Annotated in this window: 107 protein-coding genes, 3 tRNA genes and 1 pseudogene (2 of these 111 cut by a window edge); 69 read left to right on the top strand and 42 right to left on the bottom strand. The window is 68.0% G+C overall.

Translation table 11 applies throughout. The annotated features are described in order from the left end of the window. A protein-coding gene (locus OB2597_RS20890; RefSeq protein ID WP_050759215.1) for an META domain-containing protein crosses the window boundary here: on the bottom strand, positions 1-741 show its 5' portion. Its footprint begins 171 nt before the window's first position; the window shows 741 of its 912 coding nt (coding positions 1-741); the start codon lies at positions 739-741; its stop codon lies beyond the left edge, outside the window. Positions 742-748: 7 nt separating this feature from the next. Further along, positions 749-1,711 (bottom strand): L,D-transpeptidase, encoded by a 963-nt coding sequence (locus tag OB2597_RS06785; RefSeq protein ID WP_009804794.1) that lies wholly within the window; start codon positions 1,709-1,711, stop codon positions 749-751. A 243-nt stretch (positions 1,712-1,954) separates the two neighbouring features. Here OB2597_RS06785 and OB2597_RS06780 point away from each other — a divergent pair, with 243 nt between their 5' ends. The 7 genes from OB2597_RS06780 (at position 1,955) to OB2597_RS06750 (ending at position 13,135) form a co-directional block, all read left to right on the top strand. Further along, positions 1,955-5,587, top strand: a complete 3,633-nt coding sequence (locus OB2597_RS06780) for a calcium-binding protein (RefSeq protein ID WP_009804793.1) — start codon at positions 1,955-1,957, stop codon at positions 5,585-5,587. Positions 5,588-5,680: 93 nt separating this feature from the next. Beyond that, positions 5,681-6,664 (top strand): AraC family transcriptional regulator, encoded by a 984-nt coding sequence (locus tag OB2597_RS22635; protein WP_009804792.1) that lies wholly within the window; start codon positions 5,681-5,683, stop codon positions 6,662-6,664. An 89-nt stretch (positions 6,665-6,753) separates the two neighbouring features. Next, complete coding sequence (locus OB2597_RS06770) at positions 6,754-7,536, top strand: CPBP family glutamic-type intramembrane protease (RefSeq protein WP_009804791.1); 783 nt, start codon at positions 6,754-6,756, stop codon at positions 7,534-7,536. A 34-nt stretch (positions 7,537-7,570) separates the two neighbouring features. Further along, complete coding sequence (locus tag OB2597_RS06765) at positions 7,571-8,179, top strand: lysozyme inhibitor LprI family protein (protein WP_009804790.1); 609 nt, start codon at positions 7,571-7,573, stop codon at positions 8,177-8,179. Between the two features lie 47 nt (positions 8,180-8,226). Next, on the top strand, positions 8,227-9,075 hold the full coding sequence (locus tag OB2597_RS06760; protein WP_009804789.1) for an SH3 domain-containing protein: 849 nt from the start codon (positions 8,227-8,229) through the stop codon (positions 9,073-9,075). 127 nt (positions 9,076-9,202) lie between these two features. Then, positions 9,203-11,131: an alpha/beta hydrolase gene (locus tag OB2597_RS06755; protein WP_009804788.1), complete on the top strand. Its 1,929-nt coding sequence runs from the start codon at positions 9,203-9,205 to the stop codon at positions 11,129-11,131. 18 nt (positions 11,132-11,149) lie between these two features. After that, a complete protein-coding gene (locus OB2597_RS06750; RefSeq protein WP_009804787.1) occupies positions 11,150-13,135 on the top strand; it encodes an alpha/beta hydrolase in 1,986 nt (661 codons plus the stop codon). 183 nt (positions 13,136-13,318) lie between these two features. Here the strand turns inward: OB2597_RS06750 and OB2597_RS06745 are convergent, their stop codons facing one another. Beyond that, on the bottom strand, positions 13,319-14,014 hold the full coding sequence (locus OB2597_RS06745) for a Hint domain-containing protein (protein ID WP_009804786.1): 696 nt from the start codon (positions 14,012-14,014) through the stop codon (positions 13,319-13,321). A 344-nt stretch (positions 14,015-14,358) separates the two neighbouring features. On the opposite strand from OB2597_RS06745, the gene OB2597_RS06740 reads away from it, so the two are divergent. Genes OB2597_RS06740 through OB2597_RS06725 form a run of 4 tightly spaced genes read left to right on the top strand, consistent with a single transcriptional unit; the run spans position 14,359 to position 15,958 of the window. Further along, the gene (locus OB2597_RS06740; RefSeq protein WP_202944575.1) at positions 14,359-14,997 is read left to right on the top strand and encodes a TetR/AcrR family transcriptional regulator; all 639 of its coding nucleotides are present in this window, start codon (positions 14,359-14,361) and stop codon (positions 14,995-14,997) included. A gap of 1 nt (position 14,998) precedes the next feature. After that, positions 14,999-15,343: a TfoX/Sxy family protein gene (locus OB2597_RS06735; protein WP_009804784.1), complete on the top strand. Its 345-nt coding sequence runs from the start codon at positions 14,999-15,001 to the stop codon at positions 15,341-15,343. A 55-nt stretch (positions 15,344-15,398) separates the two neighbouring features. Continuing rightward, positions 15,399-15,572 carry a YqaE/Pmp3 family membrane protein gene (locus OB2597_RS21295; RefSeq protein ID WP_009804783.1) on the top strand — a complete coding sequence of 58 codons (174 nt, stop codon included), beginning with the start codon at positions 15,399-15,401 and terminating at the stop codon, positions 15,570-15,572. After that, positions 15,569-15,958 carry a DUF4112 domain-containing protein gene (locus OB2597_RS06725; protein WP_009804782.1) on the top strand — a complete coding sequence of 130 codons (390 nt, stop codon included), beginning with the start codon at positions 15,569-15,571 and terminating at the stop codon, positions 15,956-15,958. The genes OB2597_RS21295 and OB2597_RS06725 overlap by 4 nt, the downstream gene beginning before the upstream one ends. A gap of 21 nt (positions 15,959-15,979) precedes the next feature. Here OB2597_RS06725 and ndk read toward each other — a convergent pair whose 3' ends face one another. Continuing rightward, a complete protein-coding gene (gene ndk, locus OB2597_RS06720) occupies positions 15,980-16,402 on the bottom strand; it encodes a nucleoside-diphosphate kinase (RefSeq protein WP_009804781.1) in 423 nt (140 codons plus the stop codon). 149 nt (positions 16,403-16,551) lie between these two features. Here ndk and OB2597_RS06715 point away from each other — a divergent pair, with 149 nt between their 5' ends. Genes OB2597_RS06715 through OB2597_RS06705 form a run of 3 tightly spaced genes read left to right on the top strand, consistent with a single transcriptional unit; the run spans position 16,552 to position 19,668 of the window. Beyond that, complete coding sequence (locus OB2597_RS06715; protein WP_040609562.1) at positions 16,552-18,411, top strand: ABC-F family ATP-binding cassette domain-containing protein; 1,860 nt, start codon at positions 16,552-16,554, stop codon at positions 18,409-18,411. Between the two features lie 26 nt (positions 18,412-18,437). Further along, positions 18,438-19,058 (top strand): MarC family protein, encoded by a 621-nt coding sequence (locus OB2597_RS06710; RefSeq protein WP_009804779.1) that lies wholly within the window; start codon positions 18,438-18,440, stop codon positions 19,056-19,058. Between the two features lie 49 nt (positions 19,059-19,107). Continuing rightward, positions 19,108-19,668: a retropepsin-like aspartic protease family protein gene (locus OB2597_RS06705; protein WP_009804778.1), complete on the top strand. Its 561-nt coding sequence runs from the start codon at positions 19,108-19,110 to the stop codon at positions 19,666-19,668. Between the two features lie 19 nt (positions 19,669-19,687). Here OB2597_RS06705 and OB2597_RS06700 read toward each other — a convergent pair whose 3' ends face one another. Together OB2597_RS06700 and OB2597_RS06695 are read right to left on the bottom strand one after the other, a co-directional pair. After that, the gene (locus OB2597_RS06700) at positions 19,688-20,152 is read right to left on the bottom strand and encodes a DNA polymerase III subunit chi (protein ID WP_009804777.1); all 465 of its coding nucleotides are present in this window, start codon (positions 20,150-20,152) and stop codon (positions 19,688-19,690) included. 3 nt (positions 20,153-20,155) lie between these two features. Further along, the gene (locus tag OB2597_RS06695; RefSeq protein ID WP_009804776.1) at positions 20,156-21,631 is read right to left on the bottom strand and encodes a leucyl aminopeptidase; all 1,476 of its coding nucleotides are present in this window, start codon (positions 21,629-21,631) and stop codon (positions 20,156-20,158) included. A gap of 164 nt (positions 21,632-21,795) precedes the next feature. On the opposite strand from OB2597_RS06695, the gene lptF reads away from it, so the two are divergent. From lptF to rsmA, 5 genes are read left to right on the top strand one after another with little or no spacing between them, the layout of a single operon-like run. Then, positions 21,796-22,953, top strand: a complete 1,158-nt coding sequence (gene lptF, locus OB2597_RS06690; protein WP_009804774.1) for an LPS export ABC transporter permease LptF — start codon at positions 21,796-21,798, stop codon at positions 22,951-22,953. After that, positions 22,950-24,047 (top strand): LPS export ABC transporter permease LptG, encoded by a 1,098-nt coding sequence (lptG, locus tag OB2597_RS06685; protein ID WP_009804773.1) that lies wholly within the window; start codon positions 22,950-22,952, stop codon positions 24,045-24,047. The genes lptF and lptG overlap by 4 nt, the downstream gene beginning before the upstream one ends. Next, a complete protein-coding gene (locus OB2597_RS06680) occupies positions 24,044-26,188 on the top strand; it encodes an LPS-assembly protein LptD (protein ID WP_009804772.1) in 2,145 nt (714 codons plus the stop codon). Before lptG ends, OB2597_RS06680 begins: the two co-directional genes overlap by 4 nt. A gap of 41 nt (positions 26,189-26,229) precedes the next feature. Next, entirely contained in the window at positions 26,230-27,438 is a 1,209-nt protein-coding gene (locus OB2597_RS06675) for a peptidylprolyl isomerase (protein WP_009804771.1), read from the top strand. Positions 27,439-27,441: 3 nt separating this feature from the next. Continuing rightward, entirely contained in the window at positions 27,442-28,281 is an 840-nt protein-coding gene (rsmA, locus tag OB2597_RS06670) for a 16S rRNA (adenine(1518)-N(6)/adenine(1519)-N(6))-dimethyltransferase RsmA (RefSeq protein ID WP_009804770.1), read from the top strand. Positions 28,282-28,477: 196 nt separating this feature from the next. On the opposite strand, the gene OB2597_RS06665 is transcribed toward rsmA, so the two are convergent. The 3 genes from OB2597_RS06665 to OB2597_RS06655 all read right to left on the bottom strand — a co-directional run bounded on the left by OB2597_RS06665 (position 28,478) and on the right by OB2597_RS06655 (position 31,962). Next, positions 28,478-29,917, bottom strand: coding sequence for a cytochrome P450 (locus OB2597_RS06665; RefSeq protein ID WP_009804769.1), 1,440 nt, complete (start codon positions 29,915-29,917; stop codon positions 28,478-28,480). Further along, positions 29,914-31,149 (bottom strand): hypothetical protein, encoded by a 1,236-nt coding sequence (locus OB2597_RS06660; protein WP_009804768.1) that lies wholly within the window; start codon positions 31,147-31,149, stop codon positions 29,914-29,916. The genes OB2597_RS06665 and OB2597_RS06660 overlap by 4 nt, the downstream gene beginning before the upstream one ends. A 63-nt stretch (positions 31,150-31,212) precedes the next feature. Next, positions 31,213-31,962 carry a cytochrome c biogenesis CcdA family protein gene (locus OB2597_RS06655; protein ID WP_009804767.1) on the bottom strand — a complete coding sequence of 250 codons (750 nt, stop codon included), beginning with the start codon at positions 31,960-31,962 and terminating at the stop codon, positions 31,213-31,215. 79 nt (positions 31,963-32,041) lie between these two features. Here OB2597_RS06655 and OB2597_RS06650 point away from each other — a divergent pair, with 79 nt between their 5' ends. Further along, on the top strand, positions 32,042-32,284 hold the full coding sequence (locus OB2597_RS06650) for a sulfurtransferase TusA family protein (protein WP_009804766.1): 243 nt from the start codon (positions 32,042-32,044) through the stop codon (positions 32,282-32,284). Positions 32,285-32,458: 174 nt separating this feature from the next. Here the strand turns inward: OB2597_RS06650 and OB2597_RS06645 are convergent, their stop codons facing one another. From OB2597_RS06645 to purC, 7 genes are all read right to left on the bottom strand, one after another. After that, positions 32,459-35,233 carry an Rne/Rng family ribonuclease gene (locus OB2597_RS06645; RefSeq protein WP_040609177.1) on the bottom strand — a complete coding sequence of 925 codons (2,775 nt, stop codon included), beginning with the start codon at positions 35,231-35,233 and terminating at the stop codon, positions 32,459-32,461. 474 nt (positions 35,234-35,707) lie between these two features. Further along, complete coding sequence (locus OB2597_RS06640) at positions 35,708-37,045, bottom strand: sigma-54-dependent transcriptional regulator (RefSeq protein WP_009804764.1); 1,338 nt, start codon at positions 37,043-37,045, stop codon at positions 35,708-35,710. Positions 37,046-37,064: 19 nt separating this feature from the next. After that, entirely contained in the window at positions 37,065-38,840 is a 1,776-nt protein-coding gene (locus OB2597_RS06635) for a sensor histidine kinase (protein WP_009804763.1), read from the bottom strand. A gap of 60 nt (positions 38,841-38,900) precedes the next feature. Further along, a complete protein-coding gene (gene purQ / locus OB2597_RS06630) occupies positions 38,901-39,569 on the bottom strand; it encodes a phosphoribosylformylglycinamidine synthase subunit PurQ (RefSeq protein ID WP_009804762.1) in 669 nt (222 codons plus the stop codon). Between the two features lie 57 nt (positions 39,570-39,626). Further along, entirely contained in the window at positions 39,627-40,127 is a 501-nt protein-coding gene (locus OB2597_RS06625) for a hypothetical protein (RefSeq protein ID WP_009804761.1), read from the bottom strand. Between the two features lie 85 nt (positions 40,128-40,212). Beyond that, entirely contained in the window at positions 40,213-40,443 is a 231-nt protein-coding gene (gene purS / locus OB2597_RS06620) for a phosphoribosylformylglycinamidine synthase subunit PurS (protein WP_009804760.1), read from the bottom strand. Positions 40,444-40,454: 11 nt separating this feature from the next. Then, positions 40,455-41,213, bottom strand: a complete 759-nt coding sequence (purC, locus tag OB2597_RS06615; RefSeq protein WP_009804759.1) for a phosphoribosylaminoimidazolesuccinocarboxamide synthase — start codon at positions 41,211-41,213, stop codon at positions 40,455-40,457. A 155-nt stretch (positions 41,214-41,368) separates the two neighbouring features. Here purC and OB2597_RS06610 point away from each other — a divergent pair, with 155 nt between their 5' ends. From OB2597_RS06610 to OB2597_RS06545, 14 genes are all read left to right on the top strand, one after another. Next, on the top strand, positions 41,369-41,680 hold the full coding sequence (locus tag OB2597_RS06610; protein WP_009804758.1) for a DUF1476 domain-containing protein: 312 nt from the start codon (positions 41,369-41,371) through the stop codon (positions 41,678-41,680). A gap of 245 nt (positions 41,681-41,925) precedes the next feature. After that, positions 41,926-42,945 (top strand): betaine--homocysteine S-methyltransferase, encoded by a 1,020-nt coding sequence (gene bmt, locus OB2597_RS06605; RefSeq protein WP_009804757.1) that lies wholly within the window; start codon positions 41,926-41,928, stop codon positions 42,943-42,945. 228 nt (positions 42,946-43,173) lie between these two features. Next, positions 43,174-44,367: an ABC transporter substrate-binding protein gene (locus tag OB2597_RS06600; RefSeq protein WP_009804756.1), complete on the top strand. Its 1,194-nt coding sequence runs from the start codon at positions 43,174-43,176 to the stop codon at positions 44,365-44,367. A gap of 93 nt (positions 44,368-44,460) precedes the next feature. After that, positions 44,461-45,240: an ABC transporter ATP-binding protein gene (locus tag OB2597_RS06595; protein WP_009804755.1), complete on the top strand. Its 780-nt coding sequence runs from the start codon at positions 44,461-44,463 to the stop codon at positions 45,238-45,240. A 29-nt stretch (positions 45,241-45,269) separates the two neighbouring features. Beyond that, positions 45,270-45,953 carry an ABC transporter ATP-binding protein gene (locus OB2597_RS06590; protein WP_040609556.1) on the top strand — a complete coding sequence of 228 codons (684 nt, stop codon included), beginning with the start codon at positions 45,270-45,272 and terminating at the stop codon, positions 45,951-45,953. Between the two features lie 4 nt (positions 45,954-45,957). Beyond that, a complete protein-coding gene (locus tag OB2597_RS06585; protein WP_009804753.1) occupies positions 45,958-46,347 on the top strand; it encodes a hypothetical protein in 390 nt (129 codons plus the stop codon). Next, the gene (locus OB2597_RS06580; protein ID WP_009804752.1) at positions 46,344-46,682 is read left to right on the top strand and encodes a hypothetical protein; all 339 of its coding nucleotides are present in this window, start codon (positions 46,344-46,346) and stop codon (positions 46,680-46,682) included. The genes OB2597_RS06585 and OB2597_RS06580 overlap by 4 nt, the downstream gene beginning before the upstream one ends. Continuing rightward, a complete protein-coding gene (locus OB2597_RS06575; protein ID WP_040609176.1) occupies positions 46,682-47,692 on the top strand; it encodes a branched-chain amino acid ABC transporter permease in 1,011 nt (336 codons plus the stop codon). Before OB2597_RS06580 ends, OB2597_RS06575 begins: the two co-directional genes overlap by 1 nt. Continuing rightward, positions 47,689-48,966, top strand: coding sequence for a branched-chain amino acid ABC transporter permease (locus tag OB2597_RS06570; RefSeq protein ID WP_009804750.1), 1,278 nt, complete (start codon positions 47,689-47,691; stop codon positions 48,964-48,966). The genes OB2597_RS06575 and OB2597_RS06570 overlap by 4 nt, the downstream gene beginning before the upstream one ends. Positions 48,967-48,968: 2 nt before the next feature. Further along, the gene (locus tag OB2597_RS06565) at positions 48,969-50,144 is read left to right on the top strand and encodes an aminotransferase (RefSeq protein WP_009804749.1); all 1,176 of its coding nucleotides are present in this window, start codon (positions 48,969-48,971) and stop codon (positions 50,142-50,144) included. 92 nt (positions 50,145-50,236) lie between these two features. Continuing rightward, on the top strand, positions 50,237-52,075 hold the full coding sequence (locus tag OB2597_RS06560) for a peptidyl-prolyl cis-trans isomerase (RefSeq protein ID WP_009804748.1): 1,839 nt from the start codon (positions 50,237-50,239) through the stop codon (positions 52,073-52,075). Between the two features lie 96 nt (positions 52,076-52,171). Continuing rightward, positions 52,172-54,211, top strand: a complete 2,040-nt coding sequence (locus tag OB2597_RS06555) for an ASKHA domain-containing protein (protein ID WP_009804747.1) — start codon at positions 52,172-52,174, stop codon at positions 54,209-54,211. Positions 54,212-54,269: 58 nt separating this feature from the next. Continuing rightward, positions 54,270-54,343, top strand: a tRNA-Gly gene (locus tag OB2597_RS06550). A gap of 29 nt (positions 54,344-54,372) precedes the next feature. Further along, positions 54,373-55,473 (top strand): AbrB family transcriptional regulator, encoded by a 1,101-nt coding sequence (locus OB2597_RS06545; RefSeq protein WP_009804746.1) that lies wholly within the window; start codon positions 54,373-54,375, stop codon positions 55,471-55,473. Here the strand turns inward: OB2597_RS06545 and OB2597_RS06540 are convergent. The 3 genes from OB2597_RS06540 to OB2597_RS06530 form a co-directional block, all read right to left on the bottom strand. After that, entirely contained in the window at positions 55,455-57,293 is a 1,839-nt protein-coding gene (locus OB2597_RS06540; protein ID WP_009804745.1) for an ABC-F family ATP-binding cassette domain-containing protein, read from the bottom strand. The two genes, OB2597_RS06545 and OB2597_RS06540, sit on opposite strands and share 19 nt — an antisense overlap. A gap of 221 nt (positions 57,294-57,514) precedes the next feature. Beyond that, on the bottom strand, positions 57,515-58,252 hold the full coding sequence (locus OB2597_RS06535; protein ID WP_009804744.1) for a GNAT family N-acetyltransferase: 738 nt from the start codon (positions 58,250-58,252) through the stop codon (positions 57,515-57,517). A gap of 110 nt (positions 58,253-58,362) precedes the next feature. Further along, on the bottom strand, positions 58,363-58,842 hold the full coding sequence (locus OB2597_RS06530; protein WP_040609175.1) for an outer membrane protein assembly factor BamE: 480 nt from the start codon (positions 58,840-58,842) through the stop codon (positions 58,363-58,365). 107 nt (positions 58,843-58,949) lie between these two features. Between OB2597_RS06530 and OB2597_RS06525 the strand changes: the two genes are divergently transcribed. From OB2597_RS06525 to OB2597_RS06495, 7 genes are all read left to right on the top strand, one after another. After that, positions 58,950-59,531, top strand: a complete 582-nt coding sequence (locus OB2597_RS06525) for a YceD family protein (protein WP_009804742.1) — start codon at positions 58,950-58,952, stop codon at positions 59,529-59,531. A 188-nt stretch (positions 59,532-59,719) separates the two neighbouring features. After that, entirely contained in the window at positions 59,720-59,926 is a 207-nt protein-coding gene (gene rpmF / locus OB2597_RS06520; protein ID WP_009804741.1) for a 50S ribosomal protein L32, read from the top strand. A gap of 27 nt (positions 59,927-59,953) precedes the next feature. Beyond that, positions 59,954-61,084, top strand: a complete 1,131-nt coding sequence (gene plsX, locus OB2597_RS06515) for a phosphate acyltransferase PlsX (RefSeq protein WP_009804740.1) — start codon at positions 59,954-59,956, stop codon at positions 61,082-61,084. Then, positions 61,081-62,055 (top strand): beta-ketoacyl-ACP synthase III, encoded by a 975-nt coding sequence (locus OB2597_RS06510; RefSeq protein ID WP_009804739.1) that lies wholly within the window; start codon positions 61,081-61,083, stop codon positions 62,053-62,055. The genes plsX and OB2597_RS06510 overlap by 4 nt, the downstream gene beginning before the upstream one ends. A gap of 138 nt (positions 62,056-62,193) precedes the next feature. Beyond that, positions 62,194-62,496, top strand: a complete 303-nt coding sequence (gene ihfA, locus OB2597_RS06505) for an integration host factor subunit alpha (protein WP_009804738.1) — start codon at positions 62,194-62,196, stop codon at positions 62,494-62,496. Between the two features lie 14 nt (positions 62,497-62,510). Next, positions 62,511-63,134, top strand: coding sequence for a MerR family transcriptional regulator (locus OB2597_RS22480; RefSeq protein ID WP_009804737.1), 624 nt, complete (start codon positions 62,511-62,513; stop codon positions 63,132-63,134). A 70-nt stretch (positions 63,135-63,204) separates the two neighbouring features. After that, positions 63,205-63,281, top strand: a tRNA-Pro gene (locus tag OB2597_RS06495). Between the two features lie 171 nt (positions 63,282-63,452). Here the strand turns inward: OB2597_RS06495 and OB2597_RS20885 are convergent. Continuing rightward, positions 63,453-64,220: a SpoIIAA family protein gene (locus tag OB2597_RS20885; RefSeq protein ID WP_009804736.1), complete on the bottom strand. Its 768-nt coding sequence runs from the start codon at positions 64,218-64,220 to the stop codon at positions 63,453-63,455. Between the two features lie 242 nt (positions 64,221-64,462). On the opposite strand from OB2597_RS20885, the gene OB2597_RS06485 reads away from it, so the two are divergent. Both OB2597_RS06485 and OB2597_RS06480 read left to right on the top strand, forming a co-directional pair. Beyond that, on the top strand, positions 64,463-65,539 hold the full coding sequence (locus OB2597_RS06485; RefSeq protein WP_009804735.1) for a 2'-deoxycytidine 5'-triphosphate deaminase: 1,077 nt from the start codon (positions 64,463-64,465) through the stop codon (positions 65,537-65,539). Between the two features lie 44 nt (positions 65,540-65,583). Continuing rightward, on the top strand, positions 65,584-66,729 hold the full coding sequence (locus OB2597_RS06480; RefSeq protein WP_009804734.1) for an MFS transporter: 1,146 nt from the start codon (positions 65,584-65,586) through the stop codon (positions 66,727-66,729). Between the two features lie 158 nt (positions 66,730-66,887). Here the strand turns inward: OB2597_RS06480 and scpB are convergent, their stop codons facing one another. From scpB to OB2597_RS06445, 6 genes are all read right to left on the bottom strand, one after another. Beyond that, positions 66,888-67,559, bottom strand: coding sequence for an SMC-Scp complex subunit ScpB (gene scpB, locus OB2597_RS06470; protein ID WP_009804732.1), 672 nt, complete (start codon positions 67,557-67,559; stop codon positions 66,888-66,890). Next, positions 67,552-68,346: a segregation and condensation protein A gene (locus OB2597_RS06465; protein ID WP_009804731.1), complete on the bottom strand. Its 795-nt coding sequence runs from the start codon at positions 68,344-68,346 to the stop codon at positions 67,552-67,554. The genes scpB and OB2597_RS06465 overlap by 8 nt, the downstream gene beginning before the upstream one ends. Then, on the bottom strand, positions 68,339-69,343 hold the full coding sequence (nagZ, locus tag OB2597_RS06460) for a beta-N-acetylhexosaminidase (RefSeq protein WP_009804730.1): 1,005 nt from the start codon (positions 69,341-69,343) through the stop codon (positions 68,339-68,341). The genes OB2597_RS06465 and nagZ overlap by 8 nt, the downstream gene beginning before the upstream one ends. Beyond that, the gene (locus OB2597_RS06455; protein WP_009804729.1) at positions 69,340-70,299 is read right to left on the bottom strand and encodes an SPOR domain-containing protein; all 960 of its coding nucleotides are present in this window, start codon (positions 70,297-70,299) and stop codon (positions 69,340-69,342) included. Before OB2597_RS06455 ends, nagZ begins: the two co-directional genes overlap by 4 nt. A 72-nt stretch (positions 70,300-70,371) precedes the next feature. After that, entirely contained in the window at positions 70,372-72,117 is a 1,746-nt protein-coding gene (gene argS / locus OB2597_RS06450) for an arginine--tRNA ligase (protein WP_009804728.1), read from the bottom strand. A 328-nt stretch (positions 72,118-72,445) separates the two neighbouring features. Continuing rightward, the gene (locus OB2597_RS06445) at positions 72,446-73,657 is read right to left on the bottom strand and encodes a deoxyguanosinetriphosphate triphosphohydrolase (RefSeq protein ID WP_009804727.1); all 1,212 of its coding nucleotides are present in this window, start codon (positions 73,655-73,657) and stop codon (positions 72,446-72,448) included. A 136-nt stretch (positions 73,658-73,793) separates the two neighbouring features. Here OB2597_RS06445 and OB2597_RS06440 point away from each other — a divergent pair, with 136 nt between their 5' ends. Next, complete coding sequence (locus OB2597_RS06440; RefSeq protein ID WP_009804726.1) at positions 73,794-74,117, top strand: HesB/IscA family protein; 324 nt, start codon at positions 73,794-73,796, stop codon at positions 74,115-74,117. A 58-nt stretch (positions 74,118-74,175) separates the two neighbouring features. On the opposite strand, the gene OB2597_RS06435 is transcribed toward OB2597_RS06440, so the two are convergent. The 3 genes from OB2597_RS06435 to OB2597_RS06425 are packed head-to-tail and all read right to left on the bottom strand — an operon-like array spanning position 74,176 to position 76,952. Next, the gene (locus tag OB2597_RS06435) at positions 74,176-75,096 is read right to left on the bottom strand and encodes a DMT family transporter (RefSeq protein ID WP_009804725.1); all 921 of its coding nucleotides are present in this window, start codon (positions 75,094-75,096) and stop codon (positions 74,176-74,178) included. After that, a complete protein-coding gene (locus tag OB2597_RS06430) occupies positions 75,093-76,184 on the bottom strand; it encodes a DUF6902 family protein (protein WP_009804724.1) in 1,092 nt (363 codons plus the stop codon). The genes OB2597_RS06435 and OB2597_RS06430 overlap by 4 nt, the downstream gene beginning before the upstream one ends. A gap of 57 nt (positions 76,185-76,241) precedes the next feature. Further along, positions 76,242-76,952, bottom strand: a complete 711-nt coding sequence (locus tag OB2597_RS06425; RefSeq protein ID WP_009804723.1) for a DUF6749 family protein — start codon at positions 76,950-76,952, stop codon at positions 76,242-76,244. Between the two features lie 431 nt (positions 76,953-77,383). On the opposite strand from OB2597_RS06425, the gene xth reads away from it, so the two are divergent. Further along, positions 77,384-78,166: an exodeoxyribonuclease III gene (xth, locus tag OB2597_RS06420; protein WP_009804722.1), complete on the top strand. Its 783-nt coding sequence runs from the start codon at positions 77,384-77,386 to the stop codon at positions 78,164-78,166. Here xth and OB2597_RS06415 read toward each other — a convergent pair. Beyond that, positions 78,133-79,347: an FAD-dependent monooxygenase gene (locus tag OB2597_RS06415; RefSeq protein ID WP_009804721.1), complete on the bottom strand. Its 1,215-nt coding sequence runs from the start codon at positions 79,345-79,347 to the stop codon at positions 78,133-78,135. The genes xth and OB2597_RS06415 overlap by 34 nt on opposite strands. 71 nt (positions 79,348-79,418) lie before the next feature. Continuing rightward, a complete protein-coding gene (gene dksA / locus OB2597_RS06410) occupies positions 79,419-79,841 on the bottom strand; it encodes an RNA polymerase-binding protein DksA (RefSeq protein WP_009804720.1) in 423 nt (140 codons plus the stop codon). A gap of 201 nt (positions 79,842-80,042) precedes the next feature. On the opposite strand from dksA, the gene OB2597_RS06405 reads away from it, so the two are divergent. The 6 genes from OB2597_RS06405 to OB2597_RS06385 all read left to right on the top strand — a co-directional run bounded on the left by OB2597_RS06405 (position 80,043) and on the right by OB2597_RS06385 (position 86,145). Then, the gene (locus OB2597_RS06405; RefSeq protein WP_009804719.1) at positions 80,043-80,882 is read left to right on the top strand and encodes an AAA family ATPase; all 840 of its coding nucleotides are present in this window, start codon (positions 80,043-80,045) and stop codon (positions 80,880-80,882) included. A gap of 475 nt (positions 80,883-81,357) precedes the next feature. Beyond that, positions 81,358-81,825, top strand: coding sequence for a GNAT family N-acetyltransferase (locus OB2597_RS06400; RefSeq protein ID WP_009804718.1), 468 nt, complete (start codon positions 81,358-81,360; stop codon positions 81,823-81,825). After that, entirely contained in the window at positions 81,822-83,222 is a 1,401-nt protein-coding gene (locus OB2597_RS06395) for a DUF2927 domain-containing protein (protein WP_009804717.1), read from the top strand. The genes OB2597_RS06400 and OB2597_RS06395 overlap by 4 nt, the downstream gene beginning before the upstream one ends. Before the next feature lie 20 nt (positions 83,223-83,242). Continuing rightward, the gene (locus OB2597_RS22245; RefSeq protein ID WP_009804716.1) at positions 83,243-83,410 is read left to right on the top strand and encodes a hypothetical protein; all 168 of its coding nucleotides are present in this window, start codon (positions 83,243-83,245) and stop codon (positions 83,408-83,410) included. Next, the gene (locus OB2597_RS06390; protein WP_009804715.1) at positions 83,410-84,594 is read left to right on the top strand and encodes a vWA domain-containing protein; all 1,185 of its coding nucleotides are present in this window, start codon (positions 83,410-83,412) and stop codon (positions 84,592-84,594) included. The genes OB2597_RS22245 and OB2597_RS06390 overlap by 1 nt, the downstream gene beginning before the upstream one ends. A 93-nt stretch (positions 84,595-84,687) precedes the next feature. Continuing rightward, positions 84,688-86,145 (top strand): hypothetical protein, encoded by a 1,458-nt coding sequence (locus OB2597_RS06385; RefSeq protein WP_009804714.1) that lies wholly within the window; start codon positions 84,688-84,690, stop codon positions 86,143-86,145. Here OB2597_RS06385 and OB2597_RS20880 read toward each other — a convergent pair. Continuing rightward, on the bottom strand, positions 86,116-87,273 hold the full coding sequence (locus tag OB2597_RS20880) for a tetratricopeptide repeat protein (RefSeq protein WP_009804713.1): 1,158 nt from the start codon (positions 87,271-87,273) through the stop codon (positions 86,116-86,118). The two genes, OB2597_RS06385 and OB2597_RS20880, sit on opposite strands and share 30 nt — an antisense overlap. After that, complete coding sequence (locus tag OB2597_RS06375) at positions 87,230-87,691, bottom strand: OmpA family protein (protein WP_009804712.1); 462 nt, start codon at positions 87,689-87,691, stop codon at positions 87,230-87,232. Before OB2597_RS06375 ends, OB2597_RS20880 begins: the two co-directional genes overlap by 44 nt. A 162-nt stretch (positions 87,692-87,853) precedes the next feature. On the opposite strand from OB2597_RS06375, the gene OB2597_RS06370 reads away from it, so the two are divergent. The 3 genes from OB2597_RS06370 (at position 87,854) to OB2597_RS06360 (ending at position 90,154) form a co-directional block, all read left to right on the top strand. Then, complete coding sequence (locus tag OB2597_RS06370; protein WP_009804711.1) at positions 87,854-88,282, top strand: OsmC family protein; 429 nt, start codon at positions 87,854-87,856, stop codon at positions 88,280-88,282. 54 nt (positions 88,283-88,336) lie between these two features. Then, positions 88,337-89,029, top strand: a complete 693-nt coding sequence (locus OB2597_RS06365) for a M48 family metalloprotease (protein ID WP_009804710.1) — start codon at positions 88,337-88,339, stop codon at positions 89,027-89,029. A gap of 123 nt (positions 89,030-89,152) precedes the next feature. Then, positions 89,153-90,154 (top strand): LLM class flavin-dependent oxidoreductase, encoded by a 1,002-nt coding sequence (locus OB2597_RS06360; RefSeq protein WP_009804709.1) that lies wholly within the window; start codon positions 89,153-89,155, stop codon positions 90,152-90,154. Between the two features lie 10 nt (positions 90,155-90,164). Here OB2597_RS06360 and eda read toward each other — a convergent pair whose 3' ends face one another. Together eda and edd are read right to left on the bottom strand one after the other, a co-directional pair. Continuing rightward, a complete protein-coding gene (eda, locus tag OB2597_RS06355; RefSeq protein WP_009804708.1) occupies positions 90,165-90,809 on the bottom strand; it encodes a bifunctional 4-hydroxy-2-oxoglutarate aldolase/2-dehydro-3-deoxy-phosphogluconate aldolase in 645 nt (214 codons plus the stop codon). Between the two features lie 8 nt (positions 90,810-90,817). After that, the gene (gene edd / locus OB2597_RS06350; protein WP_009804707.1) at positions 90,818-92,623 is read right to left on the bottom strand and encodes a phosphogluconate dehydratase; all 1,806 of its coding nucleotides are present in this window, start codon (positions 92,621-92,623) and stop codon (positions 90,818-90,820) included. Positions 92,624-92,958: 335 nt separating this feature from the next. On the opposite strand from edd, the gene OB2597_RS06345 reads away from it, so the two are divergent. The 4 genes from OB2597_RS06345 (at position 92,959) to hisH (ending at position 96,083) form a co-directional block, all read left to right on the top strand. Further along, a complete protein-coding gene (locus OB2597_RS06345) occupies positions 92,959-94,161 on the top strand; it encodes an RSP_2647 family RNA methyltransferase (RefSeq protein ID WP_009804706.1) in 1,203 nt (400 codons plus the stop codon). Beyond that, positions 94,158-94,700 carry an RSP_2648 family PIN domain-containing protein gene (locus tag OB2597_RS06340; RefSeq protein ID WP_009804705.1) on the top strand — a complete coding sequence of 181 codons (543 nt, stop codon included), beginning with the start codon at positions 94,158-94,160 and terminating at the stop codon, positions 94,698-94,700. Before OB2597_RS06345 ends, OB2597_RS06340 begins: the two co-directional genes overlap by 4 nt. A gap of 108 nt (positions 94,701-94,808) precedes the next feature. After that, positions 94,809-95,396, top strand: a complete 588-nt coding sequence (gene hisB, locus OB2597_RS06335; protein WP_009804704.1) for an imidazoleglycerol-phosphate dehydratase HisB — start codon at positions 94,809-94,811, stop codon at positions 95,394-95,396. A 54-nt stretch (positions 95,397-95,450) separates the two neighbouring features. After that, a complete protein-coding gene (gene hisH / locus OB2597_RS06330; protein WP_009804703.1) occupies positions 95,451-96,083 on the top strand; it encodes an imidazole glycerol phosphate synthase subunit HisH in 633 nt (210 codons plus the stop codon). 115 nt (positions 96,084-96,198) lie between these two features. On the opposite strand, the gene OB2597_RS06325 is transcribed toward hisH, so the two are convergent. After that, complete coding sequence (locus tag OB2597_RS06325) at positions 96,199-96,585, bottom strand: DUF2147 domain-containing protein (protein WP_009804702.1); 387 nt, start codon at positions 96,583-96,585, stop codon at positions 96,199-96,201. A 120-nt stretch (positions 96,586-96,705) separates the two neighbouring features. On the opposite strand from OB2597_RS06325, the gene hisA reads away from it, so the two are divergent. Together hisA and OB2597_RS06315 are read left to right on the top strand one after the other, a co-directional pair. After that, the gene (hisA, locus tag OB2597_RS06320; RefSeq protein WP_009804701.1) at positions 96,706-97,431 is read left to right on the top strand and encodes a 1-(5-phosphoribosyl)-5-[(5-phosphoribosylamino)methylideneamino]imidazole-4-carboxamide isomerase; all 726 of its coding nucleotides are present in this window, start codon (positions 96,706-96,708) and stop codon (positions 97,429-97,431) included. Then, positions 97,424-97,771 carry a hypothetical protein gene (locus OB2597_RS06315; protein WP_009804700.1) on the top strand — a complete coding sequence of 116 codons (348 nt, stop codon included), beginning with the start codon at positions 97,424-97,426 and terminating at the stop codon, positions 97,769-97,771. The genes hisA and OB2597_RS06315 overlap by 8 nt, the downstream gene beginning before the upstream one ends. On the opposite strand, the gene OB2597_RS06310 is transcribed toward OB2597_RS06315, so the two are convergent. After that, positions 97,768-98,205, bottom strand: a complete 438-nt coding sequence (locus OB2597_RS06310) for a DUF302 domain-containing protein (RefSeq protein ID WP_009804699.1) — start codon at positions 98,203-98,205, stop codon at positions 97,768-97,770. The two genes, OB2597_RS06315 and OB2597_RS06310, sit on opposite strands and share 4 nt — an antisense overlap. A gap of 430 nt (positions 98,206-98,635) precedes the next feature. Between OB2597_RS06310 and hisF the strand changes: the two are divergent. From hisF to OB2597_RS06290, 3 genes and pseudogenes are all read left to right on the top strand, one after another. Then, positions 98,636-99,393 (top strand): annotated as a pseudogene (hisF, locus tag OB2597_RS06300) (imidazole glycerol phosphate synthase subunit HisF). Beyond that, the gene (locus tag OB2597_RS06295; protein ID WP_009804697.1) at positions 99,390-99,704 is read left to right on the top strand and encodes a phosphoribosyl-ATP diphosphatase; all 315 of its coding nucleotides are present in this window, start codon (positions 99,390-99,392) and stop codon (positions 99,702-99,704) included. Before hisF ends, OB2597_RS06295 begins: the two are co-directional and overlap by 4 nt. A 117-nt stretch (positions 99,705-99,821) precedes the next feature. Beyond that, complete coding sequence (locus OB2597_RS06290) at positions 99,822-100,352, top strand: VPLPA-CTERM sorting domain-containing protein (protein WP_084658636.1); 531 nt, start codon at positions 99,822-99,824, stop codon at positions 100,350-100,352. A 33-nt stretch (positions 100,353-100,385) separates the two neighbouring features. Here OB2597_RS06290 and OB2597_RS06285 read toward each other — a convergent pair whose 3' ends face one another. Beyond that, positions 100,386-100,859 carry a CoA-binding protein gene (locus tag OB2597_RS06285; RefSeq protein WP_009804695.1) on the bottom strand — a complete coding sequence of 158 codons (474 nt, stop codon included), beginning with the start codon at positions 100,857-100,859 and terminating at the stop codon, positions 100,386-100,388. A 198-nt stretch (positions 100,860-101,057) separates the two neighbouring features. Continuing rightward, positions 101,058-101,849, bottom strand: coding sequence for a 23S rRNA (guanosine(2251)-2'-O)-methyltransferase RlmB (gene rlmB / locus OB2597_RS06280; protein ID WP_040609172.1), 792 nt, complete (start codon positions 101,847-101,849; stop codon positions 101,058-101,060). A 146-nt stretch (positions 101,850-101,995) separates the two neighbouring features. Here rlmB and OB2597_RS21795 point away from each other — a divergent pair. Beyond that, positions 101,996-102,079: transfer RNA gene (locus OB2597_RS21795), tRNA-Tyr, on the top strand. Positions 102,080-102,145: 66 nt separating this feature from the next. Here the strand turns inward: OB2597_RS21795 and OB2597_RS06275 are convergent. Beyond that, a complete protein-coding gene (locus OB2597_RS06275) occupies positions 102,146-102,931 on the bottom strand; it encodes an ion transporter (RefSeq protein WP_009804693.1) in 786 nt (261 codons plus the stop codon). Positions 102,932-103,164: 233 nt separating this feature from the next. Between OB2597_RS06275 and OB2597_RS06270 the strand changes: the two genes are divergently transcribed. Beyond that, on the top strand, positions 103,165-104,145 hold the full coding sequence (locus tag OB2597_RS06270; RefSeq protein ID WP_009804692.1) for a zinc-binding dehydrogenase: 981 nt from the start codon (positions 103,165-103,167) through the stop codon (positions 104,143-104,145). A 3-nt stretch (positions 104,146-104,148) separates the two neighbouring features. On the opposite strand, the gene OB2597_RS22475 is transcribed toward OB2597_RS06270, so the two are convergent. Further along, positions 104,149-104,751, bottom strand: coding sequence for a hypothetical protein (locus OB2597_RS22475; protein WP_009804691.1), 603 nt, complete (start codon positions 104,749-104,751; stop codon positions 104,149-104,151). 120 nt (positions 104,752-104,871) lie between these two features. Here OB2597_RS22475 and OB2597_RS06260 point away from each other — a divergent pair, with 120 nt between their 5' ends. Further along, entirely contained in the window at positions 104,872-105,870 is a 999-nt protein-coding gene (locus OB2597_RS06260; RefSeq protein WP_009804690.1) for a hypothetical protein, read from the top strand. 90 nt (positions 105,871-105,960) lie between these two features. Beyond that, entirely contained in the window at positions 105,961-106,302 is a 342-nt protein-coding gene (locus OB2597_RS06255; protein ID WP_009804689.1) for a DMT family transporter, read from the top strand. 362 nt (positions 106,303-106,664) lie between these two features. On the opposite strand, the gene OB2597_RS06250 is transcribed toward OB2597_RS06255, so the two are convergent. Next, the gene (locus OB2597_RS06250) at positions 106,665-107,078 is read right to left on the bottom strand and encodes a VOC family protein (RefSeq protein ID WP_009804688.1); all 414 of its coding nucleotides are present in this window, start codon (positions 107,076-107,078) and stop codon (positions 106,665-106,667) included. Between the two features lie 95 nt (positions 107,079-107,173). On the opposite strand from OB2597_RS06250, the gene OB2597_RS06245 reads away from it, so the two are divergent. Both OB2597_RS06245 and OB2597_RS22055 read left to right on the top strand, forming a co-directional pair. After that, entirely contained in the window at positions 107,174-108,454 is a 1,281-nt protein-coding gene (locus OB2597_RS06245; RefSeq protein ID WP_009804687.1) for an O-acetylhomoserine aminocarboxypropyltransferase/cysteine synthase family protein, read from the top strand. A gap of 115 nt (positions 108,455-108,569) precedes the next feature. Beyond that, positions 108,570-110,391 carry the 5' portion of a hypothetical protein gene (locus OB2597_RS22055; protein WP_009804686.1) on the top strand. It continues 938 nt past the right edge of the window, so 1,822 of the gene's 2,760 nt are visible here — the first part of the coding sequence; its start codon is at positions 108,570-108,572; the stop codon falls past the right edge of the window.

Raw genomic sequence — 110,391 nt, 5'->3', positions numbered from 1 at the left:
GATCAGGATCGCGCCCGACCCGTCGCTTTCGCGTGCCACGCCCGCCTCGCACCGTGCCACCTCGGACGCGCCGGACCGACAATCCAGCCGCCCGATCCCGTCGAAGAGCTCGGCCCCCGCGCGGCGGATGGCTGAGGCCGGTGCCAGATATTCGGCTGCGGCCCAGCCCTCTAGTCCCGAGGCGTCGATATAGCCGATCCTGCACCAGGTCCTGTCGCTGCGCGCCTCGCAGCCCAGGTTGCGCAGGATGATGCCGAGCGGCGCATGAGCGACGATGCCCGAACGCGTCGACGCATCGCGCCTCACGTTCAATGTCGCCTCGACGCCGGAGACGATGAGGAAGGCAGCGGCGGCCACGGGCGGCGGCGGCAACCCCGGGACCAGCCGTGCGGTCACCCCGTTGCCGACCAGCGTCAGGCTGTCGTCGAAGGGGTCGGGCTGCATCTCGACGTCGCCCTGCAGCAAGGCCGTCAGGCGCCCCTCCTGCGCCGTCAGATCGGCACCGAGGCAGGCGCGGCGGGTCATGGCGAGACCGGGACCGATCTGCAGCGATCCGGCCGAGGCGCTGGCCGATCCGCTGAACCGGTTGCATCCGGTCGCGCCCGAAATCCCGTCCTCGCCGAACGAGATCGTCGGCGCGCCAACGGCCGGATCGCCGTCGATGGCCGTTATGGTCCAGTCCGACGCGGCAGCTGGAAGCGACATGAGAGCGAGGAGGATGCAGAGCAGACGCATGGGCATGAAGCTTTCAGGACATGACGACAAAGTCGCGTCCCGTCCGGCGGTCGGGATGCAGGGGAAGGTCGGTGAAGACGAAGATCATGCCCGGATGGCTGTGCGCGGCGATCACCTCGCCAAAGGCCTTGTCCGTGCCCACGCGGGTCAGATCGTGCCCGGCCTGCTCGGCAGTACCGTCGTAGGTCAGCGCCTGCCACTGCATGCCGCGCTGACCGTCGTCGGGCCCGTGCAGGACGTAGACATGCGGTCCGAGGGGCTTGCCATCCCAGATCAGCGGCCCGTCCGCGACCTGGCGGTCGTTCTCGAGGATGACGATGCGTTCGTCGTGCGACGACGCGATGATCGAGGTAATCGGATAGGCGCCGTCCATCGCCCAGTCCGACGGGTGCTGCCGAGGCGAGAGCGTGTCGAGGACCCTCTCGAACTCCTCCGTTTCGTAGCTGCCGAGGATGAAGCCGGGATGCACCACGCTGTCCGGCGCCGATCCGCTGGCGGCGATGATGACCGGCGTTCCGAGGTGCGTCACCTCGAACAGAAGCGCCGAGAACTTCAGAGGCAGCCGGATGCAGCCGTGGCTGGCCGGATACCCCGGCAGGTTGCCGGCGTGCAGCGCGATCCCGCCCCAGGTCAGACGGTTCATGTTCGGCATGGGAGCGTTGTTGTAGGTCGAGGACCGGTGGTCGCGATCCTTCTGGAGCACGACGAAGACGCCGGTCGGCGTCTCGTGCCCGGGCTTGCCGCTGGAACAGGTCGAGACCGCGATCCGCACCCCGTTGCGGTAGACATGCACCCGTTGCTCATCCAGCGAGACGACGACGGAAACGGGGCCGTCCGGCTGCCGCTCGGGATGCCAGGTGAATTCGCCGGGCTGGAGCGCGTTCACCTCCTTGTAGACGTGCTGACCGGCGAGCGGACCGGCCAGAAGCGACAGGCCGCCTGCCCCGATCATGATCGTAAAGTCCCGTCGGCGCATTTTCCGCTCCGTTCTCATGCAACACCTCGTCGAACCCGGATTTTCCGGACTACGATATGGCAATCACCCGCTGCCGCAAAGCGCGGGTTGGACAGAGGCCCGTTTCGTTCGAACAAAGCCCTGATTTGGTTTGACTGTTTCCAATCCGGCGGGGAATTGTTTCTCGGCTTCGGGCGAAGAATGGCGATAATGTGGCAGGCAGATTAGAATCGATTTCCACCGGCATCCGAACGGGGGGCCGCAATGCTGCTATTCTTGTTGTTCCCGGCCCTGCTCGGACTGATCGCCATCGGCTTCGACGACACTCCGCCCGACTCCGGTTCGGAGGACCCCGACCAGCCGGGTGGCTCGGGCGACGATCTTCTGACCGAACCCGACCGCCACGGCGCGACGCCCGGCGACGATGCCATCGGGGGCACGAGCGGGGCGGACGAGATCGATGCCCTCTCGGGGGACGACACCATCGCGGGTCTGCGCGGCGCGGACCGTGTGGATGGCGGGGCGGGACGCGATGCGCTCGACGGCGGCTCGGGCGATGACCTGCTGAGCGGCGGTGGCGAAGCCGACCGGCTGTTCGGCGGAGTTGGCGACGACACGATGGACGGCGGTTCGGGCGACGACCTCTTCGACGACATTGCCGGCGCGGACAGTTTTTCCGGCGGCACCGGGCACGACGTGATCTTCGCCATCGAACCGGAACAGGGCGCGCCCGACGAGATCGAAGGCGGCTCGGGTGACGACCGGTTCTGGGGCGACGACGGCGACACCATGACGGGGGGCGACGGGGCCGACCGTTTCATGGTCGCCACCGGGCGGCCCGGCGCCGAACCGGTGGTGATCCGGGATCTGGATTTCTCACGCCCGGAACATGGCGGCCAGCCCGACCAGGTGATCTTCACCGATGCCGAAGGCGCGATCTACCCGCGCAGCGCCTTCTACGACGGGACGCTCAATGCCGGGATCGGCGACCTGCCCGACGGCTCGGGCGCCGTGGTGGTGTTCGGCAGCCAGGAGGTCGCCATCATAGAAGGCCATACGGCCGAGGAGCTGTTCCACCAGACGATCTGGATCGGCAATCTCCAGGTGCACGAGCCGAATCTGATCCAGCCCGGTGACGCCCGGAACGGGACGGCGGAGGACGATCACCTCGTGGGCGGCAGCGGTGACGACACGCTGGGCGGAAACGGAGGGGAGGACTGGCTGAACGGGCGGGACGGCGACGATCTGATCGACGGGCGCGATCCTGCGGGAACGGCCGGAGGCGATGTCCTGCTGGGCGGCGCGGGTTGGGACACGATCCGGGCCGACGACGGCGATTTCGTGGCCGGGTTCGAGGGACGCGACAGCTATGAACTGGTCTACGGCCGGGCGGATGCCGCAGCGATCACCATTTTCGGCTACGAAGTGCTGTCCGAAGGCGGCCTGCCGGAGCCGGTGACGCTGATCGACGAGACGGGCGCGCCGTTGTCCGCCGCGGAAACCCGTGCCGGTCTCACGCTCGAGGCGCAGGCGGAGGGCGACGGCACCGATCTGCTGTTCGACGGGCAGCGGATCGCCCATCTCTCCGGTGTCGCTCCGGCCGAACTGGCAGAGATGTCGGCGTGGCTGACCAATCTGGCCGGCCCGGTCCCGCCACCTGCCCCTCCGCCCGAGGACGGGGCGGAAGAAGGGGATGATGTCGATCCGGGCGACACCGGCATCGTGACGCCCGGCCTCGACAAGAGCGCGACGCTGATCTCGGCCACTGCCACCGGCGCCGTCGCCACGACGGGTCATTTCGGAGGCAACGCGGTCTTCACCGTCAACACCACGGACGGACAGCCGACCGGCAACTTCACCTCGGCCACAGACGCGCTCGGGATCGAGCACCTGCGCTTTCCCGCCGGTCAGGGGGATCCCCAGGCCGGTCTCGAGGACGGCGAGGATTGGCTGGACGTCACCCTGATGGTGCCCGACGACTCGGGCCAGCCCGACCTGCGTCCGGAGCTCAAGCGCATGCTGGACTGGGCAGGCGACAACGATGCGCAGGTGACGCTGGTCGTGACCACACGGCTGATGAGCGTTGACGACTATGCCGATGTCGTGGCCGACCGGCTCACGCCCTTCGCGGAAAAGGTGATGCGCGACTATGGCGAGGTGGTCGAGGCCTTCGAGATCGGCAACGAGTACTGGGCCACGATGAACGAGACGACCTATGGCCAGAAGGCCGATCTTGCCGCGATCGGTCTGCGCAACGGGATGCTGGCGGCGGGACTGTCCGAGGCGCAGCAGGCGGACATCCTCGTGCAGATGGCCACGCCGACCGGCGCATCGGACTTCGTCGGCAGCAAGGACTCCCGCGGCTACATCGCGCGGCTGGAAGACGCGAACGCGGCGATCATCGACGAACTCGGGACCGAAACCCGCGCCGCGATCGATGGCGTGGTCGAACATTATTACTACAACAAGACCGAACTCGCCTATACCGACGCCGACAGCGAACAGAACTACATCGACCGCGACTATGCGGTCTGGGACGCGGCCTTTTCCGGGGACCTCGATCTGCACATCACCGAATGGAACGTCCGGACCACCGATTACGACGAGGTCGGAATCCGCTCCGCCTCGACCATCCAGGAGCAGTTCGAAAACATGCTCGAGGACGGCGTGGACCGGGCGCATGTCTGGCCCGTCCAGCACAACACCGACAGCGATCTCGTCGGCAGCCCCCGGGAAACCGCCGTTCTGGACGAAGCGGGCCGCGTCACGAATTCCGTCCGGGGCGCCATGTTCGACCTGATGAGCGAGAGCCTGCCCGGACTGGAACTGATGGCGACCGAATTCGAGGGCGACGACGGCAGCTTCGAGATCAATGCCTATCGGTCCGACGACAGGACCGTGGTCTATGTCTCGTCCCGCTCGCTCGAGGTGCTCGATCTCGACGTGGATCTGACCGGCCTCGTCGGCACGGGCGCCACCGGCACCGGCGTCCAGATCGGCATCGACCAATCCGCGCAAAGCTCCGACGGGTTTCACTGGCGCCACGACACGGGCCATACCCCTTCGAGTTCCGTCGAGATCGATGGCCGGGCCTACTACTACGATGAACACGATGTCCGCGCGTCCCTGACCGACCATGCCTTCGACGGCCCCGAGGTGGCGCTGCGCCTCAAACCGTTCGAGGTCATCGAGATCACCTTCACCGCCGCGGCCGATCCGGGCGTCGGGCCGGACGATCCCGCGGTTTCCGGAGAGGTGATCAACGGCACCGGCAATGTCGACGATCTGAGCGGCACGCCGGGCGACGACACCATCGGCGGCTTCGGCCGGGACGACACCCTGCATGGCGGCGACGGCGACGATCTGATCAACGGTCACGGCGGCGACGACAGCCTTGTCGGCGGGCGCGGCAACGACGACATGCGCGGCTCGCCCGGCAACGATACGTTGCGCGGCTGGGGGGGCGACGACACCCTGCGCGGCTTCAACGATGACGACCTGCTGACCGGCCAGCATGGCGACGATGTCCTGGTCGGCAACAGGGGCAATGACCTGCTGCTCGGGAACGAGGGGAACGATTCCCTCAACGGCGGGATCGGCCACGACACGCTGATCGGCGGCGAAGGGGCGGACACGGTGACGGGCTGGGCCTGGGGCGATGTCTTCGGCTTCGACGAGGGCGACATCGCTCCGGGCGACACGATCACCGACTTCACACCGGGACAGGATGTCATCCAGCTGGCCCTGCCCGGAATTAGCGGCCTGTCGGACATGACGTTCCAGCCCAGGCCCGGCGGGCTCGAGATCGGCCTGGGCAGACACGGCACGCTCTTCCTTGAGGGAGATCTCACTGTTGCGGCCATCGCACAGTCGGGGAACTTCGATTTCGCGCCCTGACGAGGGCCGATTGCGGGCGGGATGGCAAAGGCGCAGACAGCGCAATGTCAATGCAATATACTTTGCGCTGTTGTGTAACCACGGTCCGGCAAGATGCTGAATTACCATTCGAAACTATGGGACGAACGCGCGCGGGGCCGTGCCGATTTCCAGTCGCTGCTGTTCAGCGCTCCGGATCATTTCAACATGTCCAAGGGCCCCGACCGCCGGTTGCGGGTCGCGTCGGCGGATTTCCCCGGCATCGGGACGAGCCTTCTGAGCGTCACCTCCTCGGGGCACGAGATCGACCTTGCCGACGACAAGTTCCTGACCGTCATGATGCCCACCCGCGGCCGGACGCTGGTCCGAATGGACCGGCAGCAGCAAGTGATCCGGGAAGACGATTCCCTGGCCCTCGGGCCGTCGGAACGCTGGACACGCGTCGAGAGGGGCGCACATCAGGATTTCCGCGCGAACCTGGCCAAGATTTCGCTCGATGCCGCGCCTGTCCGGCATGTCCTGCCCGTGGCGACCGACAATCCGGTCGTGCCCACCTCGCCCGCGGCGCTTGCGGGCTTCAAGGCACTGATCCGGTACATGTTCAGCGATCTCGCCTCGGCCGCGCCCACCTTGATCCACCGACCGGCCTCGGACCTGTTCGCCGCGCTGGTCATCGAACACATCCGCCTGATCTTCCTGACGGCCCCGGATGCCGGTCCGCGCGAGCGGCCGCAGCATGCCCTCGTCCGGCGGGCCGAGGACTTCATGCTGGCGAATCTGAGCGAGCCCCTGACCGTGCCGACCATCGCGGAGGCGATCGGCGTGTCGGTACGGCAGTTGCAGGACGCCTTCCGGCAGAGCTCGGGTCAAACGCCCTGGGACCGGCTGACCGCGCATCGCCTGCACAAGGCGCGCCAACGGTTGCTCGCGGGCTGTGGCGACTCGGTGACGACGATTGCCTTCGATTGCGGCTTTTCGCATCTCGGGCGGTTCGCGCAGACCTATCGCGTGACCTTCGGCGAGGCGCCGTCGACCACCCTGCGACGCGCGCGGGGATCCGCCTCCGCAATCCGGACAGGGACCGCGCAGAACGGATAGCCCGGCCCCCTGCATCGGTTTAGCGTCACCCTCACGTCGCACAATGCTGGAATGATGGCGGGACGTGCGGGGCGCAAGGAGGGTGCAGCATGACGGAAGGAACGGCGTCCGACACCGGCGCGACCGACCCGGACGAGAGGTTCCGGTTCGAGCGCGCGGATTGCGACCTGCCCCTCTATCGCGGTCGGCCGGTTCACATCGGCCCGGCGGGCTGGCTTCTCGTTCTCGCTTCGGTGGCAGTCGCTTTCGGGGCGCTCATGAAGACGCAGCCGATGTTCCCCAGCGGCTTTGGCACCTTCATCCCGGCGCTTCTCTTTGTGCTGATCCCTCTCGGCACGCTCGCTGCCGTCGCGGGACCGCGCGCGCCGCTGTCTCTGTTCCGCCCCGTCAGGCGGCGGGACGGGGCGATCATCCTCGGCTTCTTCGTCCTCAACGCGGTCGCGACGATCCTGCTGGGACTGCTGGTCACGCACCTCTTTCACACGGTAGCCAACCCGGCCGGAGACCGCGTCGCATCGGCCGCCGGGCTGGACCGGATCCTGTTCTTCGGATGGACGGCCATACAGCTCCTGGGCGAAGAGATCTTCACGATCCTGCCGTTCCTCGCCTTCCTGGCCTTCCTCGACCGGATGATGCCACGCAAAGCCGCCATCGCGCTGGCCGCCCTCGGCGCAGCCGTGATCTTCGCGCTGATCCACCTCCCGACGTATCAGTGGAACCTTCCCCAGGCCCTGATCGGATTGGTGCCCATCCGGATCATCCTGCTGATGCCTTACCTGATCACCCGCAACATCTGGGTTTCGACGGGGACGCATATCCTGAACGACTGGGCGATCTTCGGCCTCTCGTTGCTCGGAGGCGCCCCGGAATGACCCCTCCACCCCCGTTCGCCCCGAAAGGCCTGCCATGATCCCGAACCGACTATTCGCCCTCGTTCTGCTCTTCGCCCTGCCGGGGGCGGGCCACGCCCAGGAGGGTCCGGCCTTCGACTGCGCCAAGGCCGAAAGCTCGGCCGAGAAACTGGTCTGCGACGACCCGGCCCTGGCCGCGCTGGACCGCAGGCTCGCAGATCGTTTCGCTGCCGCACTCTCCGTCACCCGGGGCCTCGATACCGGCGCGAAGGAGGTCGAGGACAACCTGCGCGCCACCCAGAGGGGCTGGATCAAGGGCCGGGACGAATGCTGGAAAGACCCGGACCTGCGCGCCTGCGTCGAAGCCGAATACCTGCGGCGCGAGGCAGAGCTGGTGGCCGAATTCCTGCTGGAGGAGGCCTCCGGCGTCCGGGACCTGGTGTGCGGCGACGCGGGACGGTCGCTGACCGTCTACGAGTTCGCGACCGAACTTCCGGCCGTCCGCGTCGAAGAGGGCGATGGCGTCCATGTCGGCGCCCTCGTCTCCCCCGATACGCCGCGCGACTATTACGTGATCCTGTGGGGCGGCGTGGCGCTCGGCGGGGCCGAGCCGCGGATCCGGGACATCTACGGCGAAACCACAACCTGCCGCTTCGTGGGCTGACCCCGATCGGCAACCGTTCTGGAACAACACGACAGGAGAAGGATCTGATGATCAAGCATGGAAGCATCTTGAGGACCGGACTGGCGGCACTGGCGCTGGCGGCCGCGGCCCTGGTGACGGGCCCCGACGGCGCCCGCGCCCAGATGGGGCCGGACTACTGGCAGGTCACCGGGGTGTCGTCGAACGACACGCTCAATATCCGGTCCGGCCCCGGCACGTCGAACCGGGTCGTCGCCCGTGCCCCGAACGGCGCAGTCTTCCGCAACCTCGGCTGCCGTGGCGAAGGCAACGCGCGGTGGTGTCATCTGGAAACGCCGAACGGTCAGATCTCCGGCTGGGCCTCGGGCCGGTATCTGCGCGAAAGCGGAGCACCGACAGGCGGCACGATCGGCGGCCGGCGCGACGTGCCGGAACTGCATGCCCGGAGCACCGGCGAGATCGAAGTGCGCTTTGCCAGCGGCTGCACCGCGTTGTTCAACCCCATCGGGCGCGAGATCACCGCAGGCAGCTCCTGTTCCGGTTCGCAGCGGTCCAAGGCGCATGACGCGGTGGCAAGCTACCTGCGCGAGAACAGGCCCGGTGCGGATCACGGCGGCGGGGCCCCGGCGAGCGACATCAACATCTCGGGGTCCGGCACGATCTATGGCGGCACCTCGCTGACGGGGCGGATCTTCGGCCATCGGGAAGGCGCCTATGCCCTGACCGTCACCGGCGACGGCGTGACCTGCACAGGGCTCTTCCGGCACGCGCCGGGCACCGTCGGCAGCGAGAGCACGACCGTCCACTGCATCGGCGGCGCGCACGGCACGGCGGTGCTGGTCCGCAACCGGAACGGCAGAGGCCATACCCTCACCATGACCCTCACCAACGGCACGGGCGGATACGTGCTGTTCTGAACGTCCCGGGGATCACCGCCTCGTTCCGGTCCGCCGGAGTGATCCCCGCGCGTCATGCCCGGCGTCCCGCGAACCGGGGCGCCGGGCAACCGAACGATCAAGAAATTCCTAGCCAGGAGCCTTCCCGATGTCCCCCGACCAGATCATCCTGACCGTCGTCGCACTCCTGACGTCAGCCACGGATCCCGCCTTCGACCGGTTGACGCAGGGCGGGCACGACGCCCGCTATCCGGTGACGGTCGAGAACTGCCCCCGACCGATCGGCCCGCTGGAGGTCGAGGGCAAGACCGTCATCTGCGGCCGTGTCGCGGTGCCGGAAAGGCACGGGACGGACAGCGAAGAGACGATCCCGCTGGCCTTCGCGGTCCTCAAGTCCCGTTCCGCCGCGCCCGCGCCCGACCCGGTGATCTACCTCCACGGCGGGCCCGGCGGCCATACCGTGCAGGATATCCCCTTCAACGCCGACATCTTCGATTTCCTGCGCGACCGGCGCGACATCGTGCTTTTCGACCAACGCGGCTCGGGCATCTCGGACCGGACCATCGCCTGCTACAACGAACTTGCCGAGGATTTCCTGAAATTCGCCGAACCGGATGAAGAGACGATGTTCGGAGCGGATGAACCGCTGGCCAAGTGCCTTGCCGAGACGGTCGCCGCCGGCACCGATCTTGCCCCCTACAACACGACCCAGAGCGCCAAGGACGTGCGCGCGATCATGCACGCGCTCGGTTATCCGCAATACAACGCCTTCGGCATCTCCTACGGCACGAAGCTGGGACAGGAACTGCTGCGCGCAGCGCCGGAGGGGCTGCGGTCGGTGGTGATCGACAGTATCAGCCGGGTCGACAATCCGGCCTATGACACCAACGGCGTGCCCGTGGACCAGGCGCTCGGCTGGGTGGTCGACTACTGCATGGCCGACACCGACTGCGCCGCGGCCTACCCCGATCTGGAAGCGACCGTCCATGCCGCCGGCAAGCGCCTGACGGAGAAGCCCGCACTCACGATGGCGGGCGAGGCGCTCGAACCGAGCCTCATCGTCGACATCCTCGAACTCAGCAACAAGCGCGCCGGCCCCTTCACCGCCTATCTGCCACAGGTCTTCACCGAACTGGCGGCGGGCAAGACCGCGACCCTGGAGAAACTGGTGACCGGCGGGTTCAATCCCACCCTGACGCCCGAGGTGATCCTCTCGGCCTATGGCGCGGGTCTCGATGAGGCCGACAGGACGCTGGCCGAAGTCGCCCTGATGCAGGCCGACCGCCTGCGGGGCGACGAGGCGGCGGCGGCCAAGCTGCTGACCGCCCTCTCGGACGATCTCTCCGCCGCCGGAGCGGCACGGACCGAGGCGCTGCTGGACGCCGCCATGTCGGACGTCGCCGCCACGATGGAGCCCGACGCGCTGCTGGCGTTCCTGCACGACTACGTGCTCTTCGTCGGTCAGACACCCGATCGCGACCGGATCCGCGCGTTCCTTGCCACCCATATCCCCGAAGCGGAACGGCCGCGACTGATGGGTCTGCTCGCGGCGATGACCGACCGGGACGTCGCCGCCTTTTACGAACGGGCACGGATGGACTCGGCCAACCTCACCGCACAGACCCGGATGATGTTCACGCTGGGCCTGATCGCCTGTCAGGAGGATTACCCCTTCAACTCGCGCGCGGGGTACGACGCGGTGGCCGCGACCTACCGCTTTCCGGCAGTCGATGCGGGCGTGCGCGACAGCACACTGATGCTCTACGACTTCTGCGATCTCTTCGACAAGCACCCGCGCGAGGGCTATCACGAACCGGTCGTCAGCGAGATCCCGGTGCTCGCCATGGCGGGGACCAAGGACACGCAGACCAATCCGGATGCGGCCGAGATGGTGGTGCGCACCCTGAGCCATGGTCAGGCGGTGCTCTTTCCCGAGGCCGGGCACGCGGTGATCCAGTTCTCGCAATGCGCGCGCGATGTCGCCGTGGGCTTTCTCGAAAACCCGTCCGCCCCGGTCAACGCCGCCTGCACCGAAAGCCTGAAGCCCGACTTCTACCTTCCGCCGCAAACCGACTGACAACAGACGAGGCCCCCCATGTCGCCCGACCAGATCCTTGCCCTGATCGCCGCCCTGACCGGTGAGCCGGACCCGGAGGCCTTCGCCCGGCTGAAGGCCGGCGGCGCCGACCCCGCCTATCCGGTCACCGTCACCCCCTGCACCCGGCCCGTCGCTCCGACCGAGATCGACGGCCGGACGGTCGTCTGCGGGCGGGTCGAGGTGCCCTACGATCACGGCGACCCCGAGGGCAGGACCATCTCGATCGCCTTCAACCTCTACAAGGCGCACTCGCTGTCGCCGGAACCGGACCCGGTGATCTATTTGCACGGCGGTCCCGGTGACGGCACCGTGTCGCGCGTGGCCGGGACGATCGGGTTCTTCGAACACCTGCGCGCCCGCCGCGACATCATCGCCATCGACGAACGCGGTGTGGACACCAGCGCCCCCGAGATGGACTGCTATGCCACCCTGGGCGATCAACTGGGTCCCGTGGCCCAGTCGCAGACGGGCCCGGCGGTGCCGACCCTGGAGCAGGATTTCATCAAGGGGTGCCTGGCGGAACTGGACGCCAGGGGCATCGACTATTCGCTCATCAACACCGAACAGAACGCGATGGACGTGCCGGCGGTGATGTCCGCGCTCGGCTACGACAGCTACAACATCTACGGCATTTCCTACGGCACCAAGCTCGCGATGGAGGTCCTCCGGCAGGACCCGCCGGGCATCCGGTCGGCGATCATCGACGGAAACGCGCCGCCGTGGCTGCCGCTCTATTCGTCGTTCTGGCAGTCGCATAGCGATCCCATCCGGACGAGCCTCGAACCCTGCGAACGCGATCCGGTCTGCAACGCGGCCTATCCCGACATCGTCGACCGGACCTTCGAGCTCTTCGAGACGCTGGATGCCGAGCCGGTCGAGGGCGCGAGCGGGCCGGTCGACATCAACGTGCTCTACGAGATCATCAACAACCGTGTCACCCCGCGCGGCGACTATTCCGCGATGACGCCCTACATCCCGCTGATGGTCAAGCAGCTGGAACAGGGCGAGACCACGATCGTCGATCAATGGGCTGCAGGAGAACTGCCGCCGAAACCCGCCGCCGGCAGTGCCGAAACGGTGCGGTCCGCCGCCCTCGCGGCGGGGCTGAGCGACGCGGAGATGGCGCAGGTGGATGCCATGCTGGCCGCCGCCGAGCACATCCGCATCGCCGAGGACACTGTCACCCGGGCGGCCCAGCTTCTCGAGAGCGACCTGGATGCCGACGCGCGCAACACCGGCCTCGCCGAGGTGTTCGACGCAAAGCTGGCCGCCGCCATCGAGGCGCTTCCCGAACCGGCGGACCGGATCGCGGCGGTGCGCGCCTACCTCGATCTCAGGTTCGCCGAGCCCTCTGCGGATCGTCTGGCCGCACTGGCCGCAGACCATTTCGCGCCGGACACCGCGGCCGAGCTCGAGGGGCTGGCACGGCAGCTCGACCAGGACAGCCTGGCCCGCGTCTTCGACCTCGTGCGGATCGACAACCAGGCGACGGTAGACACGGTGGAGGGTAGCTTTCAGACCTATCTTTATGCCTGCCAGGAGGATCTCTCGGATGGCTGGAACTCGCTGCAGAAATTCCGCGAGACCATGGCGGCCGATGGCTCCTGGGGGCCGGTGATGCAGGAGGCGATGGCGCAGGGCCTCACCTCGTTCTTCGCCGCCTGCGAACTGTTCCCCAAGCACCCGCGGGAGAACTGGACCGAGGTCGGCAAGACCGACGTGCCGGTGCTGTCGATGAACGGCGAACTCGACACCCAGACCGCCGTGAGCTGGGGCGCCCTCTCGGTGCAGGACTACACGCAGGCGACGCTGGTGGTGGTTCCGGAATCCGGCCATGGCACGATCCGGTTCAGCCAATGCGCCCGGGACATCACCGCGGCCTTTGTCGAGGCACCGACCGGCGAGCTGGATACGTCCTGCATCGAGAACCTGCGCCTGCCCGTGATGCTTCCCGACGGGACGATGCACCCGCTGCCGTACTGACCTGACGGTGGTGCCGGGGAGGCTCCCGCCCCGGCCGTCCTGCCGGCGCGCGGCCGATCGGACGCGCGGCACATGAAAAAGCCCGGCCCGGAACAGATCCGGCGCCGGGCGTGCTTGTTCGAAAAGATCCAGTTGAAACGTCTTGGCGAAAAGCTCTCTTGGAAAGCGCGGGCGGCGCGGTAATCAGGCGCCGAGGACGGGGGTCAGGCTCTCGTTCACCTCGCGCAGGAGGCGGGCCACCTCGGGGTTGATCGAGGGGCGGGCCGGCTTGAACGGCGACGGGACGTACTGCAGTTCCGGGAACAGGCGGAACAGTTCGTCGGCCGCTTCGACGTCGAGGCCGTTGAAGGCGCTGATGCCGGGCAGGAAGCTTTCGGTCCAGGCGCCTTCGCTCAGGACGAGTTCGTGGTCGTCGAAGAGAAGGTGGTAATAGATCACCTCTTCCATGGTCTCGACGGTGATGCCGGGACGGCCGACCAGGTCCTTGGCCGAGACCAGCCCCTCTTCGGTGCCGAGCACGGCTTCGACGTGATTTCCTGCAACCATGACGCGATGCTCGGGCGAGACGAGGAGGTCGCGGTCGGGCATGTTCGGGCCGAGCGCGCCCTTCTCGATCCGGACCGGGCGGAGGCTGTCGTGTTCGGCGAGCTCGTCGGCGGCCACGTGCCGGCATCCGATCCAGCGCAGGGTCTGGAGCCCGTGGTCGCGGGTCATCACCTTGTCGCCGGGCACCAGCGTCTCGACCGCGCGCTGGCCCTGGGGTGTCAGGATGCGCGTCCCGGCACTGAAACATGCCACCGCGCCACGCTTGCCGACCCGCCGCGGTGCCGCTGCACCAGCCTGAACCGTGCCGTTCCCGAAGTCCTCGTAGTTGGTCATCTTACCCGCCTCTCGTCGCGTCTTCGCAATTCCAAGGCCCCCGCCGATATATATACACGAGTTGGGCAGCCCGTGGTGATTCAAGGCGAAAAAGGGGCGATTTTCCGGGTTTTTCCGTCTCGAGTTCGTTTTCATACGGACAGTCACGAATCTCTCGCGAAACTGTTTCAGTTTGTTGAACGAAACGGCCACATTTCGATTCGGAAATATGTCGAAAAGTGGCCGAAACCGGGATGGCCCGTCGCAATGGACCGCGGTGCGGGCTGCGCCGCGATTCGCCGCCGCTTGACATCCGGTGTGATCGTTTACAGCGTAAGCACCGAATGGACCGGGGGGCCGACAAGATGACCGAACCGCGAAGACCGCTGTCCCGGGACCGGATCCTGCAGGCGGCGCTCGGGCTGGCCGACGATCAGGGCCTCGCGGCGCTGTCGATGCGAAAGGTGGGCGCATCGCTCGGTGTCGAGGCGATGTCGCTCTACAATCATATCGCGAACAAGTCGGATATCCTGGCGGGCATCACCGACCTCGTCGCGGGCGAGATCACCCTGCCCACGCCCGACTTCGACTGGAAGGGCGAGATGCGGGCGCGGTCGCAATCGGCGCATCGCGTGTTGATGCGCCACCCCTGGGCCGCGCAGCAGTTCCAGCAGCCGCATCCGCCCGGGCCGAACATGATGGCCTATCTCGACGCGACACTGGGCTGCCTGATGGCCGTCGGCTTTTCCCCGGCACAGGCCGACCATGCCCGCAACACGATCGACAACCACATCTACGGGTTCACGCTGCAGCGCCTGACGCGGCCGTCGCGCGCCCGCGAGCTGTCTCGCCAGGCCCGGCGCGAGCTGAAGGCGATCCCGAAGGACCGCTTTCCCAGCCTGCACCGCCGCACCGAGGAGCTGGCGCAGGGACAGGGGGCCGAGGTGGACGACTTCGACTTCGGCCTGACGCTGATCCTCGACGGGCTGGACGGCCTGCGCTGAGATGGGGGACCCGGTCTCCTCGATCCGCAATCTCGGCCCGGCCTCGGTCGCGCAGTTCGCCCGCGCCGGCATTCACGACGCCGAGACGCTGCGGGCGCTCGGGGCGGATGCGGCCTATACCCGGCTGATCGCGGCGGGAACGCGGCCGCATTTCATCGGCTACTATGCGCTGGTGATGGGATTGCAGGGCCGGCCGTGGAACGACTGTCAGGGCGCAGAGAAGGCGGCGCTGCGAGAGCGGTTCGACGCGATCCGCGCGGCCGCGACCCGAACGCCAGCGGGCGACCTTCCGCCCGATCTGGTGGTGTTCCTGCGGGATCACGGGCTGGCACCGCGCGACGGATGAGTGGAACCGGCTCAGCCCAGATCGGTTATCCTTTCAACAACGGAAAGGAACGATCATGGACCTTCTACGCATTCTCGCCGCCATCTTCATCCCGCCGCTCGGCGTGTTTCTGCAGGTCGGCCTCGGGGGCGCCTTCTGGCTCAACCTCCTGCTGACGATCCTGGGCTACATCCCCGGCATCATCCACGCCGTCTACATCATCCTGACCCGGGGGCCGGCACGGGTATGACCGAGACGCCCCTCTCCCGTGTCGAGCGGGCAGAGCGCGTCGCCCATGTGATGGACCGCGCCTTCCGCCTGCCCGGCACCTCGATCCGCGTCGGGCTCGACAGCATCGTCGGGCTCGTCCCCGGCGTCGGCGACACGCTCGCCGTGGCGCCGTCGCTCTTCATATTGTCCGAGGCCTATCAGATCGGCCTGCCGAAACGGCGGCTGGCGCGGATGGCGGGCAATATCGGCATCGACTGGGCGATCGGTCTCGTCCCGCTGGTCGGCGACATCTTCGATGTGGGCTGGAAGGCGAACAGCCGGAACGCCGCGATGATGCGCGATCATATCACGCGGCACGGCAAGGCCGGAAAAGACAAAGGCCGCACCCTTTCGGATGCGGCCTGATCACGTACGGGCGAAACCCGGTCAGCCGACCAGTTCGAGCCCCGAGAAGAAATAGGCGATCTCCTGCGCGGCGGTTTCCGGCGCGTCGGAGCCATGGACCGAGTTCTCGCCCACGGATTCGGCGAATTCGGCACGGATGGTGCCCGGCGCGGCGTCGGCGGGGTTGGTCGCGCCCATCACCTCGCGGTTCTTCGCGATGGCGCCTTCGCCTTCCAGCACCTGCACCACGACCGGCTCGGAGGCCATGAATTCGCACAGCTCGTCGTAGAAGGGGCGTTCCTTGTGCACCTCGTAGAAGACCCCGGCCTGCTCCTTCGACAGCTTGATGCGCTTCTGCGCGACGATGCGCAGCCCCGCCTCCTCGAACTTGGCATTGATCTTGCCGGTCAGGTTGCGGCGGGTGGCGTCGGGCTTGATGATGGAAAGGGTGCGTTCGGTGGCCATTCTCGTCTCTCTTGTCAGGGCGGAGCCGCAGCTCCTGTGGATCAATCGGCGCCCGCGTAGCATGCGGGTCGCGGTTTGAAAAGCCATCACCCCGTCCCGCGCCGCGCCGCCTCTGGCCCCGTGCGCCGGGCTCTGTTATGCGGCCCGTCATGTTGCGCATTGAAAACCTCTCATTCTCGATCGCCGGCCGCCCGCTGATCGAAGACGCCTCGGCCACCATTCCCGAGGGCCACAAGGTCGGCATCGTCGGGCGCAACGGCGCGGGCAAGACGACGCTGTTCCGCCTGATCCGCGGCGAGCTGACGCTGGACGCCGGCGCCATCGGCCTGCCCGAAAGGGCGCGCATCGGCGGCGTGGCGCAGGAGGTGCCGGGGAACGAGGTCTCGCTGCTCGACACGGTGCTGGCGGCGGATACCGAGCGCGCGGCGCTGATGGCCGAGGCCGAGACGGCGAGCGACCCGGCCCGCATCGCCGAGGTGCAGACACGGCTGGCCGACATCGATGCGTGGTCGGCCGAGGGCCGCGCGGCGACGATCCTCAAGGGGCTGGGCTTTACCGAAGAGGAGCAGCAGATGCCCTGTTCCGCCTTCTCGGGCGGCTGGCGGATGCGCGTCGCGCTGGCCGGGGTGCTGTTCTCGCAGCCCGACCTGCTGCTGCTGGACGAACCGACCAACTATCTCGACCTCGAGGGCGCGCTGTGGCTGGAAAGCTATCTTCAGAGATACCCCCACACCGTGCTGATCATCAGCCATGACCGCGGGCTTCTGAACCGCGCCGTCGGGTCGATCCTGCATCTCGAGGACCGCAAGCTTACGCTGTACAAAGGGCCCTATGACACCTTCGCGGAAACCCGGGCCGCCCGTCTCGCCGTGGCCGAGGCAGAGGCCAGGAAACAGGATGCCCGGCGCGCGCATCTGCAATCCTACGTGGACCGCTTCCGCTACAAGGCCGACAAGGCCCGGCAGGCGCAGTCGCGCCTCAAGGCGCTGGCGCGGATGAAGCCGATCACCCTGCCGCAGGAGGCCGCCCTGCGCGCCTTCTCCTTCCCCTCGCCCGAGGAACTGTCGCCGCCGATCATCCGGATCGAAGGGGGCGCGGTCGGCTACTCCGAACGCCCGGTCCTGTCGCGGCTCGACCTGCGGATCGACCAGGACGACCGGATCGCGCTGCTCGGGCGCAACGGCGAAGGCAAATCGACCCTGGCCAAGCTCCTGTCCGAGCGCCTGTCGCTCATGGACGGAAAGATGACCCGGGCCTCCAAGCTGCGCGTCGGCTTCTTCGCGCAGCACCAGGTGGACGAGCTGCATCTCGACGAAACGCCCATAGAACACCTGCGCCGCGAGCGGCCGGACGAGGCGCCGGCCAGGCTGCGCGCGCGCCTCGCGGGGTTCGGGCTGGGCGCGGACCAGGCCGAGACCGAGGTCGGGCGGCTTTCCGGCGGCCAGAAGGCGCGGCTGACGCTGTTGCTGGCGACCCTCGACGCGCCGCATCTGCTGATCCTCGACGAACCGACCAACCACCTCGACATCGAAAGCCGCGAGGCGCTGGTCGAGGCGCTGACCGCCTATTCGGGCGCCGTGGTCCTGGTGAGCCACGACATGCACCTGCTCAGCCTCGTGGCGGACCGGTTGTGGCTGGTCAAGGACGGTCGCGTGGCATCGTTCGAGGGCGATCTCGAAACCTACAGGGACCTGTTGCTGAGCACGAACAGCGGTTCAAAAGCATCTGAGAAAAAAGAGAAACCGAAACGCGCCTCGCGCGAGGACATTCTCGCCCTGCGGGCCGAGGTGCGCAAATGCGAGGCGCGGATCGACAAGCTGCAGGAGATGGCGGACAAGCTGTCGCGCAAGCTGGCAGACCCCGCCCTCTATGCGGACGACAAGGTGGGCGAACTCGAGGTCTGGAACCGCAAGTACGCCGAGGTGCGCGAGGCCACCGAACGGGCCGAGGCGCTGTGGATGGCGGCGCAGGAAAAGCTCGAGGCGGCAGAGCCCTCGACCGTCGCCTGAGCATTCGTGAGGTCGGAGCCCAGCCAGTGGATTACAGCGTATATATCACCGCCTTCGTGACGCTCTTCGTCATCATCGACCCGGTCGGGCTGACGCCGCTCTTCGCTGCGCTGACGCAGGGCCAGCCACCGGCCCAGCGGCGTGCCATCGCCCTGCGCTCCTGCGTGATCGCGCTGGCCCTGCTGGCGATCTTCGCCGTCTTCGGCGAGGCGGTGATGGGTTTCGTCGGCATCACCATGCCGGCCTTCCGCATCGCGGGCGGGGTGCTGCTGTTCCTCACCGCGCTCGAAATGCTCTTCGAGAGGCGCAGCAAACGGCGGGAGGACCAGGCCGACCATGTCGAGGACCTGCCCGACCCTTCCGTCTTTCCCCTCGCCACGCCGCTGATCGCCGGGCCTGGCGCCATCGCCACCGTCATCCTGCTGGCCGGGCGGCAGCCCGACTGGATCGGTGCGGCGATGATCGTGGGCGTCGCGGCGCTGGTCATCCTGATGGTCTTCACCCTGTTCCTCACCGCCGGCCTGCTCGAACGGCTGCTGGGGCGCACGGGCATCAACGTGGTCACGCGCGTGCTGGGCATGCTGCTTGCCGCGCTTTCGGTACAGTTCGTGCTCGACGGGCTGCGGGATTTCGGTCTGGCAGGGTGACGCCGCCCGCCGGCATCCCTATATCCGGGGCATGGAAACGAATTCGCTCATGAATCTGCTCTACCTCGTGCTGCTTCTCGCGGCGGTCGGGGGCTGGGTTCTCGTGCAGGGCCGCCACAGGATCGGTCGCATCGCTCAGCAGGCGGCGGTCTGGGTACTGATCTTCGTCGGGGTCATCGCCGCCATCGGCCTTTGGGATGACGTGCGCACCACCGTCACCCCCAGCCAGTCGGTCCTGCAGGGCGGCGAGATTTCGGTGCCGCGGGCGCCCGACGGGCACTATTACCTGACGATGCAGGTCAACGGCGAACCCCTGCGCTTCATGGTCGACACCGGGGCGAGCGATATCGTCCTGACCAAGGCCGATGCCGCGAAGGTGGGGATCGAGCCGGACCAACTGGTCTATTCGGGCCGCGCCCTCAGCGCCAACGGCGAGGTGGGGATCGCACCCGTCGTGCTGGACCGGGTGGCGCTCGGCCCGTTTCAGAGCGAACGGGTGCGCGCCATGGTCAACGATGGCGAGATGCGTCAGTCGCTGCTCGGGATGCGCTACCTGCAACGGTTCTCGCGGATCGAGATCGGCGAGGGCGCGCTGGTGCTTACGCCGTAAATTCGATGGGGAAACCGGATCAGCCCGGGGCGTTTTCCGACTTCATCTCCCAACGGCCGCTCTCTTCGGACCAGTATTTCGCGCCGAGACCCGCGGCGGTGATCGTCCGCCACTGCGCCCGGGCCATCTCGAGCGCCTCTGTGTCGTTGCCGTCGAAGAGGATGCAGACGCGCTGCATCCCGCTCACATCCGAGGCCGCGACCTCGGCCCCGTCGATCGCCATGAGACAGGCCGGGTCGTTGGCGGCAGTGCCCGTTGTCAGCAGGATCGGCTGAAGCGCGTCATGGGCGCCGCCCTCCACCCCGTGGGGAAGAAAATCGTCGTCGGGGCCCAGCCACAGCTTCTGATCCAGCCAGTCCAGCCGGTCCCGGCTGCGGCCCCGGACCGCGATCCGCCACCCGGCGCCCAGGGCCTTGCCCAGCAGGCTGGGCAGGGTCCGTTCGACCGGCGAATGGGTCAGGTGGTAGAAATAGGCGTCGCCCATCCGTTACGACTTTCCGCCCTCGCGTGACTGCCGGACCAACCGGTCCAGCGCGCGTACGCCCCACCCCGTCGCCCCCGCGGGCGCGAAGGTCGTCTCGGATTTCACGCTGGCCACGCCGGCGATATCGATATGGCACCAGGGCGTGTCCTCCTTGACGAACCGGCGCAGGAACTCGGCCGCGGTGATCGAGCCGGCGGCCCGTCCGCCGATGTTGTTCACATCGGCCACGCGGGACTTGAGCTGCCTGGCATAGGCCTTGCCGAGCGGCATCCGCCAGGCGCCTTCCCCCACGCCCTCGCAGGCCTCGAGCAGGGACTTGCACAGCGCGTCGTCGGTCGAGAAGACACCGGCCTTGTGATGGCCGAGCCCGACGATGATCGCCCCCGTCAGCGTGGCCAGGTCGATCATTCCCGAGGGTTTGAACCTGTCCTGCGCGTACCACATGACGTCGCAGAGAACGAGCCGCCCCTCGGCATCGGTGTTCGCCACCTCGATCGTGTCGCCCTTCATCGCGGTGATCACGTCGCCCGGCCGCATCGCCGTGCCCGAGGGCATGTTCTCGACCAGACCGACCAGTCCGACCACGTTGGCCCGGGCCTTGCGCAGCGCAAGAGCCCGCATCGCCCCCGCGACCGTGCCCGCGCCGCCCATGTCCATGGTCATGTCTTCCATGCCGCCGGCGGGCTTGAGCGAGATGCCGCCGGTATCGAAGACCACGCCCTTGCCGATCAGCGCCAGGGGCGCTTCGTCACCGCCGCCGTTCCACTGCATGACCACGACCTTCGAGGGGCTGGCCGACCCCTGCCCCACGGCCAGCAGCGCGCCCATGCCGAGCTTTTCCAGATCGGCCTCCTCCAGCACCTCGACGGTCAGGCCGATCTCTTCCATCTGCTTGAGACGGGCGGCGAATTCCGTGGTCGTCAGCACGTTGGCGGGCGCGTTGACCAGGTCCCGCGTGAAGAACACGCCCTCGGCGACCGCCAGCAGGGGCGCGGTCTCGTCCTGCACCTGCCCGGGATCGCCGCACTGGACGGTGATCCGGCCGCGCGGCTTGGGTTCGTCGGACTTCTGATCTCCGTAGTCATAGGCACGCAGCACCGCCGCCTCGACCAGTTCGGGCAGGCGGCGCAGCGTGCCGGGCAGGATCAGACAGTCCTTTTCGCCCAGGGCCCTGCCCAGGGCCGCGCCCGCCTCGCGGACGGCCTCGGGCCCGGCGCGCCGGTCGAGCACGAGGATCTCGACCGCCTCGGCCTGCATGCCCGCCGGCCAGGCCAGGGTGATCAGGCTGCCCGCATCGGCCTTTGCAAAGCTCTCGCTCTCGACCAGCCGCTTGACCGCGCCCTTGGTCAGCCGGTTCACCCGGCGGGCGGCGGGGCTCATGCGGCCGTCGGCGCTGACGACCACGGCGACACGGCCGGTGGCGTTGGCGATGGCATCGAGATCGGGGGCCACGAAGGTCACGGCGGCTGTCTGGGTCAAAGGGTTCCTCCAGGATGGTCTGAACGGGTGCCGGGGCCCGGGGGTCCGGCATCCGGCCAAGGCTATCGCCGCGGCGTCGGATTGGCCAGATAGCAGTTTTCCCCCCAGATCAAATCCGCTAGGGTCCGGAGCAGTCTGCTGCCGGCTTTGAATTGGGGGAATTTTTGGCACGTTTCGACAGATACCTGCTGTCGCAATTCATGGTGCTGTTCGGATTCTTCTCGCTGGTCCTGGTCTCGATCTACTGGATCAACCAGGCGGTCCGGCTGTTCGACGCGCTGATCGGGGACGGGCAGACGGCCTGGGTCTTTCTCGAGTTCACCGCGCTGACCCTGCCGAACGTGATCCGCATCGTCTTGCCCATGGCGACCTTCGCCGCGGTGGTCTACGTCACCAACCGCCTGTCCAGCGAGAGCGAGCTGGTGGTGATGCAGTCCACCGGCTTTTCGCCCTGGCGGCTGGCGCGGCCGGTGCTGTGGTTCGGCGTGATCGTGGGGCTGATCATGTCGGTCATGAGCCATTTTCTGGTCCCTGTCTCGATCTCGCGCCTGCAGGAGCGTCAGGACGATCTGCGGCAGGACCTAACCGCGCGGCTTCTGACCGAAGGCTCCTTCCTGCATCCGGTGGCGGGCATCACCTTCTACATCCGGCAGATCGACGCCGACGGCACGTTGCGCGACGTCTTCTTCTCGGACCGCCGCGACGCGCGGTCACCGCAGACCTTCACCGCCGCGCGGGCCTATCTCATCGAGGGCGGCGGCGATGACGAGGGCGGGGCCAAGCTCGTCATGCTCGACGGGCTCGCGCAGACCCTCCGTGCCGAGGATCAGCGCCTGTTCACGACCTATTTCGAGGATTTCACCTATGACATCGGTCGGCTTTTCGGGGATCGGGGCCTGCCGCACGTCCATATCCGGCACCTGCCGACCCTGCGGCTCTTCGCGCATCCCGAGCAGGTCGCGACGCTGACCGGATCCTCCCCGGGCCAGATCGCGGAAGAGGCGCACGGGCGCTTCGCCCAGGCTCTGCTCTGCCTGGCGGCGGCGCTGATCGGGTTCTCCACCCTGCTCACGGGCGGCTTTTCGCGCTTCGGCGTCTGGCAGCAGATCGTCGTCGCGATCGTGCTGGTCATGATCGTCAAATCCATCGAGGGCGTGGCCTCGGACCCGGTTCGCCGGGACCCGTCGCTTTGGCCGCTGATCTACGTCGCACCGCTCTCGGGCATCGGGATCGGCTGCGTCATGCTCTGGATCGCCTCGCGCGGCAGCCGCCTGTTGCCGCGGCGCTCGGTTCGGCGATCGGTACGGGGGGCCGCGACGTGACCCTGCACTATTATTTCGCCTGGCGGTTCCTGCGCATCTTCATCGGCCTGCTGGCCGTCTTCCTGCTCATGTCGATGCTGATCGACGTGGCGGAACACCTGCGGCGGCTGTCCTCGACGCCGGCCACCCTGTCGCAGGTTCTGCGGCTCGTCCTGCTCAACGCGCCCGAGGGGATCTACACCATCCTTCCGCTGATCATGATCCTGGCGACGGTGGCGCTCTTCCTCGGGCTCGCGCGGACCTCTGAACTGGTGGTGACGCGGGCGGCGGGGCGGTCGGCGCTGCGCAGCCTGGTGTCGCCGGTGATCGTCGCCTTCGCCATCGGCGTGATCGGCGTGGCCATGGTCAACCCGATCGTGGCCGCGACTTCGAAACGCTATGCCGCCCTGCTCGAGAGCTACCAGTCGGGCGGCGCCGATGTGCTGTCGCTCTCGGCCGAGGGGCTCTGGCTGCGCCAGGGCGGCGCCGAGGGCCAGACCGTGATCCGCGCGGCGCGGTCGAACCCGCAGGCGACCGAGCTCTACGACGTGACCATGATCGCCTATGCCCCCGACGGCGGCCCCGAAAAGCGGATCGAAGCCGCGCGCGCCCGGCTGATCGCCGGCGCATGGGAGCTGCACGACGCGCGCATCTGGCCGCTGGCCCGAGGCACGAACCCCGAGGCGCGGACCGAGCGGAGGGAGAGCTTCGAGGTCCCGTCGAGCCTCACCGAGGCCCGAATCCGCGACACTTTCGGCGAGCCGTCGGCAATTCCGGTCTGGGACATGCCCACCTATATCGGCCTGCTGACCGAGGCGGGGTTCTCGGCACGCCGGCACGCGGTCTGGTTCCAGATGGAACTGGCCAAGCCGCTGTTTCTGGTCGCCATGGTCCTGATCGCGGCGGCCTTCACCATGCGCCACGTCCGGTTCGGCAAGACCGGCATCGCGGTGCTGTCGGCGATCATGCTGGGCTTCGCGCTCTACTACGTGCGCAACTTCGTCCAGATCCTCGGCGAGAACGGCCAGATTCCGGTGGCGCTGGCCGCCTGGGCACCGCCCGTGGCCTCGGTTCTGCTGGCGCTCGGGCTGCTGCTGCACATGGAGGACGGATGATCGCGCGGCTGTTACCCGTCCTTCTCGCCCTGCTGCTCGCCCTGCCCCCGGCGGGCCGGGCGCAGGAGGGATCCGACCCCGCCATGCTGGTCGCCGACCGGGTATGGCTCGAGAACCGGACGCGCGTCGTGGCCGAGGGCTCGGTCGAGGTGGTGCGGGGCGAGACCCGCCTGCGCGCCACCCGCGTCAGCTATGACCGCGAGACCGAGCGCCTGGACTTCGCCGGGCCGATCGTGCTGACCCGCGGCGACGACCAGATCGTGCTGGCCTCGTCCGCCGAACTCGACCGCGATTTCCGCAACGGCCTGATCCGCAGCGCCCGGCTGGTGCTCGACCGGCAGCTGCAACTTGCGGCGGCGCGGCTCGACAGGGTGGACGGGCGCTATGCGCAGCTGACGCGCGCCACGGTCAGTTCCTGCCAGGTCTGCGGCAACCGGCCGCCGCTGTGGCAGATCAAGGCCCGGCGGGTGATCCACGACCGCGAAGAGATGCAGCTCTATTTCGACGACGCCCGGATGGAGGTTCTCGGCGTGCCGATCTTCTGGGTGCCCCGGCTGCGCCTGCCCGATCCGAACCAGACGCGGGCGACAGGCTTCCTGATTCCGTCGATCCGGCGCAACTCGCAGCTGGCGACCGGCATCAAGGTGCCCTATTTCATCCGCATCGGCGATCATCGCGATCTCACCCTGACCCCCTACCTGTCCAAGAAGACGCGCACGTTGGAATGGCGCTACCGGCAGGCGTTCACCAACGGGCGGATGGAGTTCGGCGGCGCCTTTTCCAGCGACGACCTCTATACCCGCGGCGGCCGGGCCTACCTGCGCGGCGACGGCCAGTTCGACCTGGCCCGCGATTTCAAGCTCGACTTCCGGATCGAGGCGGTATCGGACGACGCCTATCTGACCGACTACAGCTATTCCGACAACGACCGGCTCGAGAGCAACTTCATCGTCTCGCGGGTGCGCCGCGACGAATACATCGCCGCCGGCCTGGCGCATTACCATTCGCTCCGGGTGAACGAGGTCAACAGCCGCATCCCGACGATCATCGGCGATCTGACCTACGAACGGCGCTACTTCCCCCGTCTGGGGGGCGAGGTCCGGATCTCGGCCGAGAACCACAGCCACCTGCGCTATTCGGACGTGCCCTTCGACGGGCCGGATGCGGACACGATCACCGACGGGCGTGACGTGACCCGGCTGAACCTCGGCGTCACCTGGCACAACACCTGGACCCTGCCGCTCGGGATCCGGGCCGAGGGGCTGGCCGGCGTCCTGGCCGACAGTTTCCGCACCGGGCAGGACATCAACCTGCCCCACTCGGCCAGCGAGATCAGCCCCACGGCCTCCGTCACCCTGCGCTGGCCCTGGGTGCGCCACGCCGCCTCGGGCGTGACCGACACCGTCGAGCCGGTGGCGATGGTGGCGTGGACCGGCGGCGACGGTCTGCTCGTCGCCAACGACGAGAGCACGCGGGTCGAATTCGACGAAGGCAACCTGCTCAGCCTGTCCCGCTTTCCCGCGCCCGACCGGCGCGAACGCGGGCTGAGGGCGGCCCTGGGTGTCAACTGGACCCGCCTCAACGCCGAAGGCTGGGACGCGCGGCTGACCCTCGGTTCGGTGCTGCGGGACCGCCAGGACACCAATTTCACCCGCTCCTCCGGCCTCGCCAACACGACGTCTGACCTGCTGATCGCCGGGCAGTTCCGCAACGACGGCGGCCTCGGCCTGACGGCGCGCGGCCTCTTCAGCAGCAGCCTCAAGGTCAACAAGGCCGAGGCGCGGGCCAGCTGGACCTCCGACCGCTACGACCTCTCGGCCAGTTATGTCTGGCTCTCCGCCGATCCCGCCGAGGACCGTCCGATCGCCGTGTCCGAGTGGCTGTTCAATTCCGGCTTCGACCTGAACCGCCACCTGCGCGGCCGGGTCTCGGGGCGCTACGACATCGTCGCCGACAAGCCGATCTCGGCGGGTCTCGGCCTGCTTTATTCCAACGAATGCATCGATGTGGAGCTTTCGGTCTCGCGCCGCTTCACCTCTTCCACTATCGTCACGCCAGCCACGGACTTCAGCTTCACCATCGGGCTGCGCGGCTTCTCGGCCGCGTCATCCGGCCGGGGCGTCGCCCGAACGTGCCGCTAGGCCCGCGTGACAACGACAAGACAAACGGACCCGATATGCGAATGATCTCCCGCCTCTGCCTCTGCCTGACGCTTCTGGTGACGGGAACCGCCCAGTTCGCGGCGGCCCAGAGCTTCTCTCCGGCGATCAAAGTCAACGACAAGGTGGTCACGGAATTCGAACTGGACCAGCGGACCCGCATGCTCCGCCTGTTCCGGACCCCCGGCGACATCGACGCGCTGGCCGCCGACCAGCTGATCGACGACCGGTTGCGGATGCAGGCCGCCGAAGAGATCGGCATCTCGCCGAGCGAAGACCAGATCATGGCCGGGATGGAGGAATTCGCGGGCCGCGCCAACCTGTCGGCCGAACAGTTCGTGGCGGCCCTGCAGCAGGCCGGCGTCGCCCCCGAGAGCTTCCGCGACTTCGTGCGCGCCGGCGTGGCCTGGCGCGAGACGATCCGCGCCCGCTTCGGGCCCCGCATCCAGATCTCCGAACAGCAGATCGACCGCGCCCTCGCCTCGGGCGGCGCCTCGGGGGCCTCGGTCCAGGTGCTGATGTCCGAAATCTTCCTGCCGCTGACCCCCGGCGCGGAAGACGAGACGCGGGCGCTCGCGCAGCGCATCCGGGGCATGAGCGCCGAGGCCTTCGCCCGCGCCGCGCGGGAACATTCCTCGGCCCCCTCCGCCGGTGCCGGCGGCCGCGTCAACTGGGTGCCCGTCTCGAACCTGTCGCCGCAGCTGCGCTCGGTGATCCTCGGGCTGCGACCGGGTCAGATCAGCGAGCCGGTGGAACTCGACGGTCAGCTCGCGCTCTTCCTGCTGCGCGCGGTCGAAGAGACCGAGAACCGCGCCCCCAGCTACGCGGCGGTCGAATACGCCGCCTATTACATCGCGGGCGGCCGGAGCGCCCAGGCGCTGGAGCGGGCCGCGCGGGTCAGGGCGCAGGTGGATACCTGCGACGACCTCTACGGCGTGGCGCAGGGCCAGCCCGACTCCGTGCTGGAACGGGGCACCAGGGCGCCGGGCGAGATCCCCGAGGACATCGCCGCGGAACTGGCGCAGCTCGACCCGGGCGAGGTCTCGACCGCCCTGACCCGGTCGAACGGGCAGACGCTGGTCTTCCTGATGCTCTGCGGGCGCAGCTTCGACGTCTCGGGCGCGGTGTCCCGCGAAGGGGTGGCGCTGGACATCCAGAACCAGCGGCTCGCCTCCTTCGCGCAGGGCTATCTGCAACAGCTCCGCTCCGAGGCGCGGATCGTGCGGTACTGACCCGTGGCCACCATCGACGGGCTGCCGCCGCTGCGCGAGGTCATCGCGACCCACGGTCTGGCAGCCCGGAAATCGCTCGGCCAGAACTTCCTTCTGGATCTCAACCTGACCGCCAAGATCGCGCGGCAGGCCGGCGACCTGTCGGGCTGCGACGTGCTCGAGATCGGGCCGGGGCCGGGCGGACTGACCCGCGGCCTGCTGGCCGAGGGGGCGCGCCGGGTGCTCGCCATCGAAAAGGACGCCCGCTGCCTGCCCGCCCTGGCCGAGATCGCGGCCGCCTATCCCCGCCGGCTCGAGGTGGTGAACGGCGACGCGCTCGAGGTCGACCCGCTGACGCGGCTGACACCGCCGATACGGATCGTCGCCAACCTGCCCTACAACGTCGGGACCGAACTGCTGGTGCGATGGCTCACCCCCGACCGCTGGCCGCCCTACTGGGACAGCCTGACGCTGATGTTCCAGCGCGAGGTGGCCGAACGGATCGTCGCGCGGCCGGGCGGCAAGGCCTATGGACGGCTCGCCCTGCTGGCCTCCTGGCGGGCGGAGGCCCGGATCACCCTGTCCCTGCCGCCCGAGGCCTTCACCCCTCCGCCCAAAGTCTCCTCGGCGGTGGTGCATCTGACCGCCCTGCCCGAGCCGCGCTACCCGGCAGATCCAAGGGTTCTGGAACGGGTGGTGGCGATGGCCTTCAATCAGCGCCGCAAGATGCTGCGCGCCGCGCTGAAGGGCCTCGCGCCGGATATCGAGGACCGGCTGCGCGCCGCCAGCATCGCACCGACGGATCGCGCGGAAACCGTGTCGCTGGAACAGTTCTGCGCCCTCGCCCGCGCCGTGTCGCCATAGACGGGCCGCGGGCGGCCCGTGCCTCCGGCGGGGATATTTGCAAGACCAAAGAAGCAGAGGTCCTGTCTTCTTTGGTCCGGCAAATATCCCGGGGGTGAATTGATCCCGCAGGGCTCAAGATGGGGCAGCGCCCCCTCTTGTCCCTTCTGATTGCGCACCTCCGGTGCGACAGGGGGCAGCGCCCCCTCTTTTCCCTTCAATCGCGCACCTCCGGTGCGCCAGGGGCATCGCTCTCTCCGGCCCGTCCAGCGCGCGCCCCGGGTTCGAGAGGGTGCGGCACGCTTTCCCGCCGTTCCGACAATCGCAACCGGATGCCGTTGTCGGAACGCACCGTCAGGTGCGCCACCGGGCGGGGGGGCGCGCCGGCCGGTTCGATCCGGTACCGGCGCAGGATCATCGACAGGATCAGCGGCCCTTCGACCATCGCGAATCCGGCGCCGGGGCAGACCCGCGCACCGGCCGAAAAGGGGATGAAGGCCTCGCGCTGGCAGGTGCGCCCGTTTTCGGTCTGCCAGCGCGCCGGGTCGAAGTCGTCGGGCGCGTCCCAGAGCCGTTCGTGCCGGTGCAGGTGCCAGGGGCTGAGTACGACCTGCGCGCCGCGCGGCAGGGTCCGGTCGCGGAACTCCTCCGGGCGGGTGGTCTCGCGTACCATCATCGGCACGGGCGGGTAGAGGCGCAGGGCCTCGCGGAAGACGTCGCGCGACAGCTTCAGGCGGCTCATCGCGGTGAAATCCTCCCCCTCGTCCAGGGCCCCTGCCTCCGCGGCGAGCCGCTCCTGCCAGTCGGGGTGGGTCGCCACGAGGTAGAGCGCCCAGGCCAGGGCCGAGGCCGAAGTCTCGTGCCCGGCAAGGAAGAAGATCGCCACCTGGTCGATCATCTCGCCCGTGTCGAACCGTTCGCCGGTCTGCGGATCCCGCGTCGTCATGATCTTTGTCGCGAGATCGTCGGGCGCGGTGCCGGCGGCGATCGCCGCCTGGCGTTCGGCCGTCAGCTCTCCGATCAGGCGGCGGATCACGCGCGCGGCTGTCCTGGTGCGGCGCGCATGGAACCGGGGCAGCCAGCGCGGCAACGGGATGAAGGCGGCGATGTTCAGGATCGGAGAAGACCGCTGATAGTCGCGGAACCGCGCGAAGACCTGCGCGGCGACGGCATGGTCGATGGGGATCGAGAAGAGCGTCCGGAAGATCACGTCGGCCGCGACATGCGAGGTCACGGCCTCGATCTCGACCGGGGTGCCCGTTCGCGCGGCGAGGCGCGAGACGCAGGCCTCGGCGGCGGCCCGCATGGCGGGGAAGGTATCGCGGAGCCGCCCGCCCTCGAAGGCCGGGTCGATGATCCGGCGCTGGCGCTTCCAGCTCTCGCCATTGGTGAGGAAGACGGAATTTCCCAGCAACGGGCGCAGACCCTCACTGACCCGGCCGGACTTGGGGAAATCGCCGGGCCGGTCCTTCAGGACCGCGCGGACCAGATCCGGCTGGTTCACGAGGTAGGAGCGGAAGAAGGGCGTGCGGAACTCGGCCATCCGGGCGCGGTAGAGCCGCGCGGGCTGGGCCGAGAGGATATCCTGCCGGAACAGCCGCAGATAGCGCCAGAGCGAGACGCGGTCGGCCCGCGCGGGTGGCTTGGGCGGCGTCATGCCACGCTCCGGTAGCGGTTGACCGGGGTCTCGATGCGGGATTTCGACGGCGCCTTGCCGCGATAGCGGTCGTACAGCGTAAGTGGTCCGGCCGTGATACGGAAGTAATCGTAGTGATCGGGCCGGTCGAAGGCGCAGAGATACTGGAAATGCAGGCGGAAGAAACGCCAGCGCAGCGCCTTCCAGCGGTCGGGGCTGAGCGTCTGGGTGAAGGCGGCCGAGAGGATCAGCGGCCAGCGCTTGCCCTCGGGCGCGACGCCCGAGACCGCGACCGGATCGCAGAGCGCAAAGGCGCAGCCGTCGCCGGGGGCGGTGACGTCGATCCAGGTCAGTTCGTCGCGCGTGCTGAGGAACGCCAGGTCCGCGCGCAGGCGCTGCGCCCTCGGCAGGAAGGAGACCATCGGCACCACATGGCCCAGCGAGAGGAAGGAGAGGACCGGCCCGTTGGCCGGAACGCGCTTGGCCCGGATCAGGTCAGACAGGATCGACACGGCGAGATGCGCGCCCGAGGAATGGCCGATGACCAGCACCTCGTCGACATTGGATGCGAGCGCGGTTCGGATCCTGTTGCCAAACTCTGAAATCCGCTCTTCCATTGCATTAGAATTGGCGCCCAAGGTACTGGCTGAAAAGGAATAGTCATGCATCAGGTAATAGGCGAAGAACCTGTTGTCCTGCTTTCGGAACCACCGCAGAACGAGGATCAGGACCACCGGGGCGGCCAGCCAGCCGGCCGGGGCGAGCTGTTGCGCAAGCTGGGGCGTGACGAGGCCGGCAATCCGGGCAAGCCCCCAGCCGGCCAGCCCTGCGAGGCCGAGGGCGACGAGAAGCTGCACGATCAGGAACGTCACCGGGTAGAGCGCGGCGATCACCGGCCCCTTGCGCAGGCGCATCAGGCGGAAAAGGGCTCCGGTGAAGATGTAGACTGACGCTGTACGTACAAGGTGAGCATAGGTGGCGGGGATCGACCCGGCCATGCTGTCGCGGACGATGTCGGACCAGTAGAGCACCTCGACCTCGGTCTTGACCGTCGCGCCGTCCTGGGTCGAGATGACGTGCCAGCCGTAGGGGCCCTGGCCGGTCCGGGGGCGCAGGGCGATGTCATAGCCTGAAATGCGCGCCTGTTCCGCGCCCTCCCTGCGATAGAGTTCGCGGTAGCGCCGGGGGTGGAACGGGTCGTAACCGGGCACGTAAAAGACCCGGCGGGTGCGGACTGTGGCGTCGGTGCTCATGTCGTTGCCTCTTTTTTTATTGTTTTGAGGCACCATACACCAGGTTCAGGGCGAAAGTGTGAACTAACCGAGCGTTGCTAGACCCGGGAAGGTTTCCAGCAGCCAGTAGGACATGGCGGAAAATCCGCCGGTCAGCATCAGCAGCCCGATGGTCCAGAGGAGGAGACCCATGATCCGCTCGATCCGCTCCATGTTGCGCTTCATCCAGGCGAGGGTGCCGCCGAGACGCGGCAGGAAGGCGGCGACCAGCAGAAAGGGCACGCCGAGCCCGAGGGCATAGACCGCGAGGAGCGAGGTGCCGCGCAGGACCGAGGCCTCGGAGGCGGCGAGCGACAGGATCGCGCCCAGTTGCGGCCCGATGCAGGGGGTCCAGCCGAAGGCGAAGGCGAGCCCCAGGATATAGGCGCCGAAGGCCGAGCCGCCGTGGTCGCCCGCGTCGAGCCGCGCCTCGCGGTCGAGAAAGCCGATGCGGTAGATGCCGAGAAAATGCGCGCCGAAGACCATGACCAGCAAGCCGGCGACGGTGTTGAAATGCCCCTGGTAGCGCAGGAACAGCGTACCGACATAGGAGGCGGCGAAGCCGAGCAGCAGAAAGACGGTCGAGAGGCCAAGGACGAACATCACGGCGGTCGTCAGGGCGCGGCCCCGCCGGGAGCCCTGCCCGAGGTCGTTCAGCGTCACGCCGGACATGTAGGCGATATAGGGCGGCACGATCGGCAACACGCAGGGGCTGAGGAAAGAGATGCCTCCGGCGAGAAGCGCCACGATCATGGCCGGCAGAAGGCCCGCGTCGATGATGTCGATACCGAACATGGGCCCGGATTATCCGTTTCCGGAGAGCGCGTCACGCGGCGTGTTGTCACAAAGCCGTGGAGCGGCTAAGCGCCGGGGCATGGATGACGTGGATCTGGATGCCCGGGGGCTGATCTGCCCCCTGCCCGTCCTGCGGCTGCGCAAGCGCCTGCTGGCGATGCCGCCGGGGGGCGTGCTGACGATGCTGGCGGATGATCCCGTAGCCGCGATCGACATTCCGCATTTCTGCCACGAGGCAGGCCATGCGCTGCTGGAAACGCGGGATCTGGGCGATGCGCGGTGGTTCGCGGTGCGTCGCGGGGATCAAGCGCCGGAAGGTTGAGGCGGTCGGGACGGACCGGGCGGGAGGTATCGTTCGACCCGAGGATCTTCTGCCGCTGTGCCGCACGGATGGCGAGACCCGGCATCGCGGGGGTGCCCCGCAGGTAGAGGTGGTGCGGGAGCGCGCCGGGGATGGCGACCCCCGGACCCGGGGGCCGAGGGTCGCCGGATCGGTTCAGCCCTTGCCGAGGGACCACCAGCCGCGCCGCTTGGGCTTGCTTTCCTCGGGGGCCGCCGCTTCGGCGGGTTCGAGTTCCGGCTCCGGCTCGGCAGGGGCCGGTTTTCTCGCGGCGGATTTGCGCTTGGCGGCCACGGGGGTCTTTTCCGGGGCCGGCTCGGCCGGCGCAGGTTCGGCGGCAGCGGTCTCGGCCTCAGGTTCGGCCGGCTCCGGAGTCGCCAGCGAGGCGTCGTCTGCCGAACCGTCCGGCGTGGCCGTCGGGGCATCGTCTGCCGAAACCTCGGGCGCGGCCGCTGCGGCATCCGCTGCCGCGGGTTCGCTTGCAGCGGCTGCCGGCTCGGGTTCGGCCGGGGTTTCGGTGGCCGGCCCGGCGGAGGGCTCATCCGCAGGGGCCGGTTGCGCCGGGGCGGACGAAGCGTCGGCCGGGGTCTCTTCGGCTGCCGGCTCTTCCGCCTTCTTGCGGCTCCGGCTGCGGGAGCGGGTCCTCTTCTTCGGTTTCTCCTCGGAGGCCTCCGCCGCGTCGGATGCGGTCGGTTCCTCGCCCTCGGCGGCCTTCTCGGGCTGCGCGGGCGCCTCCTTCTGGTCGTCGCCCGATTCTCCGGAAAGCTGATCGTCGCCGGAGCCGTTGTCGGAGCCGTTGTCCGCCCCGCCGTTCTCACCGTTGCCTCCGCCACGACGCCGGCGGCGACGGCGGCGGCGCTTCTTGGGCTTCTGATCCTCGGATTCGGGGGTCGACTCGGCGGTCTCGGGGAGCTCGTCCTCGTCGGGGGTCTCCTCGATCTGGTCGTCGATCTGGTCCATGAGCATGGCGTCGGCCGAGATGACCGAGCTGGGCTCGGGCACGTGCCGGGTCGCCGTCTTGAACTTTTCGAGCGAGAAATCGGGGCTGACCAGATGGGGTTCGCCCTCGATGCGGACCGAGAGGCCATAGCGCGCCTCGACCGCCGCGACATGTTCGCGCTTCTGGTTCATGAGGTAGTTGGCGATGCCCACGGGGCATTTGACCAGCACCTCGCGCGAGCGGCGGCGCACGCCCTCTTCCTCGATCTGGCGGAGGATGTTCAGCGCCATGCTGTCATCCGAGCGGATGAGCCCCGTGCCGTGGCACGAGGGGCATGGCTGGGTCGTCGCCTCGAGCATGCCGGGGCGCAGGCGCTGGCGCGACATCTCGAGCAGGCCGAAGCCGCTGATGCGGCCCACCTGGATGCGGGCGCGATCGGTCTTGAGCTTGTCCTTGAGGCGCTTCTCGACGGCGTTGTTGTTCTTGCGCTCGTCCATGTCGATGAAGTCGATGACGATCAGGCCGGCCAGGTCGCGCAGGCGCAGCTGGCGGGCGACCTCTTCGGCCGCCTCGAGGTTGGTCTTGGTCGCCGTCTCCTCGATCGAGCCTTCCTTGGTGGCGCGGCCAGAGTTGACGTCGATGGCCACCAGCGCCTCGGTCACGCCGATGACGATGTAGCCGCCGGACTTGAGCTGGACCGTCGGGTTGAACATGCCGCCGAGGTAGCTTTCGACCTGGTAGCGCGCGAAGAGCGGCATCTGGTCGGCATAGTGCTTCACGTTCTTGGCGTGGGACGGCATGATCATCTTCATGAAGTCCTTGGCGTTGCGGTAGCCCCGCTCGCCCTCGACCAGGACCTCGTCGATCTCGCGCGAGTAGAGGTCGCGGATCGACCGCTTGATCAGGTCGCCCTCTTCGTAGATCCGGGCGGGCGCGATGGATTTCAGCGTGAGTTCGCGGATCTGTTCCCAGAGGCGCTGGAGATATTCATAGTCGCGCTTGATCTCGGTCTTGGTGCGCTTGGCGCCTGCGGTGCGCACGATCAGCCCCGCGCCGGTCGGCACGTCGATCTCGTTCGCGATCTCCTTGAGCTTCTTGCGGTCGGCGGCGTTGGTGATCTTGCGCGAGATGCCGCCGCCGCGTGCGGTGTTGGGCATCAGGACGCAGTAGCGGCCGGCCAGCGAAAGATAGGTGGTCAGCGCGGCGCCCTTGTTGCCGCGTTCCTCCTTGACGACCTGGACCAGCATGATCTGCCGGATCTTGATCACTTCCTGGATCTTGTAGCGGCGCTGGCGCGGTTTGCGCACCGGGCGGATGTCTTCCTGATCGTCGTCGTCGGCGACGGATTCGATCTCGTCGTCGTGCGCACTTGCGTCGCGCACGGCGTCGCGGCCACCGTTGTCGGCCTCGTCATCCTCGTCCGGGCCGGTCTCGTCCGCGGGCGCGGCGTCGGCCGCATCGGCGCCGGTCTCGTCCGAGGGTTCGGCGACCGGGGTTTCGGCGACCGTCTCCATCGGGGACAGACCCTCGTTCTCGTCGTCGAGATCGATCGTCTCCATGCCCGAGATCTCGGCATCGGACGAGACGACGGCGTCGTCGCTGTCGATACGCTCGGCCTGTTCGGCCTTGGAAGACTTGCGGCGCCGGGAGCGGGGTTTCTTCTTTTCCTCTTCGCCTTCGTCGCGGGCGCGCATCGCCTCGGCGTAGGCGCGTTCCTCTTCCATCAGGGCCTCGCGGTCGGCGACCGGGATCTGATAGTAGTCGGGATGTATCTCCGAGAAGGCGAGAAAGCCGTGGCGGTTCCCGCCGTAATCCACGAAGGCCGCCTGGAGCGAAGGCTCCACCCGGGTGACCTTGGCGAGATAGATGTTGCCGGCTAGCTGGCGCTTGTTTTCCGATTCAAAGTCGAACTCTTCGACCTTGTTTCCGTCGACCACCACGACGCGGGTCTCTTCCGCGTGGGTGGCATCGATGAGCATTTTCTTTGCCATTTTGACCAATCGCACGCGAAAACGACCCTGGTGCCGGGTGGCCCGAGGGTGGTTCTGGCGTGTCTGTTAGGGGCGATATTGCGGGAACGACGGGACACGACACCGGGCCGGCGCATCAACGCCCCGCCCTTGCCTGTTCTCGATCCGTCGCGCCTCATCGCGGTTCTTCTCCGGCGGCTGACTGCGGTGCCCGCAGGTGCCACCCGTTCGGTGCCTTGAAGATCGTTTCGTGACCTCGCGGCGTTTAGGAGACCCGTTTCGGGGTCCATTCGGTCTGTCCGGATATCCGGGGCCGGTCTCAGGGACGGTCCCTGCAATACGCGGGACAGAGAAACTCTCGGTCGGGGCGCAGATGCGACCCGCCACTTTTCCACAATAGAACCGGGAAAGGTGAAAAGACAATGGAGAAAACACCGGGACCGGTGCGACGCCCGGTCCCCGTCCTGGACTTACGTCGTAAACGGCAACGAATCCTCAGTTCAGATAGTCGGCGCGTTGCAGACCGTACTTGGCCATTTTCTCGTTCAGCGTGCGGCGCGGCAGGCAAAGCTCGTCCATCACGCTGGAAATCGAGCCCTTGTGACGGCGCATGGTGTTGTCGATGAGCATTCTTTCGAAAGCCTCGACATATTCCTTGAGCGGTTTCCCCTCGGTGGTCACCACAGCCTGGATGTCGTCGTGTTCGGTCATCAGCAGCGACGCGATGGTGCCCGAGCCGCGGCGCGATTGCAGCACCGCGCGCTCGGCCACGTTGATCAACTGGCGGATATTGCCCGGCCAGGGGGCCTGGAGCAGCTGCGCCGCCTCCTGGGCCGAGACCTTGGGCGCGTCGCAGCCGTATTCCTCGGAGAACTGCTCGCAGAAGGTGGTGAAGAGGGTCAGGACGTCCTCGCCGCGCTGGCGCAGCGGCGGCACGGTGATCCGCAGGGCCGCGAGACGGTAGAAGAGGTCCGAGCGCAGGGCATCCTCGCAGGTGCGGTCGGGCTCCTGCATGTTGCAGATGGCGACGATCCGGGTCTCGCCCGGCGTGCCCTGTTCGTTCATCATGTTCAGCAGCTTGCCCTGAACGGCGTCGGAGAGCGCCTCGACATCCTCGAGCACGAGGGTCCCGCCGCGCGCTTCCTCGACCGCCGGGAGCTGGCTGTCCTCGGGGCGCATCGGACCGAAGAGGCGCTTGGTCAGGGCGGCCTCGTCCATCGCGGCGCAGGAGACCAGGACGAACTTCTTGCCGGCGCGCGCCCCGACGGCGTGCAGGGCATGGGCGACCAGGGTCTTGCCGGTGCCGGTCTCGCCGTCGATCAGGACATGGCCGTCGGCCTGCCCCAGGTCGAGAATGTCCTCGCGCAGCCGCTCCATCAGGGGCGCGTTGCCGATCAGCTTCTTCATGATCTCGCCGCCGTCCGAGAGTTCGCGGCGCAGCTGGCGGTTGTCCATCACGAGCCGCCGTGCATTGGCCGCCTTCTTGGCCAGCTGATTCATGCGTTCGGGATCGAAGGGCTTTTCCAGGAAGTCGAAGGCACCGATCCGCATCGCCTCGACCGCCATGGGCACATCGCCGTGGCCGGTGATCATGATCACGGGCAGAGCGCTGTCCGAGCCCATGATCTTGCGCAGGAACTGCATCCCGTCCATGCCGGGCATCTTGATGTCGGAAATGACGATGCCGGGGTAATCGGGACCGAGTGCCTTGAGCGCGTCCTCGGCCGAGCCGAAGGTTTCGGTATCGTAGCCCGAGAGGGCAAGCCACTGGCTGATCGATTGACGCATATCCTGTTCGTCATCGACGATCGCGATCTTCATGGCCTTTTGCATCTGACATGTTCTCCGGTCGTTACTCTGCCGCTTCGATCTCGGCCTCTTCGGACAAGATAGGCAGCTGTATCTCGAAAACAGCCCCACCCGTCTCCGCGTTCCTCGCGGTCAGGCGGCCGCCGAAGTCGTTGACGATCCCCGACGAGATCGCAAGACCGAGGCCGACGCCGTCGCCGGGGCGCTTGGTGGTGTAGAAAGGTTCGAACAGATCCTCGAGATTCTCGATCCCGGTGCCGTTGTCGCGCACCGTGATCGTGGCGGTTTCCCCGACCGACAGGATGACGTCGATGGCGGGGTTCTCGACGCTCGAGGTGGCGTCGATGGCGTTGCGCATGAGGTTGATCAGCACCTGTTCCAGCCGGACCCGGTCGGCCATCACCTGGACCCGCCGGTCCGGCACGGCGCGGGTGATCCGCACCTGTCTCTGGCGCAGCTGCGGCTCCATCATGGAGAGGGCGGAATTGACCGCATCGCCAACGTTTACAGGGGAAAACTGCTCTCCCCCCTTGCGGGCGTAGCTTTTCAGCTGGCGGGTTATCGCCCCCATGCGGCTGATCAGATCGTCGATGCGCTGGAAGGACGAGAGCGCCTCTTCGGGGCGGTTGCGGCGCAGCAGGAGCGCGGCGCCGGCGAGGTAGGTCTTCATCGCGGCGAGCGGCTGGTTGAGCTCGTGGCTGACGGCCGCCGACATCTCGCCCAGGGCGGCGAGTTTCGAGGACTGGGCCAGCGTCTGCTCGGCCACGTCGAGCGATTTCTGCATCCGCTCACGCTCGGCGATTTCCCGCTGCAGCCTTTCGTTCAATGCGCGGAGTTCTGCCGACTCCATCTGGAAAAAGGCCATGCGCAGCGCGTTCTTGCGGCTGAGGGCATAGAAGGCGAGCGCGAGCAGGATCGCAAATCCCATGATTTCCAGCGCGAGAAAGCCGTTCACCTTTTCGCGCACGCTGGCATAGGTGGTGAAGCTGGCGATCTGCCAGCCGCGGAACGGCAGGCGCGAGGCCACGCGCATCACGGCCTCGCCCTTGACGTAGGCATCGGGCGGCAGGGCGGACCAGTCGGCGGTGGCCTGGATGGCGCGCTGGATCGCGGTTTCGGGCGGTTCGCGCTGAAGCGCGTCGCCCTCGGTCAGGCCCCGCCAGCGCGGTTCGGTGGCCAGGATGATCTGCCCCGTGCTGTCGGTGACGAGGACGGCATCCGAGATCCCGGCCCAGGCGCGTTCGAATTTCTGCAGGTCGACCTCGACCACGATCACGCCGGCGGTGGCGCCGTTGCTCTCCATCTTGCGGGAATAGATGAACTGATAGCCCACCCCCTCGCGCTCCGAGACGGTGAAGACGGTGCCCGGCGAGCGCAGCGCATCGACGAAGTGCCGGGTGCCGACGTGGGACTCGCCCAGCCGGTTGCGATCGGTGGCCGCCACGGTGCGACCGTCCTTGTCGAGCAGCATGAGCGAGGCGGCGCCGATCTCGTCGACGAAGGAGATCAGGCGCTGAGTCGACTGCGAATAGTCGGAGGAGTTGAGCGCGCCGATCAGCGTGGGATCGCGGGCCAGAAGCTGCGGCACGATGGAGTTGCGGCGCAGTTCCGACACCAAGTTGCCGCCGTAGAGCGCGAGGCGGAGTTCGGCCCGGTTGCGGGTATTCTCGGTGAAACGGTCGGTCAGCAGGCTGTTGGTGATCGAGACCGTGATCACCGCGATGATGACGAAGATCGCCAGCGCCATGCGGCTGCGCCACGAGAACGTGCGCCCGCCGATGGTGCGGTCAGGTCGTCTGTTCTGGGTGGCCTCGGACATGTCGCACCCTACGCCAGTGATCCTGCGCGCTCAAGTTCGCCACCTTGGCGCAACGGGCGGTCAGGCGGAAACCAGCGCGTTCGTCAGCCCCTGGAACATGGCCCGTCCGTCGGTGCCGCCCAGGGCCTCGTCGGCGGCGCGTTCGGGGTGGGGCATCATGCCCAGGACCCTGCGGTTCCCGCTGAGGACACCGGCGATGTCGCCGGCCGAGCCGTTGGGATTGTCGTTGTAGGTAAAGGCGATGCGGTCCTCGGCCTCGAGCTGTTCGATCAGGTCCGCGTCGGCGCGATAGTTGCCGTCGTGATGGGCGATCGGGATCTGCAGTTCGGTGCCGGCGTTCCAGGCGCGGGTGAAGTCGCTGTCGCTGGTGCGCACGGTCAGGGGCACGGTCCGGCAGATGTACTTGAGGTTGGCATTGCGCAGCAGAGCGCCCGGCAGGATGCGCGTCTCGGTCAGGATCTGGAAGCCGTTGCAGATGCCGAGCGCATAGCCCCCCCTCTCGACATGGGTCCTGAGCGAGCGGGTGATGGGCGAATTGGCGGCGATGGCGCCGCAGCGCAGGTAGTCGCCATAGGAAAAGCCGCCCGGGATGCCGACGATATCGGTGCCGTCGGGAAGCGCGTCTTCCTTGTGCCAGACCATGGTCACGCTGGCGCCGGCCGCCTCGAAGGCGACCCGGAGGTCGCGGTCGCAGTTGGAACCGGGAAAGACGAGGATGGCGGCCTTCATCGCGGGCACTCCGTGTCGGGGGACATGCGCTGCAGATACGCCGGGTCGCGGCGGATCTCAAGTGGCCGGCGGCTGGTCGGGCGGTGCGGGCGTCCGGGGTCCGGTCTGCCCGGACGTCCTGGACCACATCACCACGTCATAAAGCGCCTGCGGGCTCATCCTCTGCGCATTGGGCATGCCGAGGGCGGCGGCGCAGATCTCGGAGCAGAACCATCTGTCGGCATCGTGACGGCCGAGGGACAACACCTGGCTGAAGAGGATGCCCCAGTAGTCGTAGCGGGCACCGATCCGGTCGCGGATGAAGCCGCCGATCCCGGCCGGCTGGTCCGCCATGTCGACGAGGTCCCAGTGGTCCGGCTTCAGAAGGATCGTCTTTTCGCGCACGCCGCCGTCGCGGCCCGAGGCGGAGAGGCACACCGCCTCCTGCCCCGGATCGGCCCAGCCCTCGATCAGTTCGACATGGCTGTAGGGCGAGCGGGTCGCGAACCGGATCGCCCCGTCCTGCACCCTGCTCCACCAGGATGAGCCCCGCCCCTTGTAGAATGCCAGTGTGATCATGCCGCACCTTTCCTGCGGCACGACCCTAGCGCGCGGATGTGGCAGGAAAAAGTCGGCTATTCCCGACCCCCGGCCGGCGTACGCCTCAGCCCAGATCGACCGAGTAGCTTTCGATCACCGTGTTGGCGAGAAGCTTTTCGCACATGTCGCGCACGGTCTCCTCGGTGGTGCCGTCGGCAAGGTCCATCTCGATCACCTTGCCCTGGCGCACGCTGCCGACCCCGTCGAAACCGAGCGAGCCGAGGGCGTGGCGAACCGCCTCGCCCTGCGGATCCAGGACGCCGTCCTTGAGCATGACGTGAACACGGGCTTTCATGGCGGCTCCTTTCAGTTGATCAGGGTGGGTTTGGTGTGGCCGTTGGTCTTGGGCAGGACGCCCAGCCGGCGCGCGACCTCGGTATAGGCGTCGGTCAGCGAGCCCAGGTCGCGGCGGAACACATCCTTGTCGAGATGCGCGCCCGTCTCCATGTCCCAGAGGCGGCAGCTGTCGGGGCTGATCTCGTCGGCGACGATCAGGCGCTGGAAGTCGCCGTCGTAGACGCGGCCGATCTCGATCTTGAAGTCGATCAGCTTGATGCCGACGCCGTACATCAGCCCCGAAAGATAGTCGTTGACGCGCAGCGCGAGGCTGAGGATGTCGTCCATGTCCTGCTGGCTGGCCCAGCCGAAGGCGGCGATATGTTCCTCGGTCACGAGCGGATCGCCCAGTTTGTCGTCCTTGTAACAGTATTCGACGATCGGACGGGGCAGCGCCGTGCCCTCTTCGATGCCCAGCCGTTTCGAGAGCGAGCCGGCGGCAAAGTTGCGCACGATGATTTCCAGCGGGACGATCTCGCAGGCGCGGACGAGCTGTTCGCGCATGTTCAGGCGACGCATGAAGTGAGTCGGAACGCCCACATTGTTCAGCCCGGTCATGAAGAATTCGCTCAGGCGGTTGTTCAACACGCCCTTGCCTTCGATGGTCGCCATCTTCTCGGCGTTGAAGGCGGTCGCGTCGTCCTTGAAATACTGGACGATCGTGCCCGGTTCGGGGCCTTCGTACAGGATCTTGGCCTTGCCTTCGTAGATCTTCTTGCGCCGCGCCATCGCTGCCCTTTCCCTCGGGCCTGAACGGTCCCGGTCTCTGTCGCGCCCTCTTAGATCATGGGCGGCATTGTCGCAAGCGCAGCCCGGCCCTTGCACGCGCGTTCCGCCAAGGGCATATCGGATCCGACGGACAATCACGCAGGGGACTGGGGCCGATGACCACCTTCGACGACCGCGAAAACGCCTTCGAGAACAAGTATGCCCATGATCAGGAGATGCAGTTCCGCGCCGAGGCGCGCCGCAACAAGCTTCTGGGCCTGTGGGCGGCCGAGCTCATGGGCAAGACCGGCGCGGATGCCGACGCCTATGCCCGCGAGGTGGTGAAATCGGATTTCGAGGAGGCCGGGCACGAGGATGTCGTGCGCAAGGTCTCGGGCGATCTGGGCGACAAGGCCACGGATCAGGAGATCCGCACCAAGATGGAGCAGCTTCTCAAGGTCGCCAAGTCGCAGCTTCTCGACGAGTGATCCGATCCCGCGCGCCGGCGCGGGCGGATCACGCAGTGGTCCTGCGGCACGGGGCGGACCCGGGCCGGGGAGAGCTGCGGCATAGTGCGCCAGCCGCGCGATACCGAACCGCGCAGCGCCCCGGCCGGCACCGGCGCGCCTCCCGCGGGCCGACGGCGCCCGCTGATACGGGTGCTCTTTCCTCCGGGCCGGGCGCGGGTTATGTGGGGCCCGACACGCACGCCCGACCCAACCCGGAGGATACCATGGCCGACGCCCTGTCCAAGCTTCTCGAAACGCGCGACTGGCTGATGGCCGACGGGGCCACGGGGACCAACCTGTTCAACATGGGCCTGTCGTCCGGCGACGCGCCCGAACTGTGGAACGTGGACCAGCCCGAGAAGATCCGGACGCTCTATTCCTATGCGGTGAACGCGGGCAGCGACATCTTTTTGACCAACACGTTCGGCGGCAATGCCTCGCGGCTGAAACTGCACGACGCGCAGGATCGCGTGCGCGAGTTGAACCGCATCGGCGCCGAGCTGGGCCGCGAGGTCGCCGATGCCTCGGGGCGGACGGTGGTCGTCGCAGGATCGGTCGGACCGACCGGGGATATCATGGCGCCCATGGGGTCGCTGACCCATGAGCTTGCCGTCGAGATGTTCCACGAACAGGCCGAGGGGCTGAAGGAAGGCGGGGCCGATATTCTCTGGCTCGAGACGATCTCCGCGCCCGAGGAATACAAGGCCGCGGCCGAGGCCTTCGCCATGGCCGGGATGCCCTGGTGCGGGACCATGTCCTTCGACACCGCGGGCCGGACCATGATGGGGGTCACCTCCGAGGCGATGGTCTCGATGGTCGAGAAACTGCCCAACCCGCCGCTTGCCTATGGCGCGAATTGCGGCGTCGGCGCGGCGGATCTGCTGCGCACCGTCCTGGGCTTTGCCGCGCAGGGCGTGGAACGGCCGATCATCGCCAAGGGCAATGCGGGGATCCCGAAATACGAGGACGGGCATATCCACTATGACGGCACCCCCGAACTGATGGCGGATTATGCCGTGATGGCGCGCGACTGCGGCGCGACGGTGATCGGCGGCTGCTGCGGCACGATGCCCGAACATCTGGGCAAGATGCGCGAGGCGCTCGAGACGCGGCCGCGCGGGCCGCGCCCGACGCTCGACACCATCGCGGCGACGCTGGGCGGGTTCTCCTCGGCGACGGACGGCACCGGCGACGATGCGGATGCGCCCAAGCGGAGCCGCGGCGGGCGCCGCCGCCGGGGCTGACGCCGCGCAGGCGCCCCTGTTCCGAAAGGGTCCGGCAGACCGTCCCGTCGCGCCCCGGAGCGACGGGCGGCAGGTGAACGGATGCCCATGCGATGACGGCCCCTGCCCGCCCGGCGGTCGTTCCGCCGCCGCGTGACGTGGCCGCAAGCTCCGTTCGCGGAGACTTTTCTTTTCGTTTCAACCCGCATAGCATCCGCGCAGGACAAGGTTCCAAACAGGGAGATCAACATGAAAAAGCTTCTTCTGGCCGGCGCGGCGCTGGCGGCGATGACCGCGGCGGCGCAGGCCGAAAGCCATATGGACGAGGTAAAGCTGGGGGTGATCCTCGGCTTCACGGGTCCGATTGAATCGCTGACGCCGTCCATGGCGGCGGGCGCCGAACTCGCCATGAGCGAAGTGACCGAGAGCGGACAGCTGCTGGGCGGTGCCAAGGTCACGCCCGTTCGCGCGGATTCGACCTGTGTCGACGCCGGCGCCGCGACTGCCGCGGCCGAACGTCTGATCACCTCCGAGGGGGTCAAGGGCATCATGGGCGCCGACTGTTCCGGCGTGACCGGCGCGGTCCTGAGCAACGTGGCCGTGCCGAACGGCATGGTGATGATCTCGCCCTCGGCCACCTCGCCGGGCCTGTCCGAGACCGAGGACAACGGGCTGTTCTTCCGCACCGCGCCTTCGGACGCGCGGCAGGGCGTGGTGATGACCGAGATCCTGATGGATCAGGACGTCGATTCCGTGGCCGTGACCTACACCAACAACGATTACGGCAAGGGCCTTGCCGATACGTTCCAGCAGGCCTTCGAAGAGGCCGGCGGCGAGGTCACGATCTCCGCCGCACATGAGGACGGCAAGGCGGACTACTCCGCAGAAGTGGGCGCCCTCGCCTCTGCCGGCGGTGATCTGCTGGTGATCATCGGCTATGTCGACCAGGGCGGCTCGGGCATCATGCGCGCGGCTCTGGACAGCGGCGCCTTCTACCGGTTCGACCTGTCCGACGGCATGGTCGGTGCCGCGCTGGAAGAGAATTTCGGCGACGAGATCGACGGCTCGATCGCGCAGATCGCGGGCACCGACAGCCCCGGCGCGGACCGCTTCGCAGAAGTCGTGGGCGACGCCTTCGACGTCTCGGGCCCCTACACCGGCGAAAGCTATGACGCCGCCGCGCTGATCATGCTGGCCATGCAGGCCGCCGGATCGGTCGAGCCGGGCGACTACAAGAGCAAGGTCGAAGAGGTCGCCAACGCCCCGGGCGAGAAGATCTATCCGGGCGAACTGGGCAAGGCGCTCGAACTGCTCGCCGCCGGGACCGACATCGACTATGTCGGCGCCACGGATGTCGAACTGATCGGACCGGGCGAGGCGTCCGGCTCGTACCGCGAGATCACGTTCGAAAACGGCAAGATGACCACGGTCGGCTACCGGTAAGACCGGGCTTGCAAACGGAGGTGGCCCGGGGCAGATCCGGGCCGCTTTCACATATGGCCAGAGGCGCAACGGCCCGGCCTTCGGGGGACATGCATGATCGTCGTCGACGACATCCACAAGCATTTCGGCGGCTTTCATGCCGTGGACGGGGCCAGCCTGACGATCCGCGAGGGATCGATCACCGGGCTGATCGGCCCCAACGGCGCAGGGAAGACCACGCTTTTCAACGTGATAGCGGGCCTTCTTAAACCGACGTCGGGCAAAGTTACCATGGCGGGTGAAGACATCACCGGCCTGCCGCCGCATGCGCTTTTCGGCAAGGGTCTTCTGCGGACCTTCCAGATCGCGCACGAATTCCATTCGATGACGGTGCGCGAGAACCTGATGATGGTGCCGGGCGACCAGACCGGAGAGGTCCTGTGGAACGCCTGGTTCCGGCGCGGCCAGATCGCGCGGGAAGAGGTGGAATTACGCCGTAAGGCCGACGAGGTGCTCGAGTTCCTGACGATCTCGCACCTGGCGGACGAGAAGGCCGCGAACCTTTCGGGCGGACAGAAGAAGCTGCTGGAGCTGGGCCGGACGATGATGGTCGATGCGCGGATCGTCTTTCTCGACGAGGTCGGCGCGGGGGTCAACAGGACGCTGCTGATGACCATTGCCGACGCGATCCTGCGGCTCAACAAGGAACGCGGGTATACCTTCGTGGTGATCGAGCACGACATGGATTTTATCGGCAAGCTCTGTGATCCGGTGATCTGCATGGCCGAGGGCAAGGTTCTGGCCGAGGGAACGCTGGACGAGATCAAGGCCAACGACCAGGTGATCGAGGCCTATCTCGGCACCGGGCTCAAGAACAAGGAAGCGGCCCTGTGAGCGCCCAGCCCTTTCTGATCGGCGAGGCGATGACCGGCGGATACGGTCGCGGCCCCGACATCCTGCACGACTGCACCATCGCGGTGAACCCCGGCGAGATCGCCGTGATCGTCGGGCCGAACGGCGCCGGCAAGAGCACGGCCATGAAAGCGCTTTTCGGCATGCTGGAGGTGCGGTCCGGGCGTGTGCTGCTGGATGGCGACGACATCACCGCGCTCAGCCCGCAGGACCGGGTTCGGCGGGGCATGGGCTTTGTGCCGCAGGTCAACAACATCTTCCCGTCGATGACGGTCGAGGAAAACCTCGAAATGGGCGGCTTCATCCGCGACGACGACCTTTCCGACACGATGTCAAACATTTACGACCTGTTCCCGATCCTCAAGGAGAAGCGGTATCAGGCGGCGGGCGAGCTTTCCGGCGGGCAGCGCCAGCAGGTGGCCGTGGGGCGGGCGCTGATGACCAAGCCCAAGGTGCTGATGCTGGACGAACCCACGGCCGGGGTCAGCCCGATCGTGATGGACGAGCTGTTCGACCGCATCATCGAGATCGCGCGGACGGGCCTTCCCGTTCTCATGGTCGAACAGAATGCGCGGCAGGCCCTCGGGATCGCTGACAGGGCCTTTGTCCTGGTGCAGGGCCGGAACGCGCATACCGGGACCGGCCAGGCACTGCTGGCGGACCCGGAGGTCCGGCAGAGTTTCCTCGGGGGATAAATCCATGCGACACATGCTTTTCGCAGCCTTTCTGCTGGCCCCGGCGCCGCTCGTCGCCGAGGGCGCCCGGCTGGACCTGGTCTGCCAGACCAAGACCATCTGCTCGCATGACGGACGCTGCGCGGAACGGACCGCGCCGCGGCTGTTCAGCCTCGAGCCGCAGGATATCGACGCCGACGGCCTGGGCGCCTACACCGTAAGCCACGATGCGGGCGTGGAAACCGAGGCACAGGGGCTGACCCGCCTCGGTCCCTTCCTGTGGCTGAACGACGACGGGTTGCGCATGACGCTGACGCTGACCACCGAACATACCGCCGTGCTGGTCCGGCAGGTTCCGAACGATCAGAGACCTTCGGCCGAGATCGACATTCTCGAATGCGAGGTGACGTTTTGAAGTGGCTTGCGCTTGCCGCGATGCTGGTGCCGGGGTCTGCCCTTGCCGCGGATTATTCCTGCAATTTCAGAACCGAATGCTATGAATCCGAACCCTGTGGCGAAAGCGGCTTCACCGTCGAGCTGCGCGGCGGAGAGGACAGGATGGTGACGGATTTCGGCACCTACCCGATCCTGGCCCTGCGCGACGAGCCACCGCTCGTGACGGCCTTCGTCCATGCGGACAGCGCGGTCTACCTGCTGACCGTGAACGATGCCGCGGCCCGGTTCACCGCGCATCTGAACGACGGCCCGCAGAGCATCACCTATCTGGGCCGCTGCGAGAGGGTCGGATGATGGACATGCTCAACGCGCTCGTCGCCCTGGCGAACTTCGTGATCGTGCCGGCGCTGGCCTATGGCTCGCAGCTGGCGCTCGGCGCGCTCGGCGTGACGATGATCTACGGCATCCTGCGCTTCTCGAACTTCGCCCATGGCGACACGATGGCCTTCGGCACGATGGCCGTCATCCTGTTCACCTGGCTCTTCCAGTCCTGGGGGATCAGCTTCGGCCCCCTGCCGACCGCCCTGCTCGCCCTGCCCTTCGGCATCGTGATCTGCATGGCGCTGGTGCTGCTGACCGACCGCTACGTCTATGCCTTCTACCGCGCGCAGAAGGTCAAGCCGGTGGTGCTGGTGATCGTCTCGATGGGCGTGATGTTCGTCACCAACGGGCTTGTAAGGCTGATCATCGGGCCGGATGACCAGCGGTTCTCGGACGGAGAGCGCTTCCTGATCTCGGCGCGGGATTTCAAGGAGATGACGGGACTGGACGAAGGGCTAGCGATCAAGACCGGGCAAGCCTTGACCCTCGTGGTCGCGATCATCGCGGTGGCGCTGCTGTTCTGGTTTCTCAACCGCACCCGCACGGGCAAGTCGATGCGCGCCTATTCCGACAACGAGGATCTGGCGCTCTTGTCGGGGATCAATCCCGAAAAGGTCGTGATGGTCACCTGGCTGATCGTGGCGACGCTGGCGACCCTGGCGGGAACGCTCTACGGGCTCGACAAGTCGTTCAAGCCGTTCACCTATTTCCAGCTTCTCCTGCCGTTCTTCGCCGCCGCCATCGTCGGCGGGCTGGGACATCCGCTGGGCGCGATCGTCGGCGGGTTCGTCATCGCCTTTTCCGAGGTCACGATCACCTATGCCTGGAAGAAGGTGCTGACTTACAGTGTACCCGAAAGCTGGGCGCCCGACGGGCTCGTCCAGCTGCTGTCGACCGACTACAAGTTCGCGGTGTCCTTCGTGATCCTGCTCGTCGTCCTGCTGTTCCGCCCGACCGGCCTGTTCAAGGGGAAATCGGTATGACCCTGAGAGACGCCTCGCTCTTTGCGCTCGTCGCCGTTCTGCTCGTGGTAACGGGCATGGTGCAGAGCTGGAACCTCGCCCTGCAAGTCCTGAACATGGGGCTGATTTCCGCGATCATGGCGCTCGGCGTGAACCTGCAATGGGGCTTCGCCGGGCTCTTCAACGTCGGTGTCATGGGGTTCGTCGCGCTCGGCGGGCTGGCGGTGGCTCTGACGGCGATGCCGCCGGTGGCCGAAGCCTGGCAGGCGGGCGGCACGGGGATCGTGGCGGCCATGATCACCGCGCTCGTGACGATTGCTGCGGCCGTGCAGGTCTGGCGCCGGCGGCTGCCGCGCCGGGGCTGGCTCGTGGCGGCGATCCTGGTGGCGGGTTTCATGCTCTATCGGTACTTCTTCGACCCGGCCCGCGACGCGATCGAGGATGTGAACCCGGCCCTGCAGGGCAATCTCGGCGGGCTCGGCCTGCCCGTGCTGATGGCCTGGCCCCTGGGCGGGGTGCTGGCGGCCGGGGCGGCCTGGCTGATCGGCAAGACGGCGCTCGGCCTGCGGTCCGACTACCTCGCCATCGCGACGCTCGGCATCGCCGAGATCATCCTGGCCGTGATGAAGAACGAGGACTGGCTGGCGCGCGGGGTCAAGAACGTGATCGGCATCCCCTCGCCCCTGCCGTCGGCCATCGAACTTCAGGAAAGCGCGGGGTTCGCGGCGCAGTTCGCCGATCCCGTGACGGCCTCGACCGTAACGGTCAAGCTGGGGTATGCGCTGCTCTTCGCGGCGGTGCTGATCGTGCTGCTGATCCTGATGCAACTGGCGCTGCGCTCGCCCTGGGGCCGGATGGTTCGCGCCATCCGCGACAACGAGGTGGCGGCCGAGGCCATGGGCAAGGACGTCACCCGCCGGCACCTGCAGATCTTCGTGCTGGGCTCGGCCATCTGCGGGCTGGCGGGGGCGATGATGACCACGCTGGACGGGCAGCTCGTGCCCAGCACCTACCAGCCGCTGCGCTTCACCTTCCTCATCTGGGTGATGGTGATCGTCGGCGGATCGGGCAACAACTTCGGCGCGGTGCTGGGGGGCATGCTGATCTGGTTCCTCTGGGTCCAGGTCGAGCCCGTCGGCCAGTGGCTGGTGGGCCTGCTGACCTCGGGCCTGCCGGAGGGCGCCTTCCGCGATCACCTGCTGAACAGCGCGGCCTACATGCGCCTATTCACCATGGGCGTGCTCATGCTGGTGGTGCTGCGCTTCTCGCCGCGCGGCCTGATCCCGGAGCGCTGAGCATGGCCCTGCCCCGTACCGCGACGACCTTTGCCCCGCCGGTGATGGAGGCGCGGCGCTGGCTGGCCGAAGCCCGGCTGAGCGACGACATGCCGCTCATCAACGTGAGCCAGGCGGCCCCGGTGGATCCGCCGCCGCTGGCCATGCGGCAGGAGATCGCTCGGATCGCGCTGGAGGAACCGCAGGCGCATCTCTACGGGCCGGTGCTGGGGCTGACCGACCTCCGGGACGAGGTCGCGGCGCAATGGCTTACGGCGTATGGCGGCACGATCTCCAGCGGTCAGGTCGCCATCACCTCGGGCTGCAACGAAGCCTTCTGCGCCGTGATCGCGAGCCTGCTGGCCGAGGGGGACGAGGTGCTGATCCCCGTGCCGTGGTACTTCAACCACAAGATGGCGCTGGACATGACCGGCGCGCGGGCGGTGCCGCTGGCCACCGGCTGCGACCTGCTGCCGGATGTGGAGCGCGCCGCCGCGCTGATCACCGACCGGACCCGCGCCATCGCGCTGGTCAGCCCGAACAATCCGGCCGGCGTGGAATATCCGCCCGCCCTGATCGGCGCCTTCTTCGATCTCTGCCAGGCACGTGGCATCGCCCTGATCCTCGACGAGACCTATCGCGATTTCCATTCCTCGGACGCGGCGCCGCACGACCTGTTCACCCGGGCGGGCTGGGACGAGACGCTGATCCATCTCTACAGCTTTTCCAAGGCCTACAGGCTGACCGGCCACCGCGTCGGCGCCATGATCGCCGGGCCTGTCCGTCTGGCGGAGGCCGAGAAGTACCTCGATACCGTCACCATCTGCCCGGCCCAGATCGGGCAGTTCGCGGCGCTCTGGGGAATGCGCAACCTCTCCCACTGGCTGGCGGGCGAACGGGCCGAGATCCTCGACCGGGGGCGCGCCATCCGCGAAGGCTTTGACCCGCTGGCCGAGCGGGGCTGGCGGCTGCGCGGCGCGGGGGCGTATTTCGCCTATCTCGATCATCCGTTCGACGCACGCTCGGACGTGATCGCGCGCCGGCTGGTGTCGGAGGCAGGCGTACTGATGCTGCCGGGCACCATGTTCACTCCCGAGGGCGATCCGGAGGGCCAGCGGCAGATGCGCGTGGCCTTTGCGAACCTCGATGCGGCGGGGATCACCACACTCATCGAGCGGCTGGCCGGTTTCGGCGGGTAACGCCTCGGTCAGCCCCTTGCCCCGCTCACGACGGCACTCTAGACAGGGTCGGACTTAGGCCCGCGGCACCGCGGCACAGGAGGACGGCAGTCATGGCGAAAAAGGGCGGAAGAACAGCGGTCTGGATCCTCATGGGTCTGTTGATCCTCGGCCTTGGCGGGTTCGGCGCGACAAGCTTTACCGGCACGGTGCGCAATGTCGGTTCGGTCGGCGACCAAGAGATCACCGTCCAGGAGTACGGCCGCACTCTGCAGTCGGAGCTGCGCGCGATGGAGGCCCAGACCGGCGAGGCGATATCGCTCGAACAGGCGCAGGCCATGGGGATCGACCGCCGCGTCCTCTCGCGGCTGCTGACCAATGCGGCCTTCGACCTCGAGGCCGACCGCGTCGGCCTGTCGATCGGGGACGAAACCCTGGTCCGGCTCGTTCGGGACATTCCCGCCTTTCGCGGCGTCGACGGACAGTTCAGCCGTGACGGCTATGAGTTCGCCATCGAACGCTCCGGCCTGACCGTGGGCGAATTCGAGGATGGCATCCGCAAGGAAACCGCCCGGGCGCTGCTGCAGGGCGCGGTCTTTTCCGGCCGGGCGCTGCCGGATGCCTATCTCGACACCGTCCTCAATTACTTCGCCGAACGCCGCCGGGTCACCTGGGCGCGGGTCGAATCCTCGCAACTGGACGGGGAAAGTTTCGAGCCGTCGGAAGAGGACCTCCGGGCGCTCTATGACGAGCTGATCGAGGATTTCACCCTGCCCGAGCGCAAGCGGATCACCTATGCTTGGCTGACGCCCGAGATGATCCTGGACCAGGTCGAGATCGACGAGGATCTGCTGCGCCAGGAATACGAGGCCCGTTCGGACCAGTACAACCGGCCGGAGCGCCGGCTTGTCGAGCGGCTGATCTATGCCGACCAGGGGCGCGCGGCCGAGGCGGCGGACCGGCTCGAGAACGGCGAGGCGGATTTCGAAACGCTGGTCGAGGAACGCGGCCTGACCCTGTCCGACATCGACATGGGCGACGTGTCGCGCGCCGATCTTGGGGCGGCCGGCGATCCAGTCTTCGCGGCCGAATCCGGCGAGATCGTGGGACCGGTCGAGACCGACCTCGGCCCGGCCTTCTTCCGGGTGAACGGAATCCTCTCGGCCGAGGAGACCACGTTCGAGGAGGCCCTGCCCGACCTGCGCCAGGAGCTTGCCTTCGACCGCGCCCGCCGCCGGGTCGCGAACGAGGCCGAGCCGGCCGAGGACATGCTGGCCGGCGGCGCGACGCTGGAAGAACTGGCCGCCGAAACCGACATGCGCCTGGGGTCGGTGGACTGGGCCGAGGGGCAGAGCGAGGGGATCGCCGCCTACGAGGGGTTCGACGCCGCCGCCGCCCGGCTGGACGAGACCGCCTATCCCGAGGTGATGCGCCTGACCGACGGCGGCATCTTCGCCATGCGCCTGGACGAGGTCCTGCCGCCCGAGCCGGCGCCCTTCGAGAACGTCCGCGAGCGGGTCCGCAATATCTGGGAAACCCGGCAGACCATGCAGCGCCTGCGCACCCAGGCCGGCGAACATATCGACCGGCTGCGGGAATCGGCCGACTTCGACAGCCTCGGCCTCGAGGTGCAGACCGAAGAGGCACTGACCCGGCAGGGATCGGTCATGGGAGCACCCGAGGCCTTCGTCGAGACGGTTTTCCAGATGGAAGAGGGCCAGATCGCCATGGTCGACGGCTTCGGCGCCGTGCTGATCGTGCGGCTAGACGAGGTGCTGCCGCCCAATCCGGAGGATCCCGACACGGCCGCGATGCGCAACAACCTGTCGCAGCAACTGCATTCCTCGGTCACGCAGGACGTCAACCGCCTCTTCACTCAGGACATCCGGTCGCGTGCCGGTGTCGAGCTGGATCAGGAGGCGATCAACGCGGTGCACGCGAACTTCCGATAGGCGCGATGCCGCTTGCCGGCCGCGACCGGTCGCGCCGCGTGCATCGCCCTGCCGGGGCCGGGGCCTAGGATCGATCCAGAACACACCGGAGATTCCATGTCCGACCAGCCGCTTGTGATCTTCACGCCCTCGGGCAAACGGGGCCGGGTCGCGCCCGGCACCACCGTCCTGGCCGCGGCACGGCAGCTGGGGGTCGATCTCGATTCGGTCTGCGGCGGGCGCGGCATCTGTTCCAAGTGCCAGGTGACGCCCTCGTTCGGGGAATTCGCCAAGCACGGCGTCACCGTCCGGGCCGATGCGCTGTCCGACTGGAACAAGGTCGAACAGCGCTACGACGACAAGCGCGGCCTGAAGGAAGGGCGCCGGCTGGGTTGCCAGGCCTGCATCCGGGACGACGTCTTGCTCGACGTGCCGCCGGAAAGCCAGGTGCACCGGCAGGTGATCCGCAAGAGCGCGGACGCCCGGCCCATGGTCATGGACCCGGCGACGCGGCTTTTCTTCGTCGAGGTGGCCGAGCCGGACATGCACGAGCCCTCGGGCGATTTCGAACGCCTGGCCGCGGCGCTCGCCGACCAGTGGCAGGTGACGGGGATCACCGCGGGCCCCACCCTGCTGGCCAAGCTCCAGACCGCCCTGCGCAAGGGCGACTGGCAGGTGACTGTCGCGGTCTACAGCGATCACACGGGCGCAGCGCCCCTGGTGCTGGACGTCTGGCCCGGCCTGCACGAAAGCGGGCTCTTCGGTCTCGCCATCGACGTCGGATCGACCACGATCGCGGCGCATCTGACCGATCTGGACACCGGCGAGGTCCGGGCGGCATCGGGGCTGATGAACCCGCAGATCCGCTTCGGCGAGGATCTGATGTCGCGGGTGTCCTACGTGATGATGAATCCGGGCGGCGAAAAGGAATTGACGGCGGCGGTCCGGGCGGCCCTGTCGGACCTGGCGACCGCCCTGGCCGAGGAGGCGGGCGTGGATCCTGCGCTCATCGTCGAGGCGACCATCGTCTGCAATCCGGTGATGCACCACCTCCTGCTCGGGATCGACCCGACCGAGCTGGGCCAGGCGCCCTTTGCCCTGGCGGTCAGCACCTCGCTGTCGCTCGCCGCCGCCGAGCTCGGGCTGACGGCCATCAACCCCCGCGCCCGGGCCTATGTGCTGCCCTGCATCGCCGGGCACGTGGGGGCGGATGCGGCCGCCGTGTCGCTTGCCACCGCGCCCGAGATGTCGGACGAGCTGATGCTGGTGATCGACGTCGGCACCAATGCCGAGATCCTGCTGGGCGACAGGACCCGGGTTCTCGCCTGTTCCTCGCCCACGGGTCCGGCCTTCGAGGGGGCGCAGATCTCCTCGGGGCAGCGCGCGGCGCCGGGTGCCATCGAACGGGTCGAGATCGACCCGGAGACGAAGACCCCGCGCTTCAAGATCATCGGCACCGATCTCTGGTCCGACGAAGAGGGCTTCGCGGCCGCCGCCGGACAGACCGGCGTCACCGGCATCTGCGGCTCGGGCATCATCGAGGCCGTGGCCGAGATGCGGATGGCCGGCCTTCTCGACCCGTCGGGACTGATCGGATCGGCCGCGCAGACCGGCACCCCGCGCTGCGAGGCCGAGGGCCGCACGCACAGCTATCTGATCCACGATGCCACCGCCGAGGGCGGTCCGCGCATCAGCGTCACCCAGGGCGACATCCGGGCGATCCAGCTGGCCAAGTCGGCGCTCTATGCGGGGGCGCGGCTCCTGATGGACGAGCGCGGGGTGGACCGGGTGGACCGGGTCGTCCTGGCCGGCGCCTTCGGCGCGCATATCTCGGCCAAGCACGCCATGGTGCTGGGCATGATCCCGGATGCGCCGCTCGACAAGGTGACCTCGGCCGGCAATGCCGCCGGCACCGGCGCCCGGATGGCGCTCTGTTCCGTGGCAGCCCGGCGCCAGATCGAAGAGGGCGTGCGGCGGATCACCAAGATCGAAACCGCCATCGCCCCCCGCTTTCAGGAGCATTTCGTGGCCGCCAACGCCATCCCCCACGCCACCGACGCCTTCCCCGAGCTCACGCAGGTCGTGACCCTGCCGGATGTCTCGTTCAACACCGGGGGTGGCGATGCCGGGGGCGGCCGGCGCCGCCGGCGGCGCTGAGGCGGGTCAAACCGGCCTTGACCGGCCACCGGCCATGGCCTAAGCACTGCTGCACTTCGCGGGTGTAGCTCAATGGTAGAGCAGGAGCTTCCCAAGCTTAAGACGAGGGTTCGATTCCCTTCACCCGCTCCAATCCACCCTTTCCCCGGACGTGACGGCGCGTGTTCCCCAAGCTGAAGATCCAACCGCGCCTGATTGCCATCCATCTCGGTCTGATCGCCATCGGCGCCCTCGGCGGGCTTGCCGCACAGGCGCTCGGCATGCCCCTGCCCTTCATCCTCGGAAGCCTGCTGCTCGTCGCGATCGTGGCGCAGGGCTCAGCGCTGCTGGCGGCCTCGCCCGACCGGGCGCTGCTTCCGCCGGACTTCAAGTTCAACGACGAATTCCGCGCCATCTTCATCGGCGTGATCGGCATGGCCATCGGAACGCGGATCACGATCGAGGTGCTGCAGAACCTGCCGAAGGCGGCGTTCTCCTTCGCGGCGCTGACGCTCTTCGTGCCGCTGACCTTCTGGGTCAACTATCTGATCTTCCGGCGGATCGGCCGCTACGATCACGCGACCGCCCTGTTCTCGGCATCGCCCGGCGGGCTCTACGAGTCGATCATGTACGGCGAACAGGCCGGCGCCGACATGCGACAGCTGATGCTGGCGCAATTCCTGCGGATCATCTTCGTGGTCACCCTGCTGCCGGTCGGCATGTCGCTCTATATCGGCCACCCGGTCGGCTCGGCCGCGGGCCTGGGCCTCGCGCCCGCGGATACCGGGCTGGAACACCTGCCGGTCGCGGCGCTGGTGCTGGTTCTGGGTCTGGTGCTCGGCCACCGGCTGCACCTTCCGGCGGCGCAGCTGCTCGGGCCGCTGCTGCTGGGCGCGGTGGTCACGCTCAGCGGGTTCGCGGTGCTCGACCTGCCGAACTGGATGCTGTCGGTGTCGCAGATCGTGATCGGCACGACCCTCGGCACCCGCTTCGTCGGCATCCGTCCGCGCATGATGATCAACGGCGCGGGGCTGGGCATTCTCAGCGTCGCCGCCATGATGCTGATCGGCACGGCGATGGCGCTGGTGCTCCGCCCGCTGACCGGAGAACATTTCGACGTCCTGCTGATCTCCTTCGCGCCGGGCGGGGTGACCGAGATGGCCCTGGTCGCACTGTCGCTCAACGCCAACCCGGCCTTCGTGACCCTGCACCACCTCTACCGGATCATCCTGACGGTCTTCGTGATCGGCCATGCGGCGCGGCGCTACTCCCCCGGGGACTGAGCCCCCTCGGCCTTCTCCTCGAGCGTCATCCACTCCTCCTCGGCCTCGGCCAGGGCCTGCTGCCGTTCGGCCAGCGCCTCGGACCCCTTGGCGAACTTGACCGGCTCGCGCGTGTAGAGGTCGGGCTGGGCGAGAAACTCCTCCAGCCTGGCGATTTCGGCCGCCAGCCGGTCGATCACCCCGGGCAGTTCCTCCAGCCGGTGACGCTCGGTGAAGGTCAGCGCATCGACCGGCTGGCTCGGCGCGGCCCCGGGCCGGGGGGCGGGTTTCGAGGCCGGTTTCCGCTTGGCCGGCCCCGTGCGTGGCGCCTCCCCGCCACGCTGTGCCCGGTAATCGGACCAGCCGCCGGCATAGACCGTCGCGCGCCCCTGCCCCTCCATCGCGACGGTGGTGGTGGCGACACGGTCGATGAAATCGCGGTCGTGGCTGACCAGCAGGACCGTGCCGTCGTAGTCGTCCAGCAGTTCCTGCAACAGGTCCAGCGTCTCGACGTCGAGGTCGTTGGTCGGCTCGTCCAACACCAGCAGGTTGCTTTCCCGCGCCATCAGCTTGGCCAGCAGAAGGCGCGCCTTCTCACCGCCCGACAGCGACCGCACCGGCGCGCGGGCCTGGCGTTCGTCGAAGAGGAATTCCTTGAGATAGCCCACCACATGTTTCGGCTGGCCCCGCACCAGCACCTGGTCGGCCTGTCCCGACACCCGCATGTCCCTGTCGCCGGTCAGGTTCTCCCAGAGGCTGAGATCGGGATCGAGCGCCGCGCGGCTCTGATCGAAGATCGCCGGCACCAGGTTCGAGCCGAGCGCGACCCGTCCCTCGTCCGGGGCGATCTCGCCGGTCAGCAACCCGATCAGGGTGGTCTTGCCCACGCCGTTCGGTCCGACGAATGCGACCCTGTCCCCGCGCATGACCCGCAGGTCAAGGCCGCGGACGATCTGGCGGTCGCCATACCGCTTGGAGAGCCCCTCGGCCTCGATCACCTTGCGGCCCGACTTCGGCCCGGAGGCGAGATCCATCGCCGCGGTGCCCTGCCGGCGGATCTGGGCGGCCCGTTCCTGCCGCAGGTCCTGCAATGCGCGGACCCGGCCCTGATTGCGCTTGCGCCGGGCCGAAATGCCCTCGACCGCCCATTTCGCCTCGGCCTTTATCTTGCGGTCCAGCTTGTGTCGGGCGGTATCCTCCTCCTCCCAGATCCTGTCGCGCCAGGCCTCAAACCCGGCGAACCCCTCCTCCTGGCGGCGCACCTCGCCCCGGTCGATCCAGAGCGTGCCGCGGGTGAGTGTCCGCAGAAAGGCCCGGTCGTGCGAGATCAGCACGAAGGCCCGGCCGGTCTGGGCGAGCGTGGCCTCCAGCCAGGCGATCGCCTCGATGTCCAGATGGTTCGTCGGCTCGTCCAGCAGCATCAGCTCGGGCGCCTCGGCCATCAGCCGGGCCAGCGCGGCGCGGCGCCTCTCGCCGCCCGAGGCGGTCTCCACGGGACGGGCGGGATCCAGCTTGAGCCCCTCGCTGGCCATCTCGACCCTGTACTGCTCCGCCGGCTCCAGCGCAGCCGCGGCAAAGTCGCCGAGCGTGGCAAAGCCGGACATGTCCGGTTCCTGCTCCATGTAGCCGACGGTGGTGCCCGGGGTGACGATCCGCTCGCCCCGGTCGGGCTCGACCAGGCCCGCCATGACCTTCATCAGCGTCGATTTGCCAGACCCGTTGCGCCCGACGAGGGCCAGCCTGTCGCCGGGCTGAACGACCAGCGACAGGTCGTGGAAGACCGGATCGCCGCCGAAGGTGAGCGAGATATCGGAGAGCTGCAGAAGGGGTGCGCGGGCCATGCGCCCCCGCTACGCCGCCACCCCGGCACCGTCAAGGGCGTCGGGTGCGGACGGGGGCGCTGCCCCCGGGCCTGCGGCCTCCCCCGGGATATTTTCCCGACCAAAGAAGGGGGCGCCGCGGCCCTGCTTCTTTGGTCCGGAAAGTATCCCCGCCGGAGGCACCGCGACCATTCCCCCGGAATGGTCGCCTGAATCGCGTGCGCCGCAGGCGCGCCTTTCGGTCAGGTGGCCGTGGCGCGCAGCAGGCGTTTGCGGGCGGGCGGGATGGCGCTGATTTCGAGGCCGGTGAAGACATGCAGCGTGTTCATGTGGCTGTCGACGACCGCGTGGTCGCTGACCCATCCCCCCATGAGGAGATAGGTCCGCAGCAGCGGCGGCATGCGCAGCATGGCCAGCCGGGCGTCGGGCTTGCGGCGCAGCTTCTGCGCAAAGCGGAAGACCTTGGGCGCCTTGACCTTGGGCAGCCAGCGTTTCGGGGCGATGTGGCGCTCCTTCAGCATGGCGAAGGCGTCGAGGTATTCCTCCGCATCCGTGCCGTGGAACGAGGAACAGCCGAAGAGCATCTCGACGTTCTGGTCGTCCACATAGGCGGTCATCGCGCCCCAGGCGACGCGCAGGATGTCGGGATCCTTCACCGCCGGATCGATGCAGAAGCGGCCCATCTCGACCATCCGGCCCTCGAAGGCCTCGAGCGCGGACAGTTCGTAGTATTGCGCCGAATAGCTGCGCGCGATCTCGCGCCCGCCGGTGAGGGGCAGGATCCGGAAACAGCAGACGAGGGCGCCGCTGCGCTGGTCCTCGACAAGCACGTGGTCGCAGAGATCGTCGAAGGGATCGGCGTCGAGATCGCTCTCGGCGGTGCCGCGGAAGGCCAGGGTGCGGAGCCGCTGCGCCGCGAGGACTTCCGCCTGCGTTCCGGCAAAACGCGCGCGGTAGCGTCCTTTTCTGAGCGACAGCATCTCGGCACCTCCACAGCGCATCATCGCCAGGGGAAACTAGGTCCCCCGCGCAATGCCCGCAAGATGTATCGATTTGATGACAGGCGCCCCGTCCCGGCCGGAGCGCGATCTCAGTTCAGGAAACTGCCGGCGGAAAAGTTGCCGATGTTGCGCAGAAGCTGCGCCAGGATGCCGCTGCCGCCGCTGTCGTTCGTGGTGACGCGGCGCGACAGGACGACCGCGCGGCCGTCTTCGAGGCCGTACCGCTCGATGTTGCGCACGGTGCCCGTGTCGTCGAAGGTCACCGCGACGATCTCGCGCTCGACCACCTTCGGCTGGGTCGGACCCAGGTGGCGGAAGGTGCTGCGCACGTAGAAATAGCCGCTGTCATCGGTCACGCCCGACGTCGATGGCGCGCCCAGCACCTCGGCCACCGTGTCGCGCGTGTCCACGCCGACGGTGATCTGCTGGAGGTCCTCTTCCTCGGGCACATAGCCATGCGCGCGCATCCGTTCGACGCAGGCGGCGAGGGACAGCATCGCCAGACCGGCAAGCCCCATGCGTGCCAGACGCAGCGCCCGGCGCGCCCTATCCCCGGTGTTGTCAGCCATGCCTGCCCCCTCGAGTTCACAGCGGAACGCCCCCTTGCCAGGGGTGGATCCGGCTTTTATCCCGATTACATCAAGTTCTTATCCGTGTTCAAGGAAGGATCGCCACCATGGGAGACGCCCGCCACGGCAAGGACCGCCTTCGCATCGCCGACCTGAACAGTCGGGCGGCGACCGGTTTCGATCTGCGCCCCGACGAGGCGGCGCTGGACCGTCTGAGGGACGACCTCGACCTTCTCGGCCTGCGCAAGCTGCGATTCCAAGGGGCGCTGCGCCCGCGCGGCTCGCGCGAATGGGAGTTGGTCGCCCAGCTCGGCGCCACGGTGGTGCAGCCCTGTGTCGTGACCCTCGCGCCCGTCACCACCCGGATCGAGGAAGAGGTGACGCGCCGCTATACCCCCGATTTCCAGCACGCCCCCGGCGCGGGCGAGGATGGCGACGGCGAGGGCAGCCCGATGCCCGAGGACGAGACGCTCGAGCCGCTGCCGGCGGTGATCGACCTCACCGAGGTCATGACCGAGGCGCTGGCCCTGTCCCTGCCCCTCTACCCCCGGGCCGAGGGGGCCGAAATGGGCGAGGCGGTCTTTGCCGAAGAAGGCAAGCGCCCGCTGCGCGACGAGGACGTGAAACCCTTTGCGGGGCTCGCCGGCCTGCGCGACAAGCTGGCAGGACCCGACCGCGAGGGGGACTGAGGGCGCGGGGACAAAGAATCGCTTGCGATTCCGCTGCCGAGGAGTATTTTCGCGCGCTCATCCGATTTGAACTTGAATGCGTGGCGCGTGACGGATTATGAGCCTCGCATCGACGAAACTCGGCCCTGACCCGGACCGGCGCGGGACTGCGCGTGGAACCCAGGGCCCCTGACTGCAGAGGTTGCGACATGGCTGTCCAACAGAACAAAGTCTCGAAGTCCCGGCGCAACAACCGCCGTGCCCATGACGCACTCGTGGCTGCCAACCCGAACGAATGCCCGTCCTGCGGCGAACTCAAGCGTCCGCATCACGTCTGCCCCTCGTGCGGGCAGTATGCCGACCGCGAAGTCATCGCCATGACCGACGAGATCGACCTGGACGACGACGCGGCCTAAACGCACGGCACGATCGGACAGACCCGCATGAGCGACGCGCACAGCCAGACGCCAGCGGGACCCTCGACCGGAGCCGACGCGACTCCGGTCGGACAGGGCCGCATCGTCATCTCCGTGGATGCCATGGGGGGCGACCGCGGCCCCAATGCCGTTGTGGCGGGGATCGCGCGTTCTGCCAAGAAGAACCCCGAGATCGGCTTCATCCTGCACGGCCCGAAAGCCGTGCTGACGCGTCTTGTCCAGAAACGCAGGCAGCTGCGCGGCCGGGTCGAGATCCGCGACGCCGAGGGCGTCGTCCGCATGGACGACAAGCCCAGCCAGGTGATGCGCCACGGCAAGGGCACCTCGATGTGGTCCACCCTGGAATCGGTGCGCAACGGCGAGGCCAAGGTGGCGGTGTCCTGCGGCAACACCGGCGCGCTGATGGCGCTGTCGATGATCCGGCTGCGCAAGATCCCCGGCGTGAACCGTCCCGCCATCGCCGTGCTCTGGCCCTCGCGCAACCCCTCGGGGTTCAACGTCATGCTGGACGTCGGCGCGGATGTCCGCGCGGACGAAGAGGACCTGCTGCAATTCGCGCTGATGGGGGCCTCCTACGCGCGCAACGGCATGCGTCTGGAGCGTCCGCGCATCGGGCTGCTCAACGTCGGCACCGAAGAAAACAAGGGCCGGGCCGAGCTGAAGGCCGCGCATGACCTGATCGAGCGCGCCGCCCCGGGGGCGCATTTCGATTTCGTGGGTTTCGTCGAGGGCGGCGACATTCCGGGCGATTCCTGCGACGTGATCGTGACCGACGGTTTCACCGGCAACGTGGCGATCAAGACCGGCGAGGGCACGGCCAAGCTGATCGGCGACCTGCTGAAGGAGGCGTTCAAGTTCTCGCCCCTTTCGCGCATCGCGGCGCTGCTGGCCCTGACGTCGCTGCAACGCCTGCAGAAGCGGATCGACCCGCGCCGCGTCAACGGCGGCGTGTTCCTCGGGCTGAACGGCACGGTGGTGAAATCTCACGGGTCGGCCGATGCGACCGGTGTGGCGGCGGCGGTCAAGCTGGCCTTCCAGCTCGCTCAGCAGGATTTGACGAACAAGATCAAGGCGCGGGTTGCATCTGCGGGATTGCCGGAACAGGATGCCACAGAAGAAACCAAGGTGGCTGAATGACTGTGCGCGCCGTTCCGACCGGGATCGGGCATTACCTGCCCGAACGGGTCGTCCCCAACAGCGAATTCGAAAAGACCCTCGACACGACGGACGAATGGATCCGCACGCGATCGGGGATCGAACGTCGGCACTTTGCGGCCGAGGACGAAACGACGAGCCAGATGGCGGTCCGGGCGGCCGAACAGGCGCTGCAGATGGCCAGGCTCGCACCCGACGACATCGACGCGGTGATCGTCGCGACCTCGACCCCCGATCTGACCTTCCCCTCCGTCGGCACGATGGTGCAGGAGGGGCTCGGCATGACGCGGGGCTTCGCCTACGACGTGCAGGCCGTCTGCGCCGGGTTCATCTTCGCGCTGGCCAATGCCAACGGCATGATCCTCTCGGGCCAGGCCGAGCGGGTGCTGGTGATCGGGGCCGAGACCTTCTCGCGCATCATGGACTGGGAGGACCGGGCCACCTGCGTACTCTTCGGCGACGGTGCCGGCGCGCTGGTGCTCGAGGCGCGGACCGGCACCGGGAAAAGCGACGACCGGGGCATCCTGTCCGTCGATCTCAATTCCGACGGCAAATATCGTGACATGCTCTATGTCGACGGCGGCGTCTCGACCTCCGGGACGGCGGGCAAGCTGCGGATGCAGGGCAACCCGCTCTTCCGGCAGGCGGTGGCCAAGCTGACCGAGACAGCCGACGCGGCCCTGGCCAAGGCGCATCTGACGGGCGCGGATGTCGACTGGATCGTTCCGCACCAGGCCAACATCCGGATCATCCAGGGCACGGCCAAGAAGATGGGCCTGCCCATGGAAAAGGTCATCGTGACCGTGCAGGACCATGGCAACACCTCGGCCGCCTCGATTCCGCTGGCGCTGTCGGTCGGCGTGACCGAGGGCAAGATCCGGTCCGGCGACCTCCTGGTCGCCGAGGCGATCGGCGGCGGTTTGGCCTGGGGCGCCGTGGTGATGCGCTGGTAGACAGCGCCGCCCGCCGGACAGACCGGTGACCATTCCCGCTCAAGTGCTTGATATTGACTCGGAATACTCCGCGGCGCAGGATGCCCCGAGCAAGTGCACATATGCGTCGGCAGTTTGGCGCGAGCGGGAGGACTGGCCATGGGCGAAACGACTCTGACGAGACTGGACCTGAGCGAGGCCGTGTTCCGCGAAGTCGGTCTGTCGAGAAATGATTCAGCCCAGCTTGTCGAATCCGTGCTGACCCACATGTCAGACGCGCTGGTGCGCGGCGAACAGGTCAAGATCTCCTCGTTCGGGACCTTCTCGGTGCGGGACAAGGCGGCCCGGGTCGGCCGCAATCCGAAGACCGGCGAAGAAGTGCCGATCAGCCCGCGCCGTGTGCTGACCTTCCGCCCCTCGCACCTGATGAAAGACCGCGTGGCCGACGGCAACCGCAAATAAGGACCTTCGCCGTCATGGCCAAATCCGCAGATGCGTTCCGGACCATCAGCGAAGTGTCGGAGTGGCTGGACACTCCGGCGCATGTGCTGCGATTCTGGGAGAGCAAGTTCACGCAGGTGAAACCGGTCAAACGGGCCGGCGGCCGGCGCTACTACCGTCCCTCGGACATGGAATTGCTGGGCGGCATCAAGAAGCTGCTGCACGAGGACGGGATGACCATCAAGGGCGTGCAGAAGCTCCTGCGCGAGAAGGGGGTGGCGCATGTGGCCGCGCTCTCGCAGCCGCTCGATGCGGTGACGGCGGCGGTGCGCGACGCGATGGACGGCCGGGCCAAGGGCGTCGGCCGGCCCGAGGCGGCGCATGACCCTGCGCCGGAGCCTGCCATCCCTGCAAAGGCGCCCGAGGCCCCGGCGGCGCCCCCCGCCCCCGCGCCGGAAACCAGGGGCCGGGCGCCGGAGCCGGCTGCGCCGCGCGCGCCAGTGACCGCCATGGCCCCCGCGCCGGCCACGGCTGCCAAGGTGGACACGGCCCTGCCGCTTGCCCTGCGCCGCAAGACCCCGCTGGCCCCGGAGGACGCCCGGCAGGTCCGCCAGTTGGCGCAGCGCCTGCACGACTGGCTCGAGCGGCAGAGCGCCTGAATCGAATCCGGCGGATCGGTCAGATTTCCCCTTGTTCCCCGCGCCAGATCGGATATGTAAGCCGGACCGTCGGGCTATAGCGCAGCCTGGTAGCGCGTCCGTCTGGGGGACGGAAGGTCGCAGGTTCAAGTCCTGCTAGCCCGACCATTTCATCACATTGGTGGTTCCGACGGTGGCTCTCGTGGCCGCTCGGCGCATCATGCGCGCCGTCAACCTCGGGCTCGACCTCGGGTTCTCCCGGTCGTCCGGAGCGTTTTTTTGCCGCGTCGTGCTCGGGCCGGGCCCGGATTGACGCGGGGCCAACAGGGGCCCGCACGCTCAGAGCGGTTGCGGCACCGGTTCCCGCACCCAGTCCCAGGCGGCCTCTTCCTCGGCCATCGGGAATATCTTCACGTCGACATCGCCAACCATGCGGGCGAAGCCGGCGAAGGGCCGGACCCAGGCCTGGTCCGTCACGATGGCATAGCGGTGCAGCGTCCGGATCGCGTCCCACTTCATGCCGAGCAGCGCCCGGTCGAACACGATCTCGGGATCGAACCCAGCGAAATGTTTCAGCCGGGCGAGCGCGTTGAACTTGCCGCCACGATCGATCCGCTCGCGGAAGGGGCGCAGGATGACCTCGACGTCCTCTTCGTCCATGTAGCCGTCGAGTTCGAAGGCCAGCACGTCGGCATGGCCGCTGTCGATGCGGGTCAGCCCGGGCCGACGCGCGGCAGCGGGCAGATCGCGGGCCCAGGCCTCGGCCTCGGCGGCCTCGCCGGGCAGGAAGCTGCGCATCTCGATGCGCGGAACGACCGGATTGAGGTAGCGGACCGCGCCGGCCAGCGTGCGGTTTCCGGTCACGACGGCAGCGCGCGGCATCTTGCGGAGGTCGTCGAGCAGACCGAGCTCCTCGACGATGTCCTCGAGCATGGCGCCGCCGGAGATATCCGTGAAACCGGTCATGTCGACACATATCCCGACACGTTCGGCGGCATCCAGCGCGGGCTTGAACCGGCGGTAGAAGTCCCTGACCTCCTCTCGCGTGACGTCGCCCGAGACAGTGACCCGGAACAATGGCGGTTGCGCGGTATCGAGCGAGATCATCCTGCCCCCCTTTGAGCGACGGGGCCCGGGAATAAGGCCCCGCGACTTAGATGGGGTCCGCGCGCCGCAGGTCAACGCGGCAGCGGCGGTTTCCGGTCAGACGCCAGGCATCGCCGGGGGGCGCCGCGCCGATGGCTCTGCCTGTCCGCAACCCGTGAAAGACGGACGGTCCCGAGGCCCTGCCCCGCCTTCCCTTTGCCGGATTCGCAGCGTAACGTCCCCGCGACCGCGCAGGAGAAACCATGACCGGCATCATTCCCAGCCAGCACCTTCGCAACATGATCGACCGGGGCGAGATTGCCGCCGACGAAACCATCACAGAAGAGCAGATCCAGCCGGCCAGCATCGACCTGCGGCTCGGCAGCACGGCCTATCGGGTCCGGGCCTCGTTCCTCGCCGGAGAGGACCGCACCGTCGCCGACCGGCTGGCCGAGTTCGAGATGCACCGCATTGACCTCTCCGAGGGGGCGGTGCTGGAAAAGGGGTGCGTCTACGTGGTGCCGTTGATGGAAAGCCTGAAGCTTCCCGGGGCGGTGCAGGCGGTGGCGAATGCCAAGAGCTCGACCGGGCGCCTCGACCTGCTGACCCGCGCGATCGTGGACGGCGGCAAGGAATTCGACCGCATCCCGCCGGGCTATTCCGGTCCCCTCTATGCCGAGATCTGCCCGCGCAGTTTCTCGGTTCTCGTCCGTTCCGGCATGCGCCTGAACCAGATCCGGTTCCGCGCCGGGGGCGCGCGTCTGACGGATGCGCAGTTGCGGGCGCTGCACCTCAGAACGCCGCTGGTGGACGGGACACCGGTGATCGAGGACGGGCTGGGCTTTTCCGTCGATCTCAAGTCCGGCGCAGACGACATCGTCGGGTATCGCGCGAAGCCACATGCCGGAGTGGTCGATCTTGACCGCCTAAACCATTACGAAATCGGCGACTTCTGGGACGAAGTCCGAACGACCGACAGCCGGATCATCCTCGATCCCGGTGCCTTCTACATTCTCGTCAGCCGCGAGGCGGTGACCATCCCTCCGGATCATGCCGCAGAGATGGCGCCCTATCTCGCCATGGTGGGGGAATTCCGGGTGCATTACGCGGGATTCTTCGACCCGGGTTTCGGCCACGACGCGGCGGGCGGGGCCGGATCGCGCGGCGTCCTCGAGGTGCGGTGCCACGAGGCGCCCTTCGTGCTGGAACACGGTCAGGTCGTCGGGCGGCTGGTCTATGAACGCATGATGGCCGAGCCGGAAACGCTCTATGGCGACGGGCTCTCCTCGAACTACCAGGGCCAGGGGCTGAAGCTTTCCAAGCATTTCAGGTCCGCTTGACCCGTTTCTCAAGTCCATCTTACAAGTCTCAGAAAAATAACGATATGTTGTCGCCACCCATTACCCTGCTGACCGCTGCCATTGCCGTGGTCGGGGCGAATTCCATGGTTCTCGCTCCGATCACCGGGGCGGTCGCGGCCGATCTGGGCGGCGATCCGGCCGATATCGTCCAGGCCGCGGCGGCTTACGGTGTAACCACGGCGATTTCGGCGATCCTTCTCGCGCCGCGGGCCGATGTCATCGGGGCGCACCGGGCCCTCTATCACGCGGTGCTGATCGTGCTGGCCTCGATGATCGCCTCGGTCGTCGCCCCGACGAAATGGGCGCTCACGCTGGCGCAGGGGGTCGGCGGCATCGGCGCGGGCATGGCGATCCCGGCGATCTATGCGCTGGCGCCGCAGCTCGGCCCCAAGGGGCAGGAAAAGCGGAGCATGGGGCTTGTTCTCTCGGGCTGGACACTGGCGCTGGTGGCCGGGGTCGCGGGGTCCGGGTTCCTGGCGGAGTTCGCGGGATGGCGTGCGGTTTACGCCGTACTTGCCGTTGCAATCATTGGTGTTTTCATCGCGATGCACCGGATCGACCTGACCGTCGACCTGTCGTCGGCGCGGCCGACCTCGCCGCTGACCGCCCTGCGCGTGCCCGGCATCTGGCGCGGGCTCTTCGCGGCGGGCGCGCTCATGCTGGGGTTCTACGGCACCTATGCCTTCATCGGCGCCCATGTGCATGACGCGCTCGGCCGCGGCCCCGACTGGGCCGGCGTGGTCACGCTCTTCTACGGCACCGGGTTCGGGCTGGCGGCGCTGATCGACAAGTATGTCGACCGCCTGCCGCAGAGCCAGGCGGGGGCGCTCTCCTTTGCGGGTCTCACGGCGGTCTACCTCGCCCAGCTCGCCTTCGGCGGCATCTTCGTGGCACTGACGCTCATCGCGCTGTGCTGGGGGATCGTTCAGCACCTCGGCCTGAACTTCGTGGTCTCGCGGCTGGCCTCGCTCGACGTGTCGCAACGCGGGGCGGTGCTGGGGCTGAATTCGGCGGTGACCTACCTTGCCGTCACGGGTGGCGCGCTGGCCTTCCGGCCCGCCTACGAATACGGCGGGCTGGCTCTGTGCAACCTGCTGTCGGCGCTCTGTGTGGCGGCGGCGGTGGCGGAGAGCCTGACCGCGCCTAGAGCCGACCATTCCGCCGCATGAGCCGGGCGGCCTTGCGGGCGCGGCGCGCGGTCTGACGCGCCCGTTTCGACTGCGGCCCCTGCCCGTCGCCTTTTGCCATACGGCCCATGCCGGCCTTCAGGCCGCGAGACAGCACGCGGCGCAGGATCATCCGGATCAGTCGCTCTGCATTCACTTCGTCACTCCTCGAACATGTCGTCCTGGCCCTCGTCCGCGTCGTGTTCGCCGTCGTCCCCGTCCTCGTCCAGATTGCCGAACCCCGGCGGCGGACGATTGTCCAGCAGCCCGGCCTCGCGCAGTTCCTTGAGTCCCGGCAGATCGCGCGCCGTCTCGAGCCCGAAATGGTCGAGAAACGTCGCCGTGACCACGAAGGTCACAGGGCGGCCCGGCGTCATGCGGCGGCGGCCAAAACGGATCCAGCCCATCTCGATCAGCAGATCGATCGTTCCGCGCGACACCGAGACGCCGCGGATCTCTTCGATCTCGGCGCGGGTCACGGGCTGATGATAGGCGATGATCGCCAGGGTTTCGATGGCCGCGCGCGACAGCTTGCGGGTCTCGACCGTTTCCTTCTGCATCAGGTGGCCGAGATCGGGTGCCGTGCGGATCGCCCATTGATCCCCCACCTGCACGACCCGGATTCCACGCCCCTCGTAACGCGCCTGAAGGTGTCGCACCGCCTCGAGTGCGTTGCAGCCATGGGGCATCCGCGCATTCATGTCGCCGATCGTCACCGGTTCGGCCGAGGCAAAGAGAATCGCCTCGACCATGCGCTCCTGCTCGGCCATGGGGGGCGTCTCGAACAGGGAATCGTTGGCCGGGGTTCCGGGCGGGGGCGTCTGGTCAGTCATCCGGTTTCGTCCGCTGGCGCAGCTGGATCGGGGCGAAGGTTTCGGATTGGCGCAGCTCGGCATGGCCTTCCTTGACCAGTTCCAGCGCGGCGGCGAAGGTCGCGGCCGTGGCCGAGCGGCGCCGGACCGGGTCGCTTTCCCAGCCTTGCGGCATGTAGGACATGATGTCGGTCCAGCTTCCGGCAAAGCCGATCATGTGGCGCATCCGATCCAGGGCCTGTTCCATGGTAAAGACGTTGTCGCGATCCATCACGTAGGGGCGAAATTCGTCGCGGGTGCGGATCCGCGCGTAGGCCTGCATGAGGTCGAGCAGGTTGGCCGAATACTCCACCCGGCGCACGCGTTCCACCCCCTCGGGGATGCCGCGCGGAAAGAAATCGCGCCCCAGCCGGTCGCGGGCCATCAGCCGCGCGGCCACATCCCGCATCGCGGACAGCCGCTCGAGCTGAAAGGCGAGGTGCGCGGCCAGATCCTCGCCCGAGGGGCCCTCTTCCTCCGGGTCGGGGGGCAGCAGCAGGCGGCTCTTGAGAAAGGCGAGCCAGGCCGCCATGACCAGGTAATCCGCGGCCAGTTCGATCCGCAGTTCCTTGGCCTTCTCGACGAAGAACAGGTACTGCCGAGCCAGCTGAAGAACCGAGATCCTGAGCAGGTCGACCTTCTGGGTCCGCGCAAGGTTCAGCAGCAGGTCGAGCGGGCCCTCGAATCCGTCGACATCCACCACGAGCGCCTCGGCGGCGAGGCGTTCGTTCACGCTCAGAGATGCGTCGCGGTGCTCGTCCTCAGCCATCGTCCCGACCGTGCAAGAGAGCCTCAAGCTTCTCTTCGACGGCCTGAATGTCAACCTCCGCTGCCTGATCGCGCAGGGCCAGCGCCCGGTCCGCGCGCTCCTGCGCGGCCGAGGACATGCGCCCGGCGGCGTCGGCCACCGCGGCTCGTTCGGCCAGGGTCGCGTTGCACAGCAGCACGACATCGCAGCCCGCCGCGAGCGAGCCGCGGGTGATGTCGGAATACGACCCCTCCAGCGCCTTCATCGAGATGTCGTCGGTCATCAGCAGCCCGTCGAATCCGATGTCGTTGCGGATGACCTGCACCGCACGGGGCGAGAGTGTCGCGGGACGCTCGTCGATCGCCTCGTAGACCACATGGGCGGTCATCGCCATCGGCAGGTCGTTCAGCACCTTGAACGGCGCGAAGTCCACGGCATCGAGCGTCTCGCGGGGGGCCGTGACCACCGGCAGGTCATGGTGGCTGTCGGCCGTGGCCAGGCCGTGGCCGGGGACGTGCTTGACCACCGGCAGCACGCCGCCCGCCTGGAGCCCCATGGCCACCGCCCGGCCCAGCCCCGCCGCCTCGGCCGGAGTGGTGCCGTAGCAGCGGTCGGTCAGGAAATCGTGAGTTTCAGGGCGCGGAACGTCGACCATCGGCGCGCAGTTCACGTCGATCCCGTAGCTGCGCAGTTCCAGTGCGGTGATGAGATAGCGCAGGTACATCGCCTCGGTCGCGGCGGCGCCCGCCCTGCGCGAGAAATCGAGCGGCGGCTCCCACTCCCGCGCGAGCGGCGGACGCAGGCGCTGCACCCGGCCGCCCTCCTGGTCGATCAGGATGGGGGCGTCGCGGCCGACCGCCTCGCGCATCTGGTCGCAGAGCGTCATCAACTGATCCGCATCCGCGATGTTGCGCGCGAAGAGGATGAAGCCGAAGGGGTCGGCCTCGCGAAAGAACGCCGTTTCGTCCTCGGTCAGGCGGGTGCCCTCGGCGTCGAGGATCGTGGCGCCGAAGGTCATTTCGCGACGACCGGGATGCAGTCGGCGTTTTCGGCCACCAGCGCGGCGCAGAAATGGCGCGTGGCCGAGAGGTCGGCGAAATTCATCACCCGCAGGCGATAGAAGGTGCGGCCGCCGCTGCTGGCCTTCTGGATCACGCGCTGCTTGTCGTCCATGTAGTCGCGGAACCGGCTGTTGAACCGGTCCCATTCCTTGCGCGCCGTCTCGACGCTGTCATAGGCGCCCAGTTGCACCAGCCGGGTGCCCGCAGGGATCGAGGCGGGATCCACATCGACCGCGGGCTGCAACGGCGCCGGCGCGGCGATCGGGGCCTGGGGCGCGGTGGTGGCCAGGACCACCGGGCGCATCCTGGGACGCAGGGTCAGGTTCGGGCCGCCGGTGCCGTCCATCAGCAACGCCGCCTTGGTCTCGGTCGCCTCTGCCGCCTGCTCGGCCTTGAGCAGGGCGCGGGCGATCGTGTCGTCGGTGGTCACCGGCTCGACGGTCTCGCCCGACAGCGGCGCGGCGTCCTTCAGGACCCGCGCGGTCAGGGCCGCGATCGGGTCGGCCCGTTCAGCCTCGGCCCGCGCTTCGGCGGCCGCCGCCTCGGCCTCGGCCTCGCGGCGGGCGGCGATGCGCTTGGGGGACTCATCCTCGAATTCCAGCCGCACCGGCGCGGGCGCCAGGATCAGGCGGTCCGCCGGCTTTTCCGCCAGCCCCTCGGCCGCGACCTTGTTCACCGCCAGACCGACATTGCCGGCCAGGGTGCCGCCCGGATCCTCCGGCGCGATCCGCATGGGATCGGCCGCGGCCCGGACCACCGGCACATCGGAGACGTCGCGCATGAGGGTCCGGTAGCCCCAGACGCCCACGCCGACCAGCAATGCGATCGACACCAGCCCGCCGGTCAGGTTGATCAGCGTCGCCATGGAAAGGGAGGGGTCTTCCTGCCCGGACTCCACCTGAATCTCTGCCATTTCGCCTCGCTCCCGCGCGCGTTGCCGCGCGTCGGTTTCCGTTGACTGCTCGTCCCCGGTCGCGGCGGTGCTTTAGCGCAACTCTTCCGCGGGGGTCACGCCAAGGATAGCAAGACCAGCGGAAATGACAACGGCTACGGCACGGGCAAGGGCCAGTTTCGACTGGCTCAGAGCGGCGTCGCCCTCGTGCAGGAAGCGCAGTTCGGGCTTGTCGTTGCCGCGGTTCCACAGGGTATGGAGATCGCCCGCAAGCTCGTAGAGATAGAAGGCGACGCGGTGCGGTTCGTTCGTGCGGGCGGCGATCTCGACCAGGCGCGGCCATTCCGTCAGCTTCTTCGCGACCGACTGTTCTGCTTCGTCCGTCATACCCGAGAGATCGGCAGCGGCGAGCGTCGCGTCGTCATGGGCGATCCCCGCCTCGCCCGCCTTGCGCAGGACCGAGGCGATCCGGGCATGCGCATACTGCACGTAGAACACCGGGTTCTCACGCGACTGTTCCAGCACCTTGTCGAAATCGAAATCCAGCGGCGCGTCGTTCTTGCGGGTCAGCATGACAAAGCGAGTCACGTCCGGCCCGACCTCCTCGACCACGTCGCGGAGGGTGATGAAGGTCCCTGCCCGCTTGGACATCTTGAACGGCTCGCCGTCCTTGAAGAGCTTGACCAGCTGACAGAGTTTGATGTCGACCGGCACCCGGCCGTCCGACAGAGCGCTGACCGCCGCCTTCATCCGCTTGACATAGCCGCCGTGATCCGCGCCGAAGACGTCGATCAACAGGTCGTAGCCGCGGCTGATCTTGTCGTAGTGATAGGCGATGTCGGGGGCGAAATAGGTCCAGCTGCCGTCCGACTTCCTGATCGGGCGGTCCACGTCGTCGCCGTGTTCGGTCGAGCGGAAGAGGGTCTGCTCGCGCGGCTCCCAGTCCTCGGGGACCTTGCCCTTGGGCGGCTCGAGCGTGCCCTGGTAGATCAGACCCTTGTCCGAAAGGCTGTCGATGGCGGCCTCGATCCGGCCGGTGCCGTAGAGCGCCTTCTCCGAAAAGAAATGGTCCATCTGCACGCCGAGCAGGCCGAGATCGACGCGGATCAGCTCCATCATCGCCTCGGTGGCCATTTCGCGCACGTCGTCGAGCCAGACCTCTTCGGGCTGGTCCACGTAGGCGTCGCCGACCTTGGATTTCAGCGCCTCGCCGACCGAGATCAGGTAGTCGCCGGGATAGGTGCCGCCTTCGAAGGTGACCTCGTGGCCATGGGCCTCGAGATAGCGGAGGTAGACCGAGCGGGCCAGCACGTCGACCTGCGCGCCGCCGTCGTTGATGTAGTATTCGCGCGTGACCTCATAGCCCGCGTAGTCGAGCAGGCTGGCAAGCGCGTCGCCGAAGACCGCGCCGCGCGTATGGCCGACATGGAGCGGGCCGGTGGGATTGGCCGAGACGTATTCGACGTTCACCTTCAGGCCCCTGCCCATGGCGGAACGGCCGTACTGCGGACCGCTTTGCAGGACTGTCCGGACGATGTCGGCCCAGACCGCCGGATCGAGGCGGAGGTTCAGAAACCCCGGCCCCGCCACTTCGGCGCTGGTGATCCTGTCGTCTGCGGCGAGCCGGTCGGCCAGCGCCTCGGCGATGTCGCGGGGCTTGAGGCCGGCGGGCTTGGCCAGGACCATGGCGGCATTGGTGGCCATGTCGCCATGACCGGGATCGCGGGGCGGCTCGACCGTGACATTGGCAAAGTCGAGGCCTCCGGGCAGGTCCCCCTCCTGCTGCATGGCGGCGAGACTGTCGAGCACGGTGGCGCGGATATCGGCGAATAGGTTCATCGGGCCGGTCCTTTCATCTCGCGCGGGTTTATCATGGCGGCGTGGCGCGTCAACGGGGCGGAGCCCGGGCGCGTGCGTTGCGTCAGGTCGGGACCGGCGGCCGGCCCCGCGCTCGGCCGTGATCCTAGGGCACGACCCCGGGGATGACGGCCCGACGGGCGGTGCGGGATGGTGAAAGGTCCTCGGGTCGCCGCCGGGGGATGACGGTGGTGCGGGGTGGCAGGAGATCCCCGGTCGGGGCCGGGGATGCCGAAGGTGCGGGTGGCGGGAGATCCCCGGTCGGGGCCGGGGATGACACGATGGCGCTCGCAGCGCGCGCCCGAGCGGATCACCCGTTCCGGATCCGCTCCTCGTAACGGATGTGACCGGGGCCGGAGGCGCGCAGCCCCGGTTCCGGCTCGGTGCCGGTCAGACGGGCGTGTTCGACGATGGCGAAACGGTCGGTCATCCCCGAGATGTAGTCGCAGACGATCCGGGCCAGCGCCGTCTCGTCGCCACGGACCGCCTCGACATCCTTGCGCCACTGCTTGGGCAGCACGTCCGGCGTCTGCATGAACAGAGGAAAGAGTTCGCGGACGATGCGGGTCACCTTTGCCCGCGTCTCGACCACCTCCGGCGCCCGGTACATGCGGTGGAAGAGGAATTCGCGGATCGCCTTGAGATCCGCCCAGACCCCGGGCGAGAAGCGCGCCATCATCCGGCCGGCCTCGCGCACGTCGGTGACCGAGGCGGGGCCGACCGCCGACAGGTTCTCGCGGGTCACCGCGATCACGTCCTCGACCAGCACGCCGAAGAACCGGCGCAGCGCCTCGTGCCGGCGGCGGTAGAGGTTGAGGCCCGGGTAGCGCGCGTCCACAGCGTCGAAGCAGCGATCCAGAATGGGCAGTTCCGCGAGCTGCTCGGTCGAGAAGAGTTCGGCCCGCAGCCCGTCGTGCAGATCGTGGTTGTTGTAGGCGATATCGTCGGAGAGCGCGGCGACCTGCGCCTCGGCCGAGGCATGAGTGTGCAGTTCGAGATCGTGAAGCGCGTTGTACTCGGCGAGCGCATAGGGAATCTCGCCCGTCACCGGCCCGTTGTGCTTGGCGATGCCTTCGAGGCAGTCCCAGGTCAGGTTCAGCCCGTCCCATTCGGCATAGGTGCGCTCCAGGCTGGTGACGATGCGGATCGCCTGGGCGTTGTGGTCGAACCCGCCGTAGGGCTCCATCAACTCGGCCAGCGCATCCTCGCCAGTATGGCCGAAGGGTGGATGGCCGAGGTCATGGGCCAGCGCCACGGCCTCGGTCAGTTCGGGGTTGAGCCCGAGCGCGCCGGCAATGGTGCGCGCGACCTGCGCCACCTCGACCGAATGGGTCAGGCGGGTGCGGAAATAGTCGCCCTCGTGCTCGATGAAGACCTGGGTCTTGTGCTTGAGCCTGCGGAAGGCCGAGGCATGGATGATCCGGTCGCGGTCACGCTGATAACACGAGCGGAACGTGCTTTCCTCTTCGGCATAGCGCCGCCCGCGCGACGCCCCCGGATGCGAGGCATAGGGCGCGAGCATGGCGCCTCCTTCTTACTGTGTCCCGGTGGTCCCGGCGTGCTGCGCCGGCGATCCTTGTCCCCTGATGTGACCCTGCATATATTGCAGGCAAGTGTCAGGCAAACCGTCCGATTTGCCCCATCAATGAGGTATCGCCATGCAGATCCCGCCCAAAGTGACCGACCGCGCCTTCGAACGTCTGTCCGAAATCGGCGCCGGCGCCCAGGGACAGGCCCTGCGCGTGGCCGTCGAGGGGGGCGGCTGCTCGGGGTTTCAGTACGACATCAAGCTGGACGACCCCTCCGACGGCGACCTCGTGCTCGAGGGCAATGGCGAGCGGGTGGTGGTCGACGACGTCTCCCTGCCCTTCCTGGCAGGCGCGACGATCGATTTCGCGGACGAACTGATCGGTGCGCGCTTCGTGATCGAGAATCCGAACGCCACGAGCTCCTGCGGCTGCGGCACCTCCTTCTCGATCTGACACTTGCCGCGGCCCCGGCCGACCCTGGCCGACCCCGGTCCTGTCGCGCGAACGGGCGCTATTCCGCGGGCGGCATGACGCTCCGGGCCATCGGCGGCGCGCGCCGGACGCGCTGCGCCGCGAATTGCTCGTAGACAAGGTATGACCCCGAGGCCACGACGACGGCCGCGCCGAGGAAGATGTGCGCGCCCGGGACCTCTCCGAAGAACGCGGCGCCGATGATCACCATCCAGACGAACTGGAGGTTCATGAGCGGCGTCGCGGTATAGGCGGGCAGAAGGCGCAGCGCCACGACCAGCAGCCAGCGGGCGCCGAAGAGCAGCCCGGCATAGGCGACGGCCAGGCCGAGGTCGCCGAGCGGCATGGGCCGGAAGACGAACGGCAGGGCGATGGCCATCACGATCATGTTCAGCAGGTTCGGATAGAAGACCAGCGCGAGCGAATTCGCCTCGCGACGGCCGACATAGCGGGCCATGACCATCGACAGCGTGCCGGAAATGCAGGCGAGAAAGGCCACGGCGTGGCCCAGCGTGACGGCGGTGAGGCCCTCGGGGAAGAGGCACAGGACGCCGACGAAGCCGGCTGCGAGGGCGATCCAGACGCGCGGCGCCACGCGTTCGCGCAGGATCGGGCCGGACATCAGGCCGGCGACAAGCGGCATCAGACCGATGAAGATGAAGACCTCGGCGAAGGGCAGCAGCCGGAAAGCGTAGAAAAAGGCGGCCCCGGCGACGACCGTGGCGACGGCGCGCACCGCCATGGCCCGGGGCTGCGTGGTCCGCAGGCCTCCGGGTGCGGGGCTGATCCGGTTGGCGATGACGCAGAACAGGGCCACCAGCCCGCCGGAGACGGCATAGAGCTGCGGCGCCGCGTAGCCGCCCGCCAGCAGCTTGGTGATCCCGTCGGCCGACGAGATCAGCGCGGTGTAGATCAGGACCAGTGCGGTGCCGGTCAGGGCCGTGAACGAGGCTGCCTTCATGCGCGCGCCGCCTCCGCCCGGCCGGAGCGCATGCCCGTGCGGGCGAAACCGGCAAAGAAATCTCCGAAACAGTCGCAGGCGGCCTCGGCGCGGATCAGGATGTCGGCGCTGTCGGGGCTGACGTTTTCGCAGACATAGTCGCGCATCAGCTGCCAGTCGGACGACCGGCGCGTGTTCAGCCCGTAGATCACCTCGGACAGTTCGCGAAGCGGGGCGGGATGATCATGCTGCGAATGGAAGCTCACCGGGCCTGGCGTCAGGCGCGCCTGGAACGGAGCGCCGCCGGATGTGCTCAACGCCCAGTTGCAGACCAGGTACGCGTGATAGTCATCCTGCCGCACGGCGTCGTCTCCTTCCGCGACGGCAAAAGCGGCCGCAACATGGGCGATAGCATCCTGCCACTCGGCCGGAGGGGTTAGGCCGCAGTAACGCATTGCCACCAAAACTTCCGCAAGAAGGTCCCAATTGCAATCCAAAAATGCCAGCGTGCCGGTGAATTTAAGGCTCTGCTCGGCTTCGGAGCCCAGGTCGGGATCGCGACGGCCATATTCGGAAAGGTAAAATGCGATGTGCGTCAGCTCATAGGCCGCCTTCTTGTTGGGAACCGAAAAAGTGGTCGGTCGTGATACAAACCTACTCAACCTGTCGTTGATAAGCGTCACATCCTGGCCATGACTGACGCCAACGCGCGTCATAAGGCGCGTCGCCTCGCCGCGCTGCAGGTCCGACAGCTCGGCCTCGATCAGGCCCTGGTCGGCCACCCATTGCGCGAGGGCGCGGCCCTTGCCGCCCCCCAGACCGAGCGTCTCGAGGTCGAGGCAGATGGACAGGAGGAACCGGTAGTACTGCGGAAAGAATTCCAGCCGCTCCTCGATCGTGTCGTAGAAGCCCCGGTAGACGGACAGCGCCTCGGGCGCCACGTCCTGGCCTGTGCATTCCAGGATGTTGAGGATTTCGGCGTTTTCCTTAAGCCAGAACACATCGTCGGTATCGCGGCGGTGGTTGGCGAAGGTGTCCAGCAGGGCCGCGTATCTCGCGGCCCGCTGTTCGCTGCGGGAGGGGAAGGCAAGGTGGATGACATTGGACATGATATTGCTCCTTTGATCACCGGGGCCTGACCCGCCCCGTCCCGTAGTCCGTCTGGATCAGCTGCCCGAGGCGAAGGACTGAACCGCGTCGCCCGTGGCGATCTCCGAGGTCACCGGAGCGGAACCGGAGGCGAAGGCCTCGACCGCGTCACCCGCGGCGGTTTCCGAAGTCACCGGAGCGGAACCGGAAGCGAAGGACTGAACCGCGTCGCCCGTGGCGATCTCCGAGGTCACCGGAGCGGAACCGGAGGCGAAGGCTTCGACTGCGTCACCCGCGGCGGTTTCCGACGTCACCGGAGCGGAACCGGAGGCGAAGGCTTCGACCGCGTCGCCCGTGGCGATCTCCGAAGTCACCGGGGCGGAACCGGAGGCGAAGGCTTCGACCGCGTCGCCAGAGGCGATTTCCGAAGTCACCGGAGCGGAACCCGAGGCGAAGGCTTCGACCGCGTCGCCGCTGCTCATCTTTGTGGCGTTCGGCGCCGAGCCGGAGGCGAACATCTCGACGGCGTCACCGTCCGAGGCGCGGGTTGCGGTCGGAGCCGAGCCCGAGGCGAACATTTCAACCGAATCTCCCCCCTTGACATCCGTGCGGGCAGTCGGCGCGGACCCCGAGGCGAACAGTTCCACAGCGTCGCCCGAGAGGGCCCTGACGGCCGTGGCCGGGGCGGAACCGGAGGCGAACATCTCGACCGCGTCGCCAGCCGTCATGCGGGTCGAAACCGGGGCCGAACCCGAGGCGAACATCTCGGTCGCGTCGCCGTCGAACATGGTTTTTTCTTCAAGTTTTGCAGTTGCTTGCTGAACAAAGCTTTTGTGGATTGCAGACATCTTCAGGGTCTCCCAGTTGGTGGTTGATGCCCCGAGGATTGCCCTCTGAACGGTTTCTGCAAAGTAAAAAAACAACCTATACGTGTGTCCCGATTTATGGCACGCGAAGTGATTCGCGCTAAGCGCCTGAAACGATTGAAACGGGGGACGGGCAAATTTTTCGTAAATTCGAACACGTGAATGCCTGGCAGCGGCCTATGACGTCATCTTAAGGGGTCTGCGATGCGCGAATCATCCGTCTTGCATGACTCAACTTGGAGCAGCCGCGGCGGCGAGATGACGCCGACTCGCACAGGGAAGACGCTATTTCGCGCCGCTTGCCCCGCCCTGGCGGATCCTCCAGAAAGGCCCGGACAGAGGGAGACACGGCCATGCGCATCGCCACGTTCAACATCAACGGCATCAAGGCACGCCACGCGGCGCTGACCACCTGGCTGGACGAGGCCGGGCCGGATGTCGTGCTGTTGCAGGAGATCAGGTCGGTGGACGAGAACTTCCCCCGCGAGATCTTCGAGGACCGCGGCTACAACGTCGAAACCCATGGGCAGAAGAGCTTCAACGGTGTGGCGATTCTTTCAAAGCTGCCGCTCGAGGACGTGACCCGGGGCCTGCCCGGCGACGATGCGGACGACCATGCGCGCTGGATCGAGGCGACGGTCGTCGGCGAGCATGCGGCCCTGCGCGTCTGCGGGCTCTACCTGCCCAACGGCAACCCCGCGCCGGGGCCGAAATACGACTACAAGCTGGCGTGGATGGAGCGTCTGCGCGAACGGGCCAGGCAGTTGATCGCGCAGGAGGAACCGGCGCTGATGGCGGGGGATTACAACATCATTCCCCAGCCCGAGGACGTTGCCAGGCCCGATGCCTGGCGCGACGACGCGCTTTTCAGGCTCGACAGCCGCGACGCCTATCGGCGGGTGCTGAACCTGGGCTTCACCGAGGCGTTCCGCACGCGCCACCCGGCCCCCGGCCATTATTCCTTCTGGGATTACCAGGCCGGCGCGTGGCAGCGGAACAACGGCATCCGGATCGACCACATCCTGATGACACCGCAATGCGCCGACCTGATGCAGGACGCAGGCATCGAGAAAGAGTTGCGGGGCCGCGAGAAACCCTCGGATCACGTGCCGGTCTGGGTCGACCTCGCCGTCTGAACCGGAGCCAGCCGCGCCCCGCCCGTGACATCGTGGTCGTACAGCCACGAGAAACCGCGGATCACGGATCGCGGCGCCGTAGCGCCCAGAAGGCGGATCCCCAGCTGCGCCCCCGTCGCGAGGGGGCCGCGCAGGTGGTATTTCCAAGCGTTGCCGGTCGCCGCATCGACGGTGCGGACCACCCGGGCGTGCCGGGCCCGCTGGTAGGTTTCGAACGCCGCGCGCGTATCGTCGGTCGCGTCCAGCGCCTCTGCCAGAACCCAGGCATCCTCGATCGCCATGCAGGCGCCCTGGGCGAGGAAGGGCAGCGTCGGGTGGACGGCATCGCCCATCAGCACCGTGTTGCCGCCATGCCAGTCGGTCGCGACGCGGCGCCGGAACAGGCCCCAGACATGGACCGTCTCGATCCGGTCCAGCAGGGCGCGCGGGCGTGGACCCATCCGGGAAAAGGCGCCCTGGACGGCGGCGGCGCTGTCCCGTCGCGACCAACTTTCCTGCGTCCAGTCGCGGCGTTCCTCGACCGCGACGATGTTGCGAAGGCGGTGATCACGCAGCGGATAGGTGACGATATGCCGGCCGGGGCCCATGTGTAGCTCGACCTCGGGCGGCCCCTCGTCGCCGGCCACAACGGCGCGCCAGGCCACCTGCCCGGTAAAGAACGGCGTGTCCCGGCGCCCGATCGACTCGGCCACGACGGAATGGAGACCGTCCGCTCCGACGACGATATCCACCTCGGTCGCGCCCCCCCGCGCCGCATGGACAACCGGCCGCAGGCCCGGCGCCACGCGGTCCACTTGATGGCCGAGATGCAGCTCGGCCCCGGCCGCGCGCGCGCCCTGCGCCAGCACCTCGATCAGGTCGGCGCGGTGCAGGAAAAGGTAATCCCCCGGGCGTTCCAACCCCGCCAAGGGGAACCGCGCCAGCCTCCGGCCCCGGCGATCCCGCAGGACCACGGCCTGCGCCTCGGGCGCTCCGGTGGCGCGGACGGCCCCCTCGAGGCCGAGCGCACGCAGGACAGCCAGGCCGTTGGGACTGATCTGGATGCCGGCGCCGACCTCGGCGATCTCGGACGCCTGTTCCAGAACGCTCACACGGGCGCCCCGCAGCGCAAGGGCGCGCGCGGCCGTCAGGCCTCCGATCCCGGCGCCGACGATGACGACATGCCTGTTCCTGATACTCATGCGGGGTCCGTTACGCAAAACGCCGGGACCATCGCCCCGGCGCCTTCGAAGATCACACGCGATGCGGGTGGTCAATCGTCGCGATGCACCTTTTCACGCCGCTCATGCCGTTCCTGCGCCTCGAGGCTCATGGTGGCGATCGGGCGCGCGTCGAGGCGCTTGAGCGAAATCGGCTCGCCGGTCACGTCGCAATAGCCGTATTCGCCCTCGTCGATCCGGCGCAGGGCAGAGTCGATCTTGGCGACCAGCTTGCGCTGGCGATCCCGCGTACGAAGCTCGAGCGCGCGGTCCGTCTCCTCGGAGGCGCGATCGGCGACGTCCGGGATGTTCCGCGTATTTTCCTGGAGACCTTCGACGGTGTCACGGCTGTCGAGCAGAATTTCTTCTTTCCAAGCCAATAATTTGCGTCTGAAATATTCGGTCTGTCGCTCGTTCATGAAGGGCTCGTCCTCGGCGGGACGATAGTCTTCTGGCAGAAAAGTCTCTGCTTTCATTCTTGGCTCCCTAGTCGTTCCGTGACCAGCTGCAAAACACTGGCCGGTCAACGGGTCCCCTTACGCGGGTGCTGTTACTCCTATTGCCGGACGTTGTCACTACACATTTCCGCCCCCGGGGTCGGGTGCCGGGTCACGTTGCACGGGTCTCCGGAAAGGATTATCGTCCGCCGGAAACGTTATCGAAGAGGCCGCAATTTCATGAAATTCCAAGGCACCGACAGCTATGTCGCCACCGACGACCTGAAGGTCGCGGTCAACGCCGCAGTCACGCTGGAACGTCCCCTGCTGGTCAAGGGCGAGCCGGGCACCGGCAAGACCGAACTGGCGCGGCAGGTGGCGGAGAGCCTCGGGCTGCAGATGATCGAATGGAACATCAAGTCCACGACCAAGGCGCAGCAGGGGCTCTACGAATACGACGCGGTCAGCCGTCTGCGAGACAGCCAGCTGGGCGAGGAAAAGGTGCATGACGTCAAGAACTACATCCGCAAGGGCAAGCTCTGGACCGCGTTCGAGTCGGACGAGAAGGTCGTGCTGCTGATCGACGAGGTCGACAAGGCCGACATCGAGTTTCCCAACGACCTGCTGCAGGAACTCGACCGGATGGAGTTCCACGTCTACGAGACCGGCGAGACAATCCGCGCCAGGCATCGGCCGATCGTCATCATCACCTCGAACAACGAAAAAGAACTGCCCGACGCCTTCCTGCGCCGCTGCTTCTTCCACTACATCCGGTTCCCGGACATGGAGACGATGAAGCGGATCGTCGAAGTGCACCATCCCGGCATCAAGGGAGAGCTGCTGACCACCGCGCTGACGCAGTTCTTCGAGCTGCGCGAGACCGCGGGACTGAAGAAGAAGCCGTCGACCTCCGAAGTTCTGGACTGGCTCAAGCTGCTGCTGGCCGAGGACCTCCAGCCCGGCGACCTCAAGCGGGACGGTGCCAACGCGCTGCCCAAGCTGCACGGGGCGCTGCTGAAGAACGAACAGGACGTGCACCTGTTCGAACGGCTGGCCTTCCTGGCGCGCGGTCAGCGGTAGGACGGCGCTCCACGCCCCTCTTCACGTCATCCTCGGGGTCGCCCCGAGGATCTCTTGCCCCCTGTCGCGCCGGACCGCACTGCCCTCCGGCGCGCGCTTCACACGTCGTTGCGCAACGCTTCGCCCTCGTCACCTTCGCGGCGGGACCGTGGATGAACGACGCGCGAGGTGCGGGGACATCCTCGGATCGAGCCCGCGGATGACCGGCACGCGGATGCCCGGAAAGGCCCGGGTCGACCCCGGGCCGGCCGCCGGGCCATCGCGCGAGGCCGCCGCGCAGCAGATCTTAACAGTCGATTTACGATTGGCCCCGATCCCGCGCCCGGCGGGAAAGTTTCCTTTTCACAAAGCCGCTTCAGGGGCATAGTCGATTCAGGCCGGACAAATCGGCCCGGATTCCGGGACAACCGGGACCACATAATAAAAGGCCGGACGGGGGAAACATCCCGCCGGTCACGAGTTGGAGCAGTGTTTCATGGCAGGACCGGCGGCGGCCGAGTCCCTGACCATCCGGCCCGTGGAGCGGGCCGACCGTCCCCAGTGGGGCCGGTTGTGGCAGGGGTATCTCGCGTTCTACGACACCACCCTCTCCGAGGCGATGTACGATCTCGCCTTTCAGCGTCTGCTGTCGGGCGAGACCGGAGAATTCCGCGGCTTTCTCGCGCGGCTCGGGGACAGGCCCGTCGGGCTGGTCCACTACCTGTTCCACCGCCACGGCTGGCGGGAAGAGCCGGTCTGCTACCTCCAGGATCTCTATGCCGATCCCGAGGTTCGCGGCCGCGGGATCGGCGCCGCGCTGATCACCGCCGTCTACGCGGCGGCGGACGAGGCCGGGGCGCCCTCGGTCTACTGGCTCACGCAGGAGGGCAACGCCACCGCCCGCAAACTCTATGACCGGATCGCGCGGCAGACCGATTTCATCAAGTACCAGAGGCCGCAATGAGGCTGCGGTCGGTGCTGCGGTTCGCCCCGATGGTTCTGGCGCTCTCGGCCTGTTTCGGTCCGATGGATGCGCCGAAGTCCGGTCTGCGCCTCTCGGACGAGACGCCGACGCGGCTGGCCCAAGCCAGCCTGCCCACCCTGCCCCCGATGAAGGTCTTCGCCGCGCCGCGCCCCTCGGCGCCGACACGGTCGAACATCGCCATCGCCCGCGACATCCTCGACCTGTCGTTCCGGCTGGAATCCGGCCGCGACCTGCCCGCCTTCACCCGGTTCGAGGGACCGATCCGGGTGGCGGTGACAGGCCAGCCGGCCCCGGGCATGACCGAGGATCTGCGCCGGCTGCTGGCGCGGTTGCGGAGCGAGGCCCGGATCGACATCGACTTCGGGCGCGGTCCGAACCAGATCATCGTGCAGGCCGTCCCGGGCAGGGAGATTCGCAAGCACCTGCCGCAGGCCGCCTGCTTCGTCGTGCCGGGGATCACCGATCTCGGCCAGTACCACGCCGCCCGCCGGCGGGGCGACACGGACTGGGCGCAGCTGCGCGTGCGCGAGACGATCGCGGTCATCGTGCCGAACGACGTCAGCCCGCAGGAAAGCCGCGATTGCCTGCACGAGGAACTGGCGCAGGCGCTCGGGCCGCTGAACGATCTCTACCGGCTGCCCGACAGCACGTTCAACGACGACAACATGAACACGGTGCTGACCGGGTTCGACATGCTGGTGCTGCGCGCGACCTACGCGCCCGAGCTGCGCTCGGGCATGCGCCGCGACCAGGTGGCCCGCGCCCTGCCCGGCGTTCTGGCCCGGCTCAACCCGCAGGGCAACGGGCGCGCGGCCCGGTTCCTGCCGGACACGCCGACCGACTGGATCGAGTCGATCCAGTCCGCGCTCGGCCCCCGCGGCACGGTCGCCGGGCGCAGCGCGGCGGCCAATCGCGCGCTGATGATCGCGCGCAACAGCGGCTGGCAGGATCACCGGCTGGCTTTCTCGCACTTCACCGTCGCACGGCTGATCCAGAGCTACGACCGGGAGGCCGCCTATGCGCATCTCACCCGGGCCCTGCGGCTCTATCGCGCGCGGCCCGAAACGGCGACCCATGCGGCCCATGTGGCGGCGCAGCTCGCCGCCCATGCCATCCACGGCGGGGACGGCACCCGCGCCCTCGCCCTGCTTGAGGGGCAGGACGCCGTCGCGCATCAGAGCGAAAATGCCGCGCTGCTGGCCTCGATCCAGATGCTGCGTGCCGAGGCGCTGGAACTGACGGGGCAGGACGGCGCGGCCGGCTCGGTCCGACTGGACAGTCTGGGCTGGGCGCGCTACGGATTCGGGCCGGACTGGGCGGTCCGCGCCAAGCTGAACGAGATCGCGGCGCTGCGCCCGGCCAGCGTGAGGGGCTGAGGCCCCGGAAAGGCCAAGGCATGTTGATGATCGCGGGGGTGCTGATCGGCGCCCTGTACGGAGGCTGGCGCGCGAAGTCCCGCAAGGGGCGGACGGCCGATGTTTTGCAATATGCCGTCGTGCATGCGATGCTGTTCGGGCTGATCGGGCTATTCGTGACCCTCATCCTCGACCGGACGCTGATCTGATGTTCATTCCCTTCTTCCAGACCCTCCGCGATCACGCCGTGCCGGTGTCGCTGCGTGAATACCTCAGCTTTCTCGAGGCGATGCGCGCCGATCTGATCACCTACGACCCCGAGGGGTTCTACTATCTCGCCCGGTCGGCGATGGTGAAGGACGAGCGGAACCTCGACAAGTTCGACGTGGCTTTCGCCAAGACCTTCGAGGGGCTCGACCAGATCAGCTTCGACGAGATGCTGGAAAAGGTCGACCTGCCGGCCGACTGGCTGCGTTCGATGGCCGAAAAGCACCTCTCCGAGGAAGAGAAGGCCGAGATCGAAGCGCTCGGCGGGTTCGACAAGCTCATGGAGACGCTGAAGAAGCGGCTGGAAGAGCAGAAGGGCCGGCATCAGGGCGGCAACAAGTGGATCGGCACCGGCGGCACCTCGCCCTTCGGGGCGGATGGCTACAACCCCGAGGGCGTGCGCATCGGTCAGGAGAAATCCCGGCACCAGCGGGCCGTCAAGGTCTGGGACAAGCGCGAGTTCAAGAATCTCGACGACACGGTCGAACTGGGGACGCGCAACATCAAGGTGGCGCTGAAGCGGCTGCGCAAATGGGCGCGCGACGGGGCGCACGAGGAACTGGACCTCGACGGGACGATCCGCGCGACGGCGGAACACGGTTATCTCGACGTCAAGGTCCGGCCCGAGCGCCGCAACGCGGTCAAGGTGCTGCTGTTCCTCGACGTGGGCGGGTCCATGGATCCGCACATCAAGGTGGTGGAAGAGCTCTTTTCGGCCGCGAAGACCGAGTTCAAGCACCTGGAATACTACTATTTCCACAACTGCCTCTACGAGGGCGTGTGGCGCGACAACCGCCGCCGCTGGACCGAACAGACGCCGACCTGGGAGGTGCTGCGGACCTACGGGCCGGACTACAAGTGCATCTTTGTCGGCGACGCCTCGATGTCGCCCTACGAGATCGCCTATCCCGGCGGCGCGAACGAGCACTGGAACGAGGAGGCGGGTCAGGTCTGGCTGGAGCGCTGCCGGAACCAGTGGACCTCGAACCTCTGGATCAACCCGGTGCCCGAGAAGTACTGGGACTATACACAGTCCATCAAGATGATCCGGGATGTCTTCGAGGACCAGATGGTGCCGATGACCCTCGCCGGTCTCGAGAAGGGCATGAAAGAGCTGACACGCTGAGCCTTTCCACCTGGTAAATTAATTGTTCCCGGTGACGAAACCCCGGAAGGGTCGGATCCGTGTATGATGGGGCCGCCTGGGGGGCGATCCGACATGAGTCGCAAAGATACCGATAGCACCGATCCGGCCGCGGCCACGCAGGGCGTGCGGCAGCTCAAGTCCGGCCGTTGGGACAAGCGGCTGGAGGAAGCGCGCAGGCAACGCGAAAAGGTCCTGGCGGCCCGCAAGGACAAGGCGGAGACGCTGCCCGTCAGGCCGCTGATCGCCGGTGAAACCGCCCCGGCCGCTTCCGCGGACCCCGCGCCACGCCCCGAGCGCGGGGGACCGGGCGCAACCGGTCAGGGCGTCCCGGGGGCGTCCTCCGCCGGGCGCGAGGACACGCTCCCGGGGCAGTTCATGGCGCAGGCGATGAGCAACCTCCGCTCCGGCGGCCCGGACCCGGACCCGGACCCGGACCCCGGCCCCGATCCCGGTCCCGAAGCCGACGCCGGATTCCACCGGATGGAGGAGACGACCGGCCCGGCCGTGCCGGCCCGCGCGATCCTGCCCGAGCTCGCCCCCGCCGACCCGCCGCTCGCGACACCGCAAGAGCTCTTCGCCTCGATCGGGGCGGACGACGCGCGCTCCGCTTCGCGGTCCAGGCGGCGCCGCCCGGCCCTGATCCTCGCCGGGGTGGTTCTGGCCGGGCTGTGCGCAGCCGGCTACGTGATCTGGGAAGTTGCCGGCGAAGCGGATACCGGGCCGCGCCTCTCTGCCGTCGCCCCAGCCCTGCTGTCCGATGCCCCGGCGCTGACGGCTCCGGCCCCGACCAGCGGGCCGCCGGCCGTTCCCGTCGTCGCGGCCCCGCCCGTCCGGACCGATCCGGACGGCGCATTCGGGTCGCCGCCGCCGCACGACGTCCCGCCGTCGATGCCGGGCCTGGGGCCAAGGTTGACCACGGCCATGCTCTCGCCCGGCACCCTGCGGCTCATCGCGCCGCCCGCCGGTGCGCTGGACGGGTCTGCGCTGCGCGGCGCGTCCCTCGTTCCTGGTCGGCCGGGGGCGGGGCAGCTGTCGCGCCTTGCCGAGCCGGCCCGGCGTTTCGATGCGCCCCGCGACCTTGGCCCGGTGTCGCGGGTCCCTCGCGTGCAGGGGCTGGCGCCGGACCAGCCGGGCCGCGGGCTGCGCGTGGCAAGCCTTCGGCCCTTCGGATTGCCCGGCGTGGCGGGCCTGGTGCGACGCCCGGGCAGCCCGACGGCGCCCGCCCTGTCGGCGCCGCAGACCCCGCCGGCCGTTCAGGCGCGCGCGGCGCCGGCCTACAGCCTGGTCGTGATCGGGGCGGACCCGGCCTCGCGGCTCGCAGGGCTGTTGTCCGGCATGCCGATCCGGGACATCGCCCGCCGCGACACGCGCTTTGCCCCGGACGTCACGCAGGTACATTACTTTCATGACGCGGACACGGCCGCCGCCCGCGACGTGGCGGACAGGCTGGGTGGCAAGGCCGTGGATCTGCGCGGAATGGTTCCCGCCCCGGAAGCCGGGTCACTCGAGGTTCATCTCGCCGCCGACTGAAGCCGCGTCACCGTCGAAGACCAGACGGACGACCACCTCGCCCGGAGCGCTGCCCGCGGCCTCCCGGTCGACGCGCTCGACCCCGGGCACCACAGTGGCGATGTCGGCTGCGAATTCCCGATCAGGCGCATAACCGAACCGGACAAAGCCCTCCGATCCGTCGCCCGACGCCTCACGATAGCTCACCATCACGCCGGCGCGCCCGAAGACCGGGCCGAGACGCTGCGCGAGGGCGGCGGCCCTGCGGTCGCCGGGGCGGGTTTCCAGAACGAGGCGGCCCGACGGAGGGCGGTCCGCCGCGTCTCCGGCCATGTCCTGCCAGGGAGAGGCCGCGTAACTCCCGTCCCGCACCGTCGCGACGCGCCACAGGATCTCGGCCCCCTTGGGCAGGTCGATCTCCGTCGCGGACCCGTTGATCGTCCGGTCGTCCAGCGGCACGGCGCCCGCCTCGGCCACCAGTGCGACCTGCACGACGAAACGCGCATTCTGCCCGGTCGGCGCCGAGGCCCAGGCCACCCGCAGGCCCTGTCCGCCCTCGCGGTCGACGCGCAAGGCTCCGAGCGGGTCGGGCGCGGTCAGGGCGCCGACGATGGCTTCGGGCAAGGCGTCCCGCGCCTTGGCGGCGGCGGGAACGTCCGGTCCGGCCGCATCCAGCCAGTAGCCGGCCAGGGCTGGGTTCTGGGGCAGGCCGTTGCCCTCGGCATGGAGCAGACCGAGGTTATAGGCGGCCCGCGCATGGCCCGCGACCGCCGCGAAGGAATACCAGGCGGCGGCGGCCCGGCGATCCATGGCCACTCCGGTGCCGGAATCCCGCATGACGGCGACGTTGAACGCGGCCTCGGGCAGGCCGAGCCGCGCCGCCTGGGCGTAGAGGTCGAAGGCCCCGGCCGGATCCGGCGGACCGAGCAGCCCGAAATCGCGGAGATTGCCCAGCCCCAGAACCGCCCGGGCCGACCCCTGACGCGCCTCTTCGGTCCAGAGGTCGCGGGCCGCCGCCCAGTCCCGCGCGGCATAGGCGGCCTCTCCATCGGCATATTGCGCAAGCAGCGGCCCCGGCGCGCCGAGCAGCGCCAGGATCAGCGCGCTAGCGCCAGGTGATGGACACGGAACGATTCTCGGAATTCGCAACGCCATTCTCCGTCGGTACGGGCAGTTCGCTGTTGCCGCGTCCCACCACTTGGAGCCGGTCGATGGGAATGCCGCGGCTGACCAGTCCACTGGCCACCGTCCGGGCGCGCCGCAGCGACAGGTCGAGATTGGCCGCCGCGCTGCCTACCGTGTCGGCATTGCCCGAAACGATCATGACGATCGGGTTGCCGTCGCGGTACAGGCGGGCGGCCCGGTCGAGCTTGGCCGCAGCCTGCTGCGAAAGGCTCGAAACGCCGGATGGAAAATAGACCTGGAGCCCCTCGTCCTGCGCGGCCTCCGGCCCGGTCCGGGCCGAGGTCGCCGGCGCGGTCTCTTTCACGATCACGGGATCAGAGGTCTGGGCCGCTGCGGGCAGGGCGAAGACCGTTAGCAAGGTCAATGCGTATCGAAATGTCATGGCTAGCCTTTGTCATCTGGTGCAGCCCGCCCTGAATTCGAACAAGCCCTATGCATCAATTACGATCCAGGAGGGAAATTGTTTCATCTCCTGCAACATTGAAATCGGCGCCCCGCGCGCTCTCATTCAGCTGGACCGCAACTTCGGAAAAGGAAAACCGACATGATCAAGAAACACGGCTCTGCCATCTGGAACGGCACCATCAAGGGTGGTTCGGGCATGGTGTCCACCGAATCCGGCGCGCTCGACAAGCAACCCTACGGCTTCAAGCAGCGGTTCGAGGGCGAACCGGGCACCAACCCCGAGGAACTGGCCGGCGCGGCCCATGCCGCCTGTTTCTCGATGGCGCTGTCGCTGCAGCTGGAACAGGCCGGGATGGAGGCCGAGGAGATCTCTACCAAGGCGACCGTGTCGATGGACAAGGTCGAGGACGGATTCGAGATCATGTCGATCCACCTGGACCTGACGGCGAAGATCCCCGACGTTGAAGAAGCCAAGTTCAAGGAAGCGGCCGAGAACGCCAAGGCGGGCTGCCCGATGTCGAAGCTTTTCAAGGGGGCCGAGATCACGCTGGATGCGAAACTCGCCTGATGCCCTTGCAGGGTGCGGCTTGCCCATGGCCGCGCCCTGCCCCATATCGGGTGCATGCTGCGCTTCACCCCGATCCTGCTGGCCATCCTCTACGGCCTCATCGCCTGGCAATTCTCGACCTGGCGGCTGAAGAAGGAACTGGACCGGAAATCGACCGAACTCGCCGATCCGCGCCTCGCCAAGCTGACGACCCGCATGGCCGAGGCGCTGGACCTGCCGCGGATCAAGGTTCACATCTACGAGATCGAGCCGGTCAACGGAATGGCCGTTCCGGACGGGCGCATCTTTCTCACCCGCGGGTTTCTCAACAAGTACAACGCCGGAGACGTGACGGCCGAAGAGATCGCCTCGGTCATCGCGCATGAGCTGGGACACGTGGCACTGAACCACACACGCCGGCGGCTGATCGACTTTTCGGGGCAGAACGCCCTGCGGTCGGCCCTCGGGATGATCCTGAGCCGCCTCCTGCCCGGGATCGGCGGCTGGATCGCGGGGCTGCTGACCTCGCTTCTGGCGGCGCGTCTCTCGCGCAGCGACGAGTACGAGGCCGATGCCTATGCCGCCGCCCTGCTGACCAAGTCCGGCATCGGCACGACGCACCAGATCTCGCTCTTCGAGAAACTGGCGCAGCTGACGCAGAGCAACCGGGGCGCGGCGCCGGCCTGGCTGCTGAGCCATCCCAAACCGGAAGAGCGGATTGCGGCCATCCGGAACCTCACCGCAAAATGGCAACCCGACCCGAACTGATCTGCCATGCGCCGCGACGGGGCCGGCGGTCGATCTTCGTGCAACCCCGCCTGATGCGCCGCACGGTCTGGCGCGCCGGTTCGCGCGCGCCTATGTCTGGAGACCGCCACAGAAGGAGACGACATGCGGTATTCCCTGCTCGACCTGGCGCCGATCCCCGAGGGCGGCACGGCGCGCGATGCGATCGCGAACTCGGTGTCCCTGGCCCAGCACGCCGAGGGCCAGGGCTATCACCGGCTCTGGCTGGCCGAACATCACAACATGCCCGGCATCGCCTCGTCCGCGACCTCGGTGCTGATCGGGCATATCGCGGGGGCGACCTCGCGGATCCGGGTCGGCTCGGGGGGCGTCATGCTGCCAAACCATGCGCCGCTGGTGATCGCCGAGCAGTTCGGCACGCTCGCCACGATCCACGGCGACCGCATCGACCTCGGCCTCGGTCGGGCGCCCGGAACCGACATGGAAACCGCCCGTGCCCTGCGCCGCCACATGTCGCAGCAGGACACCTTTCCGCAGGACGTGCTGGAGCTGCTGGCCCATCTCGGTCCGGCTGAAGAGGGCCAGCGCGTGCGCGCGATCCCGGGCACGGGCACCGGGGTGCCGATCTGGATCCTCGGGTCGTCGCTCTATGGAGCACAACTGGCGGCGCATCTGGGCCTGCCCTATGCCTTCGCCTCGCATTTCGCGCCCGAGATGCTGGCCGAGGCGGGCGAGGTCTATCGCCGCAGCTTCCAGCCCTCGGCCTACCTGGACAAGCCGCATTTTATGGTGGCGATGAACGTCTTCGCCGCCGAAACCGAGGAAGAGGCGCTCTACTGGCAATCCTCGGCCGTGCTGGGTTTCGCCAGACTGCGCGCGGGTATGCCGGGGCCCTTGCCCCGGCCCGTCGAGCGGCTGGAGGATCACCTTGAGCCCAGCTGGATCGCCGCCGCGCAGACGCGGTTCACGGTCAGCGCCATCGGGTCGGAAGAGATGGTCAAGCGCCAGACCGCGACGATCCTCGAAACCTACCAGCCCGACGAGGTGATGGTGAATGCGCAGATCCACGGCCATGCGGCCCGGCTGAAATCGGTCGGCATCGCCGCGCGCGTGCTGCGCGACCTCGGGGCGGTGGCCTCGGTCTGAGGCGACCGGTTCAGCCCAGCCGGGACGCGGTTCTGGCGAGGGATTCGATCCCGGCCCAGTCCCCGGCCTCGACCTTGTCCTTGGGCGCCACCCAGGAGCCGCCGACGCAGGCGGTGTTCGGCAGGGCGAGATAGTCGCCGGCATTGTCGGGGGTCACGCCGCCCGTCGGGCAGAAGAGGATCTGCGGCAGGGGCGAGGCGAAGGCCTTCAGCGCGCTGGCCCCGCCCGAGGCCTCGGCCGGAAAGAATTTCTGCACCCGGTAGCCGCGTTCGAGCAGTCGCATCGCCTCGCTCGCCGTGGCGGCGCCCGGCAGCATCGGCAGGCCCAGGCGTTCCGCCGCATCCAGCAGCCGGTCGGTCGCCCCGGGCGAGACGCCGAAGGTCGCGCCCGCCTCGACCGCGCGTTCGGCGTCCTCGGGGGTCAGGATCGTGCCCGCCCCGACCATGCCGCCCGGCACGCCGGCCATCTCGCGGATCACGTCCAGGGCGGCGGGCGTACGCAGCGTGACCTCGAGCACCGGCAGACCGCCCGCGACCAAAGCCGTGGCCAGAGGTCGGGCTTGGGCGGCGTCATCGACGACCAGCACGGGGATGACCGGGGCGGTTCGGCACAGCTTTTCGCTCGTGTTGCTGGCCTTTTGCGGGGTGATGCTCATGTTACACCTCAGACGATGTTGGCCGCGCCGGACGTCGCCGGGCCGGCATTCTGGCGGAAGACCTCGAAGAGCTCGCGACCGATACCGTGGCCGTTGGCCGACAGGTCCGGGCGATCCGGGGCGCGGTCCAGTGCACCTTCCGTCAGCACGTCGATCCTGCCGCTCACCGCATCGACGCTGATCACGTCCCCGTCGCGGATTTTCGACAAGGGTCCGCCCTCGGCGGCTTCGGGGGCGACGTGGATGGCGGCGGGCACCTTGCCCGACGCGCCGGACATGCGACCATCGGTCAGCAGCGCGACCTTGAGACCGCGATCCTGCAGCACGGACAGCGTCGGCGTCAGGCTGTGGAGCTCCGGCATCCCGTTCGCCTTGGGTCCCTGAAAGCGGACCACGACTACGGTGTCCTGCGTGAATTCCCCCGCCTTGAAGGCGTCTTTCACCTGCGCCTGGTCCTCGAAGACGCGGGCTGGCGCCTCGATCACGTGGCGTTCGGGCGCGACGGCCGAGACCTTCATGATCCCCGAGCCGAGGTTGCCCGAGAGGCGCTTGAGTCCGCCCGTCTTCTGGAACGGGTCATGCGGCGGGCGGAGGATCTTCTCGTTCTCGCTCTTGCGTGCGCCCTCGCCATAGCTGAGGCGGCCGTCCACCAGCTTCGGCTCCCGGGCATACGATGTAAGTCCACCTGGCGCGATGGTGAGGGTGTCGTCGTGCAGCAGGCCCGCCTCGATCAACTCGCCGATCATGTAGCCCAGGCCGCCCGCGGCGTGGAAGTGGTTCACGTCCGCCAGCCCGTTGGGATAGACCTTGGCCATAAGCGGCGTCGCCTGCGAGATCTCGTCGAAATCCTCGAGCTCGAGCAGGATGCCTGCGGCGCGGGCCATGGCCGGCATGTGCAGCACCAGGTTGGTCGATCCGCCCGTGGCCATCAGGCCGACGATGCCGTTGACGAAGGCCTTTTCATCCAGAACGCGCCCCGCCGGACGGTAGTCGTTGCCGAGCGCGGTAATCTCGAGCGAGCGCTCGACACCCGCCACCGTCAGCGCGTCGCGCAGGGGCGTATTGGGATTGACGAAGGAGGCGCCGGGCAGGTGCAGGCCCATGAATTCCATCAGCATCTGGTTGGAATTGGCGGTGCCGTAGAAGGTGCAGGTGCCCGGCGAATGGTACGAGGCCATTTCGGCCGCCATCAGCTCGTCGCGGCCGATCTCACCGGCGGCGAACTGCTGGCGGACGCGGGATTTCTCGTCGTTGGGCAGGCCGCTCGGCATGGGGCCGGCGGGCAGGAAGACCGCGGGGATATGTCCGAAGGTTGCCGCGGCCATGACGAGGCCCGGCACGATCTTGTCGCATACGCCAAGGTAAAGCGATGCATCAAAGCAGTTGTGCGACATCGCAACACCGGCCGCCAATGCGATGACATCACGAGAGAAAAGCGAAAGCTCCATCCCCGGCTGCCCCTGCGTGACGCCGTCGCACATGGCCGGCACGCCGCCGGCCACCTGCGCGGTCGCCCCCTTGGCGCGGGCGGTGTCGCGGATCAGATGGGGAAACCGTTCAAAGGGTTGATGGGCCGACAGCATGTCGTTGTAGGCGGTCACGATGCCGATGTTCGCGGCCTTCCCCCCGGCCAGGGCATCCTGGTCGTCCGGAACGCCCGCATAGGCGTGGGCTTGGTTGCCGCACGAGAGATGCGCCCTGACCGGACCGGCATCGGCCGCGGCGTCCAGCCGGTCGAGGTATCGCCGGCGCGTGTCGGAGGAGCGTTCGATGATCCTGTCGGTCACCTTGGCGATGGTCGGATTCAACGGCATGGGCGTCTCCTGTTCTTCATCTCAACCTAACAGGCTTTGTTAGCGGTAACAATGCGGGCGCCATCTGCGGGATACTCCGTGACGGCGCCTCTGGCTGCGACCCGCGTCGACTGCGCCGCGGGGCCTTCGGTCGCGCACCGCCTTCTGTTGTCGAATTCGCCAGCCGTCCCGCGGTTCCGGCGCGACGGGACCGGCGGTGGCAACCGGCGGGCCTCTCTCGTCTTTGCGGCTTCGCCTGACGCCTGTCACCGGACCATGGGAACAGGCTAGACGCCGCCCCGACGAGAGGCAAGGCCGCCCCTTCCGGCGGCCACCGGATCGGGGTAGAGGAAGGCATGACCGACCTGCCCGTGCTCAGATTGAAACCGAAGATGGACCCGCGCCGCATCCGGTTCGGCTATCCTTGGGTCTACGACAACGAACTGGTGCTCGACCGGAGGACCAAGGCGATTCCCGCCGGTGCGCTGGCCGTGCTCGAGGATGCGGGGCGAACCCCCATGGCCCTGGTGGCGGCAAACACGGGATCGCGGATCGTCGGCCGCGTACTCGATACGCCGGAGGTGACCGAACTGGACGAGGAGTGGTTCGCCAAACGGCTGACCCGGGCCCTCGCGCTGCGCGAGAGGCTGCACGATCAGCCCTTTTACCGGCTCGTCCATGCCGAGGCAGACCTGCTTCCGGGGATCGTGATCGACCGTTTCGGCGACAGCTGCGTCGTGCAGCCCAATGCCGCCTGGGCCGAACGGCATATCGAGATGCTGACCGCGGCGCTTCTCCGGGTCACGGGCGTCACGCATGTCCTCAAGAGCGCAGCGGGCCGGGCCCGCGGGCTCGAGGGGCTGGACGACAGGGACGCGGTGCTCGCGGGCGAGGCGCCGGGGGCGCCGGTTGCGGTACGGATGAACGGCGCGACCTACATGGCCGACCTGACGGGCGGGCAGAAGACGGGGCTCTTCTACGACCAGCGCCCCAACCACGCCTTCGCCGCGGGTCTGGCACGGGGCGCGCAGGTGCTCGACGTGTTCTCGCATGTCGGCGGCTTCGCCCTCGCCGCGCTCGCCGCCGGGGCATCTTCGGCGCTGGCGGTGGACGGATCGCAACCGGCGCTCGATCTCGCGACCGAAGGCGCGGGGCAAAGCGGTCTCGGGGACCGGTTCGACACCCGGCGGGGCGATGCCTTCGAGGTGATGGCCGCGCTGGCCGAAGAAGGCGAAGACTTCGATCTCGTCATCTGCGACCCGCCCGCCTTCGCACCGTCGAAACAGGCGCTGGACGCGGGGCTGCGCGCCTATGAGCGGGTCGCCCGGCTGGCTGCGCCCCTTGTCCGGCCCGGCGGATACCTGGCACTCTGTTCCTGCTCGCATGCGGCGGATCTCGATCGGTTCCGCATGGCCTCGATCCGCGGGATCGGCCGGGGGCTCTACCGCACCGGACGAACGGCGCAGCTGATTCATACCGGTTTCGCCGGGGCCGATCACCCCGTGCACCCGCAACTGGCCGAAAGCGGTTATCTCAAGGCGCTGTTCTTCCGGCTATGAAACTGGTTCTCGACGCCTGCGTCCTCTACCCGACCGTGATGCGCGAGGTGCTGCTGGCCACGGCCCGCGCCGGGCTGTACCAGCCGCTCTGGTCGGCCCGGCTGCTCGAGGAATGGGCCCGCGCGGCCGCCCGCATCGACCCCGTTCAGGAAATGCAGGCGCGGAGCGAGGCGGCGATGGCGAACGCGGCCTTTCCCCGCGCCTCGGTCACGGTGCCCGAGGGGCTGGAAAACCGGCTCTGGCTGCCCGATCCGGCGGACATCCACGTGCTGGCCGCCGCCGTCGCCGGTCATGCCGACGGGATCGTGACGATGAACGCCAAGGACTTCCCCCGCAACATCCTGGCCGAAGAGGGGCTGACACGCGCCGATCCCGACACGCTTCTGCTGGGGTTCTTCGAGGCCCGGCCCGAGGTGACGCGCCACGCGGCCGGGGCCGTGCTGGCCGAGGCGCGCCGGCTCTCGGACGAGGGCTGGACCATGCGGAACCTGATGAAGAAGGCCCGCCTGCCCCGGTTCGGCAAGGCCCTTGAGCGGTAGGGCGATGCGCCAAAGCCGCGCCTCGCAACGGAATTTTCTCCACCTGCGCCTTTCGCTTTCCGCCGCGACCCCCGCCGCCTATACATCGCCCGACATTACGGAGGCCCCATGCGCAGCGCCAAGATCAGCCGCAAGACGGCAGAGACCGAGATCGACGTCAGCCTGTCCCTCGACGGGACGGGACGCTACGAGATGCAGACCGGCGTGGGGTTCTTCGACCACATGCTCGACCAGCTGGCGCGCCATTCGCTGATCGACATGGACGTCCGCTGCAAGGGCGATCTGCACATCGACGATCACCATACGGTCGAGGATTGCGGCATCGCCATCGGGCAGGCCCTGACGCAGGCGCTTGGCGACAAGCGCGGCATCCGGCGGTACGGCTCGTGCCTGCTGCCGATGGACGATGCCCTTGTCCGTGCCGCGCTCGATCTGTCGGGGCGTCCCTTCCTGGTGTGGAACGTCGCGCTGCCGACGCCCAAGATCGGCACCTTCGACACCGAACTGGTGCGTGAATTCTTCCAGGCTCTGGCGACCCACGGCGGCATCACCCTGCATGTGGACATGCTGCACGGAGTGAATGCCCACCACATCGCCGAGGCGGCCTTCAAGGCGGTGGCCCAGGCGCTGCGGATGGCCGTCGAGACCGATCCGCGCAAGGGCGACGCCATCCCCTCGACCAAGGGCTCGCTCTGACTTGACCCGCCCGCCGTTTCGCGGCACCTGCACTGGCGTGGCAAGGAGAACCGGATGCTCACCGTCCTGATCGACTATGAAAGCGGGAACCTGCATTCCGCCGAGAAGGCCTTTCAGCGCATGGCGCGCGAGGTCGGCGGCGGCGAGGTTATCGTGTCGGACCGCGCCGAGGACGTGCGCCGCGCCGACCGGATCGTCCTGCCCGGCGACGGCGCCTTTCCCGCCTGCGCGCGGGCGCTGAAGGGGCGCGAGAACCTCTACGACGCGCTGCGCGAGATGGTCGAGGACAAGGCGCGGCCCTTCATGGGGATCTGCGTCGGCATGCAGCTCATGGCACGGATCGGGCATGAGTACGAAGAGACGGCCGGGCTGGGCTGGATCGATGGCGAGGTTGCCCGGATCGGGGCCGAGGGGCTGAAAGTGCCGCACATGGGGTGGAACGACCTGGTGATCGACCGCCCGCACCCGGTTCTGGCCGGGATCGAGACCGGGCAGCACGCCTATTTCGTCCACAGCTATCACATGGCGGTCGCCGCGCCCGAGCAGCTGCTGGCGCATGTGGATTACGGCCACCCGGTCACCGCGATCATCGGCCGCGACACGATGGTGGGCACGCAGTTCCATCCCGAAAAGAGCCAGCAGACCGGGCTCCGGATGATCGCGAATTTCCTTACGTGGTCGCCCTGAGCGGACGCGTGGACCGGGCGCGTGTCGTCCCCGGGCCGGGCCCGAGAATGACGAGCCCCGGTCCCTGAGGCCCCGCCCCCCCGGATCAGGCCCGGGGGGTGACGGCGCGCGGCGCTCAGTTCACCCTGGCCCAGGTCTGGCCCGAACAGATCAGCCCGCCCGCGACGCAGCCCTTCATCTTCAGCCTGTCGCCCGCGAGTTCCAGCTTGCCGAAGTAGATCTTGTCGTTGGACGGCCGCCAGACCTTTCCCTCGTACTTGCCGCCGCCGACAGGCTTCATGTCCCGGACAAGCTGCTTGCCCAGGTTGGGCGACTTGTACTCGCCATCCGAATTGAAGGTCCGTGTCATCGTCCCGCAATAGGCCGGACCGCAGGGCGCGATCCTGACATGGGCATAGGCGCCGTCATCGACCTGGGTCTGCCAGGTGCCCTCGACCGGATCGGCCAGGGCCGCGCCGGCGCTCAGCACCAGCCCGGCCAGTGCAACCATCAGATTCCGCATTTTCGTCTCTCCTCCCTTTTCCGGGCGGATCCTGCCGCGCAATCCGCGCCGTCACAAGCCCGGGTTGCATGTCCCGTGACGTCATGCATAACCGCGGCCACGACAGGAAAGGGCCCGCACATGTTTCTCTATCCCGCCATCGACCTCAAGGACGGCAAGGCCGTGCGGCTCTACAAGGGCGACATGGACCAGGCCACCGTCTTCAACGACGATCCCGCCGCCCAGGCCGAGGCCTTCGTCGCGGCCGGCTGCGAATGGCTGCACCTGGTCGACCTGAACGGGGCCTTCGCGGGCACGCCGGTCAATGCGGCGCCGGTCGAGGCGATCCTCGAAAGAACGAAGGTTCCGGCGCAGCTCGGCGGCGGCATTCGCGATCTTGCGACAATCGAGATGTGGCTGTCCAAGGGGCTGGCCCGGGTTATCCTGGGCACCGTGGCGGTCGAGAACCCCGCCCTGGTGCGCGAAGCGGCGCGGAATTTCCCCGGTCAGGTCGCCATCGGCATCGACGCCCGCGACGGGCGCGTCGCCACCAAGGGCTGGGCCGAAGAGACGGACGTGACGGTGACCGATCTCGCCCGCTCGTTCGAGGATGCCGGCGTCGCCGCGATCATATACACCGACATCAACCGCGACGGCGCAATGCAGGGGCCGAACATCCCGGCGACCGCCGCACTGGCCGGGGCCGTCTCGATCCCGGTCATCGCCTCGGGCGGGGTGTCGTCGCTGGACGATCTGCGGGCGCTCAAGGCGTGCGGCGCGCCGCTGGACGGCGCGATCTCGGGCCGGGCGCTCTATGACGGAGCGATCGACCTCGCGGAGGCGCTGGCGCTTCTCCGGAATGACTGATCTGCTGCTGCCCCTGGCGCTGTCGCTCGTCGTGACGGGCGCAGGCCGGGTCTGCCGGTTCAGGGGCTCCCGCTATCTGCTGACGGGGATGGGCGGGCTGACCGCGCTCGCCATCCTCGTCGTTCTGGTCATGCAGGTCGTGGCCGGGATGCTCGGCTGCGCCGGCGGCTCCTTCCGCGACATGATCTGCGCCACGCCGACGCCCGCGACCGAGCGCGCGATGGCCCTCGGCCGGTTCGCCGTGCTGCTGACCCTGCCGGGCCTCGTCGCCGGCCCGGTGGCGGTGCCGCTGGCGGGGCTGGCGGAATACCTGACGCGGCGCAGGGCGCGCCGGGTCTAGCCTGCCGCCGCGCGCGACAGGTTCTCGAGCGCGTCCTCCATCTTGTCCAGGACGTCCAGATCGTCGTCCACGTCGAGATCGTCGAACATCTCCTCGACCTCTTCGTAGGCGATCCACACCTTTCCCTCCGCGTCCTCGTAGGCCAGCATCTTCATCGGCAGGACGAGGCCAGCCAGGGGATCTTCCTGCATGGCCATGGTGCCGAGCATGGGGTTGCCGAAGATCAGCAGCTCGGAGGGCCGGAGTTCCATTCCGGCACCGGTCGCCCCTCCGGCGTGGTCGATGCGGGCGAAGATCGTGGCGCCCGCCTCTTCCGCGGCGGCGGTCAGGCGGTCCATGGCGTCGGAGACGCTGCCCTGCGCCTCCCGACGCTCGTAATCGGCATGGGCGGGCACGGCGGCGAGCAGGCAGGCGGCAAGTACGGGTCTGAACATGGGGCATCCTTTCGGTTGTGACGGACAAACGCCCCCCGGCCCGGCCTGTTCCGGCCGGTCGTGCACGACGGCCCGCGAAGGGGACAAGGCGGACCGATTCAAGAGAGATCCTGCTGTTCCGCGCCCGTGCCAATATCAAGACGCTCGTGCCGGCGATCCGTCTTTCACCAGTGGTCGGCGTCGTCGGGTCGAGACGGCTTGCCGAACGGCATGGCTGCACCCTGACCGGGGCCGCCGGGCATCCCTGCCTCGCGGTAGGACATGACCGGGGCGGGACGCGCGCGGCGGCCGTGATCCCGGCGTGGCACGGCCTGATCACCCTGCGGTGGCCGCGCCTTGGGCCGTGCCTGCCGCTCTTCTTCCTGATCCCGGTCCTTCCACAGCGCAGCGGGTGATTGCGCCCCCCCGCGCCGCGCCCTATGAAAGCGCCATGCTCAAGACCCGCATCATCCCCTGCCTCGATGTCGCCGATGGCCGTGTCGTCAAAGGCGTGAACTTCGTCGACCTGCGCGATGCGGGCGATCCGGTCGACGCCGCCCGTGCCTATGACGCCGCGGGCGCGGACGAACTCTGTTTTCTCGACATCCATGCCACGCACGAGAATCGCGGCGTGATGATGGAGGTGGTCACCCGCACCGCCGAGCAATGCTACATCCCCCTCACCGTGGGCGGCGGCGTGCGCACGGTGGCCGATGTGCGCAACCTGCTGCTGGCCGGGGCCGACAAGGTCTCGTTCAACTCGGCGGCCGTGGCCAATCCGGATGTCGTGGCCGAGGCGGCGGACCATTTCGGATCGCAATGCATCGTCGTGGCGATCGACGCCAAGACCGTCACCCCCGGCCGGTGGGAGATATTCACACACGGGGGGCGTAAACCAACCGGGATCGACGCCGTGGAGTTCGCGCAGACGGTCGCGGACAAGGGCGCGGGAGAAATCCTGCTGACCTCGATGGACCGCGACGGGACCCGCGCGGGGTTCAACCTGCCGCTGACGCGGGCGATCTCGGACGCGGTCGCGGTGCCGGTGATCGCCTCGGGCGGGGTCGGCACGCTCGACCACCTGGTCGAGGGCGTGACGGAGGGCGGTGCTCGTCGTCCTGGCGGCTCGATCTTCCATTTCGGCGACACTCCATCCGCGAGGCCAAGGAGCACATGGCCGCCGCCGGTATCCCCATGAGGCTGGAATGAGCATTCTGGACGATCTCGCCACCACCATCGCCGCCCGCCGGGGCGCCGACCCCGGAACATCCTGGACGGCCAAGCTGCTGTCCGACGGGCCCGAAAAATGCGCCGAGAAGTTCGGCGAAGAGGCCATCGAGGCGGTGATCGAGGCCGTCCGGGGGGACCGCGAGAGGCTGACCGCCGAGGCCGCCGACGTGCTCTATCACCTGCTGGTGATGCTGACCGCACGGGACGTCGCCTTCGAGGACGTCCTGGCCGAGCTCGCCCGGCGCGAGGGCACCTCGGGGATCGCGGAGAAACAGGGCCGAAACGGCTGAACTTTGACCGCCAAGCCCCTGATTATGAATTTATCATGACCGTTGCCTCTACGCGGCAATCCGCGTAGCATCACTCCATAAAGCTTTTTTCGCGCTGAAAATACTTTGGAGACAGACATGAAATCCACTTTGCTCGCGGCCCTCGCCACCACCGCTGCGATGTTCGTCGGCGCCGCCGCGCAGGCCGCTCCGGTCAGCTACGAACTCGAGGTGACCGTCACCACCACCGGCCCGTTCTCCGGCCGCTCGATCACCGGCACGATCGGCTGGGACACCGACGATGTCGTTGACCCGGTGACGTTTCTCATCCCGCCCGACCTCTCGATCGAATTCGCCCATGGCGGTGTGACGATCGACGAGACCAACGACGTGCACTACCCGGACTTTCCCGAATTCCAGTTCTTCGGCGGCGTGCTCGAATTCATCGATTTCGTCCTGGTGGACGGTGTCAACGGCGTCTCGTTGCCCGGCGGTGTCCTCTGGGCCGAGTTGAACGACGACCTCGCTTTCGACGGCACGAAATACACCGTCGGCGCGTCCGCCTACACGACGCAGTACGACTTTCCTGAAGTGCCGCTGCCCGCGGGGCTTCCGCTGCTGATCGGCGGGCTGGGCGCCTTCGGTCTGCTTCGCGCGCGGCGCGGCTGACGTCCGGACCGGGGCGGCACTCCCGCCCCGGTTTCACAATTTGGACGAGATGACGCCGGTGTTGAACCCGCCCATGCGCAACTCGCCAAAGAGACGCTGATACTCGATCTTAGGACAGCGGTTCATAATCACGTCCACCCCCCTCGCCCGTGCCGTCTCGGCCGCCGCCTCGTGCGACACGCCGATCTGCATCCAGATCGTTCGCAGATCCGGAAGGCTCTCCAGCGCGTCGTCGACGATGTCGGGCACGAATTCGGAGCGACGGAAGATGTCCACCATGTCGACCGGCTCCTCGATCGCGGACAGATCGGCCCGCACCGTCTGGCCGAAGAGGACCTTGCCGGCGTGGCCGGGATTGACGGGAATGACGGTGAAGCCCTTGAGGGCGAGATAGCGCGCCACGTAGTAACTCGGCCGGACAGGGTTCATCGAGACGCCGACCACGGCGATCACGCGGGTGCGCTGCAGCACCCCCCGGAGAAAGGCATCGGAATAGGTTTCGCTCATGACCCCGAGATTAGGCCGGACCGGCGCGGCCGCAATGGGAAATCGGCAGGAAAAAAGCGCCCGGGCGGAACCCGGGCGCAGTACGGAACGAGGGACAGTGAAAGGAAATGCCAGAGTTCCGATCCGACATCTCACGACTTCAGGTAGGAAGTCGGGGACAGAGTAGGTAGAGCTTGTAATACGAATGTGAACGTCGGGTTAACGCGAGCCGGTCGTGGCCCGCGCCGCGTAGAGCGCGACCGCCGCCGCGTTCGACACGTTCAGCGATCCGAAGCTGCCGGCAAAGGCGATGCGGACCAGACGGTCGCAGGTGTCCCTGGTCTTCGGGCGCAGGCCCGGCCCCTCGGCCCCCAGAACCAGCGCCACGGGGCGGTCGCGCAGGCCCTCGACGGCATCCTCAAGCTCTGTCCCGGCCTCGCCATCCAGCCCCAGGACCAGATACCCCATCGACTGCAGTTCGACGATCGTGTCGGCCAGGTTGCGCACTCGCAGGTAGGGCTGCCGCTCCAGCGCCCCGCTGGCGGTCTTGGCCAGCGCCCCGGTCTCGGGCGCCGCATGATGGCGCATGCCGATCACCGCCAGGGCCCCGAAGACCTCGGCCGAGCGCAGGATGGCGCCGACGTTGTGCGGATCGGTCACCCGGTCCAGCAACACCACGCGCGGCGGCCGGACACCGTCGCCCAGGCACCGTTCGGCGACGCTCCCCCAGTCCAGCGGCCGCACCTCGAGCGCGGCCCCCTGGTGCACCGACTGAGGATCGAGCGGGGCGGTGAACCTGCGGGGATCGGCCATCTCCGGTTCGATCCCTCCTGCGGCGATCGCATCGGCCAGCTTGTCGGCCGCGTTCTTCGTCACGATCAACCTCAGCTTTTCGCGCGCGGGGTTCATCAGCGCGTCGCGCACGGCGTGCAGACCGAAGAGCCACACTGTCTCCTCGGCGGCCGCCTTGCGCCCGCGTTCCTTTTCCACGACCCATTTCGGTTTCTTCATCGCCATTCCCCGGGCTGCGTCGCGCAAGCCCTATCACCGCCGCGAAGCCGAGGCGAGAGCGGTGGCAGATTTCCTGTTGACGCTTGCTGGGCCGCTTAGTAATCACCCCCTCACGATCCGCGCCGGGCCTGCTGCCCGGCCCGATCGGGCGACGAGCTGCAAGGTGCGGCAGCGGACTGTAACTCCGCCGGGGAGACCCATGCCTGGTTCGATTCCAGGGTCGCCCACCATCCTTCCCCACGCAATCCGACAGCGCCGGCGGACCCGACCCGGGCGATCGCCCCGATCGACGTGGATCAGGATCCCTTCTGGCGCTGCTCCGACAGGATGCGCTCGATCGCGTCGAGCCGGTGGAGCACCTCGTCGCGGTAATCCGCCGTGGCGGCGTTTGTTTCCTCGGCATGGGCCTCCTGCATCGAGTTCACGATGAGGCCGACGATCAGGTTCACCACGGCGAAGGTCGTCATCAGGATGAACGGGACGAAGAAGGCCCATGCATAGGGATAGACCTCCATCACCGGGCGGACGATGCCCATGGACCACGATTCCAGCGTCATGATCTGGAACAGGGAATAGGCCGACTCCGGGATCGTGCCGAACCAGTCGGGGAACCTGTCTCCGAAGAGCTTGGTCGCCATCACCGCCGCGATGTAGAAGATCAGCGCCATCAGCAGAAAGACCGAGGCCATGCCCGGCAGCGCGCTGACGAATCCCTCGACCACCCGGCGCAGCGTGGGCGCGACCGATACGACCCGGAAGAGCCGCAGGATCCGCATCGCCCGCAGCACCGACAGCCCCTGCCCGGCGGGGATCAGCGCGATGCCGACGATGACGAAGTCGAAGACGTTCCAGCCGGAGCGGAAGAAGGCGGGCCCGCGCGCAAGGATTTTCAGGCCCAGTTCGATCACGAAGATGCCCAGGCAGATCCGGTCCAGCAGGACGATCAGCCCGCCCGCCCTGGCCATCGCCGCGTCCGAAGTCTCGAGCCCCAGGATCACCGCGTTGAACAGGATCACGCCGGTGATGAAATGACGGGTGGCGGGCCTGTCGAGTATGGCGTCAAGTCGCGCGCGGACGGTCATGGTGTCTCCTGCCTGGCTCACTGCCCCAAGAGGGCCGGGATCGGTCACGGCAGTGGCCATACTGGCGCGCCGGGGCGAGCACAACCGGCGGCGCCGCCCCGCAAGGCGAGAGGTGCGGCCGCGGGCCCGGCGCGACCGCGCGCGGCGGTCCTGCCGCGGCGCGATCCGCCGCGAGGGAACGGTTTGCATCGTCCGGGCCCCGGCGGCATCTTCGGCCCGACGGAGGAGCGATCATGATGATGAAGGCCGCCGTACAGGCCGGGTCGGGCGTCGACCTGCGCGAGGTGCCGCGGCCCTCGCCCGGGCCCGACGAAGTTCTGACCCGCATCCATGCCGCCGCGCTGAACCGGGCCGATCTGGGCATGGCGGCCGGACACAGACACGGGACGGCCGGCGGCGCGGGCACCGTGCTGGGGTTCGAATGGGCCGGCGAAGTGGTCGAGGTCGGCTCCAGGGTGACGCGCTACAAGCCGAGCGACCGCGTCATGTGCGAGGGGCTCGGCGGGTTCGCGGAATACGGTGTGGCGGATCACCGCCGGGTCTTCCCCCTCCCCCGCGATGGCCTGGGCTGGCGCGAGGCGGCGACGCTGCCGGTGGCGCTGAGGACGATGCACGACGCGCTGGTCCTGAACGGCGGGCTTGTCGCGGGCGAGACGGTCCTGATTCTCGGTGCGTCCTCCGGGGTCGGCCTGATGGGGCTGCAGATCGCGCGGCTGATGGGGGCCAGAACCGTCCTCGGGACCTCCACGACCGCCGAACGGCGCGCGCGGCTGACCGAATTCGGCGCGACCGGCACCGTTGATACGACGCAGGAGGCATGGGCCGAGAGGGTCCGCGCCGCCACGGACGGGCGTGGGGCCGACCTGGTGATCGACATGCTCTCGGGCCCCGGCACGACCGAGACGATGCGCGCCACCGCGATCTGCGGGCGCATCGTGAATGTCGGGCGGCTGGCGGGGGCGCGGGCCGAGTTCGATTTCGATCTGCACGCCCTGCGGCGCATCCGCTATATCGGGGTCACCTTCCGCACCCGGACTGCGGACGAGGTGGGCGCAATCTCGCGCGCGGTGGAGCGCGATCTCTGGCCGGCGCTGCGGTCGGGCGGTCTGCGGCTGCCGATCGACCGGGTCCTGCCGCTCGACGACGCGCCGAAGGCGCTGGAGGAGATGGCGGGCAACCTCCACTTCGGCAAGATCGTTCTGGATTGCGCCTGAAGTTCAGGGCATCAGCACCTGCGCGCGCGGGTAGGTCGCCGTGTCCCGCGTCAGGTCATCGTAGATCAGCTCGACCGTCACGCTGCGGACCGATCCGGACGGAAAGGCGCGATAGGGCAGTCCGTCCTCGGGCCTGAGCGCGTTCGGCGTGGCGCTTTCCTCGTGGCACGGCGGCAGGGGCCAGTCGGCCAGGAGGCCATCGTTCACGGCAAAGCGCAGCCCGACCAGGCCGCAGCGCCAGGACATGATCTGGGTGACGTAGACCAGATCCTGCCCGTTGTAGTCGCGCAGGGCCACCCAGTTGGGGCGGGTGGCGGTCAGGATCGGCTTGACCTCGGCCGCGGTGGTGAAGCGGCCCGTGGGCACCTGCGGCTCGGCGCTGTAGGCGGGATCGCCCGGCGCACCGGGGCTTGCGGGGCTGGCCGGGACGCCGGGGACGCCGGGGCTGCCGGGCGCGGCGGGCTTCGCCGGACGGGCGGGTTCCGCGGGTTCGGCGGTCGAGGTGATCCTGCGGGCCGGCTCGGGCGCATCGGCCGCGCCGGGGTCGGGCGCATCGGTCGCGCCCGAAAGGCCCAACAGGATCACGGTCCAGAACCAAAGAAACATCCGTCTTCCTCCGTCACTTGCGCAAGACGCCCCGCCCGGTCTTTATTGCGCCAGTATTGTTGCTACGGTCGCGCAGACCAAGCACTGAAATCATCGTCGCGGATCAGGGTGACATTTTTCATGGCGGCAGACGACGCTTCGAGGACCGGCCCCAACATCCTGATCGTCGGCCAGTCCGGACGCCTGCAGTACGAGGCGCTGATCTTTGCCGCCTCGCTTTTCGCCAACAGCCCCTCGACCCCGCGCCTCTACGTGGCCGAGCCGCAGCCGGGGCCCCTCTGGCAAGGCAACCCGACGATGTCCGGGACCGTGCGGACCTGCCTCGAGGCTCTCGGAGCGGAGATCCTGCCGTTCCGGAACGAACATTTCGGGCAGAGCTATCCCCATGGCAACAAGATCGAGGCGCTGGCCGCCCTGCCCGCGGACGAACCCTTTGTCTTCTTCGACAGCGACACGCTGATCCTGGACGACCTCAAACGCGTGCCCTTCGATTTCGACCGGCCGACGGCCTCGCGCCGGGTCGAGGGGACCTGGCCGAAGATCGAGCTTTACGGCCCGGGCTATGCTGCGATCTGGAAATCGCTCTACGACCGCTTCGGCCTGGATTTCGACAGTTCGCTCGACCTCTCCCAGCCCGACGAGTACTGGCGGCGGTATCTCTATTTCAACGCCGGGGTCTTCCACTACCGCTGTCCGCGGGTCTTCGGGCAGCGGTTCCTCGACTATGCGCTGGCGATCCGCGACGATCCGCCGGCGGAACTCGCCTGCCAGTCGCTGGACCCCTGGCTCGACCAGGTGGCGCTGCCGCTGGTGATCCATTCCCTCGGCGGCGGGCGCGACGTCCTGCCCGAGGGGCTGCTGGACGGCGAGGTCAGCTGTCACTACCGGATGCTGCCCCTGCTCTACGCGCGCGAAAGCGACCGGGTGGTCGAGGTGCTCGAGGCGGTCACCGCGCCGCAGAAGATCAAGAAGGTTCTCAAGACCCACGATCCGATCCGGCGGATGATCTACCAGGGGCGGGGCCACAAGGTGCGGGCGCTCTTCGACCGCGACAACCTGCCCCGCAGGGAACAGGCGATCCGCAACCGGATCAAGCGCGAAGGGTTCTGGATGCGGTGACGGCGCGGCAAGGGCGGGGCTGCGCCGCGACGGGATTGCCCCGGCCCCCGGCAGGGGCGACAAGGGCGGGACCCTTCGAGGAGTTGCCAGATGTCCCTGCCCCTTGCCTACTTCCTGCTCGCCGTCGCCATCGCCTCCGAGGTGGTCGCGACCACGGCACTCTCCCTGTCGCACGGGCTGACGCGCCCCGGGCCGGCCGTGGTGTCGGCGCTCGGCTATGCGCTGGCCCTGGGGCTGCTGGCGGTGGTCATGAAGGTCATGCCCACGGGCGTGGTCTATGCCATCTGGTCGGGGCTGGGCGTGGTGCTGATCGCCCTCGTCGCCTGGCTCTGGCAGGGGCAGCGGCTGGATGCGCCGGCGCTGATCGGCATGGGGCTGATCGTGGCCGGGGTCGTGGTGGTGAACGTCTTCTCGTCCAGCGTCGGCCACTGATGGGCACCGGCCGCAGGCGCCATCCAGACCGCACGTTCCGCTACCGATTGATCGGCTTCTCGTAGGTTGACGCCTCCCGACGGGTCATCGGGTGCAGACCGGAACCAGGAGCCCGGGCAGTTCGATCGCGAACGTGCCGTCGAACGCACGCCCTTCGTGCGGCAACCGCCCGTCCCGAGGATAGAGCCCCAAAAACGTTCCCGATGGCCCGACCGTGGTCAGTCGCGCCAGCGCATGTCGCCCCCTGCACCGCGCGGCCAGACTGTCCGTTCCTCTTCGCGCTGTTTTCAGGCCGCCCCGGGCGGCGCGTCGGTCGACGAACCTGATCCCTTGCCTACCTGCGGGAGCCGGCCGTGGCTGCTTCAGGTCCGGAACAGACCCGCCTGATCACGGAAACCCTTGATCTCGATCGGGTTGCCCGAGGGGTCTCGGAAGAACATCGTCCACTGCTCGCCCGGCGCGCCCTCGAAACGGACCGAGGGCGGCAGGACGAATTCGACGCCCGCCGCGGTCAGGCTGTCGGCCATTTTCCGCCAGTCCTCGAACGGCAGGACGAGGCCGAGATGCGGCATCGGCACCATGTGATCCCCGACCTTGCCGGTGTTCGTCGTCTCGAAGGGTGTGCCCAGATGCAGCGAAAGCTGATGACCGAAGAGATCGAAATCCACCCATGTCTCGGTGCTCCGCCCCTCTTTCGCGCCGAGAACGCCGCCATAGAAGGCGCGGGCGGCGTCCAGGTCGGTGACGTGATAGGCGATGTGGAAAGGCGGGATCATGACGGTTCCTGACGTGTGAAGCTTGAGCGGCAAGCTGCGATCCCGTAAGGATTTTGGCAAGCCCCCGTGTTCGGGGCAGGTATGGGAGAACAGCTTTGACCTACGGATTCGACACCCTGCAGATCCACGCGGGCGCCCGCCCCGATCCGGCGACCGGCGCACGCCAGACGCCGATCTACCAGAGCACGGCCTACGTGTTCCGTGACGCGGACCATGCGGCGGCGCTCTTCAACCTGCAGGAGGTCGGCTACATCTATTCCCGCCTGACCAATCCCACGGTGGCGGTTCTGCAGGAACGCATCGCCACGCTCGAGGGCGGCCAGGGCGCGGTCTGCTGTTCCTCGGGGCATGCGGCGCAGATCATGGCGCTGTTTCCCCTGATGGGGCCGGGCAAGAACGTCGTCGTCTCGACGCGGCTCTACGGCGGGTCGATTACCCAGTTCAGCCAGACGATCAAGCGCTTCGGCTGGTCCGCGACCTTCGTGGACTTCGACGATCTCGATGCGATCGAGGCGGCGATCGACGACGACACCCGCGCGATCTTTTGCGAAAGCATCGCGAATCCGGGCGGTTACATCACCGACCTCGACGCGGTGGCCAAGGTGGCAGAGGGGGCGGGACTGCCGCTCATTGTCGACAACACCTCGGCTACGCCGTATCTCTGCCGTCCCATCGAACATGGCGCGACGCTGGTCGTGCACTCGATGACCAAGTACCTCACCGGCAACGGCACCGTCACCGGCGGGGTGGTGGTGGATTCCGGCAACTTCGACTGGTCCGCCAGCGGCAAGTTTCCCTCGCTTAGCGAACCCGAGCCCGCCTATCACGGCCTCAAGTTCCACGAGACGTTCGGCCCCCTCGCCTTCACCTTCCACGGCATCGCAATCGGGCTGCGCGACCTCGGCATGACGCTGAACCCGCAGGCCGCGCATTACACGTTGATGGGGATCGAGACGCTGTCGCTGCGGATGGAACGTCACTCGGCCAACGCCCGCAAGGTCGCTGAATGGCTGGAAAAGGACCCGCGGGTGGCGCATGTCACCTATGCCGGGCTGGAAAGCTCGCCCTATCACGACCGGCTTGCGCGAATCTGTCCCAAGGGCGCCGGCGGTCTCTTCACCTTCGCGCTCAAGGACGGCTACGAGGCCTGCGTCAAGCTGGTGGATTCGGTCGAGATCTTCAGCCATGTCGCCAATCTCGGCGATACGCGGTCGCTGATCATCCATTCCGCCTCGACCACGCACCGGCAGCTGACGCCGGAACAGCAGGAAGCGGCGGGGGCGGCGCCCGATGTGGTGCGCCTCTCGATCGGGATCGAGGATCCGGACGACCTGATCGCCGATCTGGACCAGGCGCTGAGCAAGGCGAGCGGCTGAGGGCCGCACGGCAACGTGAGGGGGGCGACCGCTTTTCCTATCGTTACCCGTGGTATAGCATGGTCGGAACGTGGAGCCCCCGGGATTCTCCGCGGAATTGGCATTTGACAGGCTGATGAAACCGAATTTCGCGCTGATACTGTCGATGGAGGGCATCGCCCTCCTGCAACGCTCCTCACCGGGCTGGGCTCTCGTCGGCGAGGCATCGCCCGAAAGCCCCGGCCTGGCCGGAGAGATGGCGAAACTGCGCGCGGCGGCCGACCGGCTCGCGCCCGGGGAGGCCACGTTCAAGGTCGTCATCCCGAACGACCAGATCCGCTATGTCTCGGTGCCGGCGGGGCCCGCCGACCCGCGGTCGCGGCAACAGGCCATCGCCGATGCGCTGGACGGGCAGACGCCCTATGCGCTCGACGAGCTGGCGACCGACAGCACGGTCAGCAACGGCACGCTGCAGATCGCTGCGGTGGCGCTGGAAACGCTGCAGGAGGCAGACGAATTCGCGCGCGGCTTCGGGTTCGAGCCGGTCTCCTTCGCCGCCATGCCCGAGACCGCCGACTATGCCGGAGAACCCTTCTTCGGCACCGCGCATGACGTGCCGCCGGATATCGATGTCGAACCCGACCACGTGGCCATCCGCGTGAGCGGCCGGGTCACCGTCCCGTCCGCGACGGAAGAGACGGAAGAGCCGGAGACGCCCGAGACGGACGAGGCCGCGCCGGTGCCCTTCGTCAGCGTCCGCGCCAACGGCTCGGACGGTCCGGCAGAGGCCGGGTCCGGCTCCGCGGCGCAGGCGGACGAGGATTCGCCGCCCGCCGAGGAGGCCGGTCCCGCGCCCGCACCAAAGGCCGGGCGGTCGGGCCGGGCCGGGCGCAAGAGCGGAAAACCGCAGCTTCAGGCCACGCCCCCGGAACCGCCCGCCCCCCTCACGCCGCCGCACACCGATTTCGAGACCCCCGCTCCCGCGCCGCAGGACACGCCGCGGTTGGGGCTGGCGGCCGTGCTCTCGGGCCTCTTCCGCCGGTCGCGCGCCGCGCCGGACGACAGCGACCCGGCCAGCGGCCCGCCCAGGACCGACACGGCCCCCGCCGCGCTGGCCGCGGGGGCGGATATGGTCGCCGATCCCGCCCCGTCCGCCGGAGCACAGGTTGAAGAGGATGCCTCCGCCGGCCCCTCGCCCCGGGAAGAGCCCACCCCGCCCCCCGCGATTTCCGAGGCCCCGGTGGCCGAGGATGCCTTCGCCGAGGCAGAGATCGTTCCGCCCCGCCGGACGGGCGCGCTGACCGCCGAGGAGCGCAAGAAGGAAGCCGAAAGGCTGACCGTCTTCGGCGCGCGCAACGGGGCGAACTACGACACCACCACCGGCAGCCCGGTCAGCGTGCTGGCCGTGGTGCTGGCCGTGCTTCTCGCCGGGTCGGCCGCCTGGGCGGCGATCTTCATGAACGAGGAGATGGCCGCGCTCATCGGCGCGGAGGAGCCCGCGGCGGAACCGCAGGAAGAGCCCGCCGCTACGGTCGAGGAGGCCTTCGTCCCGCCCGGTCCGGGCACCGACGCCCCTGCCGACGCTACCGCCGGAGCGGAGCCGGGGGCGCCTGAGACCGCAGAGACGGAGGCGACGGCCGCAGCCCCGATCGAGGACATGGGCGAGGCCCAAGCCGAGGCTGGCGAAGACGGCGAAGAGGTTTCGCCCCTGATCGTGACCGAAGCCGCGGAGGCGCAGGACGAGACGCCGGAGACGGAGACAGCGGAACCGACGGCGGGAACGGAGAGCGGACCGGCTCCGGCGACCGGCCCGGAGGCCGAGGCGCGCTATGCCGCGACGGGGATCTGGCAGCAGTCGCCGGACCCCCTCGACCCCGATACGCTGGCCGCAGAGGACGGCACCGGCTCGTCGGACGGCAGCGGCGCCGAGGATGCGCCCGACCGGATGCCGCTGGTCA

The sequence above is a fragment of the Pseudooceanicola batsensis HTCC2597 genome, from assembly GCF_000152725.1.
GTDB lineage: Bacteria > Pseudomonadota > Alphaproteobacteria > Rhodobacterales > Rhodobacteraceae > Pseudooceanicola > Pseudooceanicola batsensis.
The sequence above is the reverse complement of the archived record's forward strand: the minus strand, read 5'-3'. Positions and strand labels throughout refer to the sequence as shown.

Excerpts from the sequence above, each read along its gene's own strand:
- OB2597_RS06785 (WP_009804794.1), bottom strand. The coding sequence starts at position 1,711 with ATGCGCCGACGGGACTTTACGATCATGATCGGGGCAGGCGGCCTGTCG.
- OB2597_RS06780 (WP_009804793.1), top strand. The coding sequence starts at position 1,955 with ATGCTGCTATTCTTGTTGTTCCCGGCCCTGCTCGGACTGATCGCCATC.
- OB2597_RS22635 (WP_009804792.1), top strand. The coding sequence starts at position 5,681 with ATGCTGAATTACCATTCGAAACTATGGGACGAACGCGCGCGGGGCCGT.
- OB2597_RS06770 (WP_009804791.1), top strand. The coding sequence starts at position 6,754 with ATGACGGAAGGAACGGCGTCCGACACCGGCGCGACCGACCCGGACGAG.
- OB2597_RS06765 (WP_009804790.1), top strand. The coding sequence starts at position 7,571 with ATGATCCCGAACCGACTATTCGCCCTCGTTCTGCTCTTCGCCCTGCCG.
- OB2597_RS06760 (WP_009804789.1), top strand. The coding sequence starts at position 8,227 with ATGATCAAGCATGGAAGCATCTTGAGGACCGGACTGGCGGCACTGGCG.
- OB2597_RS06755 (WP_009804788.1), top strand. The coding sequence starts at position 9,203 with ATGTCCCCCGACCAGATCATCCTGACCGTCGTCGCACTCCTGACGTCA.
- OB2597_RS06750 (WP_009804787.1), top strand. The coding sequence starts at position 11,150 with ATGTCGCCCGACCAGATCCTTGCCCTGATCGCCGCCCTGACCGGTGAG.
- OB2597_RS06745 (WP_009804786.1), bottom strand. The coding sequence starts at position 14,014 with ATGACCAACTACGAGGACTTCGGGAACGGCACGGTTCAGGCTGGTGCA.
- OB2597_RS06740 (WP_202944575.1), top strand. The coding sequence starts at position 14,359 with ATGACCGAACCGCGAAGACCGCTGTCCCGGGACCGGATCCTGCAGGCG.
- OB2597_RS06735 (WP_009804784.1), top strand. The coding sequence starts at position 14,999 with ATGGGGGACCCGGTCTCCTCGATCCGCAATCTCGGCCCGGCCTCGGTC.
- OB2597_RS21295 (WP_009804783.1), top strand. The coding sequence starts at position 15,399 with ATGGACCTTCTACGCATTCTCGCCGCCATCTTCATCCCGCCGCTCGGC.
- OB2597_RS06725 (WP_009804782.1), top strand. The coding sequence starts at position 15,569 with ATGACCGAGACGCCCCTCTCCCGTGTCGAGCGGGCAGAGCGCGTCGCC.
- ndk (WP_009804781.1), bottom strand. The coding sequence starts at position 16,402 with ATGGCCACCGAACGCACCCTTTCCATCATCAAGCCCGACGCCACCCGC.
- OB2597_RS06715 (WP_040609562.1), top strand. The coding sequence starts at position 16,552 with ATGTTGCGCATTGAAAACCTCTCATTCTCGATCGCCGGCCGCCCGCTG.
- OB2597_RS06705 (WP_009804778.1), top strand. The coding sequence starts at position 19,108 with ATGAATCTGCTCTACCTCGTGCTGCTTCTCGCGGCGGTCGGGGGCTGG.
- OB2597_RS06700 (WP_009804777.1), bottom strand. The coding sequence starts at position 20,152 with ATGGGCGACGCCTATTTCTACCACCTGACCCATTCGCCGGTCGAACGG.
- OB2597_RS06680 (WP_009804772.1), top strand. The coding sequence starts at position 24,044 with ATGATCGCGCGGCTGTTACCCGTCCTTCTCGCCCTGCTGCTCGCCCTG.
- OB2597_RS06675 (WP_009804771.1), top strand. The coding sequence starts at position 26,230 with ATGATCTCCCGCCTCTGCCTCTGCCTGACGCTTCTGGTGACGGGAACC.
- OB2597_RS06665 (WP_009804769.1), bottom strand. The coding sequence starts at position 29,917 with ATGACGCCGCCCAAGCCACCCGCGCGGGCCGACCGCGTCTCGCTCTGG.
- OB2597_RS06660 (WP_009804768.1), bottom strand. The coding sequence starts at position 31,149 with ATGAGCACCGACGCCACAGTCCGCACCCGCCGGGTCTTTTACGTGCCC.
- OB2597_RS06655 (WP_009804767.1), bottom strand. The coding sequence starts at position 31,962 with ATGTTCGGTATCGACATCATCGACGCGGGCCTTCTGCCGGCCATGATC.
- OB2597_RS06650 (WP_009804766.1), top strand. The coding sequence starts at position 32,042 with ATGGATGACGTGGATCTGGATGCCCGGGGGCTGATCTGCCCCCTGCCC.
- OB2597_RS06645 (WP_040609177.1), bottom strand. The coding sequence starts at position 35,233 with ATGGCAAAGAAAATGCTCATCGATGCCACCCACGCGGAAGAGACCCGC.
- OB2597_RS06640 (WP_009804764.1), bottom strand. The coding sequence starts at position 37,045 with ATGCAAAAGGCCATGAAGATCGCGATCGTCGATGACGAACAGGATATG.
- OB2597_RS06635 (WP_009804763.1), bottom strand. The coding sequence starts at position 38,840 with ATGTCCGAGGCCACCCAGAACAGACGACCTGACCGCACCATCGGCGGG.
- purQ (WP_009804762.1), bottom strand. The coding sequence starts at position 39,569 with ATGAAGGCCGCCATCCTCGTCTTTCCCGGTTCCAACTGCGACCGCGAC.
- OB2597_RS06625 (WP_009804761.1), bottom strand. The coding sequence starts at position 40,127 with ATGATCACACTGGCATTCTACAAGGGGCGGGGCTCATCCTGGTGGAGC.
- purS (WP_009804760.1), bottom strand. The coding sequence starts at position 40,443 with ATGAAAGCCCGTGTTCACGTCATGCTCAAGGACGGCGTCCTGGATCCG.
- purC (WP_009804759.1), bottom strand. The coding sequence starts at position 41,213 with ATGGCGCGGCGCAAGAAGATCTACGAAGGCAAGGCCAAGATCCTGTAC.
- OB2597_RS06610 (WP_009804758.1), top strand. The coding sequence starts at position 41,369 with ATGACCACCTTCGACGACCGCGAAAACGCCTTCGAGAACAAGTATGCC.
- bmt (WP_009804757.1), top strand. The coding sequence starts at position 41,926 with ATGGCCGACGCCCTGTCCAAGCTTCTCGAAACGCGCGACTGGCTGATG.
- OB2597_RS06600 (WP_009804756.1), top strand. The coding sequence starts at position 43,174 with ATGAAAAAGCTTCTTCTGGCCGGCGCGGCGCTGGCGGCGATGACCGCG.
- OB2597_RS06595 (WP_009804755.1), top strand. The coding sequence starts at position 44,461 with ATGATCGTCGTCGACGACATCCACAAGCATTTCGGCGGCTTTCATGCC.
- OB2597_RS06590 (WP_040609556.1), top strand. The coding sequence starts at position 45,270 with ATGACCGGCGGATACGGTCGCGGCCCCGACATCCTGCACGACTGCACC.
- OB2597_RS06585 (WP_009804753.1), top strand. The coding sequence starts at position 45,958 with ATGCGACACATGCTTTTCGCAGCCTTTCTGCTGGCCCCGGCGCCGCTC.
- OB2597_RS06575 (WP_040609176.1), top strand. The coding sequence starts at position 46,682 with ATGGACATGCTCAACGCGCTCGTCGCCCTGGCGAACTTCGTGATCGTG.
- OB2597_RS06570 (WP_009804750.1), top strand. The coding sequence starts at position 47,689 with ATGACCCTGAGAGACGCCTCGCTCTTTGCGCTCGTCGCCGTTCTGCTC.
- OB2597_RS06565 (WP_009804749.1), top strand. The coding sequence starts at position 48,969 with ATGGCCCTGCCCCGTACCGCGACGACCTTTGCCCCGCCGGTGATGGAG.
- OB2597_RS06560 (WP_009804748.1), top strand. The coding sequence starts at position 50,237 with ATGGCGAAAAAGGGCGGAAGAACAGCGGTCTGGATCCTCATGGGTCTG.
- OB2597_RS06555 (WP_009804747.1), top strand. The coding sequence starts at position 52,172 with ATGTCCGACCAGCCGCTTGTGATCTTCACGCCCTCGGGCAAACGGGGC.
- OB2597_RS06540 (WP_009804745.1), bottom strand. The coding sequence starts at position 57,293 with ATGGCCCGCGCACCCCTTCTGCAGCTCTCCGATATCTCGCTCACCTTC.
- OB2597_RS06535 (WP_009804744.1), bottom strand. The coding sequence starts at position 58,252 with ATGCTGTCGCTCAGAAAAGGACGCTACCGCGCGCGTTTTGCCGGAACG.
- OB2597_RS06530 (WP_040609175.1), bottom strand. The coding sequence starts at position 58,842 with ATGGCTGACAACACCGGGGATAGGGCGCGCCGGGCGCTGCGTCTGGCA.
- OB2597_RS06525 (WP_009804742.1), top strand. The coding sequence starts at position 58,950 with ATGGGAGACGCCCGCCACGGCAAGGACCGCCTTCGCATCGCCGACCTG.
- rpmF (WP_009804741.1), top strand. The coding sequence starts at position 59,720 with ATGGCTGTCCAACAGAACAAAGTCTCGAAGTCCCGGCGCAACAACCGC.
- plsX (WP_009804740.1), top strand. The coding sequence starts at position 59,954 with ATGAGCGACGCGCACAGCCAGACGCCAGCGGGACCCTCGACCGGAGCC.
- OB2597_RS06510 (WP_009804739.1), top strand. The coding sequence starts at position 61,081 with ATGACTGTGCGCGCCGTTCCGACCGGGATCGGGCATTACCTGCCCGAA.
- ihfA (WP_009804738.1), top strand. The coding sequence starts at position 62,194 with ATGGGCGAAACGACTCTGACGAGACTGGACCTGAGCGAGGCCGTGTTC.
- OB2597_RS22480 (WP_009804737.1), top strand. The coding sequence starts at position 62,511 with ATGGCCAAATCCGCAGATGCGTTCCGGACCATCAGCGAAGTGTCGGAG.
- OB2597_RS20885 (WP_009804736.1), bottom strand. The coding sequence starts at position 64,220 with ATGATCTCGCTCGATACCGCGCAACCGCCATTGTTCCGGGTCACTGTC.
- OB2597_RS06485 (WP_009804735.1), top strand. The coding sequence starts at position 64,463 with ATGACCGGCATCATTCCCAGCCAGCACCTTCGCAACATGATCGACCGG.
- OB2597_RS06480 (WP_009804734.1), top strand. The coding sequence starts at position 65,584 with ATGTTGTCGCCACCCATTACCCTGCTGACCGCTGCCATTGCCGTGGTC.
- scpB (WP_009804732.1), bottom strand. The coding sequence starts at position 67,559 with ATGACTGACCAGACGCCCCCGCCCGGAACCCCGGCCAACGATTCCCTG.
- OB2597_RS06465 (WP_009804731.1), bottom strand. The coding sequence starts at position 68,346 with ATGGCTGAGGACGAGCACCGCGACGCATCTCTGAGCGTGAACGAACGC.
- nagZ (WP_009804730.1), bottom strand. The coding sequence starts at position 69,343 with ATGACCTTCGGCGCCACGATCCTCGACGCCGAGGGCACCCGCCTGACC.
- OB2597_RS06455 (WP_009804729.1), bottom strand. The coding sequence starts at position 70,299 with ATGGCAGAGATTCAGGTGGAGTCCGGGCAGGAAGACCCCTCCCTTTCC.
- argS (WP_009804728.1), bottom strand. The coding sequence starts at position 72,117 with ATGAACCTATTCGCCGATATCCGCGCCACCGTGCTCGACAGTCTCGCC.
- OB2597_RS06445 (WP_009804727.1), bottom strand. The coding sequence starts at position 73,657 with ATGCTCGCGCCCTATGCCTCGCATCCGGGGGCGTCGCGCGGGCGGCGC.
- OB2597_RS06440 (WP_009804726.1), top strand. The coding sequence starts at position 73,794 with ATGCAGATCCCGCCCAAAGTGACCGACCGCGCCTTCGAACGTCTGTCC.
- OB2597_RS06435 (WP_009804725.1), bottom strand. The coding sequence starts at position 75,096 with ATGAAGGCAGCCTCGTTCACGGCCCTGACCGGCACCGCACTGGTCCTG.
- OB2597_RS06430 (WP_009804724.1), bottom strand. The coding sequence starts at position 76,184 with ATGTCCAATGTCATCCACCTTGCCTTCCCCTCCCGCAGCGAACAGCGG.
- OB2597_RS06425 (WP_009804723.1), bottom strand. The coding sequence starts at position 76,952 with ATGTTCGACGGCGACGCGACCGAGATGTTCGCCTCGGGTTCGGCCCCG.
- xth (WP_009804722.1), top strand. The coding sequence starts at position 77,384 with ATGCGCATCGCCACGTTCAACATCAACGGCATCAAGGCACGCCACGCG.
- OB2597_RS06415 (WP_009804721.1), bottom strand. The coding sequence starts at position 79,347 with ATGAGTATCAGGAACAGGCATGTCGTCATCGTCGGCGCCGGGATCGGA.
- dksA (WP_009804720.1), bottom strand. The coding sequence starts at position 79,841 with ATGAAAGCAGAGACTTTTCTGCCAGAAGACTATCGTCCCGCCGAGGAC.
- OB2597_RS06405 (WP_009804719.1), top strand. The coding sequence starts at position 80,043 with ATGAAATTCCAAGGCACCGACAGCTATGTCGCCACCGACGACCTGAAG.
- OB2597_RS06400 (WP_009804718.1), top strand. The coding sequence starts at position 81,358 with ATGGCAGGACCGGCGGCGGCCGAGTCCCTGACCATCCGGCCCGTGGAG.
- OB2597_RS06395 (WP_009804717.1), top strand. The coding sequence starts at position 81,822 with ATGAGGCTGCGGTCGGTGCTGCGGTTCGCCCCGATGGTTCTGGCGCTC.
- OB2597_RS22245 (WP_009804716.1), top strand. The coding sequence starts at position 83,243 with ATGTTGATGATCGCGGGGGTGCTGATCGGCGCCCTGTACGGAGGCTGG.
- OB2597_RS06390 (WP_009804715.1), top strand. The coding sequence starts at position 83,410 with ATGTTCATTCCCTTCTTCCAGACCCTCCGCGATCACGCCGTGCCGGTG.
- OB2597_RS06385 (WP_009804714.1), top strand. The coding sequence starts at position 84,688 with ATGAGTCGCAAAGATACCGATAGCACCGATCCGGCCGCGGCCACGCAG.
- OB2597_RS06375 (WP_009804712.1), bottom strand. The coding sequence starts at position 87,691 with ATGACATTTCGATACGCATTGACCTTGCTAACGGTCTTCGCCCTGCCC.
- OB2597_RS06370 (WP_009804711.1), top strand. The coding sequence starts at position 87,854 with ATGATCAAGAAACACGGCTCTGCCATCTGGAACGGCACCATCAAGGGT.
- OB2597_RS06365 (WP_009804710.1), top strand. The coding sequence starts at position 88,337 with ATGCTGCGCTTCACCCCGATCCTGCTGGCCATCCTCTACGGCCTCATC.
- OB2597_RS06360 (WP_009804709.1), top strand. The coding sequence starts at position 89,153 with ATGCGGTATTCCCTGCTCGACCTGGCGCCGATCCCCGAGGGCGGCACG.
- eda (WP_009804708.1), bottom strand. The coding sequence starts at position 90,809 with ATGAGCATCACCCCGCAAAAGGCCAGCAACACGAGCGAAAAGCTGTGC.
- edd (WP_009804707.1), bottom strand. The coding sequence starts at position 92,623 with ATGCCGTTGAATCCGACCATCGCCAAGGTGACCGACAGGATCATCGAA.
- OB2597_RS06345 (WP_009804706.1), top strand. The coding sequence starts at position 92,959 with ATGACCGACCTGCCCGTGCTCAGATTGAAACCGAAGATGGACCCGCGC.
- OB2597_RS06340 (WP_009804705.1), top strand. The coding sequence starts at position 94,158 with ATGAAACTGGTTCTCGACGCCTGCGTCCTCTACCCGACCGTGATGCGC.
- hisB (WP_009804704.1), top strand. The coding sequence starts at position 94,809 with ATGCGCAGCGCCAAGATCAGCCGCAAGACGGCAGAGACCGAGATCGAC.
- hisH (WP_009804703.1), top strand. The coding sequence starts at position 95,451 with ATGCTCACCGTCCTGATCGACTATGAAAGCGGGAACCTGCATTCCGCC.
- OB2597_RS06325 (WP_009804702.1), bottom strand. The coding sequence starts at position 96,585 with ATGCGGAATCTGATGGTTGCACTGGCCGGGCTGGTGCTGAGCGCCGGC.
- hisA (WP_009804701.1), top strand. The coding sequence starts at position 96,706 with ATGTTTCTCTATCCCGCCATCGACCTCAAGGACGGCAAGGCCGTGCGG.
- OB2597_RS06315 (WP_009804700.1), top strand. The coding sequence starts at position 97,424 with ATGACTGATCTGCTGCTGCCCCTGGCGCTGTCGCTCGTCGTGACGGGC.
- OB2597_RS06310 (WP_009804699.1), bottom strand. The coding sequence starts at position 98,205 with ATGTTCAGACCCGTACTTGCCGCCTGCCTGCTCGCCGCCGTGCCCGCC.
- OB2597_RS06295 (WP_009804697.1), top strand. The coding sequence starts at position 99,390 with ATGAGCATTCTGGACGATCTCGCCACCACCATCGCCGCCCGCCGGGGC.
- OB2597_RS06290 (WP_084658636.1), top strand. The coding sequence starts at position 99,822 with ATGAAATCCACTTTGCTCGCGGCCCTCGCCACCACCGCTGCGATGTTC.
- OB2597_RS06285 (WP_009804695.1), bottom strand. The coding sequence starts at position 100,859 with ATGAGCGAAACCTATTCCGATGCCTTTCTCCGGGGGGTGCTGCAGCGC.
- rlmB (WP_040609172.1), bottom strand. The coding sequence starts at position 101,849 with ATGAAGAAACCGAAATGGGTCGTGGAAAAGGAACGCGGGCGCAAGGCG.
- OB2597_RS06275 (WP_009804693.1), bottom strand. The coding sequence starts at position 102,931 with ATGACCGTCCGCGCGCGACTTGACGCCATACTCGACAGGCCCGCCACC.
- OB2597_RS06270 (WP_009804692.1), top strand. The coding sequence starts at position 103,165 with ATGATGATGAAGGCCGCCGTACAGGCCGGGTCGGGCGTCGACCTGCGC.
- OB2597_RS22475 (WP_009804691.1), bottom strand. The coding sequence starts at position 104,751 with ATGTTTCTTTGGTTCTGGACCGTGATCCTGTTGGGCCTTTCGGGCGCG.
- OB2597_RS06260 (WP_009804690.1), top strand. The coding sequence starts at position 104,872 with ATGGCGGCAGACGACGCTTCGAGGACCGGCCCCAACATCCTGATCGTC.
- OB2597_RS06255 (WP_009804689.1), top strand. The coding sequence starts at position 105,961 with ATGTCCCTGCCCCTTGCCTACTTCCTGCTCGCCGTCGCCATCGCCTCC.
- OB2597_RS06250 (WP_009804688.1), bottom strand. The coding sequence starts at position 107,078 with ATGATCCCGCCTTTCCACATCGCCTATCACGTCACCGACCTGGACGCC.